Origin of the sequence: Sphingomonas sp. 10B4 (assembly GCF_035019905.1) — a bacterium.
Lineage (GTDB): Bacteria > Pseudomonadota > Alphaproteobacteria > Sphingomonadales > Sphingomonadaceae > Sphingomonas > Sphingomonas glacialis.
On record NZ_JASJVC010000003.1, the window covers coordinates 1 to 114,765 of the forward strand.

At 67.5% G+C, this 114,765-nt stretch carries 102 protein-coding genes, 1 other RNA gene and 2 pseudogenes (1 of these 105 only partly in view); 47 read left to right on the forward strand and 58 right to left on the reverse strand.

Going from position 1 to position 114,765, the window contains the following annotated elements:
* Positions 1-83: 83 nt before the first annotated feature.
* The 9 genes from QN347_RS01345 to QN347_RS01385 all read right to left on the reverse strand — a co-directional run bounded on the left by QN347_RS01345 (position 84) and on the right by QN347_RS01385 (position 12,476).
* Positions 84-1,292 carry an ABC transporter permease gene (locus tag QN347_RS01345; RefSeq protein ID WP_133186434.1) on the reverse strand — a complete coding sequence of 403 codons (1,209 nt, stop codon included), beginning with the start codon at positions 1,290-1,292 and terminating at the stop codon, positions 84-86.
* Positions 1,292-2,152 (reverse strand): ABC transporter ATP-binding protein, encoded by an 861-nt coding sequence (locus QN347_RS01350; protein ID WP_322162548.1) that lies wholly within the window; start codon positions 2,150-2,152, stop codon positions 1,292-1,294. The genes QN347_RS01345 and QN347_RS01350 overlap by 1 nt, the downstream gene beginning before the upstream one ends.
* A complete protein-coding gene (locus tag QN347_RS01355; RefSeq protein ID WP_322162546.1) occupies positions 2,142-3,515 on the reverse strand; it encodes an efflux RND transporter periplasmic adaptor subunit in 1,374 nt (457 codons plus the stop codon). Before QN347_RS01355 ends, QN347_RS01350 begins: the two co-directional genes overlap by 11 nt.
* The gene (locus tag QN347_RS01360; protein ID WP_322162544.1) at positions 3,516-4,991 is read right to left on the reverse strand and encodes an efflux transporter outer membrane subunit; all 1,476 of its coding nucleotides are present in this window, start codon (positions 4,989-4,991) and stop codon (positions 3,516-3,518) included. It lies immediately after the preceding gene.
* Between the two features lie 129 nt (positions 4,992-5,120).
* On the reverse strand, positions 5,121-7,166 hold the full coding sequence (locus QN347_RS01365; protein ID WP_416194523.1) for a biotin carboxylase N-terminal domain-containing protein: 2,046 nt from the start codon (positions 7,164-7,166) through the stop codon (positions 5,121-5,123).
* 174 nt (positions 7,167-7,340) lie between these two features.
* Entirely contained in the window at positions 7,341-7,700 is a 360-nt protein-coding gene (locus QN347_RS01370; RefSeq protein WP_322162540.1) for a lysozyme inhibitor LprI family protein, read from the reverse strand.
* Entirely contained in the window at positions 7,691-8,770 is a 1,080-nt protein-coding gene (bioB, locus tag QN347_RS01375; protein WP_323493953.1) for a biotin synthase BioB, read from the reverse strand. Before bioB ends, QN347_RS01370 begins: the two co-directional genes overlap by 10 nt.
* A 41-nt stretch (positions 8,771-8,811) precedes the next feature.
* Entirely contained in the window at positions 8,812-10,953 is a 2,142-nt protein-coding gene (scpA, locus tag QN347_RS01380; RefSeq protein WP_322162537.1) for a methylmalonyl-CoA mutase, read from the reverse strand.
* On the reverse strand, positions 10,950-12,476 hold the full coding sequence (locus tag QN347_RS01385; RefSeq protein ID WP_322162535.1) for an acyl-CoA carboxylase subunit beta: 1,527 nt from the start codon (positions 12,474-12,476) through the stop codon (positions 10,950-10,952). Before QN347_RS01385 ends, scpA begins: the two co-directional genes overlap by 4 nt.
* Positions 12,477-12,563: 87 nt before the next feature.
* Here QN347_RS01385 and QN347_RS01390 point away from each other — a divergent pair, with 87 nt between their 5' ends.
* Complete coding sequence (locus tag QN347_RS01390; RefSeq protein ID WP_322162533.1) at positions 12,564-13,973, forward strand: helix-turn-helix domain-containing protein; 1,410 nt, start codon at positions 12,564-12,566, stop codon at positions 13,971-13,973.
* A gap of 57 nt (positions 13,974-14,030) precedes the next feature.
* Here the strand turns inward: QN347_RS01390 and QN347_RS01395 are convergent, their stop codons facing one another.
* Positions 14,031-14,564, reverse strand: a complete 534-nt coding sequence (locus QN347_RS01395) for a DUF805 domain-containing protein (protein ID WP_322162532.1) — start codon at positions 14,562-14,564, stop codon at positions 14,031-14,033.
* 68 nt (positions 14,565-14,632) lie between these two features.
* Positions 14,633-16,138: a YifB family Mg chelatase-like AAA ATPase gene (locus QN347_RS01400; protein WP_322164180.1), complete on the reverse strand. Its 1,506-nt coding sequence runs from the start codon at positions 16,136-16,138 to the stop codon at positions 14,633-14,635.
* Between the two features lie 140 nt (positions 16,139-16,278).
* On the opposite strand from QN347_RS01400, the gene QN347_RS01405 reads away from it, so the two are divergent.
* The 6 genes from QN347_RS01405 to yihA all read left to right on the forward strand — a co-directional run bounded on the left by QN347_RS01405 (position 16,279) and on the right by yihA (position 19,979).
* The gene (locus QN347_RS01405; protein ID WP_322162530.1) at positions 16,279-16,608 is read left to right on the forward strand and encodes a hypothetical protein; all 330 of its coding nucleotides are present in this window, start codon (positions 16,279-16,281) and stop codon (positions 16,606-16,608) included.
* Between the two features lie 101 nt (positions 16,609-16,709).
* Positions 16,710-16,844, forward strand: a complete 135-nt coding sequence (rpmH, locus tag QN347_RS01410; RefSeq protein WP_010162954.1) for a 50S ribosomal protein L34 — start codon at positions 16,710-16,712, stop codon at positions 16,842-16,844.
* Between the two features lie 32 nt (positions 16,845-16,876).
* On the forward strand, positions 16,877-17,194 hold the full coding sequence (gene rnpA, locus QN347_RS01415; protein WP_322162527.1) for a ribonuclease P protein component: 318 nt from the start codon (positions 16,877-16,879) through the stop codon (positions 17,192-17,194).
* A 151-nt stretch (positions 17,195-17,345) separates the two neighbouring features.
* Positions 17,346-17,558: a membrane protein insertion efficiency factor YidD gene (gene yidD, locus QN347_RS01420; protein ID WP_322162526.1), complete on the forward strand. Its 213-nt coding sequence runs from the start codon at positions 17,346-17,348 to the stop codon at positions 17,556-17,558.
* Between the two features lie 34 nt (positions 17,559-17,592).
* The gene (yidC, locus tag QN347_RS01425; protein ID WP_322162524.1) at positions 17,593-19,347 is read left to right on the forward strand and encodes a membrane protein insertase YidC; all 1,755 of its coding nucleotides are present in this window, start codon (positions 17,593-17,595) and stop codon (positions 19,345-19,347) included.
* Positions 19,344-19,979 carry a ribosome biogenesis GTP-binding protein YihA/YsxC gene (yihA, locus tag QN347_RS01430; protein WP_133186406.1) on the forward strand — a complete coding sequence of 212 codons (636 nt, stop codon included), beginning with the start codon at positions 19,344-19,346 and terminating at the stop codon, positions 19,977-19,979. Before yidC ends, yihA begins: the two co-directional genes overlap by 4 nt.
* Positions 19,980-20,013: 34 nt before the next feature.
* Here yihA and QN347_RS01435 read toward each other — a convergent pair whose 3' ends face one another.
* Together QN347_RS01435 and QN347_RS01440 are read right to left on the reverse strand one after the other, a co-directional pair.
* Positions 20,014-20,481: an OsmC family protein gene (locus QN347_RS01435; RefSeq protein WP_322162523.1), complete on the reverse strand. Its 468-nt coding sequence runs from the start codon at positions 20,479-20,481 to the stop codon at positions 20,014-20,016.
* Complete coding sequence (locus QN347_RS01440) at positions 20,478-21,821, reverse strand: chloride channel protein (protein WP_322162521.1); 1,344 nt, start codon at positions 21,819-21,821, stop codon at positions 20,478-20,480. The genes QN347_RS01435 and QN347_RS01440 overlap by 4 nt, the downstream gene beginning before the upstream one ends.
* Positions 21,822-21,893: 72 nt before the next feature.
* Here QN347_RS01440 and QN347_RS01445 point away from each other — a divergent pair, with 72 nt between their 5' ends.
* Positions 21,894-22,559 carry a glutathione S-transferase family protein gene (locus QN347_RS01445; RefSeq protein ID WP_322162519.1) on the forward strand — a complete coding sequence of 222 codons (666 nt, stop codon included), beginning with the start codon at positions 21,894-21,896 and terminating at the stop codon, positions 22,557-22,559.
* Between the two features lie 4 nt (positions 22,560-22,563).
* On the opposite strand, the gene QN347_RS01450 is transcribed toward QN347_RS01445, so the two are convergent.
* Positions 22,564-23,028: a cupin domain-containing protein gene (locus QN347_RS01450; RefSeq protein WP_322162517.1), complete on the reverse strand. Its 465-nt coding sequence runs from the start codon at positions 23,026-23,028 to the stop codon at positions 22,564-22,566.
* A gap of 10 nt (positions 23,029-23,038) precedes the next feature.
* On the opposite strand from QN347_RS01450, the gene dapE reads away from it, so the two are divergent.
* Both dapE and QN347_RS01460 read left to right on the forward strand, forming a co-directional pair.
* Complete coding sequence (dapE, locus tag QN347_RS01455) at positions 23,039-24,175, forward strand: succinyl-diaminopimelate desuccinylase (protein ID WP_322162515.1); 1,137 nt, start codon at positions 23,039-23,041, stop codon at positions 24,173-24,175.
* A gap of 110 nt (positions 24,176-24,285) precedes the next feature.
* Positions 24,286-25,425 carry an SET domain-containing protein gene (locus QN347_RS01460; RefSeq protein WP_322162513.1) on the forward strand — a complete coding sequence of 380 codons (1,140 nt, stop codon included), beginning with the start codon at positions 24,286-24,288 and terminating at the stop codon, positions 25,423-25,425.
* 7 nt (positions 25,426-25,432) lie between these two features.
* On the opposite strand, the gene QN347_RS01465 is transcribed toward QN347_RS01460, so the two are convergent.
* The 7 genes from QN347_RS01465 to QN347_RS01495 all read right to left on the reverse strand — a co-directional run bounded on the left by QN347_RS01465 (position 25,433) and on the right by QN347_RS01495 (position 33,208).
* Positions 25,433-28,405, reverse strand: coding sequence for a PAS domain-containing protein (locus QN347_RS01465; protein ID WP_323493951.1), 2,973 nt, complete (start codon positions 28,403-28,405; stop codon positions 25,433-25,435).
* A gap of 123 nt (positions 28,406-28,528) precedes the next feature.
* Positions 28,529-29,755 carry a threonine synthase gene (locus tag QN347_RS01470; RefSeq protein ID WP_322164179.1) on the reverse strand — a complete coding sequence of 409 codons (1,227 nt, stop codon included), beginning with the start codon at positions 29,753-29,755 and terminating at the stop codon, positions 28,529-28,531.
* On the reverse strand, positions 29,755-29,931 hold the full coding sequence (locus tag QN347_RS01475) for a hypothetical protein (RefSeq protein WP_165954427.1): 177 nt from the start codon (positions 29,929-29,931) through the stop codon (positions 29,755-29,757). Before QN347_RS01475 ends, QN347_RS01470 begins: the two co-directional genes overlap by 1 nt.
* Positions 29,891-30,448, reverse strand: coding sequence for a hypothetical protein (locus tag QN347_RS01480; protein WP_322162510.1), 558 nt, complete (start codon positions 30,446-30,448; stop codon positions 29,891-29,893). The genes QN347_RS01475 and QN347_RS01480 overlap by 41 nt, the downstream gene beginning before the upstream one ends.
* Positions 30,449-30,474: 26 nt before the next feature.
* Positions 30,475-31,023 carry a nucleotide exchange factor GrpE gene (grpE, locus tag QN347_RS01485; RefSeq protein ID WP_133186388.1) on the reverse strand — a complete coding sequence of 183 codons (549 nt, stop codon included), beginning with the start codon at positions 31,021-31,023 and terminating at the stop codon, positions 30,475-30,477.
* Between the two features lie 16 nt (positions 31,024-31,039).
* Positions 31,040-32,095, reverse strand: a complete 1,056-nt coding sequence (hrcA, locus tag QN347_RS01490; RefSeq protein ID WP_322162508.1) for a heat-inducible transcriptional repressor HrcA — start codon at positions 32,093-32,095, stop codon at positions 31,040-31,042.
* Between the two features lie 351 nt (positions 32,096-32,446).
* Positions 32,447-33,208 carry a TonB family protein gene (locus QN347_RS01495; protein WP_322162507.1) on the reverse strand — a complete coding sequence of 254 codons (762 nt, stop codon included), beginning with the start codon at positions 33,206-33,208 and terminating at the stop codon, positions 32,447-32,449.
* Positions 33,209-33,319: 111 nt separating this feature from the next.
* Between QN347_RS01495 and rph the strand changes: the two genes are divergently transcribed.
* A complete protein-coding gene (gene rph / locus QN347_RS01500) occupies positions 33,320-34,036 on the forward strand; it encodes a ribonuclease PH (protein ID WP_133186384.1) in 717 nt (238 codons plus the stop codon).
* Positions 34,033-34,665, forward strand: a complete 633-nt coding sequence (gene rdgB, locus QN347_RS01505; RefSeq protein WP_322162504.1) for an RdgB/HAM1 family non-canonical purine NTP pyrophosphatase — start codon at positions 34,033-34,035, stop codon at positions 34,663-34,665. The genes rph and rdgB overlap by 4 nt, the downstream gene beginning before the upstream one ends.
* A 132-nt stretch (positions 34,666-34,797) precedes the next feature.
* On the opposite strand, the gene QN347_RS01510 is transcribed toward rdgB, so the two are convergent.
* Positions 34,798-35,367 (reverse strand): CAP domain-containing protein, encoded by a 570-nt coding sequence (locus QN347_RS01510; protein ID WP_322162503.1) that lies wholly within the window; start codon positions 35,365-35,367, stop codon positions 34,798-34,800.
* 39 nt (positions 35,368-35,406) lie between these two features.
* Here QN347_RS01510 and hemW point away from each other — a divergent pair, with 39 nt between their 5' ends.
* On the forward strand, positions 35,407-36,597 hold the full coding sequence (gene hemW, locus QN347_RS01515; protein WP_322162502.1) for a radical SAM family heme chaperone HemW: 1,191 nt from the start codon (positions 35,407-35,409) through the stop codon (positions 36,595-36,597).
* A gap of 4 nt (positions 36,598-36,601) precedes the next feature.
* On the opposite strand, the gene QN347_RS01520 is transcribed toward hemW, so the two are convergent.
* A complete protein-coding gene (locus QN347_RS01520; protein ID WP_322162500.1) occupies positions 36,602-37,801 on the reverse strand; it encodes a penicillin-binding protein activator in 1,200 nt (399 codons plus the stop codon).
* A gap of 11 nt (positions 37,802-37,812) precedes the next feature.
* Here QN347_RS01520 and rsmI point away from each other — a divergent pair, with 11 nt between their 5' ends.
* The 4 genes from rsmI (at position 37,813) to QN347_RS01540 (ending at position 40,847) form a co-directional block, all read left to right on the forward strand.
* On the forward strand, positions 37,813-38,646 hold the full coding sequence (rsmI, locus tag QN347_RS01525) for a 16S rRNA (cytidine(1402)-2'-O)-methyltransferase (RefSeq protein ID WP_322162498.1): 834 nt from the start codon (positions 37,813-37,815) through the stop codon (positions 38,644-38,646).
* Between the two features lie 151 nt (positions 38,647-38,797).
* Positions 38,798-39,103 carry a YraN family protein gene (locus tag QN347_RS01530; RefSeq protein ID WP_322162496.1) on the forward strand — a complete coding sequence of 102 codons (306 nt, stop codon included), beginning with the start codon at positions 38,798-38,800 and terminating at the stop codon, positions 39,101-39,103.
* Positions 39,104-39,244: 141 nt separating this feature from the next.
* Positions 39,245-40,201: a glutathione synthase gene (gene gshB / locus QN347_RS01535; protein ID WP_322162495.1), complete on the forward strand. Its 957-nt coding sequence runs from the start codon at positions 39,245-39,247 to the stop codon at positions 40,199-40,201.
* A gap of 46 nt (positions 40,202-40,247) precedes the next feature.
* Positions 40,248-40,847: a DedA family protein gene (locus QN347_RS01540; protein WP_322162493.1), complete on the forward strand. Its 600-nt coding sequence runs from the start codon at positions 40,248-40,250 to the stop codon at positions 40,845-40,847.
* 130 nt (positions 40,848-40,977) lie between these two features.
* Here QN347_RS01540 and QN347_RS01545 read toward each other — a convergent pair whose 3' ends face one another.
* Positions 40,978-41,862: a tyrosine recombinase XerC gene (locus QN347_RS01545; protein ID WP_322162490.1), complete on the reverse strand. Its 885-nt coding sequence runs from the start codon at positions 41,860-41,862 to the stop codon at positions 40,978-40,980.
* 189 nt (positions 41,863-42,051) lie between these two features.
* On the opposite strand from QN347_RS01545, the gene QN347_RS01550 reads away from it, so the two are divergent.
* Both QN347_RS01550 and QN347_RS01555 read left to right on the forward strand, forming a co-directional pair.
* Positions 42,052-44,229: a primosomal protein N' gene (locus QN347_RS01550; protein ID WP_322162489.1), complete on the forward strand. Its 2,178-nt coding sequence runs from the start codon at positions 42,052-42,054 to the stop codon at positions 44,227-44,229.
* A 64-nt stretch (positions 44,230-44,293) separates the two neighbouring features.
* Positions 44,294-45,868: a peptidase MA family metallohydrolase gene (locus QN347_RS01555; protein ID WP_322162488.1), complete on the forward strand. Its 1,575-nt coding sequence runs from the start codon at positions 44,294-44,296 to the stop codon at positions 45,866-45,868.
* A 22-nt stretch (positions 45,869-45,890) separates the two neighbouring features.
* Here QN347_RS01555 and QN347_RS01560 read toward each other — a convergent pair whose 3' ends face one another.
* Positions 45,891-46,745: a GAF domain-containing protein gene (locus QN347_RS01560; RefSeq protein WP_322162486.1), complete on the reverse strand. Its 855-nt coding sequence runs from the start codon at positions 46,743-46,745 to the stop codon at positions 45,891-45,893.
* Between the two features lie 412 nt (positions 46,746-47,157).
* Between QN347_RS01560 and QN347_RS01565 the strand changes: the two genes are divergently transcribed.
* Positions 47,158-48,708: a serine protease gene (locus QN347_RS01565; RefSeq protein ID WP_322164178.1), complete on the forward strand. Its 1,551-nt coding sequence runs from the start codon at positions 47,158-47,160 to the stop codon at positions 48,706-48,708.
* A gap of 13 nt (positions 48,709-48,721) precedes the next feature.
* On the opposite strand, the gene ada is transcribed toward QN347_RS01565, so the two are convergent.
* From ada to QN347_RS01580, 3 genes are all read right to left on the reverse strand, one after another.
* Complete coding sequence (ada, locus tag QN347_RS01570; protein ID WP_322162484.1) at positions 48,722-49,762, reverse strand: bifunctional DNA-binding transcriptional regulator/O6-methylguanine-DNA methyltransferase Ada; 1,041 nt, start codon at positions 49,760-49,762, stop codon at positions 48,722-48,724.
* Positions 49,763-49,825: 63 nt separating this feature from the next.
* The gene (locus QN347_RS01575; protein ID WP_322162482.1) at positions 49,826-50,503 is read right to left on the reverse strand and encodes a dienelactone hydrolase family protein; all 678 of its coding nucleotides are present in this window, start codon (positions 50,501-50,503) and stop codon (positions 49,826-49,828) included.
* Positions 50,504-50,572: 69 nt separating this feature from the next.
* On the reverse strand, positions 50,573-52,354 hold the full coding sequence (locus QN347_RS01580) for a methyl-accepting chemotaxis protein (protein WP_322162480.1): 1,782 nt from the start codon (positions 52,352-52,354) through the stop codon (positions 50,573-50,575).
* Positions 52,355-52,573: 219 nt separating this feature from the next.
* Here QN347_RS01580 and QN347_RS01585 point away from each other — a divergent pair, with 219 nt between their 5' ends.
* From QN347_RS01585 to QN347_RS01610, 6 genes are all read left to right on the forward strand, one after another.
* Entirely contained in the window at positions 52,574-53,128 is a 555-nt protein-coding gene (locus tag QN347_RS01585) for a F0F1 ATP synthase subunit delta (RefSeq protein WP_133186361.1), read from the forward strand.
* Positions 53,129-53,131: 3 nt separating this feature from the next.
* Complete coding sequence (gene atpA / locus QN347_RS01590; RefSeq protein WP_140846756.1) at positions 53,132-54,661, forward strand: F0F1 ATP synthase subunit alpha; 1,530 nt, start codon at positions 53,132-53,134, stop codon at positions 54,659-54,661.
* Positions 54,662-54,829: 168 nt separating this feature from the next.
* A complete protein-coding gene (locus tag QN347_RS01595; RefSeq protein ID WP_133186357.1) occupies positions 54,830-55,717 on the forward strand; it encodes a F0F1 ATP synthase subunit gamma in 888 nt (295 codons plus the stop codon).
* Between the two features lie 19 nt (positions 55,718-55,736).
* Entirely contained in the window at positions 55,737-57,212 is a 1,476-nt protein-coding gene (gene atpD, locus QN347_RS01600) for a F0F1 ATP synthase subunit beta (RefSeq protein WP_140846760.1), read from the forward strand.
* Positions 57,213-57,398: 186 nt separating this feature from the next.
* Positions 57,399-57,650, forward strand: a complete 252-nt coding sequence (locus QN347_RS01605; protein ID WP_322162476.1) for an ATP synthase F1 subunit epsilon — start codon at positions 57,399-57,401, stop codon at positions 57,648-57,650.
* A gap of 155 nt (positions 57,651-57,805) precedes the next feature.
* A complete protein-coding gene (locus QN347_RS01610; protein WP_189675867.1) occupies positions 57,806-59,332 on the forward strand; it encodes a CpaF family protein in 1,527 nt (508 codons plus the stop codon).
* A 147-nt stretch (positions 59,333-59,479) separates the two neighbouring features.
* Here QN347_RS01610 and QN347_RS01615 read toward each other — a convergent pair whose 3' ends face one another.
* Positions 59,480-59,659: a hypothetical protein gene (locus QN347_RS01615; protein WP_322162475.1), complete on the reverse strand. Its 180-nt coding sequence runs from the start codon at positions 59,657-59,659 to the stop codon at positions 59,480-59,482.
* A gap of 3 nt (positions 59,660-59,662) precedes the next feature.
* Positions 59,663-60,244 carry a polyhydroxyalkanoate synthesis repressor PhaR gene (gene phaR, locus QN347_RS01620; RefSeq protein WP_133186349.1) on the reverse strand — a complete coding sequence of 194 codons (582 nt, stop codon included), beginning with the start codon at positions 60,242-60,244 and terminating at the stop codon, positions 59,663-59,665.
* Positions 60,245-60,339: 95 nt separating this feature from the next.
* Here phaR and QN347_RS01625 point away from each other — a divergent pair, with 95 nt between their 5' ends.
* The 3 genes from QN347_RS01625 to QN347_RS01635 all read left to right on the forward strand — a co-directional run bounded on the left by QN347_RS01625 (position 60,340) and on the right by QN347_RS01635 (position 65,986).
* Positions 60,340-61,344: an alpha/beta fold hydrolase gene (locus tag QN347_RS01625; RefSeq protein WP_322162473.1), complete on the forward strand. Its 1,005-nt coding sequence runs from the start codon at positions 60,340-60,342 to the stop codon at positions 61,342-61,344.
* 29 nt (positions 61,345-61,373) lie between these two features.
* Positions 61,374-62,546 carry an acetyl-CoA C-acetyltransferase gene (locus tag QN347_RS01630; RefSeq protein WP_322162471.1) on the forward strand — a complete coding sequence of 391 codons (1,173 nt, stop codon included), beginning with the start codon at positions 61,374-61,376 and terminating at the stop codon, positions 62,544-62,546.
* Positions 62,547-62,740: 194 nt separating this feature from the next.
* Positions 62,741-65,986, forward strand: a complete 3,246-nt coding sequence (locus QN347_RS01635) for a TonB-dependent receptor domain-containing protein (protein ID WP_322162470.1) — start codon at positions 62,741-62,743, stop codon at positions 65,984-65,986.
* Positions 65,987-66,037: 51 nt separating this feature from the next.
* On the opposite strand, the gene QN347_RS01640 is transcribed toward QN347_RS01635, so the two are convergent.
* The 3 genes from QN347_RS01640 to QN347_RS01650 all read right to left on the reverse strand — a co-directional run bounded on the left by QN347_RS01640 (position 66,038) and on the right by QN347_RS01650 (position 69,110).
* A complete protein-coding gene (locus tag QN347_RS01640; protein ID WP_322162468.1) occupies positions 66,038-67,072 on the reverse strand; it encodes an alanine racemase in 1,035 nt (344 codons plus the stop codon).
* Between the two features lie 45 nt (positions 67,073-67,117).
* Complete coding sequence (locus QN347_RS01645; protein ID WP_133186339.1) at positions 67,118-68,731, reverse strand: MFS transporter; 1,614 nt, start codon at positions 68,729-68,731, stop codon at positions 67,118-67,120.
* A 94-nt stretch (positions 68,732-68,825) separates the two neighbouring features.
* The gene (locus tag QN347_RS01650) at positions 68,826-69,110 is read right to left on the reverse strand and encodes a chorismate mutase (RefSeq protein ID WP_133186337.1); all 285 of its coding nucleotides are present in this window, start codon (positions 69,108-69,110) and stop codon (positions 68,826-68,828) included.
* A gap of 107 nt (positions 69,111-69,217) precedes the next feature.
* Between QN347_RS01650 and QN347_RS01655 the strand changes: the two genes are divergently transcribed.
* Together QN347_RS01655 and QN347_RS01660 are read left to right on the forward strand one after the other, a co-directional pair.
* Positions 69,218-70,234, forward strand: a complete 1,017-nt coding sequence (locus QN347_RS01655) for a polyprenyl synthetase family protein (protein ID WP_133186335.1) — start codon at positions 69,218-69,220, stop codon at positions 70,232-70,234.
* 104 nt (positions 70,235-70,338) lie between these two features.
* On the forward strand, positions 70,339-70,527 hold the full coding sequence (locus tag QN347_RS01660; protein WP_133186333.1) for a hypothetical protein: 189 nt from the start codon (positions 70,339-70,341) through the stop codon (positions 70,525-70,527).
* 22 nt (positions 70,528-70,549) lie between these two features.
* Here QN347_RS01660 and QN347_RS01665 read toward each other — a convergent pair whose 3' ends face one another.
* Entirely contained in the window at positions 70,550-71,500 is a 951-nt protein-coding gene (locus QN347_RS01665) for a cation diffusion facilitator family transporter (protein WP_322162466.1), read from the reverse strand.
* Positions 71,501-71,694: 194 nt separating this feature from the next.
* Here QN347_RS01665 and hrpB point away from each other — a divergent pair, with 194 nt between their 5' ends.
* Positions 71,695-74,235 (forward strand): ATP-dependent helicase HrpB, encoded by a 2,541-nt coding sequence (gene hrpB / locus QN347_RS01670; RefSeq protein ID WP_322162464.1) that lies wholly within the window; start codon positions 71,695-71,697, stop codon positions 74,233-74,235.
* A 9-nt stretch (positions 74,236-74,244) separates the two neighbouring features.
* On the forward strand, positions 74,245-74,526 hold the full coding sequence (locus tag QN347_RS01675) for an ETC complex I subunit (RefSeq protein ID WP_322162463.1): 282 nt from the start codon (positions 74,245-74,247) through the stop codon (positions 74,524-74,526).
* Between the two features lie 39 nt (positions 74,527-74,565).
* Here QN347_RS01675 and QN347_RS01680 read toward each other — a convergent pair whose 3' ends face one another.
* From QN347_RS01680 to QN347_RS01695, 4 genes are read right to left on the reverse strand one after another with little or no spacing between them, the layout of a single operon-like run.
* Positions 74,566-75,078, reverse strand: coding sequence for an NUDIX hydrolase (locus QN347_RS01680; RefSeq protein WP_322162462.1), 513 nt, complete (start codon positions 75,076-75,078; stop codon positions 74,566-74,568).
* The gene (locus QN347_RS01685; RefSeq protein ID WP_322162461.1) at positions 75,075-75,758 is read right to left on the reverse strand and encodes a TPM domain-containing protein; all 684 of its coding nucleotides are present in this window, start codon (positions 75,756-75,758) and stop codon (positions 75,075-75,077) included. The genes QN347_RS01680 and QN347_RS01685 overlap by 4 nt, the downstream gene beginning before the upstream one ends.
* Positions 75,758-76,633 (reverse strand): TPM domain-containing protein, encoded by an 876-nt coding sequence (locus QN347_RS01690; protein WP_322162460.1) that lies wholly within the window; start codon positions 76,631-76,633, stop codon positions 75,758-75,760. The genes QN347_RS01685 and QN347_RS01690 overlap by 1 nt, the downstream gene beginning before the upstream one ends.
* Before the next feature lie 33 nt (positions 76,634-76,666).
* Positions 76,667-77,251 (reverse strand): LemA family protein, encoded by a 585-nt coding sequence (locus tag QN347_RS01695; RefSeq protein ID WP_322162459.1) that lies wholly within the window; start codon positions 77,249-77,251, stop codon positions 76,667-76,669.
* Positions 77,252-77,335: 84 nt separating this feature from the next.
* Between QN347_RS01695 and mscL the strand changes: the two genes are divergently transcribed.
* A complete protein-coding gene (gene mscL, locus QN347_RS01700; protein ID WP_322162457.1) occupies positions 77,336-77,764 on the forward strand; it encodes a large conductance mechanosensitive channel protein MscL in 429 nt (142 codons plus the stop codon).
* 38 nt (positions 77,765-77,802) lie between these two features.
* Here mscL and QN347_RS01705 read toward each other — a convergent pair whose 3' ends face one another.
* Positions 77,803-78,234, reverse strand: a complete 432-nt coding sequence (locus QN347_RS01705) for an RrF2 family transcriptional regulator (RefSeq protein ID WP_133186315.1) — start codon at positions 78,232-78,234, stop codon at positions 77,803-77,805.
* 81 nt (positions 78,235-78,315) lie between these two features.
* On the opposite strand from QN347_RS01705, the gene ssrA reads away from it, so the two are divergent.
* Positions 78,316-78,660, forward strand: a transfer-messenger RNA (tmRNA) gene (gene ssrA, locus QN347_RS01710).
* 69 nt (positions 78,661-78,729) lie between these two features.
* Positions 78,730-79,830 carry a DNA polymerase IV gene (gene dinB / locus QN347_RS01715; RefSeq protein ID WP_322162455.1) on the forward strand — a complete coding sequence of 367 codons (1,101 nt, stop codon included), beginning with the start codon at positions 78,730-78,732 and terminating at the stop codon, positions 79,828-79,830.
* Between the two features lie 101 nt (positions 79,831-79,931).
* Here dinB and QN347_RS01720 read toward each other — a convergent pair whose 3' ends face one another.
* From QN347_RS01720 to QN347_RS01730, 3 genes are read right to left on the reverse strand one after another with little or no spacing between them, the layout of a single operon-like run.
* On the reverse strand, positions 79,932-81,320 hold the full coding sequence (locus QN347_RS01720; protein WP_322162453.1) for a UdgX family uracil-DNA binding protein: 1,389 nt from the start codon (positions 81,318-81,320) through the stop codon (positions 79,932-79,934).
* 10 nt (positions 81,321-81,330) lie between these two features.
* Positions 81,331-82,581, reverse strand: coding sequence for a putative DNA modification/repair radical SAM protein (locus QN347_RS01725; RefSeq protein ID WP_322162452.1), 1,251 nt, complete (start codon positions 82,579-82,581; stop codon positions 81,331-81,333).
* Between the two features lie 48 nt (positions 82,582-82,629).
* Positions 82,630-83,040, reverse strand: coding sequence for a hypothetical protein (locus QN347_RS01730; RefSeq protein WP_229839310.1), 411 nt, complete (start codon positions 83,038-83,040; stop codon positions 82,630-82,632).
* 169 nt (positions 83,041-83,209) lie between these two features.
* On the opposite strand from QN347_RS01730, the gene QN347_RS01735 reads away from it, so the two are divergent.
* Positions 83,210-83,515 carry a hypothetical protein gene (locus tag QN347_RS01735; protein ID WP_133186307.1) on the forward strand — a complete coding sequence of 102 codons (306 nt, stop codon included), beginning with the start codon at positions 83,210-83,212 and terminating at the stop codon, positions 83,513-83,515.
* Between the two features lie 5 nt (positions 83,516-83,520).
* Here the strand turns inward: QN347_RS01735 and QN347_RS01740 are convergent, their stop codons facing one another.
* From QN347_RS01740 to QN347_RS01755, 4 genes are all read right to left on the reverse strand, one after another.
* The gene (locus tag QN347_RS01740; RefSeq protein WP_322162451.1) at positions 83,521-86,922 is read right to left on the reverse strand and encodes a chromosome segregation SMC family protein; all 3,402 of its coding nucleotides are present in this window, start codon (positions 86,920-86,922) and stop codon (positions 83,521-83,523) included.
* Positions 86,923-87,082: 160 nt separating this feature from the next.
* Positions 87,083-87,859 (reverse strand): thioredoxin domain-containing protein, encoded by a 777-nt coding sequence (locus tag QN347_RS01745; RefSeq protein WP_322162449.1) that lies wholly within the window; start codon positions 87,857-87,859, stop codon positions 87,083-87,085.
* 23 nt (positions 87,860-87,882) lie between these two features.
* A complete protein-coding gene (locus QN347_RS01750) occupies positions 87,883-88,590 on the reverse strand; it encodes a thioredoxin domain-containing protein (protein ID WP_322162448.1) in 708 nt (235 codons plus the stop codon).
* Positions 88,590-89,141: a DUF721 domain-containing protein gene (locus tag QN347_RS01755; protein WP_322162446.1), complete on the reverse strand. Its 552-nt coding sequence runs from the start codon at positions 89,139-89,141 to the stop codon at positions 88,590-88,592. The genes QN347_RS01750 and QN347_RS01755 overlap by 1 nt, the downstream gene beginning before the upstream one ends.
* A gap of 14 nt (positions 89,142-89,155) precedes the next feature.
* Between QN347_RS01755 and QN347_RS01760 the strand changes: the two genes are divergently transcribed.
* The 3 genes from QN347_RS01760 to nudC are packed head-to-tail and all read left to right on the forward strand — an operon-like array spanning position 89,156 to position 92,452.
* Positions 89,156-90,199, forward strand: a complete 1,044-nt coding sequence (locus QN347_RS01760; RefSeq protein ID WP_416194489.1) for an A/G-specific adenine glycosylase — start codon at positions 89,156-89,158, stop codon at positions 90,197-90,199.
* Complete coding sequence (locus QN347_RS01765) at positions 90,196-91,572, forward strand: serine hydrolase domain-containing protein (protein WP_322162445.1); 1,377 nt, start codon at positions 90,196-90,198, stop codon at positions 91,570-91,572. The genes QN347_RS01760 and QN347_RS01765 overlap by 4 nt, the downstream gene beginning before the upstream one ends.
* 13 nt (positions 91,573-91,585) lie before the next feature.
* Entirely contained in the window at positions 91,586-92,452 is an 867-nt protein-coding gene (gene nudC, locus QN347_RS01770; protein WP_416194522.1) for an NAD(+) diphosphatase, read from the forward strand.
* A gap of 272 nt (positions 92,453-92,724) precedes the next feature.
* Here the strand turns inward: nudC and QN347_RS01775 are convergent, their stop codons facing one another.
* The 3 genes from QN347_RS01775 to QN347_RS01785 form a co-directional block, all read right to left on the reverse strand.
* Entirely contained in the window at positions 92,725-93,003 is a 279-nt protein-coding gene (locus QN347_RS01775; protein WP_322162442.1) for a hypothetical protein, read from the reverse strand.
* Between the two features lie 321 nt (positions 93,004-93,324).
* Positions 93,325-93,672, reverse strand: coding sequence for a hypothetical protein (locus QN347_RS01780; protein ID WP_322162440.1), 348 nt, complete (start codon positions 93,670-93,672; stop codon positions 93,325-93,327).
* 99 nt (positions 93,673-93,771) lie between these two features.
* Positions 93,772-94,662, reverse strand: coding sequence for a prephenate dehydratase (locus QN347_RS01785; RefSeq protein WP_322162438.1), 891 nt, complete (start codon positions 94,660-94,662; stop codon positions 93,772-93,774).
* A gap of 134 nt (positions 94,663-94,796) precedes the next feature.
* On the opposite strand from QN347_RS01785, the gene QN347_RS01790 reads away from it, so the two are divergent.
* Positions 94,797-95,513, forward strand: coding sequence for a c-type cytochrome (locus QN347_RS01790; RefSeq protein ID WP_189675892.1), 717 nt, complete (start codon positions 94,797-94,799; stop codon positions 95,511-95,513).
* Between the two features lie 47 nt (positions 95,514-95,560).
* Here QN347_RS01790 and QN347_RS01795 read toward each other — a convergent pair whose 3' ends face one another.
* Complete coding sequence (locus QN347_RS01795) at positions 95,561-96,499, reverse strand: LOG family protein (protein WP_189675893.1); 939 nt, start codon at positions 96,497-96,499, stop codon at positions 95,561-95,563.
* A 37-nt stretch (positions 96,500-96,536) separates the two neighbouring features.
* On the reverse strand, positions 96,537-97,202 hold the full coding sequence (locus QN347_RS01800) for an extensin family protein (protein WP_322162436.1): 666 nt from the start codon (positions 97,200-97,202) through the stop codon (positions 96,537-96,539).
* 146 nt (positions 97,203-97,348) lie between these two features.
* Here QN347_RS01800 and QN347_RS01805 point away from each other — a divergent pair, with 146 nt between their 5' ends.
* From QN347_RS01805 to QN347_RS01815, 3 genes are all read left to right on the forward strand, one after another.
* Entirely contained in the window at positions 97,349-98,482 is a 1,134-nt protein-coding gene (locus QN347_RS01805) for a phosphoserine transaminase (RefSeq protein WP_322162435.1), read from the forward strand.
* 101 nt (positions 98,483-98,583) lie between these two features.
* Positions 98,584-100,161, forward strand: coding sequence for a phosphoglycerate dehydrogenase (gene serA / locus QN347_RS01810; protein ID WP_322162434.1), 1,578 nt, complete (start codon positions 98,584-98,586; stop codon positions 100,159-100,161).
* Positions 100,162-100,220: 59 nt separating this feature from the next.
* Positions 100,221-101,327 (forward strand): ATP phosphoribosyltransferase regulatory subunit, encoded by a 1,107-nt coding sequence (locus QN347_RS01815; RefSeq protein WP_322162432.1) that lies wholly within the window; start codon positions 100,221-100,223, stop codon positions 101,325-101,327.
* Between the two features lie 353 nt (positions 101,328-101,680).
* Here the strand turns inward: QN347_RS01815 and QN347_RS01820 are convergent.
* Positions 101,681-101,818: pseudogene (locus QN347_RS01820) on the reverse strand (MFS transporter); the annotation flags it as partial.
* Positions 101,819-101,897: 79 nt separating this feature from the next.
* Entirely contained in the window at positions 101,898-102,425 is a 528-nt protein-coding gene (locus QN347_RS01825; protein WP_322162430.1) for a FadR/GntR family transcriptional regulator, read from the reverse strand.
* A 178-nt stretch (positions 102,426-102,603) separates the two neighbouring features.
* On the opposite strand from QN347_RS01825, the gene QN347_RS01830 reads away from it, so the two are divergent.
* From QN347_RS01830 to QN347_RS01840, 3 genes and pseudogenes are all read left to right on the forward strand, one after another.
* Positions 102,604-105,813 carry a glycoside hydrolase family 2 TIM barrel-domain containing protein gene (locus QN347_RS01830; RefSeq protein WP_322162429.1) on the forward strand — a complete coding sequence of 1,070 codons (3,210 nt, stop codon included), beginning with the start codon at positions 102,604-102,606 and terminating at the stop codon, positions 105,811-105,813.
* Positions 105,814-105,864: 51 nt separating this feature from the next.
* Positions 105,865-106,077: pseudogene (locus QN347_RS01835) on the forward strand (DUF4861 family protein); the annotation flags it as partial.
* Between the two features lie 170 nt (positions 106,078-106,247).
* Positions 106,248-106,406, forward strand: a complete 159-nt coding sequence (locus QN347_RS01840) for a hypothetical protein (protein ID WP_322164213.1) — start codon at positions 106,248-106,250, stop codon at positions 106,404-106,406.
* Positions 106,407-106,518: 112 nt separating this feature from the next.
* Here QN347_RS01840 and QN347_RS01845 read toward each other — a convergent pair whose 3' ends face one another.
* The 5 genes from QN347_RS01845 to QN347_RS01865 all read right to left on the reverse strand — a co-directional run.
* Positions 106,519-107,688 carry a hypothetical protein gene (locus QN347_RS01845; RefSeq protein WP_323493954.1) on the reverse strand — a complete coding sequence of 390 codons (1,170 nt, stop codon included), beginning with the start codon at positions 107,686-107,688 and terminating at the stop codon, positions 106,519-106,521.
* Positions 107,689-110,943: 3,255 nt separating this feature from the next.
* On the reverse strand, positions 110,944-112,728 hold the full coding sequence (locus QN347_RS01850; protein ID WP_322162427.1) for a hypothetical protein: 1,785 nt from the start codon (positions 112,726-112,728) through the stop codon (positions 110,944-110,946).
* A 75-nt stretch (positions 112,729-112,803) separates the two neighbouring features.
* Positions 112,804-113,859, reverse strand: a complete 1,056-nt coding sequence (locus QN347_RS01855) for a hypothetical protein (protein WP_322162425.1) — start codon at positions 113,857-113,859, stop codon at positions 112,804-112,806.
* A gap of 56 nt (positions 113,860-113,915) precedes the next feature.
* Positions 113,916-114,374 (reverse strand): hypothetical protein, encoded by a 459-nt coding sequence (locus QN347_RS01860; RefSeq protein ID WP_322162423.1) that lies wholly within the window; start codon positions 114,372-114,374, stop codon positions 113,916-113,918.
* An 11-nt stretch (positions 114,375-114,385) separates the two neighbouring features.
* Positions 114,386-114,765, reverse strand: the end of a protein-coding gene (locus QN347_RS01865; RefSeq protein WP_323493952.1) for a hypothetical protein. The gene runs 631 nt beyond the window's last position; the window shows 380 of its 1,011 coding nt (coding positions 632-1,011); its start codon lies off the right edge, out of view; the stop codon is at positions 114,386-114,388.

Genomic DNA, 114,765 nt, shown 5'->3' on the forward strand with positions numbered 1-114,765 from the left:
AGATGTGTATAAGAGACAGACAAGAAATTGATTTCACGCGGAGACGCGGAGACGCGGAGAAGAAAGGGCGTAGCGCTACGCGGTTATTCGTGGCGGAGCGCGTCGATCGGGTTGAGGGCTGCGGCGCGGCGGGCGGGGAAATAGCCGAAGACGACGCCGATCACCGCCGAGATGCCGAATGCGATCAGGTTGATCTGCGGCACGAACAGGAAGTCGACCTTCATCACCGGCGCAAGGCCAAGGATCGCGAGTTGCGCGACGACGAGCCCGATCAACCCGCCGAGCATCGACAGCGCGATCGCCTCGACGAGGAACTGCATCAGCACCTCGTTCGCGACGGCACCGATCGCGAGGCGGATGCCGATCTCGCGCGTGCGCTCGGTCACCGAGACGAGCATGATGTTCATGATCCCGATCCCGCCGACGATCAGGCTGATCGCCGCCACCGCGGTGACGATCCCGGTCAGCAAGGTGGTCGATTGCGTCAGCGTCGCCGAGATTTGCGCGGTATCGAAGATGTTGAAATCGTCGTCCTTGCCGCCGGTGATGTTGCGGCGTTCGCGCAACAGATCCTCGATCGAGGATTGCACCGCCGCGCTCGAATAGGCCTGGTCGACGCCGACCAGCATCAGCTTGAGGTCGGTCGTGCCGGTGAAGCGGCGCTGCACCGTCTTCAGCGGCATGATGATGACATCGTCCTGATCGCCGCCGAAACCCGCCTGCCCGCGCTTCGACAACAAGCCGATCACGTCGCACGAAATCCCGGCGATGCGCAGCCGCGTGCCGAGCGGCGACGCGCCGCGATAGAGATTGTCGTTGACGGTATTGCCGATGATGCAGATCGATTTGCCTGCGGCTTCCTCCGCCGGGGTGAAAATGCGCCCCTCGGCGAGCGGCCACGGCTGGACCTGGAAATAGGCATTGGTCGTGCCGTTGACCGTGGTCGACCAGTTCGCGCCTTCGTAGATCGCGGTGCCGGTGGTGCCGGCCTGCGCCGCGACTGCAGTCACACCAGCGATCTGGTCGCGGATCGCGGCGGGGTCGTCGGCCTTGAAGTCTGGCGGACGCGGTCCGCCGCCGCCACGACCGAAACCCTGACCAGGGCGAATCTGGAGGATGTTGGTGCCGAGCGCGGCGATCGATTTCTGCACCGCCGCGGTCGTCGCCTGGCCGAGCGTCACCATCGTCACCACCGCCGCAACACCGATGATGATGCCGAGCGTGGTGAGGAACGAACGCAGCTTGTGGCGCGCGATCGAACGCAGCGCGAGGAGGAGGGTCGTGCCGAACATTATGATTTCCCGCCCGCTTGCGGGAGGGGCGTGCCGGTGGGGCTATCGCTTGAGGCACTGCCCTCCCCTAACCCCTCCCGCAAGCGGGAGGGGGATTCGTCGGGAGTCTCCCCCGGCCGATGCTGCGCCTCGACGCGCTCGACCAGCCCGTCCTTGAAATGGACGATGGTATGCGCGAACGCCGCCATGTCGGGTTCGTGCGTCACCATGATTACCGTGATCCCGCTGTCGCGATTGAGCCCCGACAGCAGCTCCATGATCTCGATCGACCGCTCCGAATCGAGGTTGCCGGTCGGCTCGTCCGCCAGCAGCACCGACGGCGACGTCACGATCGCGCGCGCGATCGCGACGCGCTGCTGCTGCCCGCCCGACAGCTCGGCCGGCGTATGGTCCCACCAGTCGGCGAGCCCGACCTTGTCGAGCGCTGCCATCGCCAAAGCGCGCCGCTCCTTCTTCGCATCGCCGCGATACAGCAAGGGCAGCTCGACATTCTCGAGCGCGGTCGTGCGCGCGAGCAAATTGAACCCCTGGAACACGAAGCCGAGATACTTCCGCCGCAGCAACGCGCGCTGGTCGCGGTCGAGCGTCTCGACATGGACGCCCTTGAATACGAACGTCCCGCCGCTCGGCACGTCGAGACAGCCGAGGATGTTCATCGTCGTCGACTTGCCCGAGCCGGACGCCCCCATCACCGCGACGAAATCGCCCTGCGCAATGTCGAGGTCGATGCCCTTGAGCGCCTGGAACGCGGTCGCGCCCTCGCCGTAGGTCTTGATGACCTGACGCAGCGCGATGATCGGCGCGCCCGCGGCGGGCACATATTGGCCGGCGACGTGGGCGGCGGGCGCGTTACTGGCCACCGGCCTGCCCGCCCGACCGCTTGCGCTTGCCCGCCCCCGATGCGCTCGCGCCCGCCGCGAGCTGCCCGGTGATGACCTTGTCGCCGGGCTTGAGATTGCCGCCGATCACTTCGGTCATCGCGCCGTTGCTCTCACCCGTGGTAATCTGCACCGGCTGCGGCGTGCCCTGCGCATCGGCGATATAGACCGTCTGCGATCCGCCGCGCTTGACCGTCTCGCCCTTGCCCGTACCCGCGCCGCCACGCCGTGGACGACCGGGCATCAACGCGCCGGCGATGCCCTTATTGGCGCTCGCGCCCGTGTCGGTCGGCTTGAAGCGCAACGCGGCATTGGGGACGAGCAGCACGTTGGTCTTGGCGGTGGTGGTGATGTCGGCAGTCCCGGTCATGCCGGGGCGCAATTGGAGATTGGCGTTACCGACGCTCAACGTCGCGCTGTACGACACCACTTGCCCGGTCGTGGTCGTCGTCGTGGTCGTCGTGCTGGCTTGCGCCGACAGGTTCGATCCGAGATCGACGCGCGTGATCGCCGCGGGGAAGGTCTTGCCCGGGAAGGCGTCGACCGTGAAGACCGCGCTCTGCCCTTCCTTGACCGATCCGACATCGGCTTCGTCGATCGCGACCTGGAGCTTCATCCGGCTGAGATCCTCGGCGATGACGAACAGCGTCGGCGTGCTGAACGAGGCGGCGACGGTCTGGCCCGGCTCGATCTGTCGCGCGAGCACGACGCCGTTGACGGGCGAGCGGATCACCGTTTTCACGAGCTGCGTCGCGTTCGACGACAGCGTCGCGCGTGCCGAGGCGACATTGGCCTGCGCCGCCCGCACATTGGCGATCGCGCGGTTCCTGTCGGCGATCGCCTGGTCCATCTCGGTCTTGGCGGGGACGCGCCCGCCCGACAGGCGGCTGACCTCCTGGAAGCGCGCGAGCGTCGCATTCGACTGCGACAGCGTCGCCTGGTTCTGCGCGACCGTTGCGACCGCGGCATCGAGCGCGGCCTGGCTTTGGTTGACGGTATCCTGGAAGCGCGACGGATCGACCAACGCGAGCGGCTGTCCCTTGGTCACGCGGTCGTTGACGTCGACGACGACCTTGGTGACGAGCCCCGACAATTCCGAACCGACATTGACCTGGTTGGTCGGCGCGAGCTTGCCCGTTGCCGAGACGCTGACCGCCAATGCGCCGCGCGCGACGGTGTCGGTCGCATATTCGGGCTTGGCAGTGCCCCCGAAGCAGCTCTTGAGCAGGATGAGCAGCAACAGGATGCCGACGCCGACCGCAGCCCATTTCGCCCATCGGCGCCAGGCGGGAACCGACTTGGCGCCGAGAAATTCGTTGAGGTCGGTGCGCGCGGGATCGGCCATCTATCGTACCTGTGCGGGAGAGAGCGGGAGGGAGGTCGGGAGGGCGGCCGGATCGGCGGCACTGTCCCAGCCGCCGCCGAGCGCGAGATAGAGCTGGACGAGCGCGGTCGCCTGGTCGGACTGCGCCTGGCTCAGGCCGTTGCGCGCGGTGAGCAAGCTCGCCTCCGACGTGTTGAGCGTGGTGAAATCGGTCAGCCCCGCGCGGTATTGCGTGCGCGACAGAATCGCGCTGTTGTTCGCGGCATCGAGCGCGATCGCGAACTGGGCTGCACGGGCACGCGCGCTGTCGAGCGCGACGACCGCGTTCTCGACATCCTCGAGCCCCGACAGCACGGTCGATTTGTACGCGGCGAACGAGCCCTCCGCCGCCGCCTCGCTCGCGCGGACCTGCGAGCGCAGCCGCCCGCCGTTGAAGATCGCCTGCGTCAGCCCGGCGAACACCTGGCCCGCGATGCTCTGGAACAGGTCGCCGAGATGCGACGCGTCGGTCGAGACGCTGCCACTGATCGCGAGCGCCGGATAGAGCGCTGCCTTCGATATGCCGATCTGCGCCGTCGCCGCGGCAAGCGCGCGCTCCGCCGCGCGGACATCGGGGCGCTGGCGCAGCGTGTCGATCGGGATGCCGACCGCGACCGATGCCGGCCCCTTCGGGATCGGCCGCGCCGCCGCCAGCTCGGCCTTGAGCGCGCCAGGGGCCTGGCCGGTCAGCACGCCCAATCGCGACACCGCAGCGTTGTAATTCTGCTCGATCGTCGGGATCGTCGCCGCCGTCGAGGCGCGCTGCGAACGCGCCTGCTCGGCATCGAGCGACGAAACGAGCCCAGCCTGGACGCGGAAGCCCGCGATCTGGAGGTTGTCGTCCTGCAACCGCAGCGAATCGCGCGCATTGGCGAGCTGCGCTTGGTACAGCCGCGCGAGCATGTAGTTGCGCGCGGTCTCGGCCTGGGTCGACAGCACGACCGTCGCGTAATCATAGCCCGACGCCTGATATTGCGCGCGGCTCGCCTCGACCGTGCGGCGCACTTCGCCGAACAGCCCGACCTGATATTGCACGTCGAGCCCGAGCGACAGCGTGTCGCCCGATCCGCGCCCGGTGATGACCGTCGCGCCGCCGGGCAAGGTCGTCGTGCCGCCGCGAATACTTTGCGAGCGCGTATAGCCGCCCGACCCGCTCAGCGTCGGCAGCAATTGCGCGCGCGACTGGACCAGCGCTTCGCGTGCCTGGCGCAGCCGCGCGACGGCTTGGGCGATGTCGAGATTGTTGGTGCGCGCGCGCTCGACGATGCTCGCCAGCAGCGGATCGTTGAACTGCGTCCACCAAGCAGTGAGATCGGCGGCGGGGCGGCCGTCGCTCGGCACCGAATACAGATCGGGCACGCCGAGAGTCGCGGGCGTGGCGGGGTGGTAATCGGGGCCAACCGTACACGCCGCCAGCGGTACGGTGACGGCGAGCAGCAGGGAAAGGCGGTGACGCATGGTGTTCGTGTGGACTAGCACACCGTGCGAGGTCCACCGATTTATTGTCGCAACCTGTCGCGGTTCCGTCCTGACGCGATACGAAATGTCGGTATCGCGGATCGCGTCAGCGCGAGACGCCGCCCGCGGCTATTCCATCTCGAGGATCACCGCATCGACCGCGAGGCTGTCGCCGGGCGCAGCGTTGACCGATTTGACCGTGCCCGCCTTCTCGGCGCGAAGGATGTTCTCCATCTTCATGGCTTCCACCACCGCGAGCGGCTGCCCCGCCTCGACCTTGTCGCCCGCGCCGACATCGAGCCGCATCAGCAGGCCGGGCATCGGGCAGAGCAGGAACTTCGACAGATCGGGCGGGATCTTGGTGATCATGTGCTGCGCGTAGGGCGCGACATGCGCTGGGAGCACGCGCGCGACGTGACACGCGCCGCGCGTGGTGAGCTTGAAGCCGGTGCGGGTGCGCGAAATCTTGACGGTGAGCGGCGCTTCGTCGAGCTCGGCGTCGACATAGCGGTCGCCCGGCGTATATTCGAGCGCGATGTCGAGATCGGCATCGTCGACGGTGATCCCGTCGGTCGAGATCGACACGAGATGATCGCTGTCGCCGATCCGCACCGACCATTCCGACGGCGGGCGGAGCCGCTTGCCGAGCTGCCCGTCGATGCGGCGTGCGCGGTCGGCCTCGGCGGTCGCGGCGAAGGCGGCGATCGCGGCGAGCGCTTCGATCAGGTCTGCGTCGGCGGGGGCACCGTGGAAGCCGTCGGGATATTCCTCGGCGATGAAGCCCGTCGTGATATTGCCCGAGCGGAAGCGCGGGTGCTGCATCAGCGCCGAAAGGAAATCGATGTTGTTGCCGGGCCCTTCGATCTCGAACGCGTCGAGCGCGGCGATCTGCTCGTCGATCGCTTCCTCGCGGGTCGGCGCCCAGGTTATCAGCTTGGCGATCATCGGGTCGTAGAACATGCTGACCTCGCCGCCCTCGCGGACGCCGTCATCGACGCGGGTATAGGCTTCTTCTTGCCCCCCTGCCGCTTGCGGGAGGGGCGTGCCGGAGAGGTTCGCGCTCGCGGCACGCCCCTCCCCTAGCCCCTCCCGAAAGCGGGAGGGGGAAAGGTAGGGCGTCTCGCTGCTTTCGGGCGGATTGTACCGCACCAGCCGGCCAATGCTCGGCAGGAAGCCGCGATACGGGTCCTCGGCATAGACGCGGTTCTCGATCGCCCAGCCGTTGAGCTGGACGTCGTCCTGCGAGAAGCCGAGCGGTTCCCCCGCCGCCACGCGGATCATCAACTCGACCAGATCGAGCCCGGTCACCGCCTCGGTCACCGGATGCTCGACCTGCAGCCGCGTGTTCATCTCGAGAAAATAGAAGCCCTCGCCGGTGGTGTCGGCGCCCGACACGATCAGCTCGACCGTCCCCGCCGAGAAATACCCCACCGCGCGTGCGAGCGCGACCGCCTGTTCGCCCATCGCTTTGCGCATCTTCGGCGTGACGAACGGCGACGGCGCTTCCTCGACCACCTTCTGGTGGCGGCGCTGAATCGAGCATTCGCGCTCGCCGAGATAGACGATGTTGCCGTGCTGGTCGCCTATCACCTGGATCTCGATGTGGCGGGGCGATTCGATGAACTTCTCGATGAACACGCGGTCGTCGCCGAACGACGCGAGCCCCTCGCGCTTGGTCGCCTCGAAGCCTTCGCGCACGTCCTGCTCGGAATAGGCGAGCCGCATCCCCTTGCCGCCGCCGCCGGCCGAGGCCTTCATCATCACCGGGTAACCGATGCCCGAGGCGATCTCGACCGCATGATCGGTGCTGTCGATCTCGCCAAGAAAGCCCGGCACGACGTTGACGCCCGCCGCCTTGGCGAGCTTCTTCGATTCGATCTTGTCGCCCATCGCGGCGATCGCTTTCGGGGGCGGGCCGACGAACGCGATCCCGGCATCGGCGCAGGCGCGCGCGAAGCTCTCGCGCTCGGACAGGAAGCCGTAGCCTGGGTGGATACAGTCGGCGCCGGTTTCCTTGGCGGCGAGCAGGATCAAGTCGGCGAGCAGATAGCTTTCGCCCGCGGGGGGCGGCCCGAGCCGGACGGCTTCGTCGGCCATCAGCACGTGCGGGGAGCGCGCGTCGGCGTCGGAATAGACCGCGACGGTGGCGATCCCCATCTTCTTGGCGGTGCGCATCACGCGGCAGGCGATTTCACCGCGATTGGCGACGAGGATCTTCTTGAACACGCTAACTTCTCCCCTCCCGCTTGCGGGAAGGACCAGAGGAAGGCCCGTCCGCAAGAGGTGAAACCTGGAGGGAGGATGGCCCCTCCCCCTAACCCCTCCCGTAACCGGGAGGGGAACTCGTCATCACTGGTACCAGATCATCGATTTCAGTTGCGCCGTCCGCGCTCGCGTCAGGTCGGTCCGGCACGCCGCCATCGTCATGCCTTGCGCCGATCCGCCGGCATATTGCCCGCCCTCGATGACGCACTGCGCATCGCGATACTTGAGCCACGCACGCTGGCTCTCCAGCAAGGCGCCCGCATAACCGAACCCGCCGCCGCGCGACGTATCCTGCGCATCGCGGCCCTTCATATAGGCATAGGTCCGCTTCCACTGCGCGGTCATCGCGGCGTCGGCCTGCGCGTAGCTTGTACCCGTGCTGCGGTTCATCGCTGCCTGGGTCTGGATCGGCGCGGCGGTGAGAAGCAGCGCGATCAGCAGCACGTCTTTTCCTTCCGCATCGGTTCCTCGCCGACCATCGGGACGAGCCCGAGCTTGGCGAGCAGCGCGGCGTCCTTGTCGTCGCCGGCATTGCCCGTGGTGAGCAGCTTGTCGCCGGTGAAGATCGAGTTCGCGCCCGCCATGAAGCACAAAGCCTGCGTCGCCTCGGACATGCTCTCACGCCCCGCCGACAGCCGCACCATGCTCAGCGGCATGGTGATGCGCGCGACCGCGACCGTCCGCACGAACTCGATGTCGTCGATCGCAGCGAGCGGCGTGTCGGCGAGCATGTTGCCGAGCACGGTGCCCTTGACCGGCACCAGCGCATTGACCGGCACGCTCTCGGGATGGCGCGGCAGCGTAGCGAGCGCATGGACGAAACCGACGCGATCGGCGCGCGTCTCGCCCATCCCGACGATCCCGCCGCAGCAGACATTGATGCCCGCCTCACGCACGTTCTCGAGCGTGTCGAGCCGGTCCTGGAAGGTCCGCGTCGTGATGACCTCGGCGTATTTTTCCGGCGAGGTGTCGATGTTGTGGTTGTAATAATCGAGCCCCGCCGCGGCGAGCTGCTCGGCCTGGGCGGGCGTCAGCATGCCGAGCGTCATGCAGGTTTCCATCCCCATCTGGCGGACGCCCTGCACCATCTCGATGATCGCGGGCATGTCCTTGTCCTTGGGGTTGCGCCAGGCGGCGCCCATGCAGAAGCGCTGGCTCCCCGCATCGCGCGCCTGCGCGGCGGATTGCAGCACGGCGCGGACGTCCATCAGCTTGCTCGCCTTGAGCTCGGTCTCGGCCGAGGCGGACTGGTTGCAATAGCCGCAATCCTCGGGGCAGCCGCCGGTCTTGATCGACAAGAGCGTGCACAGCTGCACCTGCCCCGCAGCGTGGTGTGCGCGGTGCGTGGTCTGGGCGCGGAACATCAGTTCGTCGAAGGGCAGGTCGAACAAGGCAGCGATCTCGGCGCGGGTCCAGTCGTTCCTGGTGCGCCCCTCCCCTTCAGGGAAGGGGATGGGGGTGGGGGAAGTCTCACCGAGAACAGCGTCCGCATTCGCGGCACGGCCCCACCCCAACCCCTCCCCTGAAGGGGAGGGGCTATGCTTCGTAATCACGGTCATTTCACATCTTCCTCGACCGGCGGCATGTTATGCCCCAGCAATCGCAACACTTCGCCCGCAGCCTCGACCAGATTGGTCCCGGGTCCGAAAATCCCCTGCACGCCAGCGTCGCGCAGCACCTGATAATCCTGCGCCGGGATCACCCCACCCGCGATCACCTTGATGTCGCCGCGGCCGGCCTCGCGCAGATGGCCGATCAGCTCGGGGATCAGCGTCTTGTGCCCTGCCGCGAGCGACGACGCGCCGACCACGTCGACGTCGCTCTCGATCGCAAGCTTGGCGGCTTCGGACGGCGTCTGGAACAACGGCCCCGGCACGACATCGAACCCGAGATCGCCGAACGCCGACGACACGAGGTTGGCGCCGCGGTCATGCCCGTCCTGCCCCATCTTGGCGACGAGCATGCGCGGGCGGCGGCCGTTTCGCGTCTCGAGCGAGACGACGCCTTCTTTGAGCCCCTGCCACGCGGCGTCGAACTCGTGCGCGCCGCCGTAGATGCCCGATACCGGCGTCGGCACGGTGTCGTAGCGGCCGAACACATCCTCCATCGCCGACGAAATCTCGCCGAGCGTCGCGCGCTGGCGGGCGCATTCGACCGCGAGCGCGAGCACATTGGTCGTACCGCGCGCACCTTCGCGCAACGCGTCGAGCGCCGCCGTGCATTTCGCCTCGTCGCGCCCTGCCTTCGACCGCGCGATCCGTGCGATCTGCGACTCCCGCACCGCGACGTTGTCGACGTCGAGAATGTCGATCGGGTCCTGCTCAGCGAGCTTGTACTTGTTGACGCCGACGATGACGTCCTCGCCCTTGTCGACGCGCGCCGCGCGGCCGGCCGAGGCTTCCTCGATCATCGCCTTGGGCCAGCCCGCCGCAACCGCCTGCGCCATACCGCCCTCGGCCTCGACGCGCTGGATGATCTCCCACGCCTTGTCGACCAGTTCCTCGGTCAGCGCCTCGATATAATAGCTGCCGCCGAGCGGATCGACGACCTTGGTCATCCCCGTCTCTTCCTGCAGCACGATCTGCGTGTTGCGCGCGATCCGCGCCGAGAAATCGGTCGGCAGCGCGATCGCCTCGTCGAGCGCATTGGTGTGGAGCGACTGCGTCCCCCCCAGCATCGCCGCCATCGCCTCGACCGTGGTGCGGATGACGTTGTTGTACGGATCCTGCTCGGTCAGCGACACGCCGCTCGTCTGGCAATGCGTGCGCAGCATCTTGGAGCGCTCGTCCTTGGCGCCAAGATCGGTCATCACGCGGTGCCAGAGCTTGCGCGCGGCGCGCAGCTTGGCGACTTCCATGAAGAAGTTCATGCCGATCGCGAAGAAGAACGACAGCCGCCCGGCAAACGCGTCGAGATCGAGCCCCGACGCCATCGCCGCCTTGGCATATTCGCGCCCATCGGCGATCGTGAACGCCAGCTCCTGCAGCTGCGTCGCGCCCGCTTCCTGCATGTGATAGCCGGAGATCGAGATCGAATTGAACTTGGGCATATGCGCCGATGTGTAGGCGATGATGTCCGAGATGATCCGCATGCTCGGCTCGGGCGGGTAGATATAGGTGTTGCGGACCATGAACTCCTTGAGGATGTCGTTCTGGATGGTCCCGTCGAGAAGCGCCTGAGGCACCCCCTGCTCCTCGCCCGCGACGATGAAGAAGGCGAGGATCGGGATCACCGCGCCGTTCATCGTCATCGAGACCGACATCTTGTCGAGCGGAATGCCGTCGAACAGGATCTTCATGTCGTCGATCGTGTCGATCGCCACGCCCGCCTTGCCGACATCGCCGGTCACGCGCGGATGGTCCGAGTCATACCCGCGATGCGTCGCCAGATCGAACGCGACCGACAGCCCCTTCTGCCCCGCCGCCAGGTTGCGGCGGTAGAAGGCGTTCGACGCCTCGGCGGTCGAGAAGCCGGCATATTGCCGGATCGTCCACGGACGCCCCGCATACATCGACGCGCGCACCCCGCGCGTGAACGGCGCGAAGCCCGGCAGGCCGGGGTCGATCCCCTCGACATCGGCCGCGGTGTAGAGCGGCTTGACCGCAATTCCCTCGGGCGTCTGCCAGGTCAGGTCGCGACCTTTGACTTCCTTGGCAGCAGCCGCTTGCCAGTCGCTCAGCGTTGGTTTGTCGGTCATAATGGGATGTTGTCGTGCTTTTTCCACGGGTTTTCGAGCGCCTTGCCGCGCAGCTTGCGCAAGCCAAGCGCGATGCGGCGGCGCGTCGAGTGCGGCTGGATCACCTCGTCGATGAACCCCTTGCTCGCCGCGACGAACGGGTTGGCGAAGCGCGCCTCATACTGCGCGGTCTGCTCGGCGATCTCCTCGGGCGAGCGACCGCGGAAGATGATCTCGACCGCACCCTTCGCGCCCATCACCGCAATCTCGGCGGTCGGCCAGGCGTAATTGAGGTCGCCGCGCAGATGCTTCGACGCCATCACGTCGTACGCGCCGCCGTAAGCTTTCCGCGTGATCACCGTGATCTTCGGCACAGTCGCCTCGGCATAAGCGAAGAGCAGCTTGGCGCCGTGCTTGATGATGCCGTTCAATTCCTGCGCGGTGCCCGGCAGGAAGCCCGGCACATCGACGAAGGTGACGATCGGGATCTCGAACGCGTCGCAGAAGCGCACGAAGCGCGCCGCCTTTTTCGACGAATTGATGTCGAGGCAGCCGGCGAGCACCATCGGCTGGTTCGCGACGAAGCCGACGGTGCGCCCCTCGATCCGCCCGAACCCGATGATGATATTGCCGGCATGCGTCGGCTGGACCTCGAAGAAATCGCCCTCGTCCACCGTCTTCCGGATCAGCTCGTGCATGTCGTACGGCTGGTTCGCGCTCGCCGGCACCAACTGGTCGAGGCTGTGCTCGATCCGGTCCCACGGATCGGACGACGGCCGTTCGGGCGATGCTTCCCGGTTCGAGGCGGGAAGGAAATCCACGAAGTCGCGGGCCGCGAGCAGCGCCTCGATATCGTTCTCGAAGGCCACGTCGGCGACCCCCGACTTCGTGGTATGCGTCACCGCTCCACCCAGTTCCTCCTGCGTGACGATCTCGTTGGTAACGGTCTTCACTACATCTGGGCCGGTGACGAACATGTAGGAACTATCCTTCACCATGAAGATGAAGTCGGTCATCGCCGGGGAATAGACGGCACCCCCGGCGCATGGCCCCATGATGAGAGAGATTTGCGGCACGACGCCGCTCGCCAGAACGTTGCGCTGGAACACCTCGGCATAGCCGCCGAGCGAGGCGACGCCCTCCTGGATGCGCGCGCCGCCGCTGTCGTTGAGCCCGATCACCGGCGCGCCGACCTTGAGCGCCATGTCCATGATCTTGCAGATCTTCTGCGCGTGGCGCTCGCTGAGCGAACCGCCGAACACGGTGAAATCTTGGCTGAAGACGAACACCAGCCGGCCGTTGATCGTGCCCGAACCCGTGACCACGCCGTCGCCGGGGATGATCTGGTCCTGCATTCCGAAATCGACGCAATTGTGCTCGACATACATGTCGAGCTCCTCGAACGAGCCCTCGTCGAGCAGGACAGTGAGCCGCTCGCGCGCGGTCAGCTTGCCCTTGGCGTGTTGCGCGGCGATGCGTTTTTCACCGCCACCCATGCGGGCGGCTTCGCGCTTGCGGTCCAGTTCGGCGAGGGTCGAAGACATGCGCACTCCCTTAGGTCGCGCTCGTCTTGCCGCTCTGCGCGCACTATGCAAATGTGGTTTTGCAAATATGCGTGTGGAAACTTCACAATGCCCGTCCCCCAATCGCGCCGATCGTTCGACGGCTACCGTGTCCGCGCGGTGCGCAAGCAGCTCGGCTTGAGCCAGGCCGAGATGGCGCGGGCACTCGCCATCTCGGTGTCGTATCTGTCACAGATCGAGAGCGGCGACCGGCCGATCACCGGCAACGTGCTGGCGGCGCTCGCCACGCACTATCCGCACGACTGGTCGGCGATCGACCCGAGCGAGACCGAGACGCTGCTGTCGGATGTGATCGACGCCTGTTCGGACCCGAGCGTCGGCGACGTCGTTGGTGATCTCAGCGATATCGAACGCGTCATCCGCCAGCACCCGTTGATCGCGCGCCGCCTCGCCGCGCTCTATGCGACGCAGCGCGCAAATCTCGCGCAATTGCGCGCGCTCGACGATCAGGTCGGCGCCGAGGGCAGCGCACGCCGCCTGCCGTGGGAAGAAGTGCGCGACTGGTTTCACGCGCAGCAGAACTACATCGACGAGATCGACCGTGCCGCCGAGCGGATCGCCGCCGAATTCGCCGACGGCCCGGCGCTGCAGCAGATCGAGGCGCGGCTGCTCAACCGCTTCGGGGTGCGCGTCGCCCCGATCGCAAAGGGCGACAGCGCGATCCGCGCGTTCGATCCGGCGGGCGTGCTGCATGTCGATCCGTCGCAGCCGGCGGAGAGCATACTGTTCTCGGTCGCGTATCAGCTCGCGCGGCTCGAATTCGGCGATCTCGTCGCGAGCATCGCCGCGCGCGGATCGCAGACGAGCGTCGGACGCCAACTGCTCGGCGCGGGCATCACCAATTACGCCGCCGGGGCATTGCTGATGCCGTATCTCGCCTTCCGCCAGGCCGCGCGCGAATGTCGCCACGATGTCGACCAGCTCCGGCTCCAGTTCGGGACGAGCTTCGAGCAAACCTGCCACCGCCTCTCGACGCTCCAGCGCCCCGGCGCACTCGGCATCCCCGTCTTCTTCTGCCGCGTCGACATGGCGGGCAACATCACCAAGCGGCATTCGGCGACACGGCTCGAATTCGCGCGCTTCGGCGGGGCCTGTCCGCTCTGGGTGGTGCACGAAGCCGTGGCGATCCCCGATCGCATCCTCGTCCAGCTCGCCGAGACGCCCGACAGCGTGCGCTACGTCTCGATGGCAAAGGGGCTCGTCAAACCCTCGAACAGCTACACGCGCGCCCCGCGCCGCTACGCCGTCGCGCTCGGCTGCGAGGAGCGCTACGCGCCCGCCTTCGTCTATGCCGATGGGTTGCGCACCGACAGCAGCGCAACCCCGATCGGCAGCTCGTGCCGCGTCTGCCCGCGCGCCGATTGCGACCAGCGCGCCTTCCCGCCGGCCGCGAGCGATTTGCACATCGATCCCGACCGGCGTGGGCGGATCCCCTATGAACTCCGCACCACGCCGTAGCGGCCGCGGCGGACGCTCCGGTTGCGGCGCCGTTCCCGCGTCACGCGACGGTGCGCGTTACTCGAAGGTGCGCGCGAGGTCGGCGGGAACGTCCGCCTTGGGATCGTTGCCGAAGCGGTTGGGGCCCGGCGTGCCGGCGGTGCAATACCAGACGAACACGAGGATGCTGCAGACCAGCGCGGCAAGCCCGGCGACCCCTGCCAGAATCATCACGCCCATGTTTCCCGACGCCGCGCTGCCCGCCACAGCGAAGATCGCGACGAATACCGGGACCATCGGCAGCAGGATGTACCAGCCGCTGCGGTCGATGTCGTGCATCCGCCGCACCGCGACCGCGATGTTGGGCAGCAGCACCGCGAGCGAGAAGATATTGCTGAGGATCCCGCCGCGCAGATTGCCCGCCGCAGCGACGCTACCCGGCACTGCACTCGTCGTGCCGGTGGCCTGTCCGCCAAGCCCGAGCGCTGCATCGATGAAGCTGAGCACGATGCCGACGATCACCTGGAACAGGATCCACATCCAATATTCCTTGCGGCGCGAGCGGCCATTGAATTGCGCGTAGCGCTTCAACGGCAAGATCATCCATTCCATCGTCTGTCCCCTGGCGCGGGCTGCGCATGCTCATAGTGTTGCGGCCAAACATTGCGGGAGCAAGTCCTTCAATTACGCGGCGCTTGCCGGCGATAGCTTAACGCCTCGGCGACGTGCAGCCGCCCGACCTGCTCGGCTCCGGCGAGATCGGCGATCGTCCGCGCGACGCGCAAAATGCGCGTATAGCCCCGCGCCGACAGCCGCATCGCCGCCGATGCCTGCGCCAGCAACGCGCGCCCGGACTCGTCGGGCGTCGCGACCGCATCGAGCAATTCGCCATCGGCCTCGGCATTGGTGCGCACCGGGTGATCGGCGTAGCGCAGCGTCTGGACGCCGCGCGCCGTCGCAACGCGCGCCGCGACCTCGGCCGAACCTTCGGCAGGCGGCGGCAGCACGAGATCCGCCGCGCTCACCGCCGGCACTTCGACATGCAAATCGATCCGGTCGAGCAGCGGGCCCGACACCTTCGCCTGGTAATCCGCGGCACAGCGCGGCGCGCGCGAGCACGCCAAAGCGGCATCGCCGAGATGCCCGCAGCGGCACGGGTTCATCGCCGCGATCAACTGGACGCGCGCCGGGAAATTGACGTGCGCATTGGCGCGCGCGACGCTGACCGTGCCGGTCTCGAGCGGCTGGCGCAGCGAATCGAGTACCGCACGCTGGAACTCGGGCAGTTCGTCGAGGAACAGCACGCCGAGATGCGCGAGGCTGACCTCGCCCGGTTTGACTTTCAGTCCACCGCCGACCAGCGCCGCCATCGACGCCGAATGATGCGGCGCGCGGTACGGCCGCGACCGAGTCAGGCGGCCGCCGGTCAGCGTGCCCGCGACACTCGCCACCATCGACACTTCGAGCGCTTCGGCCGGATCGAGCGGCGGCAGGATGCCGGGCAGGCACGATGCCATCAGCGACTTGCCCGATCCAGGCGGGCCGACCATCAGCAGATTGTGCCCGCCAGCCGCAGCGATCTCGAGCGCGCGCTTGGCGGTCTCCTGTCCCTTGACCTGCCGCAGATCGGGTCCGGCAAGCGCCGCCTCGACCGTGCCCGGCTGCGGTGCGCCGAGCAGGCCGTGCCCCTTGAAGTGGTTGATCAGCGAGAGGATGTCGGGCGCGGCGAGCACCGCCTGCCCTGCCCATGCCGCCTCGGCGCCCTGCGCCGCCGGGCAGATCAGCCCGAGCCCGCGTTCCGAGGCATGCAGCGCCGCGAGCAGCACCCCGGGCGACGGCGCAATCCGTGCGTCGAGGCTCAATTCGCCGACGACGAGATAGTCGCTCAGCGTCTCGGCATCGACCACGCCCATCGCGGCGAGCAACCCGAGCGCGATCGGCAAGTCGAAATGCGATCCTTCCTTGGGCAAGTCGGCGGGCGAGAGATTGACCACGATCCGCTTGGGCGGCAGCGCAAGCCCCATCGCTGCGATCGCACCGCGCACGCGCTCGCGGCTCTCGCCGACCGCCTTGTCGCCGAGTCCGACGACATAGAAGCCCGGCAATCCGGGAATGAGCTGCACCTGGACCTCGACGGCACGCGCCTCAAGCCCGAGATACGCCACCGTCGACACGCTCGCGACCATCCCCACCCCCCAGCAAGTGCTGACAGCATAACGTCTTTTGCCCGTGACGATAGCGGGCGTGCTGGCGTGGCGCGATCGCTCCTTGCCGAACCGGCCCGCGCGACCCACATCGAACTTCAATGAAGCCACAGCGCCATCCAATGCTCCGTACGCTATGGTTTTCCACCGGCGTCGTCCTGGTGATTCTCTCGCCGCTGGTCGGTGCGATTCCCGGACCGGGCGGCATTTTCGTGTTCGCTGCAGGCCTCGCGCTGATGTTGCAGAATTCGCACCGCACCAAGCGGATCTTTGTCGACACCAAGCGTCGCTGGCCAGCGCTCGGCCATTATGCCGACATGGGGCTGCGCCGCAAAAGCGCGGCGCGCCGCCGTGCGCGCGACAAGGCGGTGATGCCCGAGGGTCCGCCGCCGACCTTCCGCCAGCGTCTCGCCGAAATTCTCGCCCCGCCGTCGAACGATCGCCCGCGTTGACTTTGCGCAGGTCGGTCGTTAAGCGCAGCCCACCAAGGCCGTCCTCGTGGCGGCCGTTTTCTATTTAGACGTGCCCCGGGCAGAATTTTAGGGAATGAACGATGAAGCGGACCTTTCAGCCGAGCAATCTGGTGCGCGCACGCCGCCACGGGTTCCGCTCGCGCATGGCGACGCCAGGCGGCCGCAACGTGATTCGCGCGCGCCGCAACCGCGGCCGCAAGAAGCTGTCGGCCTAAGCGACCCCGTCGGCGGAGCCGACATACGGACATTGCAGATTCGCCGCGATTTTCTCGCGGCGAATGCTGGCAAGCGAGCGCCGATGCCGGGCTTTGTCCTGCAGGTGCGCGCCCGCGACGACGGATCGAGCGACATGCGTGTCGGCTTCACCGTTACCAAGAAAATCGGCAATGCCGTGGTGCGGAACCGGATGAAACGCCGGTTGCGCGCTTTGGCGCGTGACGTGCTCCCCGATTCGGGCGTGCGCGGGGCGGACCATGTGCTGATCGGCCGCAATGGCGGGATCGAGCGCGATTACGCCGTGCTGCGCGCCGAGCTGGTCAAGGCACTGGCGAAGGTGGCGCGGTGAGCCCCACGCCCCCCACTGTCACCCCGGCCTTGTGCCGGGGCCCACTTCGCACCCCGCGCAACGCCCGGATTGCATGGGATGCGCGAGCCGCCCGGTGGACCCCGGCACAAGGCCGGGGTGACCGATGGGCGATTCGCGCCGGAGCGCAGCCATGCTGACCCGCCTGCTCGTGCTGCTCGTCCGAGGCTGGCAGATCGGCCCTTCGGCGATCCTTCCGCCTACCTGCCGCTATCAGCCAAGCTGTTCCGCCTATGCAATCACCGCCTTACGTCGCTATGGCGCGGTGAAAGGTGGGTGGTTGGCGGCCAAGCGAATCGCGCGATGCCATCCCTGGGGCGGGTTCGGACCCGATCCCGTGCCCTGAAGACTCCCGCGAGTGACGAACGGATAACGCCAGCGTGAAACAAGACACCCGCAATTTCATCCTGTTCGCGGTGCTCGCCGCGATCATCCTGTTCGGCGGCAATTTCCTGTCGGCGCGCTTCTTCCCGCGCGCGGCGAACCCGCCTGCCACCAAGCTCGTCGACGGCAAGAGCCAGGTCGTCGCCACGCCGACCGGCCCTGCCGCGACGGGTGCCGCGGCCGTGCGCGATCTCAAGATCGTCCAGGCAGAGAGCCCGCGCGTGCCGATCCGCACCGCCGACCTCCAAGGCTCGATCAACCTCAAGGGCGCGCGGATCGATGATCTGACGCTGACCAAATACAAGCAGACGATCGACAAGAATTCACCGCCGATCCGCTTGCTGTCGCCGCGCGGCACCAAGGACGCGTATTTTGCGGGCTTCGGCTGGAATGGCGACGGCGTCAGCGTCCCCAACGGCGACACGGTCTTCACCGCGAGCGGTGGTGCGCTAACCCCCACCACGCCGGTCACGCTGCGCTGGGCGAACGGCAAGGGCCAGGTCTTCGCGCTGACCTTCGCGATCGACGACAAATACATGTTCACGGTACGCCAGAGCGTCGGCAATGCCGGCCCCGCGGCCGTAGCGCTGCGCCCCTATGCGCTCGTCTCGCGCTCGGGCGTCGGCACCGAGCCCGATACCTGGACCAATCACATCGGCCCGATCGGCGTGTTCGACAAAGGCGCGACCTACGACATCACCTTCGACAATCTGAAGGGCAAGGACGCGACCTTCATGGGCCGCATCTGGGGCAGCAATGCGAAGGCCGGCGACAACTTCTTCGACGCAAAGGGCGGCTGGCTCGGCTTCGGCGACAAATATTTCCTCGCCGCCGTGATCCCCGACCCCAAGGCGCAGGTCCATGCCGGCTTCCACGCCGCCAATGGCGACACCTTCCAGGGCGATTTCACACAGGCGCCGCGCGTCATCGCGCCGGGCAAGGCGCTCGTCTCGACCGCGAAGTTCTTTGCAGGCGCAAAGGAGACCAACACGCTCGACCGCTATGAGGATCGCCTCGGCATCCAGCATTTCGGCAAGGCGATCGACTGGGGCTGGTTCGAGGTCGTCGAAAAGCCGATCTTCAAATATCTCGACTGGCTGTTCCGCATGATCGGCAATTTCGGTGTCGCGATCATCCTGCTCACCGTCACGATCCGCACGCTGATCTTCCCGGTCGCGCAGCGCCAGTTCGCCTCGATGGCCGCGATGAAGGCGATCCAGCCGAAGATGAAGGCGATCCAGGAGAAGCATAAGGACGACAAGGCGCGCGCGCAGCAGGAAGTGATGGCGCTGTACAAGGCCGAGAAGGTCAACCCACTCGCGGGTTGCCTGCCGACCTTGATCCAGATCCCGATCATGTATTCGCTGTACAAGGTGCTGCTGCTGACGATCGAAATGCGCCATCAGCCGTTCGTCGGCTGGATCCACGATCTGTCGGCGCCCGATCCCGCGACGATCCTCAACCTGTTCGGCTATCTGCCGTATCATCTGCCGCCCTTCCTCGCGATCGGCATCGTGCCGGTGCTGCTCGGCATCTCGATGTTCTTCCAGTTCAAGTTGAACCCGGCGCCGATGGACGACGCGCAGAAGCAGGTGTTCGCGATCATGCCGTGGGTGCTGATGTTCGTGATGGCGCCGTTCGCGGTCGGCCTGCAGGTCTATTGGATCACTTCGAACCTGTGGACCGTCGCGCAGCAGCGCCTGCTGTACGCGCGGCACCCGGGCCTCAAAGAGCCGGCGGTGAAAAAGTGAGCTTCGAACCAGAAGATATCGAGATCGCGCGCAAGCTCTTCGCCGGGCCGATCGCGTTCCTCAAATCCGCGCCGACGCTCGAGTTTATCCCCGAGCCGACGGTCAACGAAGTCGCCTTCGCCGGCCGCTCGAACGTCGGCAAATCGTCGCTGCTCAACGCGCTGACCAACCGCAACTCGCTCGCGCGCACGTCGAACACGCCGGGCCGCACGCAGGAGCTGAACTTCTTCGACGTCGGCAATCCGCTGGCGTTCCGCCTCGTCGACATGCCCGGCTATGGCTATGCCAAGGCGCCGAAGGACCTGGTCAAGAAGTGGCGCTTCATGGTCAACGATTTCCTGCGCGGGCGCGACGTGCTCAAGCGCGCGCTGGTGCTGATCGACGCGCGCCACGGCATCAAGGAGGTCGATCGCGACATCCTCGAGATGCTCGACAAGGCGGCGGTGAGCTACCGCATGGTCATCACCAAGGCCGACAAGATCAAGGCATCGGAATTGGTCGAGGTCACCGAAGCGACCGCGGTCGAAGCGCGCAAGCGCCCGGCAGCGCATCCCGAGATCCTGGTGACGTCGAGCGAGACCGGGCTCGGCATCCCCGAACTGCGCGCAGCGGTAATCGAGGCGGTACGCTGAGACTTGCGCGCGTCGGTCCATCGACCGACGCGGTTCAAACCTCGACGTAGGTTGCCGCTACCTCGACCGGAAAGTTTACCGACCGCGCGATGAAGCAGTGCGCGTGGATCTGCGCGTGGATCGCATCCGCCACCGTCAAGTCACTCCCCGCTGCGACCTCGATCCGAGGCCGCAGCACTGCCTTGACGAAGCACCCGGTGCCGTCGGGCGCGCTCTCGCCCATGCCGAGCGGATCGTCGGCATAGCCGGTCACCACGACGCCAGCGACGCTCGCCAGATGCAGGTACCACAGCATGTGGCACCCCGCTAAGCTCGCCAGCAACAGGTCCTCGGGGTTGGGCAACGCCGGATCGCCGCCGAGCAGCGGATCGTTCGAGCACGCCACCACCGCCCCACCGGGGGTCGCGATGTCCCACGTCCGGTCGTAGCCGCGATAGGTAGAAGTCCCCGCCCCGCAGTTGCCCGTCCAAGCGATTCGCGCGGTGAAATCGTGTTGTGTCATGCTTTACCCTCCACCAGCGCCACGAACGGTTTGGCGAGCCCGTGATACAGCCGCTCACGGCACACCAATGTGCTCGCCGCATCGGCGATCAGCGCGGTCGCGAACAGCGGCAGGATCAGCCCGCGCGCCGCCGTCGCCTCCATCACGATGATCACCGCGGTCAGCGGCGCGCGCACCACGCCGACGAAATAGGCGGTCATGCCGAGCAGCACGACCGCACCCGCCGGCTGGCCAGCGAACAGCCCGGTCAGCAGATTGCCGAACCCGGCCCCCACCGCAAGCGATGGCGCGAAGATGCCGCCCGGCGCGCCGCTGAGCGTCGTGGCGAGCGCTGCGAGGAACTTGGCTGGCCCGAACCAGTCCGACTGGCCATGCCCTTCGACCAAGGCGCGCGTCGCGCCATAGCCAGTGCCCCACGTCGCGCCGCCGGTGACAATCCCGAGCAGCGCGACAACCAACCCGCATCCGCCAGCGAACAGGATCGGATGCGCCCGCGCCGCCGCGATCGGCCGCCAGCGCGCGCCCGCAAAGCCCAGCACCAGCCGCGAGAACAGCCCGCCCGCGGCACCGCCGAGCACGCCTGCAACCGGGGTGACGAGCAAGACCGCCGACACTCCCAGCGTCTCGTGCATCACGCCGAAATAGACATAGTCGCCCGCGATCCCGAGGCTTACCAGGCCCGCGATCATCACCGCCCCCATCACCAGCACCGCGACACGCTGCTCGTAAGCGGCCGCAAGCTCCTCGATCGCGAAGGCAACCCCGGCGAGCGGCGTGTTGAACGCCGCCGCGACGCCCGCTGCGCCGCCCGCGATCAGCACGCCCGAGGTGATCGGCACGCGCAGATAGCGGTGGACCTTGACCATGATCGCCGCGCTGATCTGCACCGTCGGCCCCTCGCGCCCGACCGACGCGCCGCCGAGCAGCATCACGATCGTCAGCACGAGCTTGACGCACGCCGTCCACAGCGAGACGAGCGCGTTGCTCGGCGGCGTATCGGGCGCGCGGCTAGCAGCGATCACCTGCGGAATGCCCGATCCGCGGGCGTAGGGCGCGGTACGGCGCGTCACCCACACGACCAGCGCGAACACCGCCGGGGTCAAAGCGAGCGGCGCATACGGGAAGCGCGCGACCAACACGCCGAAAACCGCCTGCGCGCGGTCGCTCGCCCCGGCAAAGAGCAACGCGACCAGCCCGAGCAGTACCGCGCCGACCCCGGTCGCCAGCCGCCGCCGCAACCGACCGATTTGCATCCCGGCCTGGCGCGCACCGCGTCGGCGCCACACGATCGAGACGAGGCGGACGGCATAAGGCGCATTGCGATTCATGCCCGTGCTCATGCGCGATTGCGGCGCTGGACACCAACCGCGGATGCGGTTGCGCGGCGTTACGCGCTCGCTTAGGCAGGGGCCATGAAACTGATCATCGGCAACAAGGCCTATTCCTCCTGGTCGCTGCGCGGCTGGCTCGCGTGCAAGCAATCGGGCCTGCTGTTCGAAGAAGCCGTCGTGCCGCTCTACGACGCCGAGTGGGACAAGCGCCGCGAAGGCGACGAATTCGCCCCCTCCTCGGGCAAGGTGCCGATCCTGTGGGATGGCGACGCCGTGGTGTGGGACAGCCTCGCGATCGTCGAATACCTCGCCGAGAAGACCTCGCGCGACCTGTTCTGGCCGGCCGATGACGCCGCGCGCGCGATGGCGCGGTCGATGGCGGCGGAGATGCATTCGAGCTTCACCGCGCTGCGCCGCAAGCACAGCATGAACGTCCGCCAGATCTTCCCGCCCGCCCAGCCCGACGCCGACGTGCTCGCCGATCTCGAGCGGATCATGGAACTGTGGGCACAGGCCCGCGCCCGCTTCGGCGGCGAGGGCGATTTCCTGTTCGGCGCGTTCGGCGCGGCCGACATCATGTACGCGCCGGTGGTGACGCGGATCGTCACCTACAGCCTGCCGATCGCGCGCTTCGCCGCGCCCTATATGGACGCGGTGCTCCACCACCCGTTTATGCAGGACTGGATCGCGAGCGCGCAGGAAGAGGAATGGGTGATCGAGCAATTCGAGCAGCCCGCCACCGCCTGACCGATTACGGCAGGCGCTCGGTGTCGTACGGCGTACCATCCTTCCGTTCGTAACGGCCGGGCAGGAAGCGCATGTCGATATCGGGATACTCCCCACCCTGCAGCCGCGGCCCCGCGCCGATCGCGACGTAGACGCACGGCACGTCGCTGCGGTTCTGCAGATGGTGCCCGTCCGCGACCCCGGCCGCGAACGTCGCGACGTCGCCCGTACGCAACAGCGTCTCGCCGGCGTCCTCGACCAGCACCGCCTCGCCCGACAGCATCACGACCAGTTCGTCCTCATCGGCATGCCAGTGCCGCTGCGACGACCAGCCTCCGGGTTCGAGCGTGACATGGCTCGCCCCGAAATGCGTCAGCCCAGCAAGCGGCGCGAGCCGGCGGTACCAGCGCCCCTGCACCGGCGCATCGAACGGCGGCGGATAGCCCGTCGCGTTGGTTTGCGGGATTGTATCGAGGTCGAGCTTGGGCAATGTCGCCTCCATGGATAGCACCCCGAACCTGCCCGATTGCGTCACCCTCGCCAAGGCGCTGCTCGCTTGCGAGAGCGTGACCCCGGCGCGGGGCACCGTGTTCGACGTGGTCGAAGCCGCGCTGCTGCCGCTCGGCTTCACGGTCGATCGCTTCACCCTCGGAGAAGCGCCCGACGGCCCGGTCGAGAATCTGCTTGCGACGCGCGGCGGCACTGGCGCGCATCTCGCCTTTGCCGGGCATCTCGACGTCGTGCCCCCCGGCGAGGGCTGGACGAGCGGCGCGTTCGCGCCTGAGATCCGCGGCGACTTGCTCTACGGCCGCGGCGCGGTCGACATGAAGGGCGCGATCGCCGCCTTCATCGCCGCAATCCCCGCCGAGCCCACCGCCCCGCTCAGCTTGATCCTGACCGGCGACGAGGAAGGCCCCGCCACCTATGGCACGCGCAGCTTGATCGAGCGGATGGCAGAGACGGGCGTCCGCCCCGATTTCTGCCTCGTCGGCGAACCGACCTCGTCGGCAAAGCTCGGCGACATGGTCAAGATCGGCCGCCGCGGCTCGGTCAATCTGTGGATCGCGGTGCCGGGCAAGCAGGGCCATGTCGCCTACCCCCACCTCGCCGACAATCCGATCCCGCGGCTCGTCGCGATACTTGCCGAGATCGACGCGATCGTGCTCGACACGGGCAATGCCTGGTTCCAGCCGTCGAACATCGAGGTCACCGACATCACCGTCGGCAACCCGGCCACCAACATCATCCCGGCCAAGGCGAGTGCGCGGCTCAGCATCCGCTTCAACGACGAGCAGCGCGGGGGCGCTCTGGTCGAGCGGATCGAAGCGCTCGTCCATCGGCATGATCCCGCCGCGATCGTCACCGCGCGCATATCGGGCGAAGCCTTCCTCACCGCGCCGGGCGCGTTCTCCGCGCTGATCGGCGCCGCGATCGAAGCGCAGACCGGTTTTGCGCCCGCGCTGTCGACCACGGGCGGGACGTCCGATGCGCGCTTCCTCTCGGCGCTGTGCCCGACGGTCGAATTCGGGCTGGTCAACGCAACGATGCACAAGCTCGACGAAGCCGTGGCGCTCGCCGACATGACCGCGCTCACCGCGATCTATGCCGAGATCATCGCGCGGGTCGCACAGCTTTAACCGAGTCCAAATCAGCGAGATTCGGCGCGACTCGTGGATATTCCTACGTTTTCGTGGACGCGAGTCGGCAGATGCGATACGCATAGAATTAACCTTAACGGTGCGCGGGCATGCCGATCGATCCCTGGTTCCTGATTGCGATCGCGTGCAGCGTGGCCGGCTATGGCCTGTACTTGGTCGGGCTGCGTCGGCACCTCGTCCAGCCCAACCGCGCCTCCTGGCTGATCTGGAGCGCCGCCACCACCGTCGAGGCCGCCACCTACGCCGCGGTCAACCCGAACGCGCTCCCCGGCTGGGTGTTCGCGCTGTCGGCTCTCGCATGCGCCGCGGTGACGATCGGGATCTGGCGCCGCTCGGTGTGGAGCGCGCCGTCGCGCGGCGAGCTGTTCTGCACCGGCACTTGCCTTGCCGCGCTGACGCTGTGGATCGTTTCGCACAATGCCTTCTGGGCGCATATGCTCGTGGTGGTCGCGGTGCCGGTGAGCTTCTGGCCGACTTGGCAAAGCGTGCTGCAGGACCGCACGCGCGAACGCTCGCCTGCCTGGGGCCTGTGGTCGATCGGCGACCTTGCGACGCTGCTCGTCGCGACCCGCAGCGGCGACCAGCATGTCGGCGAATATGCCTATATCCTCGTCGAATTGCTGTGCCACGCGAGCGTGTGGTTCATGGTCGGCCTGGCGACGATCAACCCGCTGCGCTCGCTCGGCTTCCGGCAGGGCCGCTTCTACGTGCTCGACGCGTACGGCCCCGCCGCCAACCTGTTCGCGGTCGGTGAGACGCATCTCGGCAAGGCGGTCTATGCCGCGCAAGGCTTTGCCGAGGGCGATGCGATCATCCGCTTCACCGGCCGCCGCTTCCGCGCCGACCGGGTGCCCAGCCTGATGCGCGGATCGAGCGATCGCTTCGTCCAGGTGACGCCGCAGCATTTCATGGGGCCATCGGGCAAGATCGACGATCTCATCAACCATAGCTGCGACCCCAATGCCGGCCTGCGCTTCGCCGGCGGCAGCGTCACGCTGGTCGCGGTGCGCGACATCGCAGCGGGCGAGGAGATCGCGTGGGACTATTCGACGACTCTCGCCGAATCGAACTGGCACATGATCTGCCAGTGCCGCAGCGCCGAGTGCCGTCGCGTGATCGGCAATTTCTCGACGCTGTCGCAGGAGCGCCAGGAGTGGTTCAGGTCGCGCAATCTCGTCGCGCCGTATCTGCGCCGCCGCGACGCGGTGACGCGCGACCGGGCGGCGTAGCGCAGCCCTACGCCCCCAGCATCGTGCGGATCCGCTCGACCAGCGCCTCCATCGCGAACGGCTTGGCGAGCAGCGCCATCCCCGGCTCGAGCGCGCCGTCGCCGACGACCGCATTCTCGGCAAAGCCCGTGATGAACAGCACCGGCAGCGTCGGCCGCGCGACCCGCGCCGCATCGGCGACTTGCCGGCCGTTGAGGCCGCCGGGCAGCCCGACATCGGTCACCAGCAAATCGATCCGCTCGGCCGAACGCAGCAGCTCGAGCGCCGCCGCGCCGGTCTCGGCCTCGAGCGCGACATAGCCGAGCTCGCCGAGCACTTCGCTCACCAGCATCCGCACGCTCGGCTCGTCATCGACGACGAGCACGGTCTCGCCGCGCCGCGCGGCGCCGAGCGTGGGCCCCGTCTGGGCAGGCGCGCGGTCACCGACCGCGCCGTCATGCCGTGGCAGATACAGGCAGATCGTCGTCCCTTCGCCGAGCGTCGAGTGGATCTGGATCTGCCCACCCGATTGCCGGACGAAGCCGTAGATCATCGACAGGCCGAGCCCTGTCCCCTGCCCGATCGGCTTGGTCGTGAAGAACGGATCGAACGCGCGGGCGATGACGTCGGCACGCATCCCCGTCCCCGAATCGGCGACGCACACTACGAGATATGCGCCGGGCGGGAGGTCTCGCACTGCGGCCGCGGACGGATCGAAAGTCTCGTTATGCGCCGTGATCCGCACCGTCCCGCCAGCCGGGCTCGCATCGCGCGCATTGATACACAGGTTGAGCAGCGCATTCTCGAGCTGGTTGGCGTCGGCCAGCACTGGCCAGCTGTTGGGCTGCGCGGCGATCTCGAGCGTGATCGACGGGCCGAGCGTGCCACGGACGAGATCCTCCATCCCGGCGATCAGCTGCGGGACATCGACCGGGCGCGGATCGAGCGGCTGGCGGCGCGAGAAAGCGAGCAACCGGTGCGTCAACGCCGCCGCGCGCACCGCGCCGGCCTGCGCCGCATTGATGTAGCGCGGCAGGTCTTCGGTGCGTCCCTGCGTCACCCGCAGCTGCATCAGCTCTAGCGCGCCCGAAATGCCCGTCAGCAGATTGTTGAAGTCATGCGCGAGCCCCCCGGTGAGCTGGCCAACCGCTTCCATCTTCTGTGCTTGGCGCAATCGCTCCTCGAGCTCGCGCTGGCGGCTGACATCGACGCCGACGCCGACGACTGTCTCCCGTCCGCCAGCCGCGTCGTGCTGGACATGGTTGCGCGCCATCACCCAGCGCACGCTGCCATCGGGCAGCCGCAGGCGATATTCGTGCGCGCCGTCCTGTCCGGTCTTGCGCGCAAGCTCGACGGCGGCCGTCAGAATCGCTTGGTCATCGGGATGGACCCGCGCCGCGACATCGGCGAGCGAGACCCCCGTTTCCAATTGCTCGGGGGTAAACCCGTACAGCTCGGCAAAGCCGATTTCGCCATCGAACCGGTCGCGCGCGACGTCATAGGTCCAGACCCCGATGCCCTCCATCGCGTTGAGCACGATCCGCGTCCGGGCATCGGCGGCCCGCAACGCGGCCTGCTGGCGCCGCTCCTCGGTAATATCGCGCGCGTTGGTGTAGAGCCGGTCGCCGACCAGCGTCGTCTGCCAGGCAAAGATACGATAGCCGCCGTCGCGCGTGCGCAGCCGCCGTTCGAGCCGATGCGTCGTCCCGGCCGCCGCGATCTGCGCGATCTCGGCCGAGCTGCCGCCTTCGTCGTCGGGATGTCGCAGCCACTGGCTGTCGCGCCCGACGATCTCCTCGTTCGACCAGCCGAGCGAGCGCTCCCACGCCGGATTAACCGCTATCCAGCATCCGTCCTGCTCGGCAATGCCAAGCAGATCGGTGCTGAACTCCCACAATTGATCGCGCTCCGCAGTTCGCGCCGCGACCTTGCGCGCAAGGTCGGCGTTGAGCGCGCGTAACTCGGTCACCGCGCGGACCCGCGCGACCGCGTCCCAGCTCAGCTCGGCAACCTCCTCGACCAAGGCGATCTCGCCACGCGTCCACGCGCGCGGCTCGGCATGGCTGACATAGAGCGCACCTTGCAATGCGCCGCCACGCACGAGCGGAACGCTCAGCCCGGCCTTGGTCCCGATCGCGCCGAGGACGGCCGGCGGTGGCGCGGCCGGATCGTCGGGAGCGTTGAATACCAGCGTGTTGCCGCGTTGCACGGTCTTGCCGATGATCTTGCCGAACACCGCCGAAGGCGTCGTGCCCGTCAGCGGCGGCAAGCGTCCGCTGACCCAACACGCTCCGTAGATCAGCAGGTCTTCGGGCGTGACCTCGAAAAATCCGACTCGGTCGACCTCGAGGAACGCGCCCAACGCCTCGGCCGTGCGCTGCATGACGTCATCCGGGCTTGGCTGGATGCGCTGTTCCTCGACGAGGGTCAGGATGAAATCGCGCTCGCGCTTCGCCGCGCGCAAGGCGTTGTCGGTCTCGACATAGTCGGTCACCTCGAGGCCCTGGTTGAACAGGCCGACGACCGTGCCGTTCTCGTCCTGGATCGGCGAAATGTTATAGGTCCAATAGGTGAGCGTCGGCACCCCGTCGCGCAGCATGGTCACAGGCTGCGACGAGAAGGTCGCGCCTTCGCCGGTCTCGAACGCCCGCCGGAAGTGTGGCTCGATCATCGACCACAATTCAGGCCGCGTCTCCGCCACCGGTAGCGCGAGCTTCGACGCGTCGGGCCCGGCCATGCCGGTCCACGCAGCATTGAAGATCAGCCAGAAGTCCGCCCCCCAATAGACCGCGCTCGGGAAGCGCGCGCGCAGGCACAGGCTGACACTCAGCTTGAGCGTGGCAGGCCAATTCTCGGGGGGGCCGAGCGGATGCCCGCTCCAGTCGTGGGTGCGCAACAGCGTCGCGATCGGCCCCGCACCGTCGAGAAAGCGCAGCTTTGCCGAGATCGATTCCACATTCGACCTCGGGACGAGATCGGGTACGGGATGTTCAACGGCCATAGGCTCAGATCTCGCACATGGGCACGGCAGCGCCGGACGGCGGCGACCAAAGCGTGCGAGCTCATGGCAAGGCTGTCAACACGGCACGATACGGCCGAAAAAATTAAGCAATATTAGCGTGCCTCACAGTGCGCCAAGATCGATCTCACCAAACCGATCGACCGCGGCATTGGCCTCGGGCATCGGATATTTGAGGCCCGTCGCGCAGTTGAACAGAACGACGCGCTCGTCCTCATCGACTTCGCCGCTGCGCAGCGCCGCGCGATAGGCGGCGAGCGTCGCGCCGCCCTCGGGACAGAGCAGCAACCCGTCCTTCTTCGCGCAATCCTCGACCGCCTTGAGGATCGCGGGATCGCCGACGCCGAGCGCCTTGCCACCGCTTTCGCGGACGGCGCGCAGGATCAGGAAATCGCCGACCGCCTTGGGGACGCGGATCCCCGCCGCGACGGTCGCGGCGTCTTCCCAGCGCTCGGCATGTTCCTCGCCCGCCTCGAACGCGCGGACGATCGGCGCGCAGCCGCTTGCCTGGATAGCATACATGCGCGGTCGCTCGGAGCCGATCCAGCCGAGCTTTTCGAGCTCGTCGAACGCCTTCCACATGCCGATCAACCCGGTGCCGCCGCCGGTCGGGTAGAAGATCGCATCGGGGAGCTTCCAGCCGAACTGCGCGGCGAGCTCGAGCCCCATCGTTTTCTTGCCCTCGATCCGGTAGGGCTCCTTCAGGGTCGAGAAATCGAACCAGCGCCCCTCGGCGGCGCCGCGCCCGACGATCGCGCCGCAATCGTCGATCTGGCCGTTGACGCGGTACACGCGCGCGCCCTGCGCGGCGATCTCGCGGATATTGACCTCGGGCGTCTCCTCGGGCGCCAGCACGATTGTCTCGATCCCGCAGCGCGTCGCATAGGCGGCGAGCGCGGCACCGGCATTGCCGTTGGTCGGCATCGCGATCCGGGTGACCCCAAGCTCCTTCGCCATCGCCACCGCCATCACGAGCCCGCGCGCCTTGAAGCTGCCCGTCGGCAAGCGGCCTTCGTCCTTGACCAGCACGTTCGCGCTGCCCGCGCTCTTGGGGATCGGCACGAGCGGCGTCTCGATCTCGCCGAGGCTGACGATGTTCTCCGTCCGCCGCACGGGCAGCAGCTCGCGCCAACGCCACAGATCGGTCTGCCGCGCCTCGAGCGTTGCCTTGGGAAGCGCGGCTTTGATCGCGTCGAGATCGTAGCGGACGAGCAGCGGGCGCCCGACGCGCGACAGGCCGTGGAGCTGATCGGCCTCGTAGCGCTCGCCCGTCATCGAGCATTCGAGATGCGTGACGAAGGTCGAGCGGTCGGCGGTAAGGTTCGAATTGATCACCACTTGCCCCCTGCAACTTCGATTGCCTTTAGCAGCGCGCGCTTGCTTTCGGTGCGGCGGTTGCCGGCGTTGCGCGGCATATCCGGGTAGCCAGCCGCGGCGCGGCGTCGCTCGATCTCAGCAACGAATGCGTCAAGCGGGATCGGCTGAGAGGTCTTGAACACCGAGGTCACCTGCTGTTTCTTCTCTGATACGACGTTCCAAATAGGCACGGTCGAGATCTTTGTGAAGCGATGCCAACACTTTCGCTTGCCCCAACATTTCGGGCGCGGCGCCTGAATGGAACTGGCCCATGCGGTCGGCGATCATGTCCTCCCTGGACAGGATTGCCGCGACGCCGTCCTCGCCGAGATCGATCAAGACGAGCCGATCACGTTCCGCCAATCCGTCAAGAAGCGTCGCGGAAACAACCTCAAACCCCAATTTGAAATCCGCATGTATCCAGCCACGCGTCGCAACCCCCGGGCCCTGCGGTCTCGTAAAGCCGAGCGCTACCAGCTCGGTTTCGAAAGCCTCCTGCCGTGCGGTTGCGATATCGAAGTCGCCCGTCGCAATCAGATTATTCGAGAACAACTCTACCGCAGCGCCACCAACTAAAACCGGCGCCTGGAATCCTTTCGCCCGAAACCCAAGACCGGCGCGCCCGAAGAACCGCAAGGCTTTTTCAAAATCGGGGCGGAGGGATCTCATCGAACAATCCCCCCCGCCCATCAGGCTCATCCCGCCTTCGCCACGCCCACCAAAGCCGGCCGCAGCAAGCGGTCCTTGATCATGTACCCCGCCTGCATCTCCTGCACGACGGTGCCGGGCGTCTGGTCGCTCGGCAGTTCGAACATCGCCTGGTGGAAGTTCGGGTCGAGCTTCTCGCCGATCGCCACCATCTTCTTGATGCCGTGGCGCTGGAACACCGCCTCGAGCTCGCGGCCGGTGGCCTCGAGGCCCGCGACCAGGCCCTTCATCTTCTCGTCGGCGCGCAGCTCGGCCGGGATCGCGTCGAGCCCGCGCGCGAGATTGTCGGCGACCGACAGCAGGTCGCGCGCGAAGTTGGTCGAGGCGTAGGCGCGTGCGTCGGCGGTTTCCTTCTCGGCGCGGCGGCGGACGTTCTGCGCCTCAGCGTGCGCGTAGAGCACGGCGGCCTTCGACTCGGCGAGTTCGGCGCGCAGCTTGGCGGTTTCGTCATGCTCGGCAACTTCGGGCGCCGCTGCGGCGGTCTCTTCGCGCAGCTCGGCCGCGTCGTTCGCCACGGTGTTTTCGTCTTCGGTCATGTCGTCCCTAGTCCATTCAAGCCATCAGCCGCGCGAGTGTCGCGGCGGTATAATCCACCATGGGCACGACGCGCGCATAGTTCAACCGCGTCGGGCCAATCACACCGACCACGCCGACCACGCGACCGTCCAATCCGCGGAACGGTTTGGCGATCACCGACGAGCCCGACAGCGAGAACAATTTGGTCTCCGCGCCGATGAAAATCCGCGTCGCATCGCCCGCGCTGGCATTGTCGAGCAGGCGCGCAATGTCCTGCTTGCCCTCGAGATCGTCGAGCAGGAAGCGCACGCGTTCGAGATCGGCGGCGGCGGAATCGTCGATCAGCCGCGCCTGGCCGCGCACGATCAGCACCGGGCGGCGCTCGCCATCCTCGCTCCAGATCGCGAGGCCGCGTTCGATCAGCGCGCGCGCGGCGCCGTCGAGCTCGGCGCGTTCGGCGAGCAGCTCGCGCTCGATCTTGGCGCGCGCCTCGAACAGCGTGAGGCCGCCAAGCATCGCGCTCATGTAATTGCCCGCCTCGATCAAAGCCGAGACCGGCAGGCCGGCTGGCAAGTCGATCACGCGGTTCTCGATCGAGCCGTCCTCGCCGACGAGCACCGCGAGCGCCCTGCCCCCAGCGGCGTCGGCCGACAGCGGCACGAAGCTCATCTGGCGCAGCACGAGTTCGCGCTTGGCGACCATCACCATCCCGGCACACGCCGACAGGCCCGACAGCGCCGCAGTGGTGGCGGCGATCGCCTCCTCGACCGGACCGCTCTGGACGAGCTGGCGCTCGATCGCGGCGCGCTCCTCGAGCGAGGGCTCGAGCGCCTGCATCATTCCGTCGACGAACAGACGCAGGCCGATCTCGGTCGGCATCCGGCCGGCGCTGGTATGCGGGGCTGCAAGCAGGCCGAGTTCTTCGAGATCCTGCATCACGTTGCGGATCGAGGCGGGCGACAGGTTCAACCCGGAGAGATGCGCGATCGTCCGCGATCCGATCGGCGCGCCGGTGTCGAGATAGCTCTGCACGACGACGCGGAAGACGTCGCGGGCGCGGTCGTTGAGCTCGGTGATCGGGGGCAGCCGCATATCGTCTATATGGGGCGGTGCGGCGCGGGGCTCAACCGGTCGCGTGTTGCGATCAACGGTGCGTTGGTTGACTCGATTGACCCCCGGAGCGAAATTGACCGGCGAGATCGTTTCCATTTCTGCGAGGATCGGCGTTCGTCTCCGACCCTTCGCCGGACGCGAGCGGTTACTGGACAGCCGACTATATCAAAGAGCCGATACGGGCATACCATAAGCACGCCGTGTAGGACAGCGCCCGCCCGTCACCCCAGCGCACGCTGGGGTCTCCCCGTTTTCGCGCGCCCGCGCGCCCGCGGGGATCCCAGCTTTCGCTGGGATGACGACGGTGGGCAGTGACGGTCGGCGCGCGGGCTAGCGGTCGCGATCTTCGCGATCCGGATCGCGCGTCACGGTCCATTCCTGCTCGAACAGCGCCGAATCCGCCACCTTGCGCCCGCTCGCATCGCGCGCCGGGCGGAAGCGGACATGCTGGAGCGCGAGCGCGCAGGTCGCGGCATCGAGCGCGCGGTTGCCGCTCGAGCGGACGATCCGGCAATCGCTGAGCCGACCGTTCACCCCGATCGTCGCGCGATACGTCACCATGCCGGCGGCCTGTGATTCATACACGTCGCGCGGCAGGTCGCGGTAGCGCAGTTCGTTGCTGATGAGCTCGGCGTCGGTCCCACCGCCGCCGCCATCGCCGTCGCCGCTATCGCCGCTGCCGGTGCCATTGCCCTGCCCGCCGCTGCCAGTTCCCGGGCCGGCGATCGCGGCGGAGCCGGTCGAGCGCTCGGCGCCGACGCCCGCGATCGGCGCGACCACCACCGGCGGCGGCTGGCGCAGCACGATCGGCGGCGGCGGCGCGACCAATTCGGTCGCCTTCGCCTTGAGGTTGGGCGGGGACGCGGCGGCTTCCTTGCGCTTCTCGGCCTTTTTGGGCGCGGGCACCGGATCGGGCTTGGGCGGGGGCGAATCGGGCAGGACCGAGATCACCTTGAGATCCTCGACGACGCGGCGCTGGAAATCGACGCCGAGCCCCATCACCAGCCCATAGCCGATCAGGCCGACGAGCACCGCCGCGCCGCCCGCGCCGATGATCCGGTCCTGTCGTGAAGCTGGTGCGTAGCCGGTCATGTCTTTGCGTCGTCCTTGGCCCCGAATGTGGGCATCCGCCGCCCCCAGCCAAGGGGTGACACCCGCCCAACGCACAGCTAGGGCGACTCGATCATTTCCAGGAGAGTTCCCATGCGCCCAAGCGGCCGCACCCCCGACCAGATGCGCACGATCACGATCGAACCGCGCTTCACCAAACATGCCGAAGGCTCGGTGCTGATCGGTTTCGGCGACACCAAGGTGCTGGTCACGGCGTCGATCGAGGAGAAGGTCCCGCCGTTCCTGCGCGGCAAGGGCGAAGGCTGGGTCACCGCCGAATACGGCATGCTCCCGCGCGCCACGCACACGCGTGGCAGCCGCGAGGCCGCCAAGGGCAAGCAGTCGGGCCGGACGCAGGAAATCCAGCGGCTGATCGGCCGTTCGCTGCGCGCGGTGACCGACCTCAAGCTGCTCGGCGAGCGCCAGATCGTGCTCGATTGCGACGTGATCCAGGCCGATGGCGGGACGCGCACCGCGTCGATCTCGGGCGCGTGGGTCGCGCTGCGGCTCGCGATCGACGGGCTGATGGCGAGCGGCAAGCTCACCGCCGACCCGCTGACGCAGAAGGTCGCGGCGATCAGCTGCGGGATCTTCAAGGGCACGCCGGTGCTCGACCTCGACTATGACGAGGATTCGAACGCCGACGCCGACGCCAACTTCGTGCTGCTCGAAAACGGCAACATCGCCGAAGTCCAGGCGACCGCCGAGGGCGCGACGTATGACGAGGAAGCGCTGCTGCGCTTGCTCCGCCTCGCCCGGATCGGCTGCACCGACATCTTTGCAGCACAAGCCAAGGCGGTCGCAAAATGACGCAAGAGGTCGCGCCGCAGGCCATTCGCAAGCTCAGCCCGGGCAAGCTCGTCATCGCCAGCCATAATGCCGGCAAGGTGCGCGAGATCGGCGCCTTGCTCGCCGAGCACGGCATCGAGGCGATCTCGGCGGCCGACCTTGATTTGCCCGAGCCCGAGGAGACCGGCACGACCTTCGTCGCCAATGCCGAACTGAAGGCATTGCAGGCGGCGGACCTGTCGGGCCTCCCCGCGCTCGCCGATGATAGCGGGCTGTGCGTCGAGGCGCTGAACGGCGACCCCGGCGTCTACACCGCGAATTGGGCGGAGACGCCGAACGGGCGCGACTGGACGCTGGCGATGACCAAGGTCGAGCAGGCGCTTGCGACCAAGGGGCCAGACGCGAGCCGCGCGGCGCACTTCGTCTGCGTGCTCGCGCTCGCCTGGCCCGATGGGCATGTGCAATGGTTCGAAGGCCGTGCCGAGGGCACGCTGACCTGGCCGCCGCGCGGCGATGTCGGGTTCGGTTATGATCCGGTGTTCGTGCCTGCGGGTGGCGACCAGACCTATGCCGAGATGGACCCGGCGCAGAAGCACGCGATCAGCCACCGCGCCGATGCCTTCGCGCAGCTTATTGCGGCGGTGGTGTAAGCCCCAATCCGTCACCCCGGCCTTGTGCCGGGGCCCACCGGGCGGCGCGTGCAGCGCTGCTTTCGTGCGGCATCGCAGCGGCTTGGTGGGCCCCGGCACAAGGCCGGGGTGACAGGTGGGTGAAAGCGGGGCTCAATCCGCCACGCGCCGCCCCACGACATTCCCCGGCGGCGAATAGCGGCACACCAGATAGTCGTCGCGCGCGCTGCTCGCGAGCGCGCAGCCGACCGCGCTGGTCCGGCGCCAGACGATCTGCGTGTAATGCGCGACATCCTGCCAGCGCCCCGTCGTGCTGATGTCGGGCACGACGCCTGCCCGGTAGCCGCGTCGCTCGTCGACCCACAGCTGCACCATCTCGTCATAGCGATACGCGCCGCGCGACCCCATGAAGAGGTTCTCGCCCTCGGAGATGCGCCCGCGCACGCCGGTCGAATGTTTGAAGTCGCGCGTCTCGGCGAGCACCGCGGCATAGCGCGCGGCATCGTCGGCCAGTTCGGCGTTCCACGCCAGCGGCGGCGCGCCGACCGCGGCGCGCGCGCGATTGTGCCCGTCGAGCATCGCGCGCTGCAGAAGCGATTCGCCGCGCGCAGCGGACGCCTCGCTCAGTCGTGGCTCGGTGACGCGCGGCGGTTCGTCCGGGTCGGACGCGGCGCATCCCGTCAGTCCCGCCACCAGGGCCAGCGCCAGCCAATGAACGCGCATCTTTCGTAATCTCCCCGATACGCCCATAGGCTCCGGTTGATGAATGCCCCCGATACGCCCCTGCTAACGCCGCCGCTCGCGCTTTATGTCCATTGGCCGTTCTGCGTGTCGAAATGCCCCTATTGCGATTTCAACAGCCATGTCCGCGAGAGCGTCGACCAGGCGGCATGGCGCGACGCTTTGCTCGCCGACCTCGCCTATGAAGCGGCGGCGCTGCCCGGACGGCGGCTCGGGTCGATCTTCTTCGGCGGTGGCACGCCCTCGCTGATGCCGCCCGCGACGGTCGCCGCGATCATCGATGCGGCAACGACGTATTGGCCGCCCGAGCCCGATATCGAGATCACGCTCGAGGCCAATCCCTCCTCGGTCGAGGCAGCGCGCTTTGCCGACATCGCGCGCGCCGGGGTCAACCGCGTGTCGCTCGGTCTGCAGGCGCTCGATGACGAAGCCTTGGTGTTCCTCGGCCGGGCGCACGGCGTCGACGAAGGGCTCGCCGCGCTGGCGACCGCGCAGGCGGCGTTTGCGCGCGTCAGCTTCGACCTGATCTATGCGCGGCCGGGCCAGACGCTTACCGCCTGGGATGCCGAGCTCAATCGTGCGCTGTCGTTCGGGACCGAGCATCTCTCGCTCTACCAGCTGACGATCGAACCCGGCACGCGCTTTGCGACCGAGGCGGCGGCGGGGCGGATCGTCATTCCCGATGGCGATTCCGCGGCCGACCTGTTCGAGGCGACGCGCACGGCGACCGCGGCGGCGGGGCTGCCGGCGTATGAGATTTCGAACCATGCGCGGCTGGGCGCGGAGAGCCGCCACAACCTCGTTTACTGGCGCTATCGCGATTATGCTGGCGTCGGTCCGGGCGCGCACGGGCGGCGCGGTGGCCTCGCGACGGCGCGGCACAAGAAGCCCGAGAACTGGATCGGCGCGGTCGCGCGCAACGGCCACGGCGCGCAGATCGAACAGCCGCTGGTGCCGGGCGAGCGCTCGACCGAAGCGTTGCTGATGGGGTTGCGGTTGCGCGAAGGTGTCGATCTCGCGCGGATCGCGGGGCTGGGCGAGACGACGGTCGATGCGCTGATCGACTGGACGGCGGCGGCGCGGCTTGAAACGCAGGGCTTGGTTGCACGCTCTGGCGACCATCTGCGCGTCACCGAGGCGGGGATGCTCCTGCTCGATGCGATCCTGCCGCTGATCGTCGTGAGCCCCTCCCCTTCAGGGGAGGGGCTTTAGAAGGTTAGAACCCGCTCGGCGCGGGCGACACCGTCACCGTCGTTCCGCTATGGATCTCCTGCACTTCGAGCGCGCGCTCGGCGACATTGTCGCGGCCGAAGCGGAATGCGCCGTCGATCCCTGAAAAACCGCCACGATCCTTGAGCCGGTCCTCGGGGAACGCGCTCCCCATCGGCCAGTCGCGCATGATGCGGATCGTCAGCAGCACCGAATCATAGCCGAGGCTCGACAGCCGGAACGGCGCCGCGCCGAAGCGGGCGCGGTATTTTGCGGCATATTGTCGGTACAGCCCGTCCGAGACGCTCGCGAACCACGCGCCCTCGAGCGCTGGCTTGCTCGCGATCGAACTTTCCGAATTCCACAATTCGGTGCCGAGGATGCGCGCGCCGCCCATGCCTTTGCGCCGCAGCACGGGGACACCCGCCGCCGCCGCAGAGCCGCCATCGGCGATCAGGATCGCCTGATACGGGGCGCTCTTGGCCATCCGCGTGATCGCCGCGGTCATCGAACCCGGCGCGCGATCATAGGTCTGCAGCGCGCCGACGCGGCCGCCGGCCGATTCGACCGCACGCAGGAACGCGGTCGAGGCGCGTTCGCCGTACACGCCGTTGGGGACGAGGCCGCCGAAGCTCGCCACGCCCTGGTCGTGCGCATATTTGACGACGCGAATGATCGACTGCGCGGGGACATAGCCCATCAGATACGCGCCGTTGCCCGCCGCGGTGGCATCGTTCGAGAAGCTCACCACGGGAACGCCGGCGCGCCGCGCGATCGGCGTCACCGCGCGGACGTCGTCGGCGAGCAAGGGGCCGAGAATCAGCTGGTTGCCATCGGCAAGCGCGCGCTGCGCGGCCTGCGCGGCACCTGCGGCGGTGTCGTAGCTGGTGATGCGGACGCGCTCGTTGCGCGAATCGAGCAGGGCCATCTGCGTGGCGTTGGCAAGGCTTTGCCCGACGCCGGCATTCGCGCCCGAGAGCGGCACGAGCAAGGCGACGCGGTGGCGCTGCGTATCGGTCGGGATGCCCGGCTCGACCGCAGGCTGCTGGCTCTGCGACGGGCGCTCGGCCGGGGGGCGCCGCGATGGGCCGGGCCCGGGCACGACCGTCTGGCAGCCCGCAAGCAGCACCGCGCCGACCAACGCTGCCCCGCGCAAAAGCCGCTTAAACCCGATGGGACGTTGCGCGCCCATATCCCGCTCTGCCATGACCACTCCCGATGAACCCTGATCTTTCCCCCGGCCTCTACATCGTTGCCACCCCGATCGGCAATCTCGGCGATCTCACGCCGCGTGCGGCGCATATCCTCAGCCACGCCGCGATCATCGCGGTCGAGGACAGCCGGGTGACGGGCAAGCTGTTGAACCATATCGGCGTCAAGCGGCCGATGACGCCGTATCACGACCACAATGCCGAGGACGTCCGCCCCGGCCTGATCGCCCGGATGGGGACCGAGGCCGTAGCCTTGGTGTCCGATGCGGGGACGCCGCTGATCTCTGATCCGGGCTACAAGCTGGTGCGCGATGCGCGCGCGGCGGGGCATACCGTGTGGACGATTCCGGGGCCGTGCGCGGCGGTGGCGGCGCTGACGCTCGCCGGGTTGCCGACCGACCGCTTCCTGTTCCTCGGCTTCCTGCCGTCGAAGGCGCAAGCGCGCGCCGCCGCAATCGCCGAAGTGGCGGCGGTACGCGCGACGCTGGTGCTGTATGAATCGGGCCCGCGGCTCGGCGTGATGCTTGCGGCACTCGCCGAGGGGCTGGGGGATCGCGAAGCGGCGGTGACGCGTGAGATCACCAAGCATTTCGAGGAAGCGGTGACGGGGACGTTGTCGCAGCTCGCCGCGCGCTATGCCGATGCGCCGCCCAAGGGCGAGATCGTCGTCGTGGTGGCAGGTCCCGGCGCGCCCGAAGCAGCGAGCGCGGCGGATGCCGACAGCGCGCTCGCCGAGGCGCTGACTCGGTTGTCGACCGGGCAGGCGGCGAGCGAAGTGGCCAAGGCGCTGGGGTTGGATCGCAAGACGCTCTACGCGCGGGCGCTGGAGTTGAAGGCGTAGCGGCTCCTACTCCCCTCCCGCTTGCGGGAGGGGTTGGGGGAGGGCATGTTCAGGCGTGCCGCGCGACATCCCCTCCCCTAGCCCCTCCCGCAAGCGGGAGGGGAATGCGAAGCGGCAAGCGGCCGAAGCCTCCGGTCGTCGCGGGGAGCGCTTGGCCGGCTGGTGGCTGCGCCTCAAGGGCTGGCAGATTCTCGCGCGGCGCGTGCGCACCCCCGCTGGCGAAGTCGATCTGATCGCGCGCAAGGACAAGCTGGTCGCCTTTGTCGAAGTGAAAATGCGCGCCACCGCCGCCGAGCTCGACTTCGCGATCGACGAGCGCCGCCTCGCCCGCGTCGCCGCCGCCGCCGAATATCTGATGCCGACCTATGCCGCGCCGGGCGACGACATCCGTGTCGATGTCATCCTGCTCGCGCCGGGCACGCAGCCGCGCCACATCGAGAATGCGTGGATCGGGTGACATCGCAGGCTCGGCACCTTAGATGCGCTTTGCCCCAACCGTCATGCCAGCGCAGGCTGGCATCTCGCGGTTGACGCGCAGCGCCCGCGCCACAGAGACCCCAGCCTCCGCTGGGGTGACGGCAAGCGGCAGGAGTCGAACATGTCCCTCACTGTCGCCGTCCAGATGGATCCGATCGCGCATATCAACATCGCGGGTGATTCGACCTTCGCGCTGATGCTCGCCGCGCAGCAGCGCGGGCACAAACTGTTCCACTACAATGCCGAAGACCTGAATTATGCGAACGGCCGTGTCTGGACCAAGGCCGATCCCGTCACCGTGCAGCGCGTCGTCGGCGATCATTACAGTTTCGGCGAGCCCGTCAGCCTCGATCTCGGCGACGAGGCCGACGTCGTGCTGATGCGGCAGGATCCGCCGTTCGACCTCGGCTACATCACCGCGACGCATTTGCTCGAGCGGATCGCGCACAAGACGCTGGTGGTCAACGACCCCGCCTCGGTCCGCAATGCGCCCGAAAAGGTGTTCGTGCTCGATTACCCGCAGTTCATGCCGCCGACGCTCGTCACGCGCAGCCTCGACGAGGCGCGTGCCTTCCTCGCGCAGCACGGCGAGATCGTGATCAAGCCGCTGCACGGCAATGGCGGCAAGGCGATCTTCAAGGTCGGATCGGACGGCGCGAACCTGTCGGCGCTAATCGAGGTGTTCAACACGATGTGGCGCGAGCCGCACATGGTGCAGGCGTTCCTTCCGGCGGTCGCCAAGGGCGACAAGCGGATCGTGCTGATCGACGGAGAGGTTGCTGGCGCGATCAACCGGCTGCCCGGCGAAGGCGAGATCCGCTCGAACCTCGCGGTCGGCGGGTCGGCGGTGAAGACCGAGTTGACGGACAAGGAGCGCGAGATCTGTGCGGTGCTCGGGCCGGAGCTCAAGAAGCGCGGGCTGCTGTTCGTCGGGATCGACGTGATCGGCGGCGAGTGGTTGACTGAGATCAACGTCACCTCGCCGACCGGGATCGTCGCGATCGAGCGGTTCGACGGGACCGATGTGGCGGGGCTGATCTGGGATGCGATCGAGCGGAATGTTGCAGCGCGTGGGTGATTCGCCCTTCTTCCCCCCTCCCGCACGCGGGAGGGGAGAAGAAGACGTGACCGACTTCATCGTCAACCTCACGGCGTGGGGCGGCTATTTCGGCATCTTCGTGCTGATGGTGCTCGAGAACGTCTTCCCGCCGATCCCGTCCGAAGTGATCATGGGGCTCGGCGGGATCGCGGTGGCGCGCGGGCAGATGACGCTCGTGCCGCTGATCGTCGCGGGCACGGTCGGGACCGTCGTCGGCAATTACTTCTGGTACGCGATCGGCTACCGGCTCGGCTATCGCCGGCTGCGGCCGTTCGTCGATCGTTATGGCCGCTGGCTGACGCTCGACTGGCAGCATGTCGTCGCGCTCGAGGCCTTCTTCCGGTCGCGCGGGCAGTGGGTGGTGTTCGTGTTCCGCTTCATGCCCGCCTTTCGCACGATGGTGTCGCTGCCCGCCGGGATGGCGCGGATGTCGCATTTGCGCTTCCTGCTGTGGACTGCGGCGGGCTCGGCGATCTGGAACACCGGGCTGGCGGTTGCCGGCTATTATCTCGGCGCCAATTTCCGCGAGCTCGATCGGTTTATCGGTCCGGCGGCGATCGCGCTGACGGTGGCGATCGTGGTTGGCTATCTGTGGCGGCTGCTGCGCTGGAGGCCACGCGCCTAAGGCTTGGCCGCGCGCCCTCCCCCACCGTCACCCCGGGCTTGTCCCGGGGTCCACCGGAATACGCGCCCTGCCCGCGAGGCTCGCGCGGAGCGGTGGACCCCGGCACGAGGCCGGGGTGACGAAAAAGCGCCTAAGCCCGCGGATGCGCGTTGCGGTAGACGTCGAGCAGATGCGCGGCATCGACTTGCGTATAGATTTGCGTCGAACTGAGGCTCGCATGCCCGAGCAACTCCTGCAGCGCGCGCAGATCGGCGCCGCGCCCGAGCAGATGCGTCGCGAACGAATGCCGCAACGCGTGCGGTGTCGTGCCATCGGGCAGCCCGAGCCGCACGCGCGCGCCTTGCACCGCGCGCCGCACCAGGCGGGGTGACAGCGGCCCTCCCTTCGCGCCGCGGAAGATCGGCGCGTCGCGCGCGGTGCCGTACGGACTGAGCGCGACATACGCCTCGACCGCCGCGCGCACTTGCGGGAGCAACGGGACAATCCGCGTCTTGTCGCGCTTGCCCGTCACGACGAGCGTCGCGCCGAGCGGGAGCACCGCGCCGGTCAGCGACAGCGCCTCGGCAACGCGCAAGCCCGCGCCGTACAGCAGCAGCAACACCGCGAGGTCGCGCGCGCCGATCCACGGTTCGCTGGCATCGTCGGCGACATCGTCGGCGAGCGCGACGGCTTCGTCGGGCGAGACCGGGCGCGGCACGCCTTTCTTGACGCGCGGGCCCTTGAGCCGCGGCGTGGTGCCCTCGCCCGTCGCGAAGGTGAGGAAACCGCGCACCGCCGAGAGTTCGCGCGCGGCGGACGCGTTGCTCAGCCCGTCGCTGCGGCGCTGGGCGAGGAAGGCGCGCAGATCGGCGGTGTCGGTCCGGGCGAGCGCGGTACGGTCTACGGCCTCGCCCCAATGCTGGGTGAGGAAGCCGCACAGCCGCGTCGCGGTCGCCTCATAGGCGCGCACGGTATGCACCGAACGCCGCCGGTCGCGCGCGAGGTGCTCGGCGTAGAGGCGGGGGAGGTCTGACATTGGGGCGGGGTGTAGCGGACCTCACCCACCGCCGTCACCCCGGCCTCGTGCCGGGGTCTACCCAGCCGCGGGCGCGACGCCGCTTATCCTGCCGCAACCTCGCGGCATGGTGGACCCCGGCACAAGGCCGGGGTGACGAACCGGTTGGAAACACTCGCCCCCTTTGCACCCGCCCCCTCGACCCGCCATATGCGCTCCATGTCCCGCGCCCGCGTCCTCGTCCTCAACTCCGCGCTCGGCCCGCTCGATTACCGCGTGCCGCACGGCATGAGCGTCGAGCCGGGCTCGGTGGTCGTCGCGCCGCTGGGCCCGCGGCAGTTGCTTGGCGTGGTGTGGGAGCCCGAGCGGATGCCATCCGACGCCGAAGTCGGCGACAACCGGCTGCGCAACCTCGTCGGCGTCGCGCCGGTGCCGCCGCTCGCCGCGCCGCTGCGGCGGCTGATCGAATGGACCGCGGACTATTATCTCGCCTCGCCAGCAGCGGTCGTTCGGATGGCGCTGTCATCGACCTCGGCGCTCGAGGGCAGCAAGACGATCACCGAATATCGTGCGACCGGCGAAGTCCCCGCGCGCCTGACGCCGCAGCGCGAGCAGGCGCTCGAAAAGATCGGCAGCTTCCAGGGGCTGATCCGCGAGCTCGCCGCGCTTGGCGAGGTGTCCGACGCGGTGATCCGCGGGCTCGTCAAGGTGGGTGCGCTCGAAGCGGTCGAGGTCGATATCGACAGCCCCTTCCCCGCGCCCGATCCCGATTTCGCAGCGCCCGCGCTCTCGCCCGACCAGCGCGCGGCCTCGGCCACGCTCGTCGCCGACGTTACCGCGCGCGCCTTTGCACCGACCTTGCTCGACGGCGTCACGGGCTCTGGCAAGACCGAAGTCTATTTCGAAGCGGTCGCCGCCGCGATCCGCGAGAACCGCCAGTGCCTCGTGTTGCTCCCCGAAATCGCGCTGACCGAGCCCTTCCTCAAGCGCTTCGCCGCGCGCTTCGGCGTCCAGCCGGTGGCGTGGCATTCGGGCTTGCGCCAGTCGCAACGGCGGCGCGCGTGGCGCGGCATCGCCAGCGGGCAAGCGCTGGTCACCGTCGGCGCGCGCTCGGCGCTGTTCCTGCCGTATGCCAATCTCGGGCTGATCGTCGTCGACGAAGCGCACGAGACGAGCTTCAAACAGGAAGAGGGCGTGCATTATCACGCGCGCGACGTCGCGGTGATGCGCGGCAAGTTCGAGGAGATCCCGGTGATCCTCGCCTCGGCGACCCCGGCGATCGAGACGCGCCAGCAAGTCGCGCTCGGCCGCTATGCCGAGGTCAAGCTCCCCGGCCGCTGGGGCGCCGCCGAGATGCCCGCGATCGAGGCGATCGACTTGATCGCCGAACCGCCCGAACGCGGCCGCTGGATCGCGCCGCGCCTCGTGAAAGCGATGGAGGCGACGCTGGAGCGGCGCGAACAGTCGCTGCTGTTCCTCAACCGCCGCGGTTACGCTCCGCTCACACTGTGCCGCACCTGCGGCCACCGCTTCCAATGCCCCAATTGCACCGCGTGGATGGTCGAGCATCGCCTCGTCCGCCGGCTCGCGTGCCACCATTGCGGCCACACCGAGCCGGTCCCGAAGATCTGCCCCGAATGCCATAACGAGGACACGCTCGCCGCGGTCGGCCCCGGGGTCGAGCGGATCGCCGACGAAGTGACCGAACTGTTCCCCACCGCCAAGATCGCGGTGGTCACCTCGGACACGATGTGGTCGCCCGCCAAGGCCGCCGAGTTCGTGGCACGGATGGAGGCGCACGACATCGACATCGTCGTCGGCACGCAGCTCGTCACCAAGGGCTATCACTTCCCCAACCTCACGCTGGTGGGCGTGATCGACGCCGATCTCGGCCTCGATGGCGGCGATCTGCGCGCGAGCGAGCGGACCTTCCAGCAGATCTGCCAGGTCGCCGGCCGCGCCGGGCGCGGCGCCAAGCCGGGGCACGTCTACATCCAGACGCACAGCCCCGATGCGGCGGTGATGAAGGCGCTCGTCTCGGGCGATACGGAGGCGTTCTACAGCGCCGAGACCGAGCATCGCCGCGAGGCCAATGCGCCGCCGTTCGGGCGTTTCGCCGGGATCGTCGTGTCGAGCGAGGACCAGCAGGCGGCGCTCGAGACCGCGCGGCTGATCGGCCGCGCTGCGCCGCAGCTCGAGGCGATGGAAGTCTACGGCCCCGCCCCTGCCCCGCTCGCGATGCTGCGCGGGCGGCATCGCTTCCGCCTGTTGATCCACGCCAAGCGCGGGCTGGCGGTGCAGGACGTGGTGCGCGACTGGCTCGGCGGGCTCGACTGGCCGAGCAAGGTGCGCGTCGTCGTGGATGTCGATCCGTACAGCTTCGTATGACCTAGCTTGCCGTGCCGGTACCCGGCCGATACGCTGGTCGGCGACATTTGGCGGGGGCTGAAACATGGTACGGAAATGGGTATGTGCGGCGCTGTTGGCGGCCACGTCGAGCGCTGCCGGCGCGACGTGGCGGACCGCCACTTCGACCAATTTCATCGTCTATACCGAGGGGAGCGAAACGAGCGCGCGCGCGCTGGCGGAGCGGCTCGAAAAGTATGAGAACGTGCTGCGGGTCATCTCCGGCGCCAAGACGACCCCGAATACGACTCCGATCCGCGTCTTCATGGTACCCAGCCAGACTGCGGTGCAAGACACGATGCCGTTCCCCAGCAGCGGCGTCGCAGGCTATTATGACGACGACATTCGCGGATCGTACACCGTCATGCCGCGCGCCGGGATCGAAGGGGATGACGGCTCGTTCGCGCAGGTCGTGCTGTTCCACGAACTGGCGCACCAGTTCATGTTCCATAACTTTTCGGGCGCCTACCCGACTTGGTACATCGAGGGCTTTGCCGACTATTACGGCACGACCAAGATCGGCGCAAAGGATGTAACGACGGTCGGGATCCCGCTGGAGAACCGCTACAAGTCGCTGAACGACAACGCCTGGATACCCATCTCGCAAGTCCTCTCGGCCCGCCGGTACAGCGATGTGACCAACGTCTATCTGCTTTATGCCGAGGGCTGGCTGCTCGTGCATTATCTCTCGACGACGCAGAAGCGGCCCGGCCAGCTGACCGCCTATCTCAAGGCGATCAACGACGGCAGCAGCTTCGAGGCCGCGGCGACCAAGGCGTTCGGCAATGTTTCGGCGCTCGATGCGGAATTGCGCGACTATGCGGCGGTGCGGAACCATCAGGTGCTCGATCTGCCGTTCAAGAAGCTCGATCCCGGCCCGGTCACGGTTCAGACGCTGAGCCCCGCGCAGAGCGCGCTGGTCCCCTTCCAGATCCGGCTGAGCGCGGGTGTCCCCGCTGCCAATTTCGCCGATTTCGAACAACGGCTCGGCAGCGTCGTGGCCTCCTATCCCGATGATCCGTCGGCGCTCGCGGTGCTGAGCGATGCGCAAATGCTCGTCCAGCATCACGATGCGGCGCGCGCCACCGTCGCGCATTGGCTGAAGGTCGCGCCGCAGGATCCGCGCGCGCTGATGTTCCAGGGAATGCTCGATGTGGAGGGACTGCGAGTCGCCAAGGTCACCGATCCGGCGCGCTGGACCGCCGCGCGCCAGTCGATCCTCGCCGCCAACCGGCTTGCGCCGCACACGCCCCGCATCCTCAAGGCCTATTATGAGAGCTTTACCGCACAGGGCGTGCTGCCGCCTGCGGGGGCGCAAAACGGCTTGCTCGCCGCCTTCGACACGATGCCGGAAAACGCCGAGCTGCGGCGGATGGTCGCGTCCGATTTCGAGGCCCGCGACATGCTCGACGATGCCATCGACACGATCCGGCCGCTGGCCTTCAGAACACGCGCGAGCGGCGAACAAAGCGCCAAGGACAAGGCGCGCGACGACAAGATGTCGGTGAAATACCGGCTCGCCGGCGCGGGGGCCAAGGAAGAGACCGCGCGCGAAATGCTCGAGCGGCTCGAGAAGCGGCGCGCGGGGGGTGCCAAGGCGGCTAAACCGGCGGAAAGCTGACGCGCGCCGAAACGCGATCGACTCACGCCAGCGGCGGCGGCACGGCGATCGGCGCCCGCTCGCCCGCCGCGACGGGCCGCCGGTCGCCGGCCAGGATGCGGTCGTTCATCCAGGCGAGCAGGATCGGGTCGATCGGGTTCTGGAAGGCGAGGCCGGCGGTGTCGTTGCGGCACCAGGCGACCGTCGTGACGACGACCGTGTTGCCGATCGTCAGGATCAGGCCGCCCTGGTGCTGCAGCGGCGGCAGGCTGCCGCGGATCAGCGCGCCGCGCGTGGAAATGTTGGCGATCTCGACCAGCGTCTTGACGATCCCGTAGCCGCTCACCGAGCCGTGCAGCGCGACGCCGTGGCGCAGCAAGCCGCGCTGATCACCCGGCGGAGCGCGGCGATCGAGTTCCGCCATCGCCACCGTCGCCAGCGCGGCCAATTGGCGCCGCTCGCGCGCGCAAAAATCGGCGCGTGGGACCGAATCGATGATGCAGACCGTGCCGATGTTGAAACCGCCCGGCGTCGTCAGCGGCGCGCCAGCGTAGAACCGGATGTGCGGCGCGTGCACCACCAGTGCATTTTCGTTGAAGCGCGGATCGACCATCGCATCGGGGACGACCATCGGCGCGTTCGACAGGATCGTATGCGCGCAGAAGGCGTCCTCGCGCCGGGTCTCGGCAAAATCGATTCCGCGCCGCGCCTTCAACCATTGCCGGTCGTCGTCGACGAACGACACCGCGCTCGACGGCACGCTGAACACGCGTTGCGCGATCCGTACGACATCGTTGAACACGGGCTCGGGCGCGGTATCGAGGATCGCATAGCGTTTCAGGGCGTCGAGCCGGGACGCCTCATCGTCCGGGACAGGAAAGCGTCGATCGACGAGCATGACGAACTTTCGAAACCTCTCTCACGCTACGGCGTAAGCTGCCTCGCTCGCAAAATCCTGTCCGGTCTTTTACAGTATGAAGCAGCGATTCCCCCGACCAAGAACAGCCGCATCCTGGCCTCGTCGCGGCTTTGCGCGACCGGATTTCCCTTCCTTAGTGTCCGGCATACCGGATCGTGCTCCCCGTCACTGGCGTGACGCTGGCCGGTCGGCGCCGTGTTGGCTGAAGGCACGCCCCCGGGCTCGGGCCAGCGCGCGAATGCCTCGGGCACGCACTTTCCCCTGTCCCGCGCGGCGCTATCCTGTCAGAATCGTTGCCATGTCCTGCCTTCCCTCCGTCTTCCCCGCCGACAGCGGCCGTCGCGCCGCGTCGCGCCAGAGCCTTCGCCTTTTCCTCCTGCGGTGTTGGGCGATGGTCATCGCGGTGCTGGCGACGGCGCTGCTCTCGTCAGCGCCGGCACGCGCCGACGATATCTCCGCCACTGCGCGCGGGGTGGTGCGCGTCGTGACGATCGCGATCGTCGATGATGAAGTGGTCGGCTTCGGGCACGGCAGCGGCTTTGCGGTGGCGCCCAACCGGATCGTCACCAACGCGCATGTCGTCGAACTGCTCGCGCGCTATCCCGGCAATGTCGTGATCGGCATCGTGCCGTCGGAGGGCTCGAAAAGCTATCAGGGCAAGGTCATCGCGCTCGATACCGTCCACGACCTCGCGCTGATCGAATTCACCGGCAAGCCGATCCCGACCACAGCGATCTATACCGGGCCGGTCGACGAGGGGGGCATGGTCACCGCGCTCGGCTATCCCGGCAATGTCGACATGGCGACCGCGAAATCGGCGGTCGATTACATTCATCCCCTCTCGCCGATCCGGTCCGAAGGCGTGTTTTCGGGGCGGCGGCAGATGTCGGGGACTGCCGTTTTGCTCCACACCGCGCAGATCGCGCGCGGCAATTCGGGCGGGCCTTTGCTCGATCCGTGCGGGCGCGTGATCGGTGTCAATTCGGCGATCACGCGCGGCGAGGAAGGCGATTCGAGCTTCGGCTTCGCGATCGCCAATAGCGAGCTCACCGCCTTCCTGATCCGCGCCAAGCAACCCTATGCCGCGGTCGGCACGCCGTGCACCAGCATCGCCGATATCGACAAGGTTGACGCGCAGGCCGAGGCCAAGGCCGCGGCGCTCGCGGACGGCGCGCGGCGCGATGCCGCGGGCAAGGCGCTGGTCGCGCGCGATGCCGCCTGGATCGCCGCGCGCGACGCGGCCGATCGGCACCGCGAGAACGTGATGGCGATCGCCACGCTGCTGCTCGTGCTCGGCGCGATGGCGATCGGCGCGGGCGGGCTGCTCGATGCGCAGGCGCTGCGGCGCGGGGCGATCTGGGCATGGGGGGTCGGCGCGCTGATGATGGTGGGCGCGGTCGTGCTGTTCCTGCTGCGCCCGACGGGGACGCCGATGCTTGCCACTCCCAGCGAAACCGCGAAGATCGACTCGCCCGTCGCGCCGATGTCGTCGCGCGCGCCGCTCGGCAAGCTGGTGTGCCACCTGGTGCCCGAGCGCAGCCGGGTCGTCTCCTCGGCGACGACCGACACGGTGATCGACTGGGGCAAGGCGGGCTGCATGAACGGTCGCACGCAATATGCCGAGAATGGCAGCAAATGGGATCGCATCCTGGTGCCCGCACAGGAGCAGACGGTGTCGGTGCTGCAGTTCGATCCGGCCACACGCAGCTATGTGACAACGCGCTATTTCCTCGGGTCCGACCAGATGGACGATATCCGCAAAATCCGCGCGCAAGTGACGCTCAAGGCGTGCTCGCCCGACGAAGCCGGACGCGCCAACCTCGCCTCGCAACAGGCCGCGATCCGCACGAGCCTGCCCGCACGGCCGAACGAGAAGATCGTCTATCAGTGCGAGGCGGCGCAGGCCGGCGGGCCGCCCGCTTCCGCGGTGCCCGTCGAGTAACGGCGCGGAGCGTCTACGCTACGCCCTCGCGATCGCGCAGCGCGACCTTGCGGTCGATCCCGTACGCATAGCCGCCGAGCGTCCCGTCGCTGCGCTGGGCACGGTGGCATGGCACGACGATCGACACGGGGTTGGCGCCGCACGCGCTCCCGGCGGCGCGAACGGCCTTGGGGTTGCCCGCGGCGGCGGCGAGTTCGGCATAGCTGCGTGTCTCGCCAAAGGGGATTTCGCGCAGCGCCTGCCAGATCGCCTCCTGGAACGCCGTCCCGCGGACGTCGAGCGGCAGGTCCTGGTCGCGCTCGGGCGATTCGACGCTGGCGACGACGCGCGCGGCGAGATCGGCGAGCGCCGCGCCGCCGGGGACGATCTCGGCGTGCGGGAAGCGGGCGCGCAACGCGCCCTCGTCCTCGTCGAACGAGACGCGGCACAGCCCCTTGTCGGTCGCCGCGACGAGCATCGGCCCAAGCGAGGTCTCGGCGAGGATCCAGCGGATCGTCACCCCCTCGCCACCGCGCTGCCACACGCTCGGACTCATGCCGAGGCGCTTGGCGCCGCCTTCGTAGAACCGGCTCGGGGCGGAATAGCCGGCCTCGTACAACGCTGCGGTCACGGTGGTCTCCTCGCTCAGCGCATGCGCTGCGCGGCGCGCCATCAGGCCGCGCCCATAGGCGGCGGGCGTCACCCCCGTCGCGCGCTTGAACAGCCGGTGGAAATGGTGCGGCGCATAGCCGACGCACGCCGCGATCGTGTCGAGCGCGACCAGTTCGTCGGCCGCCTCGATCAACTCCACCGCGCGCGCGACGGCGATGCGGTCGCGCCCGACCGCGTCGGGGGTGCAGCGCAGACACGCGCGGAACCCCGCGCCCCGCGCTTCCTCGGGCGTGCGGTAGAAGTCCATATTCTCGCGCTTGGGGCGGCGTGCCGGGCAGCTCGGCTTGCAATAGATGCCCGTCGTTTTCACCGCGCCGACGAAGCGGCCATCGGAATGCCGGTCGCGCGCTTCGAAGGCGCGCCACGCGGCGTCTGGGTCGAGCGGGAGGCGCGGCATGGTCATGCGGTCTTATGTACCCGCTGCCCCGTACCGCGCCATCCCGGCGCTTGCGCTCAAAGCGCAGCGTCAGCCCGCATTGGCGGCGAACAGCTCGAGCGTGCGTGCCTTGGCGAGCTTGGCGCTCTCGGCGTCATAGGCTTCGCGGCGGTCCGAATTGAAGCCGTGGCCCGCTTCGTAGACATAGACCGTCGCGTTGGGCCAATCCTTGGCGATGACCTTTTCGACGCCCTCCATCGGGATGCTCTGATCCTCGCGGCCGAAATGGAGAATGACGGGAACCTTGGGCTCCTCGTCGGCGGCGGCGGGGACCATGCTGCCGTAATAGGCCGAGGCCGCCGCGACATTGTGCATCCGCGTCGCCGCGAACCACGCGACCGAACCGCCATAGCAATAGCCGACGACGAACACCGGGCCGTCCTTGGCGAGCGTATCGACGCAGGTCTGGACGTCGGCGAGGCTGAGGTCGAACGGATGAACTTCGCGCGCGAGCTTGATCCCCTGCGCCATGCCCTCGGCATCGTGGTCGGCCTCGAAGCCGGGATGCTCGCGGTCGAAGATCGCGGGCGCAAGCACTTCATAGCCATCGGCGGCGTACCCATCGCACAGGTCGCGAATGTGCGCGGTGACGCCGAAAATCTCCTGGACCAGCACCAGCCCGCCCTTGCGCGCGCTGCTCGGCTGCGCGTGATAGACGCCGATCGTGGCGCCGTCGGACATCGTCATCTGCTGCATCTGGCCGGTCATTCTACTCTCCGTCACTGTCGCCCCCGTGCTCGCGCCGCTAGCAACATTGCGGCGTCCACGGAAGCGCGATCAGGCGGCGCGGACGTCGGCCATCAGCTGGTTGATCTGCCCGCGCAGCCGCTCGACGCTCCCCGCGACATCCTCGGCGGTGCGCGTCACGTCGTCCGACGTCTGGCGCGAGCGCTGCGCGCGTTCGCGCAGCGTCTGCATGTTGGCGGCGGCGTCGGCGGTGCCGTCCTCGACCTCGGCGATGGCGTAGGCGATCGCCTGCGTCATGCCGCGCTGCTGATCGACCGCGTGCGCGACATTGGCCGACGACTGATCGAGCTCGGCGACCAGCCCGTCGACCGATTCGATCGTCGCGAGCACGGTGTCGCTCGCGGTGCGCACCGCGGCGAGCCGCGCCTCGATCCGCCCGGCGGCGGTCTGCGTCTGGCGCGCGAGGCCCTTCACTTCCTCGGCGACGACCGCGAAGCCGCGCCCCGCCTCGCCCGCGCGCGCCGCCTCGATCGTCGCGTTCAAGGCGAGCAGATTGGTCTGCCCGGCGACCGCGGCGATCATGTCGAGCACGGCGGCGATCTCCGCCACCAGCGCCCCCATCGATTCGGCGTGCCCGCGCCCTTCGAGCGTGCGCTCGCGCACCGTCGCCACGCCGGCGCGCGATTCGTTCGCCGCCCGGCTGATCCGCTCGATCGCGCCGGCAAGCGCGGTCGCCGATTGCGTGATCGTGCGGGCATTGTTCGCGCTTTGCTCGGTCAGCGCGGCGGTCGCCATCGCATGCTTCTCGGTCGTCCCCGCCTCGCTCGACATCGCCGCGGCGGTCTCGCGCAGCGCTGGCCCCGTCGAGGCGAGCTGGCGCACCGAGATCCCGGCGGTCCGCTCGAACACTTCGAACAGCGCGTCGAGATGCGCGGCGCGTTTCGCGCGCGCGGCATCCTCGCGCCGCTCGTTGGCGTAGAGCGCGTCGGCGGTCCGACGCGCTTCCTCGCTAAGCCGGCGCGCATCGGCCGAGCGCTGCCGCGCAAACACCAGCGCGCGCGCGATGTCGCCGATCTCGTCGCTGCGGTCGAGCGCGGGGATTGGCGCATCGGCGCGCTCGAGCGTGATGTCGCGCGTCGCCTCGGCGATCAGCGCGAGCGGGCGAACGACTCGCAGCGTCAGCATCCGCATTCCCCATACCGCCACCATCAGGGCCGCTGCAGTGACGAAGGCGACGAGCAGAAAGACCTGGAGGAACCCGGCATCGAGCGCGGCTCGCTCGCGCGCTGCGTCGGCACGCAGATCGGTCATCAGCGTCGTGCTCGACGCGGTCAGCGGATCGATCGCGGCATAAAGCGGGCCGCTGACGAAAAAGTCGAGTTGGTCGATCCGTTTGGCGCGCAACAGGTCGTGGAGCGTATCGAGCGCGGCATCGGCATCGTGGCGCGCGGATTCGACGTGCGCGACCTGGCTCGCCCGCCGCGTATCGAGATGGTGGTGCGTGAACGCGCTCCAGTTGGTTGCGATTTCGGCACGCGTCGCCTGGATCGTGGCGATCGCGCCCGCCGCCGAGAGATTGCCGCTGCGCACCTTGTTCGCCGTCAGCAACGCATTGGCGTAGCTCGCATTGACACGCTGCAGCTCGCCGATCGGATACAAACGGTCGAGCACGAGCCCGTTGACGCGGTGGCTGGTCGCGGCGGTGGTGCCGACCAGCGCGAGCGCGAGCAAAGCCTGGATTGCCAGCAACGCCGCGACGATCCGCCGCAGCTGGATACGCACGTTGCGCCCGCCGGCATCCCAGCGCGTGGCAAAACGGCCGATCCAGCGATCGAGCAGGGGGACCTTCGGAGCGAAAGCGATTCGTTTCATGTCCGACGCTATGGTCTCGAAGCTGCCAAGCAATGGTTAAGCGAATGTTACAGTTGCGTGAAAGACGCGAGTTCTTGCCGCAATAGGGCCGCTTGGTGCGCATGGCTTGCAAGCGACCCGAGCCGATGCTAACCGCTCGCCATCCCATCTGAAGGCGCATTCCCCAGCGCCCTCTTTTTGCATGGGGCCACCATTCGTGCCCAAGAGGACCTCAATCGCGTGGAAGCATCCGGCGGTATTCAAGCAAGCTTAAGCGGCCGCTATGCCACCGCTTTGTTCGAGCTCGCGCGTGACACCAAATCGATCGACGCCGTCGAAGCGAGCCTCGGCCGCGTCCGCGCCGCGATCGCGCAGTCGAGCGAGTTCGCACAGCTGATCGGAAGCCCGGTCGTCTCGCGCCAGCAGGCGGCCAAGGCCGTCGCGTCGGCCGCGGAGATGATCGACGTCGACGATACGACGGCGAAGTTCCTCGGCGTGCTCGCCGACAACCGGCGTCTGTCGCAGCTCCCGGCGATCATCCGCGCCTTTCGCGATCTGGCCGCGCGCCACCGCGGCGAGACGACCGCGGAAGTGACCTCGGCGCATCCGCTCACCGAAGAGCAGGTCGAGGCGCTCAAGCAGCAGCTGCGCACCCGCATCGGCACCGACGTTTCGGTCGATCTCTCGGTCGACCCCACCCTCCTCGGCGGTCTGGTCGTCCAGATCGGCTCGCAGCGGATCGACAGCTCGATTCGCACTCGTCTCAATGCTCTCGCGCACGCGATGAAAGGTTAAGTCATGGATATCCGCGCCGCAGAAATCTCGAAGGTCATCAAGGACCAGATCGCCAATTTCGGCACCGAAGCGCAGGTTTCGGAAACCGGCCAGGTGCTCAGCGTCGGTGACGGCATCGCGCGCATCTTCGGGCTCGACAACGTCCAGGCGGGCGAGATGGTCGAATTCTCGAACGGCGTGCAGGGCATGGCGCTCAACCTCGAGGCCGACAATGTCGGCGTCGTGATCTTCGGGTCCGACTCGCAGATCAAGGAAGGTGACGTCGTCAAGCGCACCGGCACGATCGTCGACGTCCCCGTCGGCAAGGCGCTGCTCGGCCGCGTCGTCGATGGCCTCGGCAACCCGATCGACGGCAAGGGCCCGATCGAGACGACGCAGCGCAGCCGCGTCGAAGTCAAGGCACCGGGCATCATCCCGCGCACCTCGGTCAACGAGCCGGTCCAGACCGGCCTCAAGGCGATCGACGCGCTCGTTCCCGTCGGCCGTGGCCAGCGCGAGCTGATCATCGGCGATCGCCAGACCGGCAAGTCGGCGGTCGCGATCGACACCTTCATCAACCAGAAGGCGGCGCATCAGGGCGACGACGAGTCGAAGAAGCTCTATTGCATCTACGTCGCGGTCGGCCAGAAGCGCTCGACCGTCGCACAGCTCGTCCGCACGCTGACCGAGCAGGGCGCGATGGACTATTCGATCGTCGTCGCGGCAACCGCGTCGGACCCTGCCCCGCTGCAGTTCCTCGCACCCTACACCGGCTGCGCGATGGGCGAATATTTCCGCGACAACGGCATGCATGCCGTCATCGTCTATGACGATCTGTCGAAGCAGGCCGTCGCCTACCGCCAGATGTCGCTGCTGCTGCGCCGCCCGCCGGGCCGTGAAGCCTATCCCGGCGACGTGTTCTATCTCCACAGCCGCCTGCTCGAGCGCGCGGCGAAGATGAACGACGCCAACGGGGGCGGCTCGCTCACCGCGCTGCCGATCATCGAGACGCAGGCGGGCGACGTGTCGGCCTACATCCCGACCAACGTGATCTCGATCACCGACGGCCAGATCTTCCTCGAGACCGACCTGTTCTTCGCGGGCATCCGGCCCGCCATCAACGTCGGTCTGTCGGTGTCGCGCGTCGGCTCGGCCGCCCAGACCAAGGCGATGAAGAAGGTCTCGGGCTCGATCAAGCTCGAGCTCGCGCAGTATCGCGAAATGGCGGCGTTCGCGCAGTTCGGCTCGGACCTCGATGCCTCGACACAGAAGCTGCTCAACCGCGGTGCGCGTCTGACCGAGCTGCTCAAGCAGGCGCAGTTCGCGCCGATGCCGTTCGAAGAGCAGACCGTGTCGATCTTCGCTGGCACCAACGGTTTCCTCGATACCGTCCCGGTCAACGCGGTCGTCCGCTACGAGCAGGCGATGCTCGCCGAGATGCGCAGCAGCCACGCCGCTCTCCTCACCGACATCCGCGACAAGCGCGACCTGTCGAAGGAGACGACCGAAGCGCTGAAGACCGCGCTCGGTGCGTTTTCGAAGACGTTTGCGTAATGCCTAGCCCTCTCCCGCTTTCGCGGGAGAGGGTTGGGTGAGGGTCTTCTTCTCGTCGACGCCCGACAAGCAGAAGACCCTCACCGACTTCGACTAGGGCCGCGTGAAGGACGCGACCCAAGTCTCCGTAGCCTCTCCCGCACGCGGGAGCGGATAAGAAGGACTAGAATGGCCTCGCTTAAAGCCCTCAAGATCCGCATCGGCTCGGTGAAGTCGACGCAGAAGATCACCAAGGCGATGAAGATGGTCGCCGCTGCCAAGCTGCGCCGTGCGCAGGAAGCGGCGATTGCCGCACGCCCGTACGCGCTGCGCCTCGAGCAAGTGATGGCGAGCCTCGCATCGAAGGTGACCGTCAGCGAATCGAGCCCCAAGCTGCTCGCCGGCACCGGCAAGGACCAAGTCCATCTGCTGGTCATCGCGACCTCGGAGCGCGGCCTTGCAGGCGCGTTCAACTCGAACATCGTCCGTGCGGCGCGCCGCAAGGCCGAGGAGCTCGAGCGTGCCGGCAAGACGGTGAAGTTCTACGTCGCCGGCAAGAAGGGCCGCGTGATCAAGCGCTTCTTCCCGACGCAGATCCTCGCCGATCATGAAATGAGCCACATCAAGACCGTCGCCTTCGCCGACGCCAAGGCGATCACCGACGATCTGATCGCACGCTACGAAGCCGGCGAGTTCGACATCGCGCATTTGTTCTACGCCCGCTTCCAGTCGGCGCTGGTGCAGGAGCCGGTCGGCCGCCAGATCATCCCCGTCGCGCTGCCGTCGGCCGCGAACGACGTCGCCGCATCGTCGGCAACCGCCGCGGTCGAATATGAGCCCGACGAGGAATCGATCCTCGCCGCGCTGCTGCCGCGCAACATCGCGATCCAGATCTTTGGCGCGTTGCTCGAGAATGCCGCGTCGGAGCAGGGCAGCCGCATGACCGCGATGGACAATGCGACGCGCAATGCCGGCGACATGATCAATCGCCTGACGATCCAGTACAACCGCAGCCGCCAGGCCGCGATCACCACCGAGCTGGTGGAAATCATCTCCGGCGCCGAAGCGCTCAAGTAGTCGATACGAGGAAAGCATCATGGCAACCGCCCCAGACACACTCCCCCCGGTCGCGACCACCAACAGCGTCGGCCGTATCAGCCAGGTCATCGGCGCCGTCGTCGACGTGACCTTCGAGCAGGATCGCCTCCCCGCGATTCTCAACGCGCTCGAGACGTCGAACAACGGCAACCGCCTCGTGCTCGAAGTCGCGCAGCATCTCGGTGAGAACACCGTCCGCACGATCGCGATGGACTCGACCGAGGGCCTGACCCGCGGCCAGGAAGTCACCGACACCGGCTCGCAGATCCGTGTTCCGGTCGGACCGCAGACGCTCGGCCGCATCCTCAACGTCATCGGCGAGCCGATCGACGAGCGTGGCCCCGTCGGCCACACCGAGACGATGCCGATCCACGCCCCGGCTCCTCTCTTCGTCGACCAGTCGACCGAGAGCGCGATTCTCGTCACCGGCATCAAGGTCATCGATCTGCTCGCACCGTACGCGAAGGGCGGCAAGATCGGCCTGTTCGGCGGCGCTGGCGTCGGCAAGACCGTGCTCATCCAGGAACTGATCAACAACATCGCCAAGGGCCATGGTGGCACCTCGGTGTTCGCTGGCGTCGGCGAGCGTACCCGTGAGGGTAACGATCTGTACCACGAATTCCTCGACGCAGGCGTCATCGCCAAGGATGCCGATGGCAACCCGACGCCCGAAGGTTCGAAGGTCGCGCTCGTGTTCGGCCAGATGAACGAGCCGCCAGGCGCGCGTGCACGCGTTGCCCTCTCGGGCCTGACGATCGCCGAATATTTCCGCGACGTCGAAGGCCAGGACGTGCTGTTCTTCGTCGACAACATCTTCCGCTTCACGCAGGCGGGTTCGGAAGTGTCGGCACTGCTCGGCCGTATCCCGTCGGCGGTGGGCTATCAGCCGACGCTGTCGACCGACATGGGCGCGCTGCAGGAGCGCATCACGTCGACCAACAAGGGCTCGATCACCTCGGTGCAGGCGATCTACGTTCCGGCAGACGATCTTACCGATCCGGCGCCGGCAACCTCGTTCGCCCATCTGGACGCGACGACCAACCTCAACCGCGCGATCTCGGAGCTGGGCATCTACCCGGCGGTCGATCCGCTCGACTCGACCAGCCGCGTGCTGACCCCGGCGATCGTCGGCCAGGAGCATTACGACACCGCCCGCCGCGTTCAGGAGACGCTGCAGCGCTACAAGTCGCTCCAGGACATCATCGCCATTCTCGGCATGGACGAGCTGTCGGAAGAAGATAAGTCGACCGTGTCGCGCGCTCGCAAGATCCAGCGCTTCCTCAGCCAGCCGTTCCACGTCGCCGAGGTCTTCACCGGCATCAGCGGCAAGTTCGTCCAGGTCGAGGATACCGTGAAGTCGTTCAAGGCCGTCGTCGACGGCGAGTACGATCACCTGCCCGAGAGCGCCTTCTACATGGTCGGCGGCATCGACGAAGTGATCGCCAAGGCCGAGAAGATGGCCAAGGAAGCTTAAGGCTTCTTCCCTACTAGCCCTCTCCCGCCTTCGCGGGAGAGGGTTGGGTGAGGGTCTTCTTGTTCGCCGCGCCCCGGACAAGAAGAAGGCCCTCACCGACTTCGACTAGGTCCGCCTGAAGAAGGCGGACCAAGTCTCCGTAGCCTCTCGCGCGAAAGCGGGAGAGGGCCTGGAGAAGGACAAGACATGCTGCACTTCGAACTCGTCACCCCCGAAAAGCTCGTCCGGTCCGAGGACGTCTATATGGTCGTCGTGCCCGGCACCGAGGGCGATTTCGGCGTGCTCGAGGGCCATGCGCCCGTCATGTCGACGATCCGCGACGGCGCGCTGTCGGTCTATCGCGCCGAAAAGGGCGAGCCCGAGCTGATCGCGATCGAAGGCGGTTTCGCCGAAGTCAGCGCGACCGGCCTGACGGTGCTCGCCGAGCGCACCGCTTAAGGTTTACGCTCTCCCGCGATCGGGCACTGTCATCGTCATGATGACGGTGCCCTTTTCGTTTTAGCGGTCCGCGCCACCCGAGCGCGCGGTTTGGTTAGGAAAATGTCAAACACTCTCGCCTAACGCTTGTTGCCAAGCATGAGGAAACTGGCGGCATGAGTGCATTTGGGCGTCGACCTGGCATGGCGGGCGCGAGCGCGAGACCCGCGTTCGGCGTGGCACGCCCGATGCAGGGCGGTGGTTCGCGTCCGGCGGATGGCGAATCGGCTCCCGGCGCGGGCGAACAGTTCCCGCCGCTGCCCGGTGGCCTCGACCCCGAGCCGCTCGGCACGATGCCCGGTACGCAGCAGGACGCGATGCAGCGCCTTGCCGACCGCCAGGCGCTGTCGGGCGAATCGGGCAGCTCGAAGGTCGAGGGCTTCGAAAGCTCGATCCACAAGATCAAGGAGCAGGTCCTCCCGCGCCTGCTCGAACGCGTCGATCCCGAGGCGGCGGCAACGCTCGACAAAGACGAGCTCGCCGAGGAATTCCGCCCGATCATTGGCGAAGTGCTCGCCGAGCTGAAGCTCACGCTCAACCGCCGCGAGCAGTTCGCGCTCGAAAAGGTGCTGGTCGACGAACTGCTTGGCCTCGGGCCGCTCGAGGAATTGCTCGCCGATCCGAACATCACCGACATCATGGTCAACGGCCCCGAGCAGACCTATGTCGAGCGCAAGGGCAAGCTCGAGCTCGCGCAGATCCAGTTCCGCGACGAGGAACATCTCTTCCAGATCGCGCAGCGCATCTGTAACTCGGTCGGCCGCCGCGTCGATCAGACCACGCCACTCGCCGACGCCCGCTTGAAGGACGGCTCGCGCGTCAACGTCATCGTGCCGCCGCTGTCGCTGCGCGGGACCGCGATCTCGATTCGTAAATTCTCCGCCAAGCCGATCACGCTCGACATGATGGCGGGCTTCGGCTCGATGTCGCCGAAGATGGCGACCGCGCTCAAGATCGCGGGAGCGTGCCGCTTCAACGTCGTTATCTCGGGCGGTACCGGCTCGGGCAAGACGACGATGCTCAACGCGCTGTCGAAGATGATCGACCCGGGCGAGCGCGTGCTGACGATCGAGGACGCGGCCGAACTTCGCCTGCAGCAGCCGCACTGGCTCCCGCTCGAAACCCGCCCGGCCAATCTCGAAGGCCAGGGCGAGATCAGCATCCGCGATCTCGTCAAGAACGCGCTGCGTATGCGGCCGGATCGCATCATCCTCGGCGAAATTCGCGGCAGCGAGTGTTTCGACATGCTCGCGGCCATGAACACCGGTCACGACGGTTCGATGTGTACGCTCCACGCCAACTCCCCGCGCGAGGCGCTCGCGCGTATGGAGAACATGGTGATGATGTCCGACATCAAGGTCCCGAAGGAAGCGATCTCGCGCCAGATCGCCGATTCGGTCGAGATGATCATCCAGGTGAAGCGTCTGCGCGACGGCTCACGCCGCGTGACCAACGTCACCGAGGTGATCGGCATGGAAGGCCCGGTGATCGTCACTCAGGAGCTCTTCAAGTTCGAATATCTCGACGAATCGGCCGACGGCAAGATCATCGGCGAATATCGCTCGATGGGCCTGCGGCCGTACACGCTCGAAAAGGCGCGGACGTTCGGGTTCGATCAGGCGTATCTCGAGGCGTGCCTGTAAGGCCACGCGCGAACGCCAATCGCCGTTCGGGTTGAGCTTGTCGAAGCCCCGCGCTCCACACGCGAGTCCTTCGCCAGCCGAACGGGCCCTTCGACAGGCTCAGGGCGAACGGGGTTTAGGTTCCGCGCGAGCGGGCGTAGCCGCTCGCTAGCCGTGCTGCGCGATGATCGCGCATCCCGCCGCCGCGATCAGCGCGAACATCTGGGTCGAGCGCCAATCGACCCAGCCGACGCGGTCGAGATCATCGCGCCGGTCGCGCCGCCAGTCGGCGACCCCAGCCAGCACCGCGACTACCACCGCGACGCCCGCGGCACTCCACCACAGCATGCGTCAGTCGCCGAGCTTCTCGATCTTCTCGTTCAACCGGCCGAGTTCGGCCTTGAGCGCGGCGATCTCGTCATCCTTGCTCATCGCGGCAGCCGGAGCAGGCTTGGCCGCCCCGCCCGGCACCGCGCCGGGCTTGAACGCCGCGGTCGCCGCCTCGAACATCGCCATGTTCTGCTTGGCGATCTCGGCGAACGGCGTGTTGGCGAAGGGCGACTGCGCGAACGCGCCCTCGACCGCCGACTTGAACTGCTGCTGGTTGTGGCGGAAGCTGTCCATCGACGCCTCGAGATAGCCCGGCACCATCGCCTGCATCGAATCGCCATACATCGCGATCAGCTGGCGCAGGAAGTTGACCGGCAGCATCGTCTGGCCGCGCTGTTCCTCTTCCATGATGATCTGGGTAAGGATGTTGTGCGTGATGTCTTCTTCGGTCTTCGCGTCGAGCACCTTGAAGTCGCGCCCCTCGCGCGTCATCGCGGCGAGATGTTCGAGGGTGATGTAGGAAGACGTCTCGGTATTGTAGAGCCGGCGGTTCGCATACTTCTTGATCGTCACCGGGCCGTCGCCCGGAATGGTCTTTTTCATGCAGAAGGGCTCCCCGACGAATGTTTGGCCAGAACCTACCACCAATTATTACCGCATCGCAACACGGCCCGCGTCCGCTACCCTTATTCCTCGAAATGTTGCTTGCCGAGACCGCGACCGATCCCGATCGCCGCGTCGCAGCACTGGCGGGACTGCGCGCGTATCAGGATGCGCCGCGCGGTCGCGCGCGCAAGCCGATGCCGGCGCGGTACCGCAAGGGCAAGGCACGGCTGCGCGATTACGGCGCGAAGGGCGCGACCGGGCGCGCGATCGTGTTCGTGCCGTCGCTGATCAATCCGCCGCACATCCTCGATTTACTGCCCGACGTCTCGCTGCTCCGCTGGCTGGCCGCACAAGGCCACCGCCCCTTCCTGCTCGACTGGGGGACGCAAGCCCCGGCGGGGCGCGCGCTCGATCTCGACGCGCACGTCACGCGCGTACTGCTCCCGCTGATCGCCAAGTTCGACTCGCCGCCGATCCTCGTGGGCTATTGCCTCGGCGGGACGCTGGCGCTCGCCGCGGCGTGCCTGACCGAAGTCGCGGGGTTGGCGCTGATTGCGGCGCCGTGGCATTTCGCGGGCTTCGGCGAAGCCGCGCGCGCGGATATGGCGGGCTTGTGGGCGTCGGCGAAACCCGCGTGCGAGGCGATGGGGCTCGTGCCCATGGAAGTGCTGCAATCGGGCTTCTGGCGACTCGATCCGGCGCGGACGGTCGCCAAATACGAGTCGTTCGCCGCGCTCGACCCCGACAGCGCCGCGGCGCAGCGCTTCATCGCGATGGAGGATTGGGCGAATGGCGGCGCCCCCCTGCCCTATGCCGCCGGACGCCAGCTGTTCGAGGACTGTATCGCCCGCGACATTCCCGGCAGCGGCGCCTGGCGGATCACGGGCACGACGATCACCCCCACGGCGCTGCGCTGCCCGAGCGTCGATTTCGTCTCGCGCAACGACCGTATCGTGCCCGCCGCCACCGCCGCCGATCTCCCCGACCGCCATGATCTCGGCGCGGGGCATGTCGGGATGATCGTCGGCAGCGGCGCCCGCGCGCAAATGTGGGAACCGCTGGCGGGGTGGTTAAACGCCCTGCCCCCCGCTAAATAGCCCCCAAACCTTACCGCCGGAGCAGAGCCATGCAGGACATCGTCATCACCGCCGCCAAGCGCACGCCCGTCGGCAGCTTCCTCGGCGCGTTCGCCGGAACGCCGGCGCACGAGCTCGGCCGGATCGCGATCGAGGCAGCGCTCGCGCAGGCCGGCGTCGCGGGTGACGAAGTCTCCGAGGTCATTCTCGGCCAAGTGCTCACTGCCGGCCAGGGGCAGAACCCGGCGCGCCAGGCGGCGATGGCAGCGGGCGTACCCAAGGAAATCCCCGCCTGGGGCGTCAACCAGGTGTGCGGTTCGGGCTTGCGCGCGGTGGCGCTGGCGGCGCAGTCGATCGCTTGCGGCGATGCGCGCATCATGGTCGCGGGCGGGCAGGAATCGATGTCGCTCAGCGCGCACGCACAGAACCTGCGGGGCGGTACCAAGATGGGCAACGTCACGCTGGTCGACACGATGATCAGCGACGGGCTGACCGACGTGTTCAACAACTATCACATGGGCATCACTGCCGAGAATCTCGCCGAGCAGTACCAGATCTCGCGCGAGGCACAGGACGTGTTCGCGGTCCGCTCGCAGAACCTCGCCGAAGCCGCGCGCACCGCTGGGCGCTTCCGCGACGAGATCGCGCCCGTCACGATCAAGGGGCGCAAGGGCGACACGATCGTCGCGGACGACGAATATATCCGCGCCGGGGCGACGCTCGAGAGCGTTGCCGGCCTGCGCCCGGCGTTCAAGAAGGACGGCACCGTCACCGCGGCGAACGCGAGCGGCCTCAACGACGGCGCCGCCGCGCTCGTGCTGATGACGCGCGCCGAGGCCGAGACGCGTGGAAGCCCGATCCTCGCACGGATCGCGAGCTGGGCGTCGGCCGGGGTCGATCCGTCGATCATGGGAATCGGCCCCGTCCCGGCGACTCGCCGCGCGCTCGAAAAGGCCGGGTGGAGCATTGGCGATCTCGACCTGATCGAAGCGAACGAAGCGTTTGCCGCGCAGGCGCTGTCGGTCGGCAAGGAACTCGGCTGGGATCCCGAGCGCGTCAACGTCAACGGCGGTGCGATCGCGATCGGCCACCCGATCGGCGCCTCGGGCGCGCGCGTGCTGACGACGCTGCTATACGAGATGGCCAAGCGCGATGTTCGGAAGGGTCTGGCAACGCTTTGTATTGGCGGCGGAATGGGAATTGCGGTCTGCGTCGAGCGGTAAGACCCAAAAACCGTTGCGCTGGGACAACAATTTTTTTGAAAGCATGACGGATGTGACACTTTGGTCACATGTTTAACAAACTGTCAGCTTTGGTTCAGGTTTGTGAAATGTAGGGGTTGCGCCGGACCTACATTTCTTATTTGTTACCCCCAACCGGGCAGGCGGAACCGCCGCCCGGAAATGGGGAACTATCGATGAAGCTCAGACTGTTGTCTGCGAGCGCCCTTACCGGCGTGTCGCTCGTTATCGCTTTGCCTGCCGCCGCTCAAACCGCACCTCCCGAGCCGGCACCTGCCACACCACCAGGCTCGCTTGCTGCCGACGACGCTTCGGCGGCGAACCAGGGCCCTGAAGATATCGTCGTCACCGGTTCGCGCATCCGGGTCCGCAAGCTCGACCAATCGGTTCCGGTCACGGCGATCTCGGCGGTCGAACTGCTCGGTGCGCGCGGCGACGTTTCGCTCGGCGACGCGCTCAACCAGCTCCCGCAGCTCCGCTCGACCTTCAGCCAGGCGAACTCGACCGGCAGCATCGGCACCGCGGGCCTCAGCCTGCTCGATCTGCGCGGCCTCGGTACTGCGCGCACGCTGACGCTCGTCAACGGCCGTCGCGTCGTGACCGCCGTTCCCGGCAGCTACACGCCCGACGTCAGCACGATTCCGTACGATCTGGTCGAACGCGTCGATCTCGTCACCGGCGGCAATTCGGCGATCTACGGTTCGGATGCGATCGCGGGCGTCGTCAACTTCGTGCTGCGCAAGAACTATGACGGCGTGCGGATTCGCGCACAGGGCGGCACGACCACCTATGGCGACCGCGGCACCTACCTGATCAGCGGCATCGCCGGCCATAACTTCCTCGACGGTCGGGTGAACCTCACCGTGTCGGGCGAATATACGCGCGCAAACTCGGTCTTCTATGCCGATCGCGATTATCTGGGCGCGTTCACGGGAACGCCCGGGTTCATCACGACGCAGATCACCACCGCGCCGAACCGCAACTTCGACGGCATTCCGAACACCTCGTTCGTGTCGAGCGGCATCGTCTTCGGCAACCGCTCGATCGGCGGTACCGTCGTGACGACCTGCCCGGGCACCGCGACCACGGCAAATGCCGCGCAGCGCGCCGCGATCTGCACCGGGCAGACCACGCCGACCGGCGCCCCGCTCGCGTACAACTACGTGTTCCAGCCTGACGGTTCGCTGCAGAAGGACAGCAACATTGTCGACAATCGCGCGATCGGCGGCGGGATTCTCCGCGGCTTGACCGCGACGGGCGTCGAAGATGCGATGTTGCTGCCGAGCCAGGATCGCTATGTTGCGAACCTGATGTTGAGCGGCGATTTCTCACCCGCCTTCAAGCCGTTCCTCGAGGCGACCTACGTCAAGGTCGATGTCGAGCAGCAATCGACCCAGCCGAGCTTCACGGGTGGTACGCTGACCTCGACGTTCAGCATCAACAACCCGTTCCTCTCCGCCGCATCGCGCTCGACGCTGCAGACGATCCTCGCCCCGGGCGCCACGTCGTTCACGCTCAACCGCTTCAACAACGATTTCGGCACGCGCGCCGAATTCCATAAGCGGCAGACCTACCGCGCCGTTCTCGGCGTGCAGGGCGACATCAGCGAGAAGGGCAATCTCCACTACGAGATCGCCGGCAACTACGGTCGCACCGAAAACTACTATCGCACGGGCGGCAACGTCCTGATCGCGAACTACGGCAAGGCGGTGAACGCGGTTGTCGCACCGACCGGCTATGCCGGGAGCAACTTCGTCAACAATTCGACCGGCCAGAAGATCGTCTGCGCGGTCAATGCCGATGCCAGCACGACCAACGACGACGCGGCCTGCGTTCCATTGAACCTGTTCGGCCAGGGCGCCTTCGACCAGCGCGCCCTCAACTACACGCTCTACACCTCGACGCGGAACCAGTGGGCCGAGGAAATCGACGCAACGGCATTCCTCTCGGGCGATTCGAGCGGCTTCTTCAAGCTGCCCGGCGGCCCGGTCGGCTTCTCGATCGGTGCCGAATATCGCAGCGAGGATGCGTTCTCGGGCCAGGATCCGGTCACCGCGTCGGGCGCGACCTTCCTCAACCCGGCGGCGACGTTCGATCCGAACAAGGTCGAGATCAAGGAACTCTATGGCGAGCTTCGCCTACCGGTCCTCGCCAATCTGCCGCTCATCCGCGAGTTGACGATCGAAGGCGCTGGCCGCGTGTCCGATTACGGCGGCACGGTCGGTTCGGTCGTCGCATGGAATGCCGGTGTGATCTACTCGCCGGTCCGCGACCTGACCTTCAACGCGACCTTGGCACGCTCGGTCCGCGCACCGAACCTGTCCAACCTCTATGCGACCGCGGCGACCACCTTCGCCAACGGCCTGACCGATCCGTGCGACCAGGCGGGTGGCACCAACTCGGGCAACAACATCAACGCCGGTCCGAACCGTGTGAAGAACTGCGCGGCGGCCGGTATCCCGACCAGCATCACCTTCGTCGATCCGGCATCGGGCGCGACTCTGGTGAAGCCGTGGACCAACCAGTCGGCATCAGGTGTTGCCGGTGTGAACCAGGGCAACCCCAACCTCTCGCCTGAAGTCGGCCTGAGCTTCACGACCAGCATGAACTATGCGCCGCACTATATTCCCGGCCTCAACTTCAAGGTCACCTACTACAACATCCGCGTGAAGAACGTGATCTCCGGCCTTACCGGCCAGGCGATCATCAACCGCTGCTATGACGATCCGGGCGGCATCAACAACACGTTCTGCGCCGCCGTCTTCCGCCGCACGACGACCGATCCGGTTACCAACCAGACCTTCAACGGACAGACCTCGCGCACGATCGACACGTCGCAGTTCACCTTCGGACTGGCGGGCAACGGCAACGGCTTCATCAACCAGCCGTTCAACTTCGCCAAGCTGGCAACGCGCGGCCTCGATTTCGACGCAGCCTATGTCCATGCGTTCCGCAGCAACCTGCAGCTCAATCTGCGCCTGCAGGTCAGCTATGTGATGGATCGTCTGCAATACACCTACATCACCGAACCCAACCGCTACGACCGGATCGACAGCACGCTCGGCGATCCGAAGTGGCAGGGTCAGTTCACGATCAACGGCAAATGGGGCCCGGTCGACCTGAACTACAATGCGCGCTACGTCGGCAAGCAGATCGTTTCGGGGCTTTCCTATGAAACGTTCTTCACTTCGCAGGGCCGGACTCCGACCAACCCCGACGCGCGTCCGTTCGTGTACTATAACCCGATCGTCTACCACAGCCTTCGTCTGGGCGTGAACGCGACCGACAAGTACCGCTTCTACGCCGGCGTCGACAACCTCACCAACAAGCTGCCGCCGTACGATCTTACGGGCACGGGCAACGACGCGATCTATCCGAACACCGGCCGCTTCTTCTATGCGGGTGCCGAGTTCAAATTCTGATCGAAACACATCCAACCTGAGGAAAAGGGGTCGCTTTCGCGGCCCCTTTTTTTATGCGGTCCAGCGCCTTTCGAACCGCTGCCCCAACCCCGTCAGCAGCTCATATTGCGACATGCCCGCGGCGGCCGCTGCCGCCGGCAACGCATAGTCGAGCGCGACCCAATCGCCCTCGCCGAGCTCCGGCGCCGCCGCGACCGAGATCGCCGTCAGATCCATCGACACGCGGCCGATCACCGGCAGCGCGGCAGCACCGGCGCGCGCGGCGCCGGCATTGCTGAACCCGCGCCAATAGCCGTCGGCATAACCGATATTGAGGATTGCCACCTCGAGCGGCGCCGTGGCCGTGAACTGCGCATTATAGCCGATCGAATCGCCCGCCTGGAGGGTACGGCGCTGGAGGATCTGCGCTTCGGGGGTCACGACTTGCCCGACCACGCCCGCCAGTTCGCCGCGCGGCACGCCCCCGTAGAGCGCAAGCCCGGGTCGCGTGAGGTCGAAGGCATAGTCGGCGCCAAGCGCGATTCCCGCCGAATTGGCGAGGCTCAGCCGCCGTGCGGCGGTGCGCCCGCCGAGCCCGCGCAACGCCGCTGCCTGCCGCGCATTCATCGCGCTGTCCTCGTCGGCGCACGCGAGATGGCTCATCAGCGTGTCGATCGCCAGGCCATCGAGCAGCCCGCTTGCGACCTCGGCGATCGATACGCCGAGCCGGTTCATCCCGGTATCGACCATCACGTCGCACCGCCCGCCGCCACTCTCGCGCCAGCGCGCGACGTGCGCTGCGGTATTGAGCACCGGGCGCGCGATAACGCTCGTGGCGGCCGCCATGTCCTCGGCGCGCACGCCGTGCAGCACGGCGATGTCGAAGCCGAGCCCGGCGAGACGCTCGGCCTCGCCCCAGCTCGCGACGAAGAAATCGCGGCATCCCGCGCCCGCCAGGCGCTCGGCGACACCCGCCGCGCCGAGGCCATAGCCATCGGCCTTGATCGCCGCGCCGCACGCCGCCGCGCCGCTCAGCGCGTCGAGCGCGCGCCAGTTCGCGACGAGCGCGGCGGTGTCGAGGCGGAGGCGGAGCGGAGCATCGGTCATGCCAGAGCGGTTAGCCGCCGCGGCAGGCACGCGCCAGCCCGGCGTTCAGTCGGCGCTCGCCCGGCCCGGCTTGCTTTCCTCGAGGCCATAGAGCGTGACGACCAGCGCCATCGCCACCACCGCGATCGTGTACCACAGCCCGGCATAGGGATTGCCCGTGCGCGCGACGATCACCTGGCTGATCAGCGGCAGGAAGCCGCCGAAATAGCCGGTGCCGAAATGATAGGGGATCGACATCGAGCTGTAGCGGATCCGCGGCGGAAACATTTCCGACAGCAAGGCGGCGACCGGGCCATAAGTGATTCCGGCGAGCGCGCTGAGCGCAAGGATCGCGAGCAGGATCAACACGATATTGCCCGGCGACGGCACGACCGGGCGCAGATCGTACCCGCCGTTCGCGAGCGCGGCATCGAGCCCGGCATCGCTGAGATCGTCGACGCCCACGCCGCCGATCAGCACCAGCGTCACCGGGGTGTGCGCCTTGGTATACGGCACGCCCTTTTTCGACAGATAGTCGAGCAAGCGGCGGCATTCGGTCGGCTTGGCCGGGAACAGGTCGTATTGGCACGCAGGCCCCGACACGACGACGGGCGCGCGCTTGGCGGCATGCGCGAGTTCGGGGTTGGCGGCGCTGCCCATCACCCAGAAGATCGGAAAGAGCAGCACGAGCGTCAGCGCATAGCCGATCACGATCGGCGTCTTGCGCCCGACTCGGTCCGACAGCCAGCCGAACAGCACGAAGAACCCAAGCCCGCCGAGCGCGCCGAACCCGACGATCAACTGGGCGGCGGTTTCCTGGACGCGCATCGTGCCTTGCAGGAACGACAGCACGGTGAACATCGCGGTGTACCAGATCACGGTCAGCCCGGCGGCGATGCCGAACAGCGCGACGAACAGCCGCTTGAGGTTGCCGGGATAGGTGAAGCTTTCGGTGAACGGGTTCTTGGCGGTCTCGCCCGCCGCCTTCATTTGCTTGAACACCGGGCTTTCGGACAGTTTGAGCCGCATCCACAGCGACACGCCGAGCAGCACGAGCGAGAAGACGAACGGCACGCGCCAGCCCCATGCGTCCCACATTCCTGCCGGCATCAGCGCCTTGGCGAGCAACACGACGGCGAGGCTGAGGATGAATCCGCCAGCCACACTCGCTTGAATGAAGCTGGTGAAATAGCCGCTGCGCCCGGGTGGCGAATGCTCGGCGACATAGATCGCCGCGCCGCCATATTCACCGCCGAGCGCGAGCCCCTGCAGGATTCGCAGTCCGATCACGACGAACGGCGCGGCGAGCCCGATCGTCGCCGCGCTCGGCACCAGGCCGACTCCGGCGGTGGCGAGGCCCATCAGCGTGATCGTGACGAGGAAGGTATATTTGCGCCCGAGCTTGTCGCCGAGAAAGCCGAACAGGATCGCGCCGAGCGGGCGAAAGCCGAACCCGACCGCAAACCCCGCCCAGGCGTAGAGCGTCTGGAGCAGCTCGCTTTGCGCGGGAAAGAAGGTCCGCCCGATGATCCCCGAGGCCGCCAGAGTGCCGTAGATGAAGAAATCATACCATTCGAAGATCGTGCCGAGCGACGAGGCAGTGATGATGAGCTGGATGTCCTTGCGGCTCGGCGTCACCGGCACGTCCGGCCCCACATCGCTCGCCAAGATCGTCGCCATTCTCACCATCCCCACCCATGCTTCGGGTCCGGCGCGACGATAAGCGGTTTCGCCCGTGCGGCAAGACGCATCCCGCCAGCCCGGCGCGCAGCGGTTATCCGGCGTCGCGCACGCGCTCGTGATGGCGGATCACTTCGTCGATGATGAAGCGCAGGAACTTCTCGCTGAAATCGGGGTCGAGATCGGCTTGCTTGGCGAGCCCGCGCAGCCGCGCGATCTGCGATTCCTCACGCCCCGGATCGGCGGGCGGCAACCCAGCGGACGCCTTGTAGCGCCCGACCGCCTGCGTCGTCTTGAAGCGCTCGGCGAGCAGAAAGACCAGCGCCGCATCGATATTGTCGATGCTCTGGCGGTATCCGTTCAGCGTCTCGTCGGCCACCGATTGCTCCCCATCTGATGTCCTCGCCCTATTGCGGGCACGGGAGGGCCCATGCAAGCCGGGAAACGCTTGCCTTTGGGCGCGCGCGCGGCCACATCGCACGCCACATGAGCGCCACCCTTCTCCGCCTCGATCCGAGCCGCGCCCAGCCCTCGCTGGAGCCGATGGTGCAACTCGTCACCGGCGACATGAACATGGTCAATGCCGTGATCCTGTCGCGGATGCAGTCCGAGATTCCGCTGATCCCCGAACTCGCCGGCCATTTGATCGCCGGCGGCGGCAAGCGGATGCGCCCGATGCTGACGCTCGCGAGCGCACGGCTGCTGAGCTATTCGGGCACGCGGCATCACCGCCTCGCCGCCGCGGTCGAGTTCATCCACACCGCCACGCTGCTCCACGACGATGTCGTCGACGGATCCGATCTGCGCCGCGGGAAGCGCACCGCCAACCTCATCTGGGGCAACCCGGCGAGCGTGCTCGTCGGCGATTTCCTGTTCAGCCGCTCGTTCGAGCTGATGGTCGAGGACGGATCGCTGAAAGTGCTCGGGATCCTCGCGGGCGCGAGCGCGATCATCGCCGAGGGCGAGGTCAACCAGCTCACCGCCGCGCGCCGGATCGACACGCCCGAGGAACGCTATCTCGACATCATCGGCGCGAAGACCGCCGCGTTGTTCGCCGCGGCCTGCCGCGTCTCTGCGGTCGTCGCCGAGCGCCCCGAGGCCGAAGAACTCGCGCTCGATTCGTACGGCCGCAACCTCGGCATCGCGTTCCAGCTGGTCGACGATGCGATCGACTATGTCTCCGACGCGGGCACGATGGGCAAGGATGCCGGCGACGATTTCCGCGAAGGCAAGGCGACGCTTCCGGTGATTCTCGCTTATGCGCGCGGCAATCCGGAGGACCGCGTGTTCTGGAAGGCGGCGATCGAAGGGCATCGCAACAGCGACGCGGATTTCGAGCGTGCGATCGAGCTCGTTCGGGCGACGCGCGCGGTCGACGACACGCTCGCACGGGCGCGCCATTACGGCCAGCGCGCGATCGATGCGCTGGCGATCTTCGCCAACGGCAAGGCCAAGGACGCAATGGTCGAAGCCGTCGAATTCGCGATCGCGCGCGCCTACTAAGCCGCGCGCCCGGTCGGCCTTTCGATCTTTCCAATGCCACGGAAAGGCGCATAGTGGCGGCGCGGTTGGACGTCGAGCGGACGATCGCAACAAGAGGATCGAGTATGTTCGTCGATTTCCAGAACCAGTGGAGCCCACCCGAGCCCCCGGCGCCAAAGCCCGCGCCACGGCAGAACAAACGCGCCGAGTCGATCACCGCCTGGATCATCGGTTTCAATCTCGTGATGCTCTTGGTCGGCCCGCTTGCCGGCGCGACGCTGTTCGACGCCGTGGTGGCGATGTTCAAGCACTGACGCGCGACGCCGCCCCCGGCGGTTAGCAGCCGAGCTTCGGCTCGGTCGCGTCGGCCCCGTCGAGTTCGACTTGCAACGTCGCATGGCCGATCCCGAAATGCGCCTTGAGCATCGTCCGCGCGCGGTCGAGGAAGGCATCGCCCGGATGCCCGCCGGGCATGACGAGATGCGCGGTCAGCACGGTCTCGGTCGTGCTCATCGGCCAGATATGGACGTGATGCACCCGCGCGACGCCCGGCAGCTCGCGCAATTCTTCCCACACCGCGTCCGAATCGATGCTCCGCGGCACCGCCGCCAGCGCCATCTCGACCGATTCGCGGAGCAAGCCCCAGGTCTGCAGGAAGATCAGCACCGCGATGACGATGCTGACGATCGGATCGATCCAGGTCGCCCCCGAGAGCCAGATCACCAGCCCCGACACGACGACCCCCGCCGACACCATCGCATCGCTCAGCATGTGGAGATACGCGCCGCGGATGTTGAGGTCGCCCTTGCGGCCGCGCATGAACAGCAACGCGGTCACCCCATTCACGACAATCCCCGCGCCCGCGACCCAGGCGACGGTCGGCCCGTCGACCGGCGCGGGCGTCGCGATCCGCTGCACCGCCTCGAGCACGATCGCCCCGAGCGCGACGAGCAGCAGCAGCGCGTTGAGCAAGGCGGCGAGGATCGTCGAACCCTTGAGCCCATAGGTGAAGCGCTTCGACGCCGCGCGCCGCCCGAGCGCGATCGCCGCCCAGGCCGCGCCGAGCCCGAGCACGTCGGACAGATTGTGCCCGGCATCCGCGAGCAGCGCGACCGACCCCGCGATCAGCCCGAACACGACTTCGGCGACGATGAAGCCGAGGTTGAGCGTGATGCCGATCGCGAACGCCCGGTCGTGGCCAGCGGCGGGCGGACCGTGGTCGTGCCCGGCATGGCTATGGCCTGCGCCATGCGAATGCCCGTGATGATGATGCGAATGGCCGGCCACGACGATCTCCGAAACTCTGGACGTCCGCCTAGCATCGCGATTGCGGGATATACTAGGACGTTGGGAATGCCGCCGCAGTTCCCTCGCCATGCGTCGATCGATCGCACGATATCGCGCTGTCCCCGTGGCGCGCGATCGGGCAAGGCGCTGCGTATCGTGGCCACCCTCCTTCTTCCCCATCTGCGGTGTTTGGCATGACGCTGCCGATCCACGCCGTCCTGCCCGATCTGCTCGCGCGGCTGCGCGACGCGAGCAACGCCGTCCTCGTCGCGCCGCCGGGCGCGGGCAAGACCACCGCCGTCGCGCCCGCTTTGCTTGGCGAAGCGTGGTGCAGCGGCAAGATCCTGCTGCTTTCGCCACGCCGTCTCGCCGCGCGCGCCGCGGCCGAGCGCATGGCGGCGACCGCCGGCCAGCCCGTCGGCCAGACCTTCGGCTATGCCACGCGGATGGATTCGAAGCGTTCGGCGGCGACCCGCGTAACCGTCGTAACCGAGGGCATCTTCGTCGCGCGCATCCAGAACGATCCCGAACTGGCGGGCGTCTCGGCGGTGCTGTTCGACGAAGTCCATGAGCGCAGCCTCGACAGCGATTTCGGGCTCGCGCTCGCGCTCGATGCGCAAGCCGGGCTGCGCCCCGATCTGCGGGTCGTCGCGATGTCGGCGACGCTCGACGGCGCGCGCTTCTCGGGGCTGATGGAGGGCGCGCCGGTGATCGAGAGCGCGGGGCGGATGCACCCGCTCACGCTGCGCCATCTCGGCCGTGCGGCCGAGGCGCGGATCGAGGATTCGGTCGCGGGCGCGGTGCGGCTCGCGCTGCGCGAGGAGAAGGGCGGAGTCCTCGCCTTCCTGCCGGGCGTCGCCGAGATCGAGCGCACCGCCGAACGGCTCGACGGGCTCGGCGAGGGCATCGTGCTCCACAAGCTCCATGGCAGCCTCGACCCCGCAGCGCAGCGCGCCGCGATCGCGCCCGACGCCGCGGGGCGCCGCAAGGTCGTGCTCGCGACGTCGATCGCCGAGACCAGCCTGACGCTCGACGGGATCGCGGTGGTGATCGATTCGGGCCTCGCGCGCCGCCCGCGCTATGATCGTGCCGCGGGGATGACGCGGCTCGTCACCGAACGCGCGAGCCAGGCCGCGGTCACGCAACGTGCGGGCCGCGCCGCGCGCCAGACGCCGGGGGTGGCGTATCGGCTGTGGGAGGAAGCCGCGACCGCCGGGCTGCCGCGCTTCGACCCGCCCGAGATCCTCGAGGCCGATCTGTCGGCGCTGACGCTCGACTGCGCGCTGTGGGGCGTCGCCGATCCGCGGCAGTTGCGCTGGCTCGATCCGCCGCCCGAGGCGGCGGTGCAGGAAGCGCGCACGCGGCTCGCGGCGCTCGACGCGCTCGATGCGGATGGGCGCCCGACGCCGCATGGCCATGCGATCGCGCGGCTGCCGCTCGCGCCGCGGCTTGGGCACATGCTGGTGCGGGCGGGGGAGCTTGGTCTGGCCGATGTCGCGGCCGAGGTCGCGGTGCTGCTCGGCGAGCGCGGACTTGGCGGCAATGACGTCGATCTCGAAACGCGCCGCCGCCGCTGGCGCAGCGAGCGCGGGCCACGCGCGGAAGCGGGGCGGAAACTTGCGAAACGGTGGAGCCAACTTGCTCCCCTCCTGCTTGCGGGAGGGGCTGGGGGTGGGCGCGCGCTTTCAACCAGCGCGAACGGCGAAAGCGCGAGCCCACCCCCCAGCCCCATCCCGCAAGCGGGAGAGGGACAAGAAGCCATCGCTATCGCGCTCGCCTTCCCCGATCGCATTGCGCGCCGCCGCGACAGCTCGGGCGAAACCTGGGCTTCGGTCGGCGGACGCGGGTTCAAGCTCGATCCGACCAGCAGTCTCGCGCGCGAAGAGTGGCTCGCCGTCGCCGAGACCCAAGGCATGGCGTCGGGCGCGCGCATCCTCTCGGCCGCCGCGATCGACCTCGCCACGATCGAGACGCTGTTCGGCGAGCGGATCGCGACGCATCGCACCGTCGCCTTCGACCCCGCGACCGGCGGCATCCGGGCGTTGCGCGAACGCCGGCTCGGCGCGCTGCGGCTGTCGAGCGGCCCCGATTCGAACGCCGACCCCGATGCCATCGCCGCGGCGCTGCTCGAAGGAGTCCACGCGACCGGCCTCGCCCGCCTCCCGTGGAGCGACGCCGCGCTCGCGCTGCGCCACCGCGCCGCCTTTGCGCAGGAGCATGGCGGCGCCGAACTCGCGCTCGACGACGCGGCGTTGCTCGCGCGCGCCGACGAATGGCTCGTCCCGCTGCTGACGGGCAAGCGCCGGCTCGACGCGATCGATCCCGGCGCGCTGACCGAAGCGCTGCGCACCCTGATCGGCTGGGACGCGCTGAAGACGATCGAGCGCCTCGCGCCGACGCACTTCACCAGCCCCGCCGGGTCGACCCACCCGATCGATTACGATGCCGAAGGTGGCCCGCGCGTCGAGCTGCGCCCACAGACGCTGTTCGGGCTCGCAACGCACCCGATGATCGCGGGCGGGCGCGTGGCGCTGGTGCTCAGCCTTACCTCGCCCGGCGGCCGGCCGATCCAGACGACGCGCGATTTGCCGGGTTTCTGGGCGGGCAGCTGGTCGGCGGTGGCCAAGGAAATGCGCGGTCGTTACCCGCGCCACCCCTGGCCCGACGACCCCGCCGCCGCCTCTGCAACGCTGCGCACGAAAAACGCAGATGCGCGGCGCCAAGAAGCACGATAAGGAGACGCCATGTCGATCGCCCGAATCTATCAGCGCCCCAAGAACGCCATGTCGTCGGGCCGTGCCCGCACCACCAGCTGGGTGCTCGATTTCGCCCCTGCCGAGGCCAAGCAAGCCGACCCGCTCACCGGCTGGGCCGGCTCGGGCGACACGCGCGACCAGGTGCGGCTGAGCTTCCCGACGCAGGAAGCCGCGATCGCCTATGCCGAGCGCGAAGGTCTTGCCTTCACCGTCGTCTCCGCGCCGACGCGGACGCTCAAGCTGCAAAGCTACGCCGACAACTTCCGCTGACGGCGAGGGTTGGTCGGGGGCGGTTTGCCCCTCGCCGATTCAGCCAGCCAGGATCCCGCCGCTAAGCAGCAGCAGCATCTTGACGTCGATCGCCACGCCCTCGGCGCGCTTGGCGGCAACGAACGCCGCAATCTCGCCGAGCGGGACGCGGTGGACGGTGATGTTCTCGCCCTCGACCCCGCCGCCAGCGCTCACCTGCGTCAACCCGGTGGCGCGGACGAGCGTGAAGCCTTCCGACACCATCCCCGGCGAGGAATGGAAGAAGCCGATCGTTTCGATCGTCGCCGCGGCATAGCCGGTTTCTTCCTCGAGCTCGCGCGCGGCCGAGGTGTGGATGCCCTCGCCTTCGGTTTCATCGCCGACAAGGCCAGCCGGCAACTCCAGACAGCGCTTCCCGAGCGGCACGCGGTATTGCTCGACCAGGATCACCGCGCCATCGTCGATCGCAAGGATCACCGCGGCGGCGATCCCGCGGGCCCGCGCGACATATTCCCAGCTTCCGTCCTTGATGACCTTGATGAACTTGCCGTCCCACACCGTCTCTGCGGTCATACTTCGATCAGCCTGTCGGGAAGTTCGTTGCGGTCGTCGGCAGTCTTGGGGAAGGTTTCGGACAGGATCGTGCCGATCTGCTCGACCGCCGCTGCCATGCCGGCGGCGGGTCGTCCCTCGCGCGAGTGCGCGACCAGCGCCGCCATCGCCGCGCCCCAGCGCTCGGCCGGGACCGCGCGGTGGATCGCTTCGTCGGCGACGATTTCGGCCATGCGCTCGTCGCGCGACAGATAGAGCAGGATCCCGACGCGCGCGGTGGTGCGCCGCTCGGCACCGACCTTGAAATACTGGATCGCGCGACGCCGCACGCGCCGCGCGCGCGTCGCCTTTGGCACCAGCGCGATCCGCCACGCGGCACGCCCGAGCGCATAGCGGACGATCAGGAAGACGATCGCCTCGACCACGAGCAGCGCCGACAGCAGCAGCCGCGGATCGGCGGGCGATTCCCACCCGTCCGAAAAGCCTGCAAGCCACCGCTCGATCGCGGCCGGATCGATCGTGAACAGCGCGACGACGAGCAGCATCGCGGCCACCGCATAGTGCAGCGCGGCGTCGCGATACTCGTCCGAGCGATCGCTGACGATCGTCACGATCTCGCCATCGGTCCCCGCTTCGGCGGCCTTGACCGCAGCGAGCACGACCGCATGGTCCGCCGCCGTGAGATGCGCTGTGCGCGGCATTACCAGTCTCCCGAGGCGCCACCGCCCCCAAAGGATCCGCCGCCACCGCCGGTGAAGCCACCGCCGCCCCAGCTGCCATCGGAACCGCCGCCGCCACCGCCGCCGCCGCCCCAGCCGCCGCCCGAATCGCGACGCGAATCGCTAAGACTGCTGAGCACAGAGCCCCACAACACCGCCGAGCCGATCCCGTCATTATACTGCCGCCCGCCGCCGCGCCGGCGCAGGCTCGACAGGATGACGAAGCCGATCACGAGGCCCCAGAAGATCATCCCGAACGGAATCCCGCCGCCACCGCGCGATGTGCTGCGCTTGTGCGTCGCATCGAACGCGGCTGCCGCCTTGTCGAGATTGGCCTTCTGTTCCTCGGGCGATGCGCGCAGCTGTGCGATGACGGCATCGGTGCCGGCCTCCATCGCGCCGGGAATGTCGCTCGGCTGCTTCTTAAGCAGCGGCAGCATCTTCTCGCGGATCATCACGCCCGAAAACGCATCGGTCAGGAAAGGTTCGAGACCATAGCCGACTTCGAGCCGCGGCCCGCGATGCCCGGCGGCCTCGTTCGGCGCGATCATCAGGATCGCGCCATTGTCGACGTCCTTGAGCCCGACGCCCCAGGCACGCCCGAGCCCGACGCCATATTCGGACAGCTCGCGCCCCTGCAGATCGGGGAGCGTGACGACGACCAATTGCCGCTTGGTGTCCTTCTGCAACGCCTCGAGCTTGGCGGTCAGATCGGCCTCGGTCGCTGGCGGCAGGACGTTGGCGGCATCGACGACCAATCCGGTAAATTTCGGATAGGTCTGCGCCGCTGCCGGGACGAGCCCCAGCAGCAGCGCGACCAACGTCGCAAGCAAGGCCTGAATCAGGCGCATCGGCATCACATCGCCTTCGGGGCCTTCGGCCCGGTTACTTTAGTTGGTGTTGCCGAAATTGACCGCAGGCGCTTCCTCGGCGCCCGCGCTCGTCGCCTTGAACGGGACCAGCGGCTTTGCACCATAGATCACCTTCGCGCCGATCGCGTCGGGGAAGGTGCGGATCGTCGTGTTATACGCCTGCACGGCGTCGTTATAATCGTGCCGCGCGGTCGAGATGCGGTTCTCGGTGCCTTCGAGCTGCGTCATCAGCGTGGCGTAATTGCCCTGCGACTTGAGCTCGGGATAGGCTTCCTGGAGCCGCTGCAGCGACATCGTCACGCCGGCCTGCGCCTTCTCGTAATTGGCGACCTTCGCCGGATCGTTGAGATCGGCACCCGACACCTTGACTTGCGACGCCGAGGCGCGCGCCTGCGTCACTTCGACGAGGATCGCCTTCTCCTGCGCGCCCGCGGCTTTCACCGTCGAGACGAGGTTGGGAATGAGGTCGGCGCGGCGCTGATAATAGTTTTCGACGTCGGCCCATTTGGCCTTGGCATTCTCCTCCGCGGTCGGAACGCTGTTGAGCCCGCAGCCAGCCAAGGTGACGGCGCCGAGGAGAACGAGCGGAGTGCGGTACTTCATATCGTAGGGATCCCTTCAGATCTTGCGTCATCATGATAGCCGGGTACGATGGCCTCGCGAAATGAAATCGGAAGGGGGCACGCTTTGTTCAAGGAGTTTAAGGCATTCATTGCTCGGGGGAACGTGCTCGATCTCGCCGTCGCGGTGATCATCGGCGCGGCGTTCGGCAAGATCATCACGTCGCTGACCGACGACGTGATCATGCCGGTCATCGGCAAGATCTTCGGCGGACTCGATTTTTCGAGCTACTTCGTCGTGCTCGGCAAGATGCCGCCCGCGCTCGCCGGATCATCGGATTATGCCGCGCTGAAAAAGGCCGGCGTGCCGCTGTTGGGCTACGGGACGTTCGTCACCGCCGCGGTGAACTTCGTGATCGTGGCCTTTATAATCTTCTTGATCGTCCGCGCCGTGAACCGGCTGATGCCCGCCGCGCCCGAAGTCGTCGCCGAGCCGGTCGAGCCGTCTGACGTCACGCTGCTGCGCGAGATTCGCGACGAGCTGCGCCGGCGGTAATGATCGGTAGCCCCTCCCCTTCAGGGGAGGGGAGTGGGTTACGCCGCGACCAATTCCTCCGCAGTCGCATCGGCAAGGCTGGTGCCATCGAGAATTCGCGCGGTCTCGTCGCGCACGCGCATCATCGCGTGGCGGATCGCGCAGGTCGCCTCGTCCTTGCAGTCCTTGCACGAGCGGTATGCGGTACGGCTGACGCACGGCACCAGCGCAAGCGGCCCCTCGATCACGCGGATGATCTCGCCGAGCGAAATCAGGTGCGGCGGGCGCGACAGGCAGTACCCGCCCATCTTGCCGCGATGGCTGTGGAGAAACCCCGCCTCGCGAAGATCGGCGAGGATCAGCTCGAGGAACTTGCGCGGCACGTTCGCCTCGGCGGCGATGCGGTTCATCGGGATCGGGGGGCTTCCGGCCGGGGCTTGCGCCAGGAACATCATCGCGCGGAGTGCGTAGCGGGAACGTTGCGTCAACATGATATACTAACCCATGCACCCGATTTGTGGCGAGTGAAAGGCGGAAGGTGTCAAACCGGGCCTTTTCATCATGTTGCAACGCCCCTTTTCACGCGGCTGTAACATGCCTATATCGCTCGTGCCGGGCTTGCCCGGCTATGGTGATAAAGTGCGGCGTAGAATAGATGCAGCGGACCCGGGGGCAGTACCCGGCGACTCCACCACACCCCCTCTCTCCAGAGGGGGTATGACGGGGTCGAACTAGGATCGACGTGTATTGAAAGGCGCTGTTTTTGCCCAGGCTGAGTAACCTGTTCAAGGCTCATAACCACAAGTGCAAACGATAACCATGCACTCGCGATTGCTGCGTAACACTAAGGCCTAACGGTCTAAGTTACTAAGTTAAAAGCGCGGTCCGGGCCGCACCGGGCAACAGAAGCGGACACCGGCGGTCCGGGGGGCACCGAGCAACAGAAGCTCCCCACCTATCCTGCGGCGAGTAGCGTTACGCGAAGCATGGCCGACTCCGACAGCGCCCCACCCCCGCCCCCGCCCCCACAGCGCAAGATCATCCATATCGACATGGATGCCTTCTATGCCTCCGTCGAGCAGCGCGACGATCCGGCATTGCGTGGCAAGCCCGTCGCGGTCGGCGGATCGCGCGCGCGCGGCGTGGTCGCGGCGGCGAGCTATGAGGCGCGGACCTTCGGCGTGCGCTCGGCGATGCCCTCGGTCACCGCGATCCGGCGCTGTCCTGACCTTGTGTTCGTGCCGCCGCGCTTCGACGTCTATGGCGCGATCTCGCAGCAGATCCGCGCGATCTTCGCCGACTATACCGACCAGATCGAACCGCTCTCGCTCGACGAGGCGTATCTCGACGTCACCGAGGACCGCCACGGCCTCGGCTCGGCCAAGGCGATCGCCGAGCAGATCCGCGCGCGGATCAAGGCCGAGACTGGGCTCACCGCGTCGGCGGGCGTTAGCTACAACAAGTTCGTCGCCAAGCTCGCCTCGGACCAGAACAAGCCCGACGGGATCTGCGTCATTCCCCCGGCGCGCGGCGCGGCGTTCGTCGCGAGCCTGCCGGTCAAGCGCTTCCACGGCGTCGGCCCGGTCACCGCGACGCGGATGGCGGCGCTCGGGATCGAGACCGGCGCCGATCTGCGCGAGCAACCGCTCGCCTTCCTCCACGCCCATTTCGGAAGTTATGCCGACTATCTGTACGGCGCCGCGCGCGGGATCGACCACCGCCCGGTGCGCAGTAACCGCGCGACCAAGTCGGTAGGCGCCGAGCGGACGTTCGAGACCGACATCGCGTCCCCTGCCGATCTCCACGCCGCGCTCGAGCGGGTCGCCGAGGCGGCGCTGGTGCGGATCGAGCGCCACGGCGTGCGCGGACGGACCGTGACGCTCAAGCTGCGCTTCTCGGATTTCCGCACTATTACGCGCGCACGCTCGCTCAGTCGCGGCGCGTTCGACCGCGCAAGCTTCGTCGCGGGCGGACGTGCGTTGCTCGATGCGCAGCTTCCGGTGCCGCTCGGCGTGCGCTTACTCGGGCTGACGCTGTCGGGGATCACCGACAACGAGGAAGCGACCGAGCAGGCGACGCTCTTGTGACACGCCCTCCCCGTTCGCCCTGAGCCTGTCGAAGGGCCTTACCGCGCGCCGGTGCTTCGACAGGCTCAGCACGAACGGTGGTATACGCGCCGACGCCGACGCTACGCCACCCGCTCCCCGACCCGCTGCAGATCCTCGACGAAGCGCGCATATTCCGCATCAGCCTGCGCGCGGTCGGGTATCCGCAGCAAATAGCTCGGATGCACCGTGATCCACGCCTCGCCCCCACCGGGCAGCGTCAGCGCGCGCCCGCGCTCCTTGCCGATCGTCACGACGCGCCCGAACAGGCTGCGCGCCGCGGTCGCGCCGAGCGCGACCGTCACCTTCGGCCGGACGAGCAACTGCTCCTGCTCGACCCACCAGCGGCACGCGTCGATCTCGCCGGCGTCGGGCTTGGCATGGATGCGCCGCTTGCCGCGCGGTTCGAACTTGAAATGCTTGACCGCGTTGGTGACGTAGACGCCCGCGCGCTCGATCCCCGCCGCCGCCAGCGCGCGATCGAACACCTGCCCCGCCGGCCCGACGAACGGCTTGCCCGCCAGATCCTCCTGGTCGCCGGGCTGCTCGCCGACGAACATCAAACTGGCATCGACCGGCCCTTCGCCGAACACCGTCTGCGTTGCCGGCCCGTAGAGCGAACAGCGCGTGCACCCCGCCGCTTCACCCCGCAGAGCCGCCCACGCCGCGTCGATATTGTCGCCGATGTCGCGCTTCGTCTGCGCCGTCGCCATCATCCCGCTTTCCCGCGCCTGCGCGCCCGCTATGAGGCCTGGCACTAAGGCGGTCTCGGGCATGTTCTTCCAATATTTGCGCGGCATCTCTTTCAGCATCATGCCGATCTTGAGCCGCGCCGGGTTGAAAATCGAGGCGTAATAGGTCTTCCACACTTCCTCGATCGGGTCGCCGTCGGGCGCGTCGCTCTTGGCGGCACCGGGGCCTTCGGCGAGCGTCTCGCCGTCCCAATGCAGCGACAGCTCGGGCGTCAGGATCGACCAGCGCATGCTCGAAAAGCGATCGAGGAAAAAGCCGGCATTGGCGCGCACGATATGATGCTCGGGCTCGAACCAGGCGACGAAACGCGCGACGCCATCCTCGTCGACCTCGCGGAAGCGCAGGAAGGCGCGCATCTTGTGGATGTCCTTGCGCACTTCCTGCGCGAGATGCTCGAGCCGCCGGAGCAGCGGATCGGCATGATCCTCGATCGCGCCCGGCTGCACCCGAATCCGCGCGAGCAGCGTGTAGAGCAACGCGAAACGCTCCGGATCGCGGTGGAGGACGGCCTTCTTCGCCAGATCGATAAACGCGCGCGGCACCGCAAAGGCGGGGCCGGTCGGCACCGTCGTGTCGGCGGTCGCCGCGAACAGGTCGGTCGGGTTGCCCGCGCCCTGCCAGACGACGTCCTCGGGCGGCACGCCCGCAGCGGCGAGACTGCGCGCGGCATCGCGCCAGCCGTCGAAATCATCGGGTTCGGCAAGAGTAATTGCGCGCATCAAGCTCCCCTTATTCCGCGAACAACTCCAATTGCTCGGTCTTGGGTGCAACCACCGGTCGCAATTCGGCGCGATCGCTGAGCGCCACCGGGCGCCAGTCCTCGGCGATCAGGAACGGACGCACCTTCGCGACCGACACCGTGAGCCGGGCGACATCGGCGAGATGCAGCCGCCGCCAGCGTCGCGCCGCCAGGATCGCGGTCACCGCCTTCACCCCCAGCCCCGGCACGCGCAGCAACGCCTCGCGCGGCGCGCGATTGACGTCGACCGGGAAAGACCCGCGGAACTTGAGCGCCCAGGCAAGCTTGGGGTCGATGTCGAGCGGCAGCATCCCCGTCGTCGCATCGGCGGCGGCAACGACATCGGCCGGCGTGTAGTCGTAAAAGCGCATCAGCCAGTCCGACTGGTACAGCCGGTGTTCGCGCATCAGCGGCGGGCGCTGCAAGGGAAGCACCGCGCTCGCATCGGGGATCGGGCTGAACGCCGAATAATAGACGCGACGCAGGCCGAAGCGATCATACAGCGTCGACGCCTTGGTGACGATGTCGCCATCGGTCGCCGCATCCGCCCCGACGATCATCTGCGTCGATTGCCCGGCGGGCGCGAAGCGCGGCGCCGACTTGAAGCGCTTCTTGGCGTCGCTCGTGTCGAGGATCGCGGTCTTGGTGTCGCCCATCGCGCCCTCGATCCGCGCCGCCGATTTCTCGGGCGCAAGCCGCGTCAGCCCGGCGACGGTTGGCAGCTCGACATTGATCGAGAGGCGATCGGCATGCAGCCCCGCCTGATGGACGAGTTCGGGATCGGCATCGGGGATCGTCTTCAAATGAATGTAGCCGCGGAAATCATGATCCTCGCGCAAGCTGCGCGCCACCTCGACCATCTGCTCCATCGTATAGTTCGACGATCCGATGATCCCCGACGACAGGAACAGCCCCTCGATATAATTGCGTCGGTAGAAGGACAGCGTAAGCCGCACGACCTCCTCCGCGGTGAAGCGCGCCCGCCGCACGTTCGAGCTCTTGCGGTTGATGCAATAATGGCAGTCGAAGATGCAGCTGTTGGTCAGCAGGATCTTGAGCAGCGAGATGCAGCGGCCATCGGGCGCATAGGCGTGGCAGATGCCCATCCCCTGATCGGTCGAGCCGATCCCCTTGCCGTCGCGCGACGTACGTTTCACCGATCCCGAAGAGGCGCACGACGCATCGTATTTGGCGGCGTCGGCAAGGATCGCGAGTTTCTGCTGGACGTCGAGCTGGGCCATGCGTTCGTTATATGTTCCGAGTCGCCCAGACGCAACCCAAGTTAGAATTCAGAAGCCCGAATGAAGCCCCACCCGCTTCTCGTGCGTCACGTCGCTCTTCGAGCCGACCAGCCGCCCGGCCTTGCCGTCGACGCATTCGACTTGCGCGACGATCCGCACCCAACGTCGCTTGCCGTCGATCTCGATCTCGGCGTCGAGCATGAAGCCGGTCTTGTCGCGGATCGCAGCCATGCGCAGGCATTCGAGCGCGATGCGCGATTCAGGTGTGTAGCATGCCGCCGCCGTGGCGCGATCGAGCACGCTGCCGCGCGGGAACCCGAACAGATCGTAGACGCCTTCGCTCCACGTCAGCGTTTCCGTTGCAAGGTCGCACGCCCACAGGCCGGTTTTCACCATCGTCGGCATGGCCGCGTATGGAATGATGTCGCTCTGCGGCCCGTATAGTGTGGCATCGTTCATGCACGTTGCCTTGCCTTGCCCATTTCACCCTTGTTCATTTCACCCGCCATATTGCTCAACAAAGGTTAATCAAATGATCGCCAAGACGAGATTGTTCGCTCGGCGATGCAACCCTCGCCGCGACGGAACGTTACGCACCCGAATAGGGTCAAAAAGGGATTATACCATCATGCGTCACCTCTTCCTCTCGCTCGCCGCCGCTTCGCTCGTCATTCCGGCAACGATGGCCCTCCCCACCGACAAGGCCGAAGCGCGCAAGCATCGCTATTACGGCAAGTCGAACCGCCATTATTCGTGCCGCCGGTCGTCGGGCACGACCGGCCTGCTCGTCGGCGGTGCCGGTGGTGCGCTCGCTGGTAACGCGCTCGGCGGCGGCGTGCTCGGCACGGTTGCCGGCGGCGTCGGCGGTGCGCTCCTCGGCAAGCATCTCGACAAGCGTCACGACGCTGCGCAGAACCGTCGCAACGGCTGCTGATTGACCTACTCGGCGGCGAGGAGGCTTTCCGCGCCGCCGAGATCTACCGAGACGAGGCGGCTGACGCCTTGCTCGACCATCGTTACCCCGAACAGCCGGTGCATCCGGCTCATCGTCACCGCATTGTGCGTCACGATCAGATAGCGTGTCTGCGTTTCGCGCGTCATTGCGTCGAGCAGCCCGCAGAAGCGTTCGATATTGGCATCGTCGAGCGGCGCATCGACCTCGTCGAGCACGCAGATCGGCGCCGGGTTGGTGAGAAACAGCCCGAAGATCAGCGCGACCGCGGTCAGCGCCTGTTCCCCACCCGATAGCAGCGTCAGCGACTGGAGCTTCTTGCCCGGCGGCTGCGCCATGATCTCGAGCCCGGCCTCGAGCGGATCATCCGAATCGATCAGTTCGAGATGTGCGCTGCCGCCGTTGAACAGCGTCGTGAACAGCCGCCGGAAATGCCCGTCGACCGCTTCGAACGCGGCAAGCAGCCGCTGCCGCCCCTCGCGATTGAGCGTGCCAATCGAGCCGCGCAGCCGGTTGACCGCGAGCCCAAGCTCCTCGCGCTCGGCGGCATTGCCCGAACTTGCCGCCTCGAGTTCGGCGAGCTCGGTCTCGGCAACGAGATTGACCGGGCCGATGCGATCGCGATCGAGCATCAGCTTTTCGTGGGCTGCGGACTCCTCGGCCGGGCTGCGCACCGTGCCACCGTCGAACCCGACGCGCTCGGGGAGCAGCACCGAGGGGCATTGAAAGCGCTCGCCCGCCAGCCGGTTCATCTCGACGCGGCGCAATTCCTGGTTTTCCGCGCGTGCCGTCGCGCCGGCGCGCGCCTCGCGCGCTTGCGCCAGCGCCTCCGCCGCCCCTGCCGCGCGCGCTTCGGTGTCGCGCAGCGTGGTTTCGGCGGCGCGCTCGGTCCTCGCGGCGTCCTCGGCCTCGGCGCGCGCGGCGGCGTGCGACAGTTCGAGCGCGGCCACCTCGTTCGCAAGCGCCTCGGGTCGGCCGACCAGCGCTTCGGCTTCCACGGCAAGCTCGCCATCGCGCTTATCCATCTCGGCGATCCGCCGCGCCGCCTCGCCCGCGCGCGTGCGCCAGCCTTTCGCCTCGGCCGCCATCGCCGCGAGCCGTTCGCGCGCGCTGGCGATGTCGCGGTCGACCCCGGCACGATCGGCGCGCGCGGTCGCGATCGCGCTGCGCCGTGCCTCGGCCTCGGCCGACAGCGTTCGGACGCGCTCGCGCGTCGCGCTGCCATCCGGGAGCGCGGCGTGCAGCGCGGTCGCGCGCGCGACCTCGGCCCCCGCCTCGTCATGCTCGGCATCGATCCGCGCGCGCCGCGCGGCCAGGTCGGCACGCTGCGCCTCGATCCGTTCGATCGCCGCGGTCGCGCGGTCTTCCGCGCGCCCAGCCTCCCGGGCGCGCGTTTCCGCGCTTTCCAGCGCACGCCGCGCCGCCACTGCCGCCGCACGCGCGTCAGTGATCGTCGTCGCAATCCGCGCGAGCTCGGCGTCCGCAGCCTCGACCGCCGCCGCCGCCGCCGGGCGCAGCGCGGTGATCGCGCGCAAGCGATTGATCCGCTCGAGCCGCTCGGCCGCCGCCGCGCCGCCCGACTTGGCGACATAGCCGTCCCAGCGCCGCAGCACGCCGCCGAGCGTCACCAGCCGCTGCCCGACGGCAAGCGCAACGCCGTCATCGCGGTCGACCACCACGATCTGCGCCAGCCGCCGCGCAAGCGCCGCCGGCGCCTCGACGTGCTGCCCGAGCGGCACCGTTCCCGGCGGCGGCGGTGGGTCGCCCGGCACAACCACTGCGCCCGACCAGTGCCGCTCGCCCGCGGAATCGAGCCCGGCTTCGAGATCGTCCCCGAGCGCCGCCGCCAGCGCGCGCTCATAGCCCGGCTCGGGCTGGACCTGGTCGAGCAGCCGGTCGCGACCGTCGCGGCGCGTCGCCTTGGTCAGCGCGGTCGCTTCGCTGTCGAGCGCGGCGAGATCGGCATGCGCCGTCGCGCGCGCCGCTTGTGCGCCGTCGCGTTGTCCGATGCTGGCCCGCTCGTCGGCATCGGCGCGGGTGAGCGACGCGCGCGCATCCTCGCCGTCGTGGAGCGCCTGGGTCCGCGCGGCGACGGCCGCGGAGCGCTGCGCGACCAGCGGCGCGGCATCGCCAAGCGCCGCAGCCTCGGCGGTCACGCGCGCGAGATCGCGCGCGCTGCGCTCGGCGCGCGCGCGCGCTGCCGAAAGCGCCGCATCCGCCACACGCGCGTCGGCGGCCTCGGTCGCTTGCGCGGCGAGCGCTTGCGCAAGCGCGACCTCGGCGTCGCGTCCGGCGCGTTCGGTATCGCTCAACCGCGTCTCGAGCTCGGGCACGCGCGCAATCGCCGCGGCAAGCGCCGCATCGAGCCGCTTGGTCTCGTCGGCCAGCCGCGCGATCGCCTCGGCGGCATCGCTCGCGAGCGACCCTTCGCGCGCGCGATCATCGGCGAGCCGCAGCCGCGCCGCCGCAAGCTCCTGCGTCCGGCGCACCGCCGCGGCCTGTTCACCGCGCAATCCGCCGAGCCGGTGTCCCGCTTCGCTCGCCGCCTCGCGCAGCGCCTGTGCCGCGCCGCGCGCCTGCGCCAGTGCCTCGGTCGCCGCCAGCGCATGGGCGGCAGCGGCGCGCTGCGCCTCGGCGGCGGCGGCGACGCTCGCCTCGCACGCCACCGCCTCGGCCTTCGCCGCATCCGCCGCCGCCTGCGCATCGCGCCAGCGCGCGAAGATCATCCGCGCCTCGGCGATGCGGATCTGGTCGGAGAGCGCGCGGTAGCGTTCGGCCTGCCGCGCCTGCCGCCGCAGCGCATTGGCGCGGCCGTCCTGTTCGGCGATCAGTTCGTCGAGCCGAGTCAGATTGGCTTCGGTCGCGCGCAGCTTCTGCTCGGCGTCCTTGCGGCGGACGTGGAGCCCGGCGATGCCTGCCGCCTCCTCGAGCATCGCGCGGCGTTCCTGCGGCTTGGCGGCGATGATCGCGCCGATCCGCCCCTGGCTGACGAGCGCAGGCGAATGTGCGCCCGTCGCGGAATCGGCGAACAGCAGCGCGACATCCTTGGCGCGCACGTCCCGCCCATCGATCCGGTAGGCCGAGCCCGCCCCGCGCTCGATCCGGCGGACGACCTCGCTTTCCTCGCCCTCTGCCTCGATCAGCATCGACACTTCGGCGAAATCGCGTGCGGGGCGCGTATTGGTGCCGGCGAAGATGACGTCGTCCATCCCCGCACCGCGCAGCGACCGCGCCGAGGTCTCGCCCATCGTCCAGCGCAACGCCTCGAGCAGGTTCGACTTGCCGCAGCCATTCGGCCCGACGATGCCCGTCAGACCCGGCTCGATCCGCAGATCGGCCGCGTCGACGAAGCTTTTAAAGCCCGACAGACGGAGCCGCTTGATCTGCATTCAGAGCCCCCCGGCCGGAGTGGAAACAGCGGGGCGTCCTTCCAACACTAGGCCGTCCCCCCGGGCCTGTCCCGGGGTCCACCGTCGTTGGCACCCCATGATCGCGGACCATGCGGCACCGTGGATGCCGGGACAAGCCCGGCATGACGGGCTAGGTGCGTTACGCGCCAGCGCGCTTGAGCGCTGCCTCGACGTCAGCCCAGGTCACGCCGTCGACCTTGGCGCCGTTGATGATGAAGGTCGGCGTACCCGTCACCGCCGCGCCGTCGCCCTTGCTCATCATGCCGATGATCTCGTCGAGCGCCGCCTTGTCGGCGATGCACGCGCGCGCCTTGGCCTCGGGGATGCCGCGTTGCTTCACGAACTCGACATAGCCGAGATAATCGCCCCACGCGGCAGCGGCCTCGTTCGGCGTCTTGCCCTGGAGCTGCGTCTGGAGCGCGGTGGTCGCCGCTTGGTCGGCGAGCTTCGCCTCGAATTGCGGCTGCGCCACGTACATCGCTTCGAGCAGCGGGAAGAAGGTCGCGGTGCCGACGCAGCGGCCGAGCAGGCTCGGCGCGAAATCGGGCTGGCCGTGGACCAGATAGTCGCGGAACTCGTAACTCACCTTGCCGGTCGAGACGTAATTGTCGGTCAGCGGCTTCTGCCCGGTCTGGCCGAACGCGCCGCAGGTCGGGCACGTGCGCGAGCCATATTCGACGACCTTGATCGCCGCATCGGGATTGCCCATCCGATAGCCGCCCTCGGGCGTCTTGACGACGGTGTCGATCCACTTCTGCCCGGCGGCCGAAGGCGCCACTGCCGCGGTGCTGGTGCCCGCAACGGTGCCGCCCGACGTCTTGCCGCCGGCGCTGTTGCCGCCCGAAACGGCATCGTTTCCACCGCACGACGCGAGCGACAGCGCGGCAACCGCGGCGAACAGGATACGAGGGGTCATCGATAGGCTCCTAGTCAGTAAGATCATTTGGCGAGCGCGGCGCGGACGAGCGGCTCGAGCGCCGCCCAGTCGTACACATTGGCTTGCGCCGCGCCGTTGAGCACGAACGTTGGTGTTCCGGAAACCGCATAGGCCTTGTTGGCGGCGTCAGCGCGCGCAACGAGCACATCGATCTTCTTGCGATCGGCGAGGCAGGCATTGGCCTTGGCGAGCGGCAGGCCGCGCTTCACCACGAAATCGGTATAGCCATAGAATCCGGCGAGGTAGCTCGCGACGGCGTTGGGCGTCGCGGTCTGCAATTCCTTCTGCTTGGCATCGGGAATCGCGTCGCTGCGCCCGACCAGCGTCTTTTGCTCGGCCATCATCGCGTCGAGGACCGGGAAGAACGCGCGCGTCGGGACGCACTGGCCGAGCAGGATCGGCCCGAGATCGAGCGCGCCATGCACCGGATAATCGCGGAACTCGTAGCTGACCTTGCCGCTTGCGATATAGCCGGCCTTGAGCGCCGGAAGGCCCTCGACATCGAAGCGCGCACACAGCGGGCAGGTCCGCGAGCCGAACTCGATCAGCTTAACCTTCGCCGCCGGGTTGCCCATCCGCACCCCGCCCTCGGGCGTCGCGACGATCGTCTGCAGCCACGCGGCGTGCGCCGGCGCCTTTTTCGGCGGAGCGGCCTCAGCCGAAGAAACCAGAGCGACGCCCAACACCAGCGCCGCCAGACCAAATCGCATCATTCGTCTCCACCCACGCTCGGCGCCCCGCGCGTCGCCGCGACGCCCGCCGCCAATGCTTCGAGCACCGCCTTCAATTCGGGATCGGCGATCGTCCTGAGGCTCGCGCCGAGATCGACCGGCACCGGCTTCAACGACGGCGGCGCGGCACGCGGGCGCGGCACGGGGACGTCGCCCTGGCGGAACTGCACCTTGGCGACCGCGGCATAGCCGAAGAAGCGATTGACGCGCTCGATGATCTCGGGCGCGATATGCTGCATCATCGTCGCATGCGCGCCGCGCACGACGAGGTTGAGCGTGCCGCCGATGCGCTCGCCATGCGGGAATTTGATCGATTCGGGCGACGACACCCCGGCATAGCGCGGTCCGACGATCTCGCTCCAGCGGCTGACCACCGCGCTCTGGACGAAGCCGAAGCGGCGAAACGCTGCGCGGCCCGCATCGGGCAGCAGCTCGGCGACCGATCGCGCACGGCCGCCGCGCGGGCGTTCGGCAGGCGTCGAGGCTTTGGCGGGTGCAGGAGTGGCGCGCTTGCTCATTGCGTCGTCCATGCCATAGCGGGGCCGTGTCCGCCAAGCGTCCTTCCGCCCCGCCAGCAAAACTCCTGCTCGATTGGTACGATAGCCATGCGCGCGATCTGCCGTGGCGCGCCGCGCCCGGCAGCAACGCGCCCGATCCGTATCGGGTGTGGCTCTCGGAGATCATGCTCCAGCAGACGACGGTTGCCGCGGTGCGCCCGAAGTTCGAGGCGTTCGTCGCGCGCTGGCCGAGCGTCGAGGCGCTCGCCGCGGCGCACGAGGCCGATCTGATGGCGGCATGGGCGGGGCTCGGTTACTATGCCCGCGCCCGCAACCTCCACGCCTGCGCCCGCGCCGTCGTCGCCTTGGGCGATTTCCCGACGACCGAAGACGGCCTGCGCGCGCTCCCCGGCGTCGGCGCGTACACCGCCGCCGCCATCGCCGCGATCGCGTTCGGCGAACGCGCGGTGGTGGTCGACGCCAATGTCGCGCGCGTCGTCGCGCGGCTGTTCGCGATCGAACGCCCGCTCCCCGGCGGGATGCCCGAAGTCCGTGCCGCAACCGACGAGATCACGCCCGACCTGCGCTCGGGCGATTTCGCACAGGCGATGATGGACCTCGGCTCCTCGGTCTGCACCCCGCGCAGCCCGCGCTGCCTCGCCTGCCCGCTCTCGAGCGAGTGCGAGGGCTACCGGCTCGGCAACCCCGAGGGCTTCCCGATCAAAGCAGCGAAGCTCGCCAAGCCGCAGCGCCACGGCACGATCTTCTGGGCGCAGCATGACGAGAAGGTCCTGCTCGTCCGCCGCCCGCCACGCGGCCTGCTCGGCGGAATGCGCGCGCTGCCGACCGGGCCGTGGGCCGACACCCCGCCAGGTCTCGCCGATCCGCCGCTCGCCGCCGACTGGCAGATGCTGCCCGAAACCGTCGCGCATGTTTTCACGCACTTCCGGCTCGAACTGTCGCTTGCGGTCGCGCGCGTGGATGGGCATTCGGACGACGGCGAATGGTGGGATGTGACCGAGATCGACTCGGCGGGCCTGCCAACGGTATTCGCCAAGGCGGCGGATGCCATCAGGAGGGCACGACCATGATTCGAGCAATCATTCCGATCACGTTGCTGGCGACGATCGCCGGATCCGCGGCGCTCGCCGGGCAGGCGTCACCGCAGCCCGTCCCCCAGCAGTCCGCTCCAGCGACAGCTGCGAACGACGATTTCGTCGTGACCGAACGGCTTGGCAGCAAAGATCTGGCGCGCTTCCCGAAGACCTTCGGGCTGTTCACCGATTACATCAACAGCAACAAAATCCCCGGCGTGGTCGGCGCGTTCGGCCAAGGTCAGACGCCAACCGCGATCGTCGCCTCCGGCAAGCTCGGCGACGAGCCCGGCGCTGCGCGCGTCGACAAGGACAGCCTGTGGCGCGTCTATTCGATGACCAAGCCGATCACCGCGATGGCGGCGATGATCCTGATCGAAGAAGGCAAGATGCGCCTCGACCAGCCGGTCAGCGACTTCATCCCCGCGTTCAAGAATATGCGCGTCCAGATCAGCCCAGATTCGCTCGAGACGCGCCCCGCGACCAAGCCGATCACGATCCGCAACCTGCTCACCCACACCGCAGGCCTCGGCTATACGATCATCACTAAGGGCCCGCTGCTTAAAGGGTATGAAGACGCCGGCATCACCCCCTTCACCTCCGACGCCAAGACCGAGGCGCAGCTTAGGCTGAAACGCCCAGCGACGCTGGAAGCCTTCGCCAACAAGGTCGCCACGCTCCCGCTGATCGCCGAGCCCGGCACCAAATGGAGCTATTCGATCGGCCTCGACGTGATGGGCCGCGTGATCGAAGTCGCCTCGGGCCAGTCGTTCGACGGCTTCCTCCAGCAGCGGATCTTCACCCCACTCAAGATGAATTCTAGCTATTTCCAGGTCCCCGCCTCCGAAGCGCGCCGCCTCGCGACGGGCTATTTCATCGCCGGCAACACCCGCGTCCCGCTCGATCCCGGCGCGACCTCGGTCTTTCTCCAGAAGCCGAGCTTCCCGTATGGCGGCGCAGGCCTCGTCACCTCGGCGGGCGATTACGACCGCTTCCTCCACATGCTCCAGAACGGCGGCAGCCTCGACGGCGTGCGCATCCTCAAGCCCGCCACCGCCAAGCTCGCCATGTCGAACTTGCTCCCCGCGGGCGTGATCTATCCCGGCGCGGTTTCGGCAACGGGCGGGACGACCAACGCGCAAGGCTTCGGCGCGGGCGGCTCGGTGACGCTGGGCGACGTCCCCGGCGGTCCGGCCAAGGGCACCTATGGCTGGGGCGGGGCTGCGGGCACGATCGCCTGGGTCGATCCGGTCAACCAGGTCCGCGCGACGATCATGGTCAATTACCTGCCGGGCGACAAATGGCCGCTGCGCGTCGAATCGACCAAGGCGGTCTATGCCGACCTTGCCCCCTCGCTCCAGCGCAAGTGATCGGCATAGCGTGATGTCCCCAGGCTTTACCGGCGGTCTGCTCGACCGCGCCGATGCGCTGCGCCACGATCCCGAGGGGTTAGCCGCGGCACGCAGCGACTGGCGCGCGCGCGTGCTGCGGCTCGACCGCTTCGAGCCCGAACTCGATGGCGAGGGCCGGCTCGGCTGGTCCTCGCTCGCCGAGACGCCCGAGGAGGCCGAGTTGATCCTGCTCGGCTTCGACGAAGCGCGCCGCCCGCATTTCGCGGCGTACCTGCCGGGGATGCGCGCGCCGGCCGGGCGCTCGCCGCGGCTGTTCGCGCTGCTCGACCAGTTCGCGCCGGGCGAGGCGGCGACCTACGCCGCGGCGCGCTCGGTGCTCGACTGGCACAGCCGCCACCAGTTCTGCGCGAATTGCGGGCACCAGACCGCGCTGTTCCGCGCCGGCTGGGGCCGCGCCTGCCCCAATTGTAAGGCCGAGCATTTCCCGCGCGTCGACCCAGTGGTGATCATGATCGCCGAGCATGACGGCCGCGCGCTGCTCGGCCGCCAGCCGGCGTTCCCGCCGGGCCGCTACTCTGCGCTGGCGGGGTTCCTCGAACCCGGCGAATCGATTGAGGAAGCCGTCGCGCGCGAGATCATGGAGGAAGCGGGCGTCCGCGTGAGCGGGGTGCGCTACATCGCGAGCCAGCCCTGGCCCTTCCCCTCCTCGCTGATGATCGCCTGTGTCGGGATCGCCGAGGACGACGCGATCACGCTCGACACCAATGAGCTCGAGGACGCGATCTGGGTATCGCGCGACGACGTGCGCGCGGTGCTGGCGGGCGGCGAAGGACCCTTCCTGCCGCCGCCGCCTTACGCGATCGCGTATACGTTGTTGAAGGCTTGGGCCGAGGGATAATTGCCGTTAGCGGACATCCAGCTTCAGCAAGCGATCCACCATATCAGTCCAGCGATCACCGCCACAAACACGCCCAGCATCGCTAGGGCGGCCATTTAAGCAGCTGCTCGACCATAGCGTTCATCGACAAATTCGACGATGGCTTCAGCCCAAGCGATGAACAGGACATCGTCCATTCTTGGATTGTAGCATAGCCGTTGTCTGCAATTGATGGACTTCGGACAGGCCGGTTTAGGGGCTTAAAAGCAATTAGCGGACGTTTCGCGCCGATTCTACCAGTCTGCTCGTGCAATCCGTAGAGCCATCTTGCGCAGAACGAACCGCCTTGCTGCAACGGCACAAGCGAACCCGCCGAGTCCAACAAGACATATGGTGAGCAGGGCGTAGCTTCGACCCGGCTGGCACTGAGTATCGCCGATGCAGTCGCCCATAAACCAGACCAGCAGGGCGAGCAGCGCCACGACGAGCCAAGCTGCACATACGAAAAAGCTGCCGATCGACACGGCGGATTGAGCGACACGGTAACTATCAAGTGATCGACCGTCGTTCATGGGAGTTGGCTAACGCTCCGGACGAATGTCCGCAATCGGGGGCGTAATTGTGACCGGGAATGTCTCGGTCTGGGCGAGAGCGGACATTGCGCTGTCCTACACGCCGCGTTCATGATATGTACTACGCTGCTCTGTGAAATCGTCTGACCTGCTTAACAGCATTCGTGCAAGAATCGAAACGATCGCCACAGTAAAGACCAGGTCTTGGGGTCAATCGAGTCAAGCACCGCCGGCACCGGGATCGGTGCTACGGTTCCGCCGTCCGGTGAATGGACCGAGTCAGGACTGGATCTTGCGGGTGAGCGGTCGCCGCCCCAGAACCTAGACCCGGCTCGCCCGCGCCGGCCCGAGCAAAACGCTTGCCATGTTACCGCGTGTCGTGATTGTCAGCACCGCCAGATAGGGCAGCAAAAATCCAGCGCCCCCGACAAACGCGATGATCGCGAGTACCATCCCGACGCCCGAAAAGCTGTTCCGCCACGCCGTCCACAGCGCCGCGAGCAAGAGCAAGCACGAGAAGTCGAGGTTAAACTGCCCCGGCCAATGGCCTGAGGCGATGTCATCGAAAAAAACCGGCAGGAAACCGAGACCGTGCCTCGCGACAACGACCCCCGTGTAGGTAATTAGCACGATCCAAGCCGCAACCAGAAATCCCCTTAATGCGATCATGCCGCCCTCCCGATGCTGTCCAGCACGGCGAGAATGCGGCTTTTGCCGAGGGGGTGCAACCAACGTCCGCAGCAATCGCGTCCGCTGCGACGCCGCGCCTCACCCCCGCGCCCGCGCGCGCCGATACGTCCCCAGCACGCGCACCCATTTCGAATGGAACCCCAGTTCCTCAAGCGCCCGATCGAGCCCAGGCTCGCCCGGCCGCCCCTCGACATCGGCGTAGAACTCGGTCGCGGCAAAGCTCCCGCCGCGCTGATAGCTCTCGAGCTTGGTCATGTTGACGCCGTTGGTCGCAAAGCCCCCCATCGCCTTGTAGAGCGCGGCGGGGACGTTCTTCACCTCGAAGATCAGCGTCGTCATCCACGCGCCCTCGCCGATCGGCGGATGCCCCGCGCGCGCCAGCACGACGAAGCGCGTCGTGTTGTGATCGGCGTCGGCGATGTCGCTGGCGAGCGTCTCGAGCCCGTACAGCGTCGCCGCACCCGGCGGGGCGAGCGCGGCGAGCGTCGGGTCGCACCGCTCGGCCACTACCGCCGCCGCGCCCGCGGTGTCGGGATAGGCGACCGGCGCGATGCCGCGCTCGCGCAGCCAGTGGCGGCACTGGCCGAGCGCTTGCGGATGGCTCATCGCCTCGCGCACGCCCGCCAGCGGCCCCTGCCCCATCAGCGCATAGCGGATGCCGAGGAAATGCTCGCCGGTGATCACCAGCCCCGATTCGGGGAGCAGGAAATGGATGTCGGCGACACGCCCGTGGAGCGAATTCTCGATCGGGATGATCGCGCAATCCGCCCGCCCGTCGCGCACCGCGTCGATCGCGTCGGCGAAGTCGAAGCACGGCAGCGGCAGCCCGTCGGGGAACGCCTCCACTGCGGCGATATGCGAATTGGCGCCGGGCGCGCCCTGAAAGGCGACCGCGCGGTCGGGCGCGGCGGCGGCGGCCTGGGTCATCTGGGCGACGAGCGCGCGGGCGGGTTCGGCGAAATTTTCCATGGGAGCCGGGCGGTAACCGCCTTGCATCCGTGCGGCAAGCTTGGCTTGCGGTGCGCCCCGCGCGAATCTATGGGTCAAACCAACTACGTGGTCCTTCAGGGGGACCCTCCTGCGGCAGAGGCGGAAAAACGAGCATGGATAACCGGACCAACACGATTGCGGGCTGGATTTTGGGCAGCATGGCGGCTGCGCTCGCGCTCGGTATTGCCGGCCACATGATTGTCGCGCCGATCACGTCTGAGAAAGAAGGCTATCCGATCGAGGCACCGGCCGACGACGCTGGTGGCGGCGGCCCCGCCGCGCCCGACAAGCCGATCGCCGATCTGCTCGCCACCGCCGACGCGACGCACGGCGCCGACGTGTTCAAGAAGTGCGGCGCCTGCCACACCGTCGCGCAGGGCGGCGCCAACGGCATCGGCCCGAACCTGTGGGGCACCGTCGGCGAGGCGATCGCGCAAGGCAAGGCGGGCTACGCCTTCTCCGACGCGCTCAAGACCGCGGGCGCCGGCAAGAAGTGGGATTTCGATCAGCTCAACAAGTGGCTGACCAGCCCGCGCGCCTATGCCGCGGGCACCAAGATGACCTTTGCCGGTCTGACCGACGCCAAGGATCGCGCCGACGTGATCCTCTATCTCAACACGCAGGGGTCGAACCTGCCGCTGCCAGCACCCGCGGCCGGTGCGCCGACCGCAACCGACGCCAAGGCGCCGCCAGCGGCTGGCGCGGCCGATCCGGGCGGCAAGGCTTCGCCGAGCGCAGCCGGTCTCGGCAACGAGACCGCGCCCGCCGCGGCCGGCAAGGTCTCCTCCTCGCCGCTCGGCCGCGAGACCGCGGCGCCGGTCGCCAAGTAACCTGATAAGAAAAGCCCCTCCCCTTCAGGGGAGGGGTGAAGAAGGGCTCAGTCCTTGTCGCGGTAGAAGTCCTTCACCACCGCCCAGCCTTCCTCGGCGGTTTCGACGAAGGTGAAGATGCTCAGATCCTTCGCCGAGACGACGCCTTCCTCGACCAGCGCCTCGAAATTGACGACGCGCTCCCAGAATTTGCGACCGTAGAGCAGCACCGGGATCGGCGCGATCTTGCCCGTCTGGATCAGCGTCAGCAGCTCGAACAGCTCGTCGAACGTCCCGAACCCGCCCGGGAACGCTGCCAGCGCGCGCGCGTGGAGCAGGAAGTGCATCTTGCGCAGCGCGAAATAGTGGAACTGCATCGACAACGCCGGCGTCACATAGGGGTTCGGCGCCTGCTCGTGCGGCAGCACGATGTTGAGCCCGACCGATTCGTAGCCGGCTTCGGCCGCACCACGATTCGCCGCCTCCATGATCGACGGTCCACCGCCCGAGCAGACGACGAACTGGCGCTTGCCCTCCTCGTCGACCGGGAAGGCGCTGACGAGCTGCGCGAGTTCATAGGCGACGTCGTAATATTTCGACTTCTCGACCAAGCTCTCGGCAATGCGGATCGACGCTTCGTTGCGATCGACCGCGTTGCGCGCGAGATCGAGCAGCGCCTGCGCCTTGGACGGCTCGGGGATCCGCGCCGATCCGTACATCACGAAGGTCGAGCCGATCTTGGCCTCGTCGAGGATCAGCTGCGGCTTGAGCAACTCGAGCTGGAAGCGGACCGGGCGCAGATCCTCGCGCAGCAGGAAGTCCATGTCCTGGAAGGCGAGGCGATAGGCCGGGTTCTCGGTCTGCGGGGTGCTGACGGCGGCCTTGGCATTCTCGGCGTCCTGGCGTGCGCGCGCAAAGACGCGGGCTGGGACATGCGTATGCGTGTCGGGGCTGTGGCTGTCAGCGTGCGTGGCGTCGGGCGTTCCCGATTTCGGTGTCTCTGTCATCCACCGCATCTAAGCGCCGCGCGCGCGAATTTGAAGCCTAGCGGCAGAACGCCTTGTGATCGTCCTCGAAATGGAAGTGATTGGCGTGCGCCGCATTATAGTCCGGGCTGAGCACCGTGCCGAAGCGGCGGCACGCCGAATCGTGGATCGCGCGCAGGAACGCCCGCGCATTGGGATCGCCGCCGTTCCAGTCCTGCTGGACCGTGATTCGCCGCCCGTTCCTCAGCACGACCGCGGACACATCGACCGCATTGGCAAGCGCGTGGCCCGACAACCGCCCCGCCCCCGCCGCCGATCCGATCACCGCGCGACACGCATATGTCCCCATGCTTTCGACGCGGACCACGTCGCTGCCAAGCATTTGCCGCGCGGCAGGCGCGACGGCATGTTCGATCCAGCCGGTGAAACTGCGCGCGAGGCCGCAGCGCATCGCCTTCAGATTGGTGACGGGTACGCCGATGTCGATCAATTGCACCGCCCCGACGATCTGGCACCCACCGCCATAATCGCGATCGGGCAAGGGCGAATAGCGCACATCCTCGCGCGACAGATCGGCGAAGCACGCTTGCGTCTCGCGACTCGTCGGCAGGCTGAGCGTGATCGGCCGGCTCCCGCGCGGGCGAGTCGGCGGGCGCTGGTCGTGTCCGCTCGAACAGGCGGCGAGCAGCAGCGACACGAGGACGATGAGAGAGCGGCGCGACATGGCGACTCGATACCAACGTGTTGGTTAACGCCGCCACAACCTTGCGACGAACGACTCATCGCTTGACGCGCGCTGCGCGGGCTCTAGGACCGTCGATGGGCCACGCGGTCCCAACGCCGCGCGTGCTCTCTGTAAGGAGAGACTACATGACTGACGTACCTGCCGTCCCGGCGATAAAACCGGCGCGTCCCTACTTCTCATCCGGCCCGTGTGCGAAACCGCCCGGCTGGTCCCCCGAAAACCTCGCTACCGAATCGCTCGGCCGCTCGCACCGTTCGAAGATCGGCAAGACGCGCCTCCAGCTCTGCATCGATCTGATGCGCGAACTGCTCAAGCTCCCCGACACGCACCGCATCGGGATTGTCCCAGGCTCCGACACGGGTGCCTATGAAATGGCGATGTGGACGATGCTGGGTGCCAAGCCCGTCACCGCACTTGCCTGGGAAAGCTTCGGCGAAGGCTGGGTCACCGACGCGGTCAAGCAGCTCAAGATCGATCCCACCGTCGTGCGCGCCAATTACGGCCAGCTGCCCGATCTGGACGCGGTCGATTGGTCGAACGACGTGCTGTTCACTTGGAACGGCACCACTTCGGGCGTGCGCGTACCCAACGCCGACTGGATCCCCGAGACCCGCGAGGGCCTGTCCTTCGCCGACGCGACCAGCGCGGTGTTCGCTTACGACATCGACTGGGCGAAGATCGATGTCGCGACCTTCTCGTGGCAGAAGGTGCTCGGCGGCGAAGGCGCGCACGGCGTGCTGATCCTCGGCCCGCGCGCAGTCGAGCGGCTCGAGAGCTACACCCCCGCCTGGCCGCTGCCGAAGGTGTTCCGCCTCGTCTCTAAGGGCAAGCTTACCGAAGGCGTGTTCAAGGGCGAGACGATTAATACGCCATCGATGCTCGCGGTCGAGGATTGCATCGCAGCACTCGAATGGGCGAAGTCGATTGGCGGCGCGGACGGGCTGATCGCCCGCTCGGACGCCAATGCCGCAGCACTCGACCAGATCGTGGCGGAGCGCCCGTGGCTCGGTCATCTGGCGGCCGACGAGGCGACGCGCTCGAAGACCAGCGTGTGCCTGACGGTCGAGGGCGCCGACGAGGCGTTCATCAAGACCTTCGCCGGCCTGCTCGAGAAGCAGGGCGCAGCGTATGACGTCGCCGGTTATCGCGACGCGCCGCCAGGCCTGCGCATCTGGTGCGGCGCGACGGTCGACACCGCCGACGTGGTGGCGCTCGGCCCGTGGCTCGATTGGGCCTACGCGACTGCAAAGGCCGCCTGACACAGCACGTCACCCCAGCGAAAGCTGGGGTCTCCCTGAACAACGCGCGCCCCTAGCGGCGCGAGATCCCAGCTTTCGCTGGGATGACGAAAGGTAAACCCATGCCAAAAGTCCTCATTTCCGACAAAATGGACCCCAAAGCCGCCCAGATCTTCCGCGAACGCGGCGTCGAGGTCGACGAGATCACCGGCAAGACCCCCGAAGAAGTCATCGCGATCATCGGCCGATATGACGGCCTCGCCATCCGCAGCTCGACCAAGGTGACCAAGGCGATCCTCGCCGCCGCGACCAATTTGAAGGTCATCGGCCGCGCCGGCATCGGCGTCGACAATGTCGATATCCCCGCCGCATCGGCGCAGGGCGTCGTCGTGATGAACACCCCGTTCGGCAATTCGATCACCACCGCCGAGCACGCCATCGCCCTCATGTTCGCGCTCGCGCGCCAGCTGCCCGAGGCCGACGCGTCGACCCAGGCCGGCAAGTGGGAGAAGAACCGCTTCATGGGGGTCGAGCTCACCGCCAAGACGCTCGGCCTGATCGGCGCGGGCAACATCGGCGGCATCGTCGCCGACCGTGCGCTCGGCCTGCGGATGAAGGTCGTCGCCTACGATCCGTTCCTCTCGCCCGAACGTGCCGTCGAACTCGGCGTCGAGAAGGTCGAACTCGACGAACTGCTCGCGCGCGCCGATTTCATCACGCTCCACACCCCGCTCACCGACCAGACGCGCAACATCCTGTCGGCGGAAAATCTCGCCAAGACGAAGCAGGGCGTGCGCATCATCAACTGCGCGCGCGGCGGTCTGATCGACGAGGCGGCGCTCAAGGCGGGGCTCGATTCAGGGCACATCGGCGGCGCGGCGCTCGACGTGTTCGTCGAGGAGCCGGCCAAGAGCAACCCGCTGTTCGGCACACCCAACTTCGTCTCGACGCCGCATCTTGGCGCCTCGACCGACGAAGCGCAGGTCAATGTCGCGATCCAGGTCGCCGAGCAGATGTCGGATTATCTGATGTCGGGCGGCATCACCAACGCGCTCAACGTGCCGTCGCTGTCCGCCGAGGAAGCACCGCGCCTGAAGCCGTACATGGCGCTCGCCGAGAAGCTCGGTTCGCTGGTCGGCCAGCTCACGACGGGCTCGATCGGTCGCATCTCGATCCACAGCGAGGGTGCGGCAGCCGAGCTCAACCAGAAGCCGATGGTGTCGGCGGTGCTCGCCGGGTTCCTGCGCACCCAGACCGACACGGTCAACATGGTCAACGCACCGCTGCTCGCCAAGGAGCGCGGGATGGAAGTGCGCGAAGTCCGCACCGAGCGCGAGGGCGATTACCACACGCTGCTGCGCGTCTCGGTCAAGACCGATGCGGGCGAGCGCTCGGTCGCGGGCACGCTGTTCGGGGACGCCGCGCCGCGCCTGGTCGAACTGTTCGGCATCAAGGTCGAGGCCGATCTCGCCGGGCACATGCTCTACGTCGTCAACGAGGATGCGCCCGGCTTTATCGGGCGCCTCGGCACCTTGCTCGGCACGGGCGGCGTCAACATCGGCACCTTCCATCTCGGCCGCCGTTCGGCCGGTGGCGAGGCGGTGTTGCTGCTGTCGATCGACGAAGCGCTGACGCCCGATCTGCTTGCGCAAGTCCGCGCGCTGGCGGGCGTGAAGACCGCGATGGGCCTGGCGTTCTGATCCTCTCCGAAGCGCGATTGCGGCTTTCGCTGCAATCGCGCTTCGGGCAAGGCGCGCGCATGACATCTTCCCTCCTCCCGACCGGCTTCCACGACCGGCTCCCGCCCTTCGCCGACGCCGCCGCGCGGCTCGAGCAAGCGCTGCTCGGCGCGGCACATGCTTATGGCTACGAACGCGCCGACCCTGCGCTCGCCGAGTTCGAGGCCGGGCTCGCCGGTCGCCTCAAGGCCGCGCGCGCGCAGGACGCGGTGCGCTTCGTCGACCCCGTTTCGCAGGCGACGCTCGCGATCCGCCCCGACATGACCGCGCAGATCGGCCGCATCGCCGCGACGCGGATGGGCCACCATCCCCGTCCCGTCCGCCTGTCCTATGCCGGCCCGGTGCTCAAGCTGCGCGCCTCGCAACTCTCCCCCGAGCGCGAGATGCGCCAGATCGGCTGCGAGTTGATCGGCCTCGACACGATCGCTGCCGCGCGCGAGATCGTCGAGGTCGCGGTTGCAGCACTCGCCGCGGCGGGCGTGTCCAACGTCTCGATCGACTTCACGCTGCCCGACCTGATCGACGTGCTGGCGCGCGGTCCCTTCCCGGTCGAACCCGGCCAGATCGACACCCTGCGCGACCGGCTCGACGCCAAGGACGCTGGTGCTGTCGCCGCGCTGGCGCCCGCCTATCTCCCGCTGATCGAGGCCGCTGGCCCGTTCGAGTCCGCGCACGACCGGCTCTGCGCGTTCGATGCGGGCGGCGCGCTGACCTCGCGGCTCGACGGGCTGTGGCAGATCGCCGAGGGGCTGAAGGGCCGCGTCGCGCTCACGCTCGACCCGACCGAGCGCCACGGCTTCGAATATCAGAGCTGGCTGGGCTTCTCGATCTTCGCTGGCGGCGTGCTCGGCGAGATCGGGCGCGGCGGCACCTATACGATCGTCCACGAGAATGGCGCGGAAGAGACGGCGGTCGGCTTCTCGCTCTATGCCGACGCGATCGTCGCGGCGGGGCTCGCCGAGGTCGACCGGCGCCGGCTGTTCGTGCCGTTGGGGACCGACCCGGCAGTGGCGGCAGCGATGCGCGCGGCAGGCTGGGTCACCGTCGCCGCGCTCGAGGCCGGTGACACACCCGAGGCGCAGCTGTGCACGCATGTGCTGGCCGAGGACGAGCCGCGCGCGCTTTAGGACACGCGCGCCAGCTGCGTTATGCCGCCTGCTCGTCCAGTCGTGCGCCCACGGGTGACGCGAGCATCGAACGCTGTGCTACAGGTTGGCGTCTCGCCTGACGGCTTGATACCCCAGGACGACGTCGACAATTTCCAAGTGCCTTGCATCGAGACGCTTGCCGGCAGAAAAATCCACATTCCGCCTCGCCAAGCTCGGCAAACTGCGGACGCGCGGCGTCGAACTTGAGGGAGGCGCGCGTTTCAACCGTGCGTTCAACCTCAACGGCGGCGAGATCACCGCCGCATCGTTCGCCAGCACGAGATGCCGCAGCGCCTCTCCTGCCCCATGTAATGGACCATGCGGTCGTCGGGGCCGAGATCGGCCTGCAGCAACGGCGTGAGCACGCCGATCATCTGGCGGTCGACAGAGTTGATCGCGGTGGCGGCGAACAGCAGCCCGCAGAGCATTCAGCGATACGATCCGGCGTGGCGCGGCGCGGCGCGCGGCATCGGTAATCGTGGCTGCGGTGGCGGTCAGAGCTGGAAGCGCTTCGCGGCGCGGGATGGTCGAAGGCCCGATCGGCATCACCTAGGCATTCCGGCCGTTCACCGACCCGGCTGCTCCGGAGTTTGACGTCGGGATCGCGCCATTTGTAGGACAACCTGAATGCGCTCTTGAGTTGCTCGCGCCGCTTCCCTCCCCTTTCGGGCGCAGGCTGGTCGTCTCGCTCAGCTGCGAGTGGCGGCTGAGGCTTTCCTGCATGTGATGCCGCGCCGCCTCGCGCGCGCGCGTCGAGTCCATCCGTACGATCGCGGCGAGGATCGCCTCATGCTCGCCCTGGACCTTGGCGGCGTAAGCACGGTCGCGCATCACCTGGAACGCGCGGTATTGCGCGGTTGCGGCGACGAACACGCCCGATCCCTGGCGCGAGATCGTCAGGCCCTGCGCCGACAGCCGCGCGACCGCCTCGCGTACCACGGTCCGGCTGACATTCTCCGCCGCTGAGATTTCAAGCTGTGTCGGGAAACGCGAGCCCGGCGGCATTGCGCCCGTACGGATCCGTTCTTCGAGCTTGGCGAACAGCCCATCGGTCAACGATGCGGAATTTCGGGCCATCGCCATTTCCCTCCCACCGCCCCCAATGCACCGGAGCGCTAACTTCTTGTCAGACTAATTTTGCAGTCGTAGCATAACCGCTGACATCGAAGAGCGCTGAGCGCTACGGTCAACGGAGAGGCGCATCGTGCGGTCGGCATTCCCCCTATTCCTCAGCGGTGTCGCGTGTCTCACGCCCATGGCGGCGGCAGCGCAAGGCGCGCCGGTCGCGCCGATCCAGCCGCAAGTGTCGCCCGATCGCCCGGATTGGGAAAATCCTGCCGTCTTCGCCATCGGAAAGGAACCGCCGCGCGCGACGGGCTTCCCGTTCGAGAGCCGCGCCAAGGCGATCGCCGGGCACCGCACCAAGTCCGATCGCTTCCTGCTGCTGAGCGGACAATGGGCGTTCGCGCTGTCGCCCAATGCCGACCAGCTGCCGGCGGGGTTCGAGAAGCCCGACTACGACGTCTCGCAGTGGAAGACGATCAAGGTCCCCGCCGACTGGCAGGCCGAAGGCTTCGACCAGGCGCGCTACAACAACATCACCTACCCCTTCCCCGCCAACCGCCCGCTGATCCCGCACGCGACCAACCCGGTCGGATCATACCGTCGCGATGTCGAGATCCCGGCGGGCTGGTCGGGCAGCGACGTGATCCTGCACATCGGTGCCGCGGGCTCGGCCTATTACGTCTGGGTCAACGGCGCCAAGGTGGGCTATTCCGAGGACAGCAAGCTGCCGTCGGAATTCGACGTCAGCCATTATCTCAAGCCCGGCCACAACACGATCGCGATCCAGGTCTATCGCTGGTCCGACGGCAGCTATCTCGAGGATCAGGATTTCTGGCGCGTCTCGGGGATCGAGCGCGAAGTGTTCCTGATGGCGGCACCCAAGACGCGAATCCGCGATTTCTTCGTTCATGCCGGGCTCGACGAACGCTACCGCGACGGCAAGCTCGCGGTCGATCTCGCGGTCGATCTCGCGGTCACGTCGGCCAAGGCTGCAACCAGCGCGCGGATCGTGCTGCTCGATGGCGACCGCGTCGTCACCGAAAAATCCACTGCGATTGCCGCAGGTCAGGCCGAACGCACCGTCTCGATCGCGACGACGATCCCGCAAGTGAAGCCTTGGACCGCCGAGACGCCCAATCTCTACATGCTGCTGGTCGAGCTCTACGACGCGAAGGGCGCGATCGTGCAGTCGACCTACAGCCGGATCGGCTTCCGCACCGTCGCCATCCAGAACGGGCTCGTCACCGTCAACGGCCGGCCGATCACGATCCGCGGCGTCAACCGCCACGAGCATGATCCCGAGACCTTCCACGTCATCTCGCTCGAATCGATGGAGCGCGACATCCAGCTGATGAAGCGCGCCAACATCAACGCGATCCGCACCTCGCATTACCCCAACGACCCACGGCTCTACGAGCTCGCCGACCGCTATGGCCTGTATGTCATGGACGAGGCCGATATCGAGAGCCACGCCTATATGGACTTCGCCAACAAGCATCCCGAGCAGCGTGGGACGTATCAGCTCGGCTTCGATCCGGCGTGGAAGGCCGCACACGTCACGCGCGTCACCAACATGATCGAGCGCGACAAGAACCACCCCTCGATCATCTTCTGGTCGCTCGGCAACGAGGCCGGGATCGGCCCGAACTTCGCCGCAGCGGCAGCGGCAGCCAAGCAGCGCGATCCGGCGCGGATCGTCAGCTATCTCGGCTGGGGCACGTGGGACGGGCGATTCGAGCACCACCCCAACGACTTCGCCGACATCTATGCGCCGATGTACGACACCGCCGCCAAGCTCGTGGATTACGCGACCAACTGGTCTTTCCGCCAGCCGCTGATCCTGTGCGAATATGCGCATATGATGGGCAATTCGGGCGGCGACCTGAAGGAATATTGGGACGCGATCTATGCGCATCCCGACAAGCTCCAGGGCGGCTTCATCTGGGATTGGGTCGACCAGTCGATGTATCGCAAGACCAAGGACGGGCGGCGCTATTGGGGGATGGGCGGCGAATATGGCCCCAACCCCGGCGGCGAGCTCGAATTCGGCGACGGCCTGGTCCAGTCCGACCGCACGCCCAACCCGCAGCTGTTCGAACTGACCAAGGTCTATGCGCCGATCCAGTTCGAGAGCTTCGACCCGGCCAGCGGCGCACTGCGCGTCGCCAACCATTATGATTTCGCGAGCCTCGCCGGGCTCGGTCTCGGCTGGCAAATGCTCGAGGACGGCGTCGTCGTCGCGCACGGGACGATACCCGCGCTCGCGACTGCGGCGCACGGCCACGAGACGACGACGCTCGCGCTGCCCGCGATCGCGCGAAAGCCTGGCGCCGAATATCTGCTGAATGTCGTAGCCCGCAGCAAAGACGGTGGCACCCCGGGGATCGCCGCGGGCCAGGTGATCGGCTGGGAACAGTTCCCCCTCGGCAACGCAGTGGCGGCCGCCAAGCCCGCCCCCACGGGCAAGGTCGACGTCTCGCAGGCAGGCGGCATGGTCATGCTGCGCGCCGCCGGGGCCGAACTCGTGCTCGATCGCAAGACCGGGCTGCTCGTCCGCTATGCCGCCAACGGCCGCACGCTGCTGCGCGGCGGAACGCCCGATTTCTACCGCGCCCTGACCGACAACGACGTCGGCGTCGGCGTCGAGCGCACCCATGCCGTCTGGAAGGCAGCCTCGAGCGATCGCACCGTCGAGGCTATCGAGCAGCACACATCGCCCGGCGGCGCCGACGTCACGATCCGCTACCGCATCGGCCAGGACGTCGCGCGTTTCGTCACGCGTTACGCGATGGCGGGCGACGGCAGCGTGGCGGTCGAGGGCAGCTTCACCCCGCTGCGCACCGATTTGCCCGATCCGCTGCGGATCGGCCTGGCCTATGCCATGCCCGCCAGCTTCGACACGCTCGAATGGTATGGCCGCGGCCCGCACGAAAGCTATGCGGATCGCAAGACCAGCGCGCCGATCGGCCTGTGGCGCGGAGCAATCGCCGAGCAGAACCACGATTACATGCGGCCGCAGGAAACCGGCAACAAGGTCGATGTGCGCTGGATGGAACTGTCGGATCACGTCGCCGGCGGCCTGCGCGTCCAGGGCGACGCGCCGATGTCGATGAACGCGCTCGCCTTCCCGTACGACGATCTGTCGCACCGCGCGCCGGGCACGCGCCGCAGCTCGGACATCGTTCCGCATGACGAGGTTTCGTTGATGATCGATGCAGTCCAGTCCGGGATCGGCGGTGATACGCAATGGGACCAGACCGGGCGAGCGCTCCCGCGCTACCGGATCGCGCTCGCGCCGCGCATCTTCGGCTTCCGGCTGACCCCGTTCAACGGCGCGGGCACCACCCCGACGCTCGCCCGGCCCGCGTCGGCGACGGGCGTGGCGGAGGTGATCCAGTGACCGCGCGCGTGCCCTCGCGGCTGCTCGCCGGCATGCTGCTCCTCTTGACCGGTGCCGCCGTCGCGTAGCAGGCCGCCACTCCGAGGCGGCCGAGCCACCCTCGGGCTCGGCATCTGGCACGACAACAAGCTGTGGACCTCGCGCAATTACACCCGCTACCGCGTCCTCAAGAACGCCCCCGATGCCGCTGACTTCGAGGTCGATTATGCGCCCTGGCCAGTCGATGTCGATCGCCGTGTATGGGAGACGCGCCGCTTCACGCTGCCGCTCGGCACGCAGTTCACGCGGATGGTCTCGACGCTGTCGTCGGACAAGCCGGGTCCGCTGATCGTCGACATCGGCATCGGCCGCCACACGATCGGCGCGAGCGAAGGCGCGCTGTCGGTCGACCGCGCGCACGGCGTCCGCTCTCTGGAGCGCCCAGGCTGGCGCGCATGGCGATCGCGCTCAAGGTCGAGCCGGGCAAGCCGTTCGTCTATTATTCCGGCTCGGCGTGGGACGAGGGCGTCGGCGGCCCTTGCACGCGCGGCGAGTGGGACCGCTACACCCTTAGCGCCCCCGTCGATTTTCGCGTGCCGACCGACCGCCGATAGGGGGGGAGACTCGATGAAGCGCCGCGATCCTGCGGCGAGCGCAGCGCACCGGCAATCGACCCATTCGCGGGCGCTCAAGCCAACTTCCGATGTCGATCAGGACCTCGCATTGCTATTTGATCGAGGCTGCGAACGACAAGGTGAAATTGGAATTCGCTGCCATATTGCCCGAGGGCGTGATGCGAATGGCGTTCACCAATGGGTCGTAGCCATTCGACGGGGCATACGACCAGGTCACCCCCTTGTCGTTCGAGTAGCTTATATTGGCAGCGGCGAGTGTAACCCCGCTCGTCCCGGAAACGAGCTTGACGGGCAACGCGGTGGTGCCATCGAAATTTGTGTTGAGGTAGGTTATCCCGGCGGGAAAGATGTCGGTAAGAATGATCGTACCCGGATCGACCGGACTGTTTCCAGTATTCGACACCGAAAACACGTAAACCACGTCAGTGCCGGGCAAGTTGTACGCCCCGAAATTTCCGGAGCGTGGCGCCGATGCTTTGGTCACCGACAGCGACGGCATCGGACATGCACTGATCGACGCAATACCAGCGCCCTGTTGACCCGTCGTGGTTTCGCCCGACTGGAACGGATAGTTTCCGTACCGCAGCACGACCGTCGTGACGGGTTGCGCAAACGTCGCAGTGATCGTGCCGTCATCGGAATTGTTGTTCGAAGCGCCGGTGCCGGCCGCCTGCGTCGCAGCGAGCGTTACCGGCGCAGTCGTGGCGCCTGACGTGAGCGCGGATCCGGTTGCCGTCCGTGGCGCCGTTGCGCCGTTGCCGTTCCCCCACGGGGTGGTGAGCACGGGCGTATAGGTGGTCGCGCCGCTCGCCCCCGTTATCATGATCCAATCCCGATACTGGTTGAGCGTGAAATCGATATCGTGTGTGACGACCGAGAAGTCGCGAATTGGCGTGGAGAATGTGAAGGTCACCGTGATGACCCGCGTTCCGCTGGTCAGGTCGGTGGTCCGGCCCGCAAAAATTCCGCCGAAGACGAGGTCGCGTTTGGTCGCATCGGGGCCGGTGATCAACGTCCCGATCGCCGGCATCTGCGTGTTCGCAATGGCCGTCGAGCTCAGGCCGTTCTGCGCAATCGCCACGGAAAAGGGCAGCGAAGCGCCAGCGCTGCTGACGGCGGTGTAGGCATAGGTGGAACCGTAATTGAGCGTCGCCGCCGGCTGGTTGGCGAAGGCGAAAGTGTACTGGCTCGCGGCATCGCACGAGGCGTGCGCCACCGCGGGCGCCACAAGCGCCATGAGCGCGGCAAAAACCCTTTTCATCGACCCGATAGTCCCAGGAAAGCGAAGCGCGTCTGATCGAACTTCAGACGTGCGGTGAGGAATGCGCCATGATGCGTCGACCGCTCCGCCGCAAAGTCGCGGTCGGCAAAGCCGGAAAAATTCCAGCCGGCGGTGACCAGCATATTGGCGGCCGGGCGAAGTCCGATCACCGGGCCGACGGCATAGGCCAGGGTGCCCCCGTCGAGATCGCCGCGTGCGGTTGCGTGCACCCCGACTTCGAGCCAGTCCGCCAGGCCGAGATGTCCGTCGAGCCCCGCCACGGCGGTCACGCCGCGAAGGTCATAGCTCGCGATCCGGTCGCTGGTATAGCGCGCGGCGAGGAAGATGCCGATCTCGCTGCGCTGATACAGGCCGGTTTCGTCGCGGCCATACGGCGCCCAATCGAAGGACAGGCTGCCGAGCAACCGGCCGGAACGCGCATCGCCGGTGACGAGCAACACGCCGCCGCCGGGCGCCGTCGCACCCCTGACCGCGCCGCTCACACTGTCGGCGCGGTATTCGAGCTTGGCCAAGAACGCGACCTGACGGGATGCAGGCCGCGATGCCGCCGACACAGCGACGTTGGCGACGCTGGTGGTGGTGCCCCCGACCTGGACACGCGACCAGGTCGCAAGGCCGCCGAGTGCCTGCCCCTCGCCAAGCTGACGCAGCAAGCCAAGCGTCAGGGCGGCCCGGTCACCGAGCGAGCCGAGACGATATTCGGCACGCGCCGTGCTGCTCCACCGGCCGCCGCGATAGCCCAGCCCCAACGTCAGCGCGGTAAAATCCTCGGTCAGCGTCGCACCGTTGCCGACGAAACCACCGCTGGCGACGGGCTGTGCGGCGGTGACGACCGTCGCCGGATCGATCCCGCCGAGCGTACGGTTGCCATCGATCGTCGCATCGATCGTCCAATGCTTGCCGAGCTCGAACGATTGCGCGAGACCATAGGCTGCGTAGCTGCGCCGGCCATATTCGCTCAGCATCTGATCCGACACGCTGCTCGTGATACGGCCGCCGGCCCAGGGCTTCAGATCGAACCCGAGCCGCGCGGTCCGTGCATCGATCTTGTCGCCATGCGCCAACTCGTACGTGCCGACCAGCGTGACGGAATCGTTCAGCGCGAAGCGCGCCCCGGCGCGGTGGCGTTGCGGGAAGTCGATGCTGCCGGCATTGCCCAAGGCAAGACTGCTGCTCGCATCGAGCTCCAGTCGATTGTCGAACAGCCGCTGCGTCGCGCCACCCTCGATCAGCGTCGAGACCGCCGCGCCGCCATTGGCGAGGCGATCCTCCGCATGCGCCAGCGCGATGCGAAAATCGGTCCGCGCGCCGCGATAGTCGAGCCGCAGCTGCGCCGCGCGGCGGGTGGTCGCATCGACCAGGCTAGCGTCGTTCCACACGCTCGCCGTTGCGGAGAGCTGTTCCGTGACTTTGGCGCGAAGATCGGCGCCGATCTTGCGGCGGCCACGTTCGGCGCCGTTTTGCTGGCCAAGCCCGAAGCCAAGATCCTGTTGCCGCGCATAGCCGAGCAGATCGAAGCGTCGATCATGATGCTCGACCTCGACCTGCCAGGCCATTCCGCTGCTCTGGCCGGGCTGGCTATTCGCGGCGCCCGACAGCGACCGATTGCCCCGGCTGGCGGCGAGTTCGGCGCGGATCTCGGTGTCGCGCGCAAACCGCAGGCGGAGATCGGTCGCGATCAGATCGGTCCGCCCCTGATCGCCGTCGTCGTGCAGCACGGTGGCCCCGACGCGCAGCGCGCCGCCCCTGCCATCATACCGCACGCGCGCGCCGCCATTGAGCGCGCCGGAATCGTCCCGATCGACCTCATAATCGGCGACGATGAACTGCGGGTTCAAGTCACTCGACCGGCTCAGGACGGGCGCCGAGAAACGGATCGTTCCGGCAGCATAATCGATATCGTAATCGACGAAACGAGTCAGCGCGCGGCGGTCCATGATCCGCTCGGAGCGCAACCGGTCGCGGACTTCGATGACGATCTGCTCGCTATTGGCGAGCACGTCGCGCGACGCCAGCGCATAGGGGCCAGACAGGCCGTTGCCCTGGATCTCGTCGCGGCGATGGCGAGTCGCGATGCGGGCGGCAAAACCGCTGGCGGCAAGGCGACGGCCCCGCGCTTCCGCCTTGAAGCCGGTCGCCGTCCGAGTGTAGCGGCCGAGCTCGGTTTCGCCGAAGCCCGTCTCGAAATCACCGAACAGCGCATAGAACTGGCGCCGCTCAAGCTTGACGTAGAGCTTGCGCGTCGATGCCGCGTCGAACCTTCGCTCGGAGCGATCGGCATAGATCGTATAATAAGTGTTGGGGTCGATCGCGCCCGAAAGGCGCTGATCCTCGCGCCGCTTTGCGCTGTCATAGGCGAGCGTCAGCAACCATTTTCCCAGAATTCGCCCCTTTGCGTAGAAGGCGATCCGACCGTCGGCGCGGATCTTGTCCGCACGCTCGATCGCTTCGATATGGCCTGCCAGCCCCGCGCGGTCGACACCGGCCTCGGCCAAGCCAACGATGGTCCAGGCGCGGGCGCCTGGTTCGAGCCATGTCTCGACTTGCTGCGAGCGGACGGTATCGCGATCGCGGAAGCTGAACGTGATCGTGACGGCGCCGCTCACCGTGGTCGGGGCGAGCGCGATATAGGCGATGCCGTCGTCGCCCGTCACGTGCCACACGGGTTTGGCCCGGCCGAGCCCGGTCAGCGCGCGTGCCTGTTCGGCGTCGATCTCCATCGCCGTCGCATAGGGCGCAGACACGGCGATATCGCCGACGGTCCCGGCGTGAACCGGGCGGCCGTCGCGATCGATGAGGCGGACCGCGAGGACCGGGCGGCGGACGCCATCGGCGACGAGCACGGATTTTTCGGGCAGATACTGCGCGCGCGCCGCCGTTCGCACGAAATGGACGTCGCGCGACAGCGTCGTGACCAGCGCGCCGTCGCTGCCACGGACTTCGGCGGTCAGATGCGTCGTACCGTCGCCGAGCGGCACCCCGCGCCACATGCTGACGGCGAAGCGCTGCGCCGCTTCGGTGCGGCTCCCGTCGAACGCGACGGGATCGACCGGCGTGCCGTTCGCGAACAAGGTGAGTTTCTGGCCTGGCAGATGGCGGATTGCGACGCGCACCGCTGGCGCCCGCGGGTTGTGGTCGGGTTCCGGGAAGAGCCAGGAAATATCGGCTTTGCCATCGGCGAACCAGTCGCGCTCGCCAGCGGCGGCGACGCGGTCCGAGACGGGTTCTGGTACATCAGTGCGCGTCACCCCGGGCTGTGCCGAAATCACGGCGTGGAAATCGGCCGTGACGAGCGCCCCGCCCTGCCCTTCGACAAAGCGCGAAATGGCGCTGCCCGCCGACCGCGTGCTGCGCACGCAGTCGACGAAGCTGCTCCCTGGGGGAAAGGCTGGTCGGATCGACCTGCACCACATGCCGCCCCGGCAAAACGCCCTCGAAATGATAGCGGCCATCGCGGTCGGTGATCGCGTAGCTGCCATCCTCCAGAAAGACGCGCACGTCTGCGATGCCTGCCGCAACCCGCGGGATCGCGGCGCACCCGCCCGCCATGATCCGGCCGACGATCGTCATGCGTGCCGCGATCGTGTCGCGATCGATCCTGACGGCGACGCTGGCATTGCTCTCTGCGCCACGCACGTCGATCGTCCGGGCGCGGTTGAGCGCTTGCCCTGCCGGGGCATCCGGCCGAACCTGCAGGACATAGGTAAGCGTGCGCTGTGCGCCCGCCGCGATCGTCCCGAGATCGACGGTGATCGTGCGTCCGTCCGCGGCAATCGTCACCGCGGCGGGATCGCTCGCTCCATCGACGCGGATCGTGTCGGGTCGCAAACGCATGACCATCGGCAGGATGTCGGTCAGGATGACGCCGCGCTTGGCATGCGTCGTGTCCGGATTGCGCGCCGTGATCGTGTAAACGACCCGATCGCCCGGCGATGCCACGCCGCGCGACGCCGTCTTGGTGAGGTTGATAGCCACAGGCGGCCGGTCGAGCGGAATGTCGATCCGAACTTCCGCCGGTCCGCTCTGCGTAAACACCTCGCCATAAGACGCGCCGTTGACGACAAAGGGCTGACCAACGGGTCGGAGCAAGGTGGCGAACTGGATCGGCGTCAAACTCGATGGTGCCACATAGGGCGCCGGGGCCTCGACCTTGAGGCGATAGCGTCCAGCGTTGGCCTGTGGGAAGCGATACTCGCCCGGCGGCAGCGCGTACGTCTGTCCGGCGCCATCGGTCACGGTTTGCCCGGTGATGATGCTCGACGGATATCGCGTCTTTCCATCGGCGGCGTACACCACCGCGGGCAGGCCCGTCACGGCATCAAGCATCGTGACGCGCGCGCCCGAGACCGGAGTGCCGTCTTCGCTGTCGAACGCCACTCCGGCGGGATCCACCAGAGTGTCGATGATGGCCGTTGCGATCGGCTTCTGCGTGCCGTCGCGACGGCATTCGATCGAGATCTTGTCGTCCGCGCTGAGGCTCAGGGCGCAATCGCCGGTGGCGAGCGCGGGCGGCGCGGCACGCGTGGCGATGATTCCGACGAATTCGCCACTGTTCACGGCGTTTTCGGACACGACGAGCGTTTCGCGATCGCCACTCGTCGTCACCAGGGTGACCGTGACGGTATCGATCGCTTGGGGATCGCGGTTCGCACTCGGCGCCGCCAGCTTGAAGATCAACGGTTCGCCGGCCCGAACCTCCGTCGAGGGCGTAACGCCGCCGATCCCGGCTGCGCTTGCCGGACCGATCGGCGCGGCCGCTTCCGGGGCGACGGCCTGACACAGCGGCGTCCGCACCGAAAAGACGAGCGGCGAACCGACGTCTGGACGGTAGGTGGTCAGCGTGACCGCTATAGCCTCGACAGTAACGGTGACCGGATTGGAGGCGATGCTGCCGTTGGACCAGTCAGCCCGCGCGACATTCTCGATCCGCGTCTGCGCCTGGCATGCGCTTGCCAGCGCGGCGCAGCACGCCACGATCGCCACCATCCATGCACACAGAATCAGAAAGAGTTTGCGCATCTCGATTTCAAGACAGGAGCGGGTCCGCCGGTGGCTCCGGGTCGAAGCAAGGATTTGAACCACCGGCGAATTTCGTCAGTTTATGGTCGCGCGGAACAGCAGGGTGCGGGCGTCGCCCGCAGCGACGCTCGACAGCGTTCCCGTGATGGTGCCGGAGGCGAAGCTGCCACCGCTCGCGCCATCCGCATTGCAGGTCGATCCCGTCACGGTTCCGTTGAGAAAGATGCCGAACGACGAGAGGTAGGTGATCGTGGTCGGCAAGACGTCCGCCAGCGCCACGTTGGTGGCATTTGCACCGCCGGCCGCATTGGCGACCGAAATGCAATATTCGATCGTCGCGCCCGGGATCATCTTGGGGTTGGTCGTGCCGTTGAAGGGATCGCTGACGATCCGGCTGACCTTGGTCACGCTCAACGCGGCGGCAAAGACGGTGTAATCGTTCTTTGCCGAATACGCTGCGTCTCGCGCGGCGTCTGTCGCGCCGGCACTGTCGGCGAACACGGTATCCATGCCAGCGGTATTGCTGCCGGTGGTCTGCACCAGGGCATTACCCTGGGTCCCTGCCGTGCCGCCTTCGCGCCCGGTCGCGGTCAACGTCACTGCAGCGACATCATTGGTGGCGCGGCCGAGCGGGATGTCGGCAACGACGAACACCGTCTTGGACGTGTCGGCTGCCAGCTCGTCGAGATAGGTGACCTGGCTGTCGCCGGCATCGTAGACGCCGTTGGCGTTCGTATCGACGTAGATGCGCAGATTGGTCGCGTCGAACGTGTCGGTGTTCGAATGCGCTCCGGCGCCCCCCGTCTGCTGCGAAACGGCCAGCGCGAAGTCGAGCGTGGCGTTGGACGTATTGGTGACCGAGAACGCCGTGACCGCGGCGAGTTGTCCCGGTGAAACCTGAGTGGTCGACGTTCCGACCGCCGCAACCACGAGATTGACCTTGCGGTCGACGGTGAAGCTGTCCGACGCAGCAATCTGGTTCTGGGCGACGCCGCCCACTTGGTAGTTGACCTGAACCGTGTTGGTGATGGTCGATCCGGCCTGAGTCCCGGCCGCGAATGCGGGAGTAGAGCCAAGTACGGCGAGCGCGACAAGGCTCCCCGCGCCCAGCAGGGTGCTGGCACGTGTCATGATAGTCTCCGATTAGGGTGTGCGCGCCTTGCCCCGCCGGCGCGCGCAGCGGTTGGTTAGCGGACGATGCCGCGGTACTTCAGAGACCCACTCGCGCCCGGCGCGATGCTGGGCAGCGTCCAGCGCAAATGGGTAACGTCGGTTGCTTGAGCCTGTCGTGGTGCGACACCCGCAACCGCGATCCGGAGCGCGGCAAGCGCCCCGAAGGTGCGCCCCCCGTCGACCGACACCTGTGCTCCAGGCGTACTGTCGCCGGTGAAGATGACGCCGTTCGGCACAGGGTTGGTCACGACGAAGTGCACGACCGGCTGGGTGGTGACGTTGCGATAATTCGTCGCCAGGATCAGCCGATCACCGGGGACCACGTGTTTCGCGTCCGACACCACGGTTTCCGGATGCCCGTTGGTCAGGACCGTTTTCTCGGTCGCCACGGTGCTGCTGAGCGACACCGCGTTGGTCGCCGCAACGGCGACCACGGGCAAAGCGACAGCAGCGAGAAGAGCAAAGAGTTTCATAGCGATCATCCTCAATTGATGCGGGTTTTGAATTCGACGGTGTGGGTCGTTCCGGCGGTCTGCGCGCCCAGCGCGACATCGATGCCGGCGCTCGACGCAGTCCCGAGGTCGGCGTCGGCGGCATCCGACAGGGTGGCGCCGTCGAGCGTGAGCGAGCTCGCCTGGTAGCCGGTGCCCGCGGGAATCGCGTCGATCACATGCAGGCCCGCAACGCTGTCCGAGCCCGTCACGGTCGAAACCAGACGCCAGGTAATGATCGATCCCGGCACGGCGCGTGTGCCCCCGAACGGATCGGCCACCGTTGCCGACTTCACCAGGTTGACGGTCCCGCGGCTGACGACAAATCCGCTCGTACCGTCACGCAGCGCGTGGGTCGCGCCTACGACGGCGT

Coding starts and splice junctions, on each gene's coding strand:
- gshB (WP_322162495.1), top strand. CDS start 39,245: ATGTCCCTCACTGTCGCCGTCCAGATGGATCCGATCGCGCATATCAAC.
- QN347_RS01705 (WP_133186315.1), bottom strand. CDS start 78,234: ATGTTGACGCAACGTTCCCGCTACGCACTCCGCGCGATGATGTTCCTG.
- QN347_RS01610 (WP_189675867.1), top strand. CDS start 57,806: ATGAGTGCATTTGGGCGTCGACCTGGCATGGCGGGCGCGAGCGCGAGA.
- QN347_RS01735 (WP_133186307.1), top strand. CDS start 83,210: ATGCGTCACCTCTTCCTCTCGCTCGCCGCCGCTTCGCTCGTCATTCCG.
- QN347_RS01840 (WP_322164213.1), top strand. CDS start 106,248: ATGGCGATCGCGCTCAAGGTCGAGCCGGGCAAGCCGTTCGTCTATTAT.
- QN347_RS01740 (WP_322162451.1), bottom strand. CDS start 86,922: ATGCAGATCAAGCGGCTCCGTCTGTCGGGCTTTAAAAGCTTCGTCGAC.
- QN347_RS01445 (WP_322162519.1), top strand. CDS start 21,894: ATGAAACTGATCATCGGCAACAAGGCCTATTCCTCCTGGTCGCTGCGC.
- rdgB (WP_322162504.1), top strand. CDS start 34,033: ATGACGCAAGAGGTCGCGCCGCAGGCCATTCGCAAGCTCAGCCCGGGC.
- QN347_RS01805 (WP_322162435.1), top strand. CDS start 97,349: ATGACTGACGTACCTGCCGTCCCGGCGATAAAACCGGCGCGTCCCTAC.
- QN347_RS01755 (WP_322162446.1), bottom strand. CDS start 89,141: ATGGACGACGCAATGAGCAAGCGCGCCACTCCTGCACCCGCCAAAGCC.
- QN347_RS01545 (WP_322162490.1), bottom strand. CDS start 41,862: ATGTCAGACCTCCCCCGCCTCTACGCCGAGCACCTCGCGCGCGACCGG.
- atpA (WP_140846756.1), top strand. CDS start 53,132: ATGGATATCCGCGCCGCAGAAATCTCGAAGGTCATCAAGGACCAGATC.
- QN347_RS01615 (WP_322162475.1), bottom strand. CDS start 59,659: ATGCTGTGGTGGAGTGCCGCGGGCGTCGCGGTGGTAGTCGCGGTGCTG.
- QN347_RS01345 (WP_133186434.1), bottom strand. CDS start 1,292: ATGTTCGGCACGACCCTCCTCCTCGCGCTGCGTTCGATCGCGCGCCAC.
- atpD (WP_140846760.1), top strand. CDS start 55,737: ATGGCAACCGCCCCAGACACACTCCCCCCGGTCGCGACCACCAACAGC.
- QN347_RS01850 (WP_322162427.1), bottom strand. CDS start 112,728: ATGCGCAAACTCTTTCTGATTCTGTGTGCATGGATGGTGGCGATCGTG.
- QN347_RS01630 (WP_322162471.1), top strand. CDS start 61,374: ATGCAGGACATCGTCATCACCGCCGCCAAGCGCACGCCCGTCGGCAGC.
- QN347_RS01625 (WP_322162473.1), top strand. CDS start 60,340: ATGTTGCTTGCCGAGACCGCGACCGATCCCGATCGCCGCGTCGCAGCA.
- QN347_RS01645 (WP_133186339.1), bottom strand. CDS start 68,731: ATGGCGACGATCTTGGCGAGCGATGTGGGGCCGGACGTGCCGGTGACG.
- hrpB (WP_322162464.1), top strand. CDS start 71,695: ATGACGCTGCCGATCCACGCCGTCCTGCCCGATCTGCTCGCGCGGCTG.
- QN347_RS01520 (WP_322162500.1), bottom strand. CDS start 37,801: ATGGCAGAGCGGGATATGGGCGCGCAACGTCCCATCGGGTTTAAGCGG.
- serA (WP_322162434.1), top strand. CDS start 98,584: ATGCCAAAAGTCCTCATTTCCGACAAAATGGACCCCAAAGCCGCCCAG.
- QN347_RS01860 (WP_322162423.1), bottom strand. CDS start 114,374: ATGAAACTCTTTGCTCTTCTCGCTGCTGTCGCTTTGCCCGTGGTCGCC.
- QN347_RS01365 (WP_416194523.1), bottom strand. CDS start 7,166: ATGCGCACCGCCAAGAAGATGGGGATCGCCACCGTCGCGGTCTATTCC.
- QN347_RS01795 (WP_189675893.1), bottom strand. CDS start 96,499: ATGACAGAGACACCGAAATCGGGAACGCCCGACGCCACGCACGCTGAC.
- QN347_RS01580 (WP_322162480.1), bottom strand. CDS start 52,354: ATGAAACGAATCGCTTTCGCTCCGAAGGTCCCCCTGCTCGATCGCTGG.
- QN347_RS01640 (WP_322162468.1), bottom strand. CDS start 67,072: ATGACCGATGCTCCGCTCCGCCTCCGCCTCGACACCGCCGCGCTCGTC.
- dapE (WP_322162515.1), top strand. CDS start 23,039: ATGGATAGCACCCCGAACCTGCCCGATTGCGTCACCCTCGCCAAGGCG.
- QN347_RS01775 (WP_322162442.1), bottom strand. CDS start 93,003: ATGAACGACGGTCGATCACTTGATAGTTACCGTGTCGCTCAATCCGCC.
- QN347_RS01830 (WP_322162429.1), top strand. CDS start 102,604: ATGGCGGCGGCAGCGCAAGGCGCGCCGGTCGCGCCGATCCAGCCGCAA.
- QN347_RS01690 (WP_322162460.1), bottom strand. CDS start 76,633: ATGCCGATGCGCCTGATTCAGGCCTTGCTTGCGACGTTGGTCGCGCTG.
- QN347_RS01675 (WP_322162463.1), top strand. CDS start 74,245: ATGTCGATCGCCCGAATCTATCAGCGCCCCAAGAACGCCATGTCGTCG.
- QN347_RS01720 (WP_322162453.1), bottom strand. CDS start 81,320: ATGCGCGCAATTACTCTTGCCGAACCCGATGATTTCGACGGCTGGCGC.
- QN347_RS01750 (WP_322162448.1), bottom strand. CDS start 88,590: ATGCGATTTGGTCTGGCGGCGCTGGTGTTGGGCGTCGCTCTGGTTTCT.
- QN347_RS01685 (WP_322162461.1), bottom strand. CDS start 75,758: ATGCCGCGCACAGCGCATCTCACGGCGGCGGACCATGCGGTCGTGCTC.
- QN347_RS01400 (WP_322164180.1), bottom strand. CDS start 16,138: ATGGTCGCGAGCGTGTCGACGGTGGCGTATCTCGGGCTTGAGGCGCGT.
- QN347_RS01790 (WP_189675892.1), top strand. CDS start 94,797: ATGGATAACCGGACCAACACGATTGCGGGCTGGATTTTGGGCAGCATG.
- QN347_RS01780 (WP_322162440.1), bottom strand. CDS start 93,672: ATGATCGCATTAAGGGGATTTCTGGTTGCGGCTTGGATCGTGCTAATT.
- QN347_RS01785 (WP_322162438.1), bottom strand. CDS start 94,662: ATGGAAAATTTCGCCGAACCCGCCCGCGCGCTCGTCGCCCAGATGACC.
- QN347_RS01465 (WP_323493951.1), bottom strand. CDS start 28,405: ATGGCCGTTGAACATCCCGTACCCGATCTCGTCCCGAGGTCGAATGTG.
- QN347_RS01695 (WP_322162459.1), bottom strand. CDS start 77,251: ATGAAGTACCGCACTCCGCTCGTTCTCCTCGGCGCCGTCACCTTGGCT.
- QN347_RS01575 (WP_322162482.1), bottom strand. CDS start 50,503: ATGACCGGCCAGATGCAGCAGATGACGATGTCCGACGGCGCCACGATC.
- rph (WP_133186384.1), top strand. CDS start 33,320: ATGCGCCCAAGCGGCCGCACCCCCGACCAGATGCGCACGATCACGATC.
- hemW (WP_322162502.1), top strand. CDS start 35,407: ATGAATGCCCCCGATACGCCCCTGCTAACGCCGCCGCTCGCGCTTTAT.
- QN347_RS01560 (WP_322162486.1), bottom strand. CDS start 46,745: ATGCTCGTCGATCGACGCTTTCCTGTCCCGGACGATGAGGCGTCCCGG.
- QN347_RS01815 (WP_322162432.1), top strand. CDS start 100,221: ATGACATCTTCCCTCCTCCCGACCGGCTTCCACGACCGGCTCCCGCCC.
- QN347_RS01595 (WP_133186357.1), top strand. CDS start 54,830: ATGGCCTCGCTTAAAGCCCTCAAGATCCGCATCGGCTCGGTGAAGTCG.
- QN347_RS01435 (WP_322162523.1), bottom strand. CDS start 20,481: ATGACACAACACGATTTCACCGCGCGAATCGCTTGGACGGGCAACTGC.
- QN347_RS01660 (WP_133186333.1), top strand. CDS start 70,339: ATGTTCGTCGATTTCCAGAACCAGTGGAGCCCACCCGAGCCCCCGGCG.
- scpA (WP_322162537.1), bottom strand. CDS start 10,953: ATGACCGACAAACCAACGCTGAGCGACTGGCAAGCGGCTGCTGCCAAG.
- QN347_RS01385 (WP_322162535.1), bottom strand. CDS start 12,476: ATGTCTTCGACCCTCGCCGAACTGGACCGCAAGCGCGAAGCCGCCCGC.
- QN347_RS01745 (WP_322162449.1), bottom strand. CDS start 87,859: ATGACCCCTCGTATCCTGTTCGCCGCGGTTGCCGCGCTGTCGCTCGCG.
- QN347_RS01360 (WP_322162544.1), bottom strand. CDS start 4,991: ATGCGTCACCGCCTTTCCCTGCTGCTCGCCGTCACCGTACCGCTGGCG.
- QN347_RS01765 (WP_322162445.1), top strand. CDS start 90,196: ATGATTCGAGCAATCATTCCGATCACGTTGCTGGCGACGATCGCCGGA.
- phaR (WP_133186349.1), bottom strand. CDS start 60,244: ATGAAAAAGACCATTCCGGGCGACGGCCCGGTGACGATCAAGAAGTAT.
- QN347_RS01555 (WP_322162488.1), top strand. CDS start 44,294: ATGGTACGGAAATGGGTATGTGCGGCGCTGTTGGCGGCCACGTCGAGC.
- QN347_RS01355 (WP_322162546.1), bottom strand. CDS start 3,515: ATGGCCGATCCCGCGCGCACCGACCTCAACGAATTTCTCGGCGCCAAG.
- QN347_RS01440 (WP_322162521.1), bottom strand. CDS start 21,821: ATGAGCACGGGCATGAATCGCAATGCGCCTTATGCCGTCCGCCTCGTC.
- QN347_RS01495 (WP_322162507.1), bottom strand. CDS start 33,208: ATGACCGGCTACGCACCAGCTTCACGACAGGACCGGATCATCGGCGCG.
- QN347_RS01395 (WP_322162532.1), bottom strand. CDS start 14,564: ATGGAATGGATGATCTTGCCGTTGAAGCGCTACGCGCAATTCAATGGC.
- QN347_RS01480 (WP_322162510.1), bottom strand. CDS start 30,448: ATGAGATCCCTCCGCCCCGATTTTGAAAAAGCCTTGCGGTTCTTCGGG.
- QN347_RS01510 (WP_322162503.1), bottom strand. CDS start 35,367: ATGCGCGTTCATTGGCTGGCGCTGGCCCTGGTGGCGGGACTGACGGGA.
- QN347_RS01460 (WP_322162513.1), top strand. CDS start 24,286: ATGCCGATCGATCCCTGGTTCCTGATTGCGATCGCGTGCAGCGTGGCC.
- nudC (WP_416194522.1), top strand. CDS start 91,586: ATGTCCCCAGGCTTTACCGGCGGTCTGCTCGACCGCGCCGATGCGCTG.
- rsmI (WP_322162498.1), top strand. CDS start 37,813: ATGAACCCTGATCTTTCCCCCGGCCTCTACATCGTTGCCACCCCGATC.
- QN347_RS01635 (WP_322162470.1), top strand. CDS start 62,741: ATGAAGCTCAGACTGTTGTCTGCGAGCGCCCTTACCGGCGTGTCGCTC.
- grpE (WP_133186388.1), bottom strand. CDS start 31,023: ATGACCGAAGACGAAAACACCGTGGCGAACGACGCGGCCGAGCTGCGC.
- QN347_RS01725 (WP_322162452.1), bottom strand. CDS start 82,581: ATGGCCCAGCTCGACGTCCAGCAGAAACTCGCGATCCTTGCCGACGCC.
- hrcA (WP_322162508.1), bottom strand. CDS start 32,095: ATGCGGCTGCCCCCGATCACCGAGCTCAACGACCGCGCCCGCGACGTC.
- QN347_RS01550 (WP_322162489.1), top strand. CDS start 42,052: ATGCGCTCCATGTCCCGCGCCCGCGTCCTCGTCCTCAACTCCGCGCTC.
- QN347_RS01825 (WP_322162430.1), bottom strand. CDS start 102,425: ATGGCCCGAAATTCCGCATCGTTGACCGATGGGCTGTTCGCCAAGCTC.
- QN347_RS01390 (WP_322162533.1), top strand. CDS start 12,564: ATGCCCGTCCCCCAATCGCGCCGATCGTTCGACGGCTACCGTGTCCGC.
- QN347_RS01730 (WP_229839310.1), bottom strand. CDS start 83,040: ATGAACGATGCCACACTATACGGGCCGCAGAGCGACATCATTCCATAC.
- dinB (WP_322162455.1), top strand. CDS start 78,730: ATGGCCGACTCCGACAGCGCCCCACCCCCGCCCCCGCCCCCACAGCGC.
- QN347_RS01855 (WP_322162425.1), bottom strand. CDS start 113,859: ATGACACGTGCCAGCACCCTGCTGGGCGCGGGGAGCCTTGTCGCGCTC.
- ada (WP_322162484.1), bottom strand. CDS start 49,762: ATGACCATGCCGCGCCTCCCGCTCGACCCAGACGCCGCGTGGCGCGCC.
- QN347_RS01800 (WP_322162436.1), bottom strand. CDS start 97,202: ATGTCGCGCCGCTCTCTCATCGTCCTCGTGTCGCTGCTGCTCGCCGCC.
- QN347_RS01565 (WP_322164178.1), top strand. CDS start 47,158: ATGGTCATCGCGGTGCTGGCGACGGCGCTGCTCTCGTCAGCGCCGGCA.
- QN347_RS01845 (WP_323493954.1), bottom strand. CDS start 107,688: ATGAAAAGGGTTTTTGCCGCGCTCATGGCGCTTGTGGCGCCCGCGGTG.
- QN347_RS01405 (WP_322162530.1), top strand. CDS start 16,279: ATGCTCCGTACGCTATGGTTTTCCACCGGCGTCGTCCTGGTGATTCTC.
- QN347_RS01680 (WP_322162462.1), bottom strand. CDS start 75,078: ATGACCGCAGAGACGGTGTGGGACGGCAAGTTCATCAAGGTCATCAAG.
- rpmH (WP_010162954.1), top strand. CDS start 16,710: ATGAAGCGGACCTTTCAGCCGAGCAATCTGGTGCGCGCACGCCGCCAC.
- QN347_RS01655 (WP_133186335.1), top strand. CDS start 69,218: ATGAGCGCCACCCTTCTCCGCCTCGATCCGAGCCGCGCCCAGCCCTCG.
- QN347_RS01605 (WP_322162476.1), top strand. CDS start 57,399: ATGCTGCACTTCGAACTCGTCACCCCCGAAAAGCTCGTCCGGTCCGAG.
- yidD (WP_322162526.1), top strand. CDS start 17,346: ATGCTGACCCGCCTGCTCGTGCTGCTCGTCCGAGGCTGGCAGATCGGC.